The organism is Acidovorax sp. (assembly GCF_046294525.1).
Taxonomy (GTDB): domain Bacteria; phylum Pseudomonadota; class Gammaproteobacteria; order Burkholderiales; family Burkholderiaceae_C; genus Acidovorax.
The window spans coordinates 1-108,497 of sequence record NZ_JBKBKQ010000007.1; the positions used below are offsets into that span (position 1 = coordinate 1).

The window sequence follows — 108,497 nt, forward strand, 5'->3', positions numbered from 1 at the left end:
TGCGCTCGTTGTGCTTGCCCGCAAGCTCTTGCGTGTGGCTTTCTCACTGTTCAAACAGCACGTCCTGTTCGATCCTGCGTTGGTCGCTGTCAGAACTTGACGAAAGCCATAGAACCTCAGCGTGAACGGGTTTTGGCTTTCTGTCTGGGTCCGTGGTCCGTGGCCGCGGGAGTTACTTCAACAGGCCCTCGGCCTTCATCGCTTCCTGCACAGCGGGGCGCGCAACCACGCGCTCACGGTAGGCCGTCAGGTTGGCCAGGCCCGAAATGTCCACGTTGGTGGGCTTGGCCCAGTTGGTCACGGTGAACAGGTAGCCGTCGGCCACGGTGAACTGGTCGCCCATCAGGTACTGCTTGCCTTCGAGCTGGCTGTCCACCCACTGCAGGCGCTGCAGCAGGCTTTCGCGCACGATGGGCTTGTAGTCCTCGGGGGTGTTGGGTTTGAACAGGGGGCTGAAACCCTTGTGGATTTCGGTGCCGATGAAGGTGAGCCACTCTTGCAGGCGGTAGCGCTGCAGGCTGCCGTTTTGCGGCGCCAGCATTTTCAGGGGCACCTGGTCGGCGATGTACTGCACGATGGCCGGGCCTTCGCGCAGGCGGGTGCCGTCGTCCAGCTCCAGCAGCGGCACGTAGCCCAGGGGGTTGATGGTGTAGTAGTCGGTGCCGTCCTGCAGCTTGTGGCTCTTGGTGCTGGCCAGCACGGGGGTGAAGGCCAGGCCCGCCTCGCGCAGGGCGATGTGGGGCGAGAGCGAGCAGGCGCCGGGGGAGTAGTACAGCTTCATGGCAGGTCCTTGCGTTGGTGAAACACGTGAAGAAGTTTCGAACCTGCCGATGCTATGCGCTGCGCCGCTTTTCTGCTCGCGTCCCCCGTTGGGCGGGATGCGGGGGGTGGAAACTGGCGCGGTCCAAGCCAGTGCCGCCGTGCAAGGGCCGCCCCGCCGCGCGGGCGGCGTCCCCCCTTGGGGGCTGAGGGCCGCGGCTCCAAGCCTGCCTGCGCAGGCTTGGACGTGACCGAAGAGCTGGCGCCTCTGGCGGCGGCACCGAGACGCCGAAGGCGACACAGGGGGGTCAAGTGTCGTAACCGGGCGCTTCCCGCTGCACCTTGCGCAGCAGCGCGGGCCAGGCGAATGCGCCGCCCAGTCCGCCCGTCTGCACGCGCATGGCCTGGGCCACGCCGCTCACGATCTGCGGATTCACCTCGGTCAGCGCGCCGCCGGCCTGGGCGTCGATCTGGATACGGCAGGTGTTCTCGAAGGTGTACATCGACAGGAAGGCATCCGCAATCGTCTTGCCTACGGTGAGCAGCCCGTGGTTGCGCAGCATGAGGAAGTTGGCCTGCCCCAGGTCGGCCTGCAGGCGCGGCTTTTCCTCGTCGCGGAAGGCCACGCCCTCGTAGTCGTGGTACGCCAGCGAGCCCAGCACGAACGTGCTCTGCTGGCTGATGGGCAGCACGCCGCACTGCTGGGCGCTCACGGCTACGCCGGCGCGGGTGTGGGTGTGCAGCACGCAGCTGGCTTCAGGCCGGGCCTCGTGCACGGCGCTGTGGATGACAAAACCCGCGGGGTTCACCGGGAAGGGCGAGTCGTGCAGCTTGTTGCACTGCATGTCCACCTTGATCAGGCTGGAGGCCGTGATCTCCTCGAACATCAGGCCATACGGGTTGATGAGGAAATGGTGCTCGCCAGGCCCTGCCACCGACTCGGGCAGCTTGGCGCTGATGTGCGTGAAGACCATGTCGCTGAAACCGTACAGCGCCACCAGCCGGTAGCAGGCGGCCAGGTCGCAGCGCAGCTGCCATTCTTCGGGGCTGACGCTGTCTTGCATCGGGGGGATGCTGAGGTGCATAGGGTGTCTCCGTGATAGTTAGACCTCCGTCCGCGAATGCGGAAGGGGTTGGAGACCCCACTGTAGGCCGGCGTGGCCCGCGGGACTGTCAGGCAGGCTACACAGGCGGGGCGCTTGCCTTGAGGGAGTGCCAGAGCCTGTGTTTCATCAAAAATCATAGCTGCTAGCGCTTGTTGGATAAGCGCCAGAGCCACTTTTTGCCTGAATATTAGACGGCGGGCTTTTGCGGAATCGGTGCGCGCATGCCGGCATTCACCAGGTTCCAGCCGTTGATGACGGCGATGGCAAAGCCCAGTTCGGTGATCTCGGCATCGCTGAACACGGCCTGCAGCTTCGCGAACTCTTCGTCGCTGGCATCGCTGTGCGGCGTGGCTGTCAGGATTTCGGCCCAGCGCAGCGCGGCGCGCTCACGCTCGCTGAAGAACGGCGCCTCGCGCCAGCCGGCCACGGCGTTGAGGTGGCGCGGCTCCACGCCTTCTTTCACCAGCACGTGCCAGTGCATGTCCATGCAGTAGGCGCAGCCGTTGATTTGCGACACGCGCAGAAATACCAACTCGGCCAGGCGCGTGCCCAGCGGGCCTTTCTTGATGGTCTCGGACAGGTTCACCAGGCCCATGAAGGCCTTGGAAGACAGCTGGTGGTAGGGCAGGCGGGCGGTGTGCTGGGACATGGAAAACTCCTGAAAGGGTGAAAGAAAACAAGCTGCTCTGGAAGAAGCCGCAGCGAATGGGCTGCTGCTGCCTTCCATACCCATCAAGACGGGGCGCGGTGCGCGGATGTGACAGATTGGCCCGCAAAAACCCTTGCTTCTTTGCCCTCAGCGTTCGTCCAGCACCGCTGGAACCCCAATCAGTTTGTCCGGGTTGCGTACGGCATAGATGGCGACGATGTGCTCGCCTTCCATCACGAACGCCTGTGCGGAGTCGAGGCGGCCATTGGCGTAGTACAGCAGGCCCGGCTCGCCATTGATGAGGGCCATGCGGTAGGCCAGCTGCGCGCCCAGGCGGCGGTGCTGCGCCCAGTACAGCATGGCAATGCGAAAACGCCCCACCAGCGGTTTGGGGAACGAGGCCACCTTGCCACCACCATCGCCAATCAGCTGCGCGTCTTCGCTCAGCAGCGATTCGATGGCGCTGCGGTCGCCGCTTTTCGCGGCCAGCATGAAGCGCTGCAGCAGTTGGCGGTGCACCGCGCGCGGCACCTCAAAGCGGGTGCGCGCCTGCTGCACGCGCTCGCTCGCGCGGTGCACCATCTGGCGGCAGGCGGCTTCGGTCTTGCCCAGCTGGGCGGCGATCTCGGGGTAGTCGTAGTCGAACACCTGGCGCAGCAAAAAGGCCGCACGTTCCTCGGGGCCCAGGCGCTCCAGCACATACAGAAAGGCTACCGACAGCTCGCCCGCCAGCTCGGCGGCTGCCTCGGGCGTATGGTGGTGTTGCGCATCGCCAGTGATGGGGTCCTGCAGCTGTACCAGCGGCTCGGGCAGCCACCAGCCCACATAGGCCTCACGCTCGGCCTTGAGCGCGCGCAGCCGGTCGATGGACAGCCGCGTGACCACGGTCACCAGCCAGGCCTCGGCCGACTGCAGCGCTGTCGGGTCCTGGCGGCTCCAGCGCAGCCAGGCGTCCTGCAGCACATCTTCGGCATCGGCGCGCACGCCCAGCATGCGGTAGGCAATACCAAAGAGGCGGGGGCGTAGGGAGGTGAAGGGGTCGGCGGGGGTGGGCGGCGTGGTGTCGTGCATGGCGGTGTCGTGGAGTGTGCGCATTTTTGCGTGAGAACACGGCGATGAACCAAGACGGTCGGCCTCGGCGCGCTGTGACAGTCGGGAGTAGATGCTTTTGATTTGATAGCTATCAGCGCTTGCTGTATAAGCGCCAGAGCCATATTTCATTCAAAAATTCGAGGGAAAAGCCATGTCACCGTTGTCCTGCATTCGCCGCGCCTTTCGCGTGCTGGGCGCCGCGCTGCTTGCCGGGACCGCCGCGGTGTCGGCAGCGCAAGACCCCGCGCCCACCGTGCCGCTGGAAAACCGCTGCGGCTGGTTCCACAACCCCACTCCCAACAACGCCACCCTGACCGACCGCGACGGGGAATGGGTGGTTTCGATGCAAGGCGGGCACAGCGCAGAAGGCGATTGGCCGGTGTTCACCGACGCGCAGTGGGTGAAGACCAACCGAACCTACGGCCACGGCTGCGCGTGCATGCAGGTGGTGGTGAGCCGGGGTGACGAGCCGCGTGTGCTGCGCATTGCGTCGGCTACAGCCAAGCCACTAAAGGCATGTCGACAAGACCGGGCTCTGCCCAAGCCGTGAGAGCTGACCGGGCAGGGCTTGGCGTGCTTGCCATGCGGCCAGCCTTCGGCGAGCATGCTGTGCGCGTCTTTGGCTTTATTTGCTTTTGCCGTTTTTTCACCCCAGGAGCCCCCATGCCCCACGCTCTGAACTGGTTCGAGATTCCCGTGACCGACTTTGCCCGCGCCAAGACCTTCTATGAGACGGTGCTGGGCATCAGCATTGCGCCCATGGCCATGGGCCCGACCATGATGGGCATGTTGTCCACCGACCCCGAGGCCGTGGGCGGTGCCATTGTGCAGGGCGAGGGCGGCGTGCCTTCACAGAACGGAACCATGGTGTACCTGAACGGCGGCGATGACCTGGCTCCCCTGCTGGCGCGTGTGGCGCAGGCCGGTGGCCAGGTGGTGGTGCCCAAGACGGCGATTGGTAGTGACTTCGGGTTCTTTGCCCACTTTGTGGACACCGAGGGCAACAAGGTAGGTCTGCACTCGATGAAGTAGCAGTCACCTACCTGGTCAGGCGGCAAGAGGAGGAAGACCGGCTATGCCACCGGTTCGCCCACACTTCCCGGTTGAGTCAGTCGCTCCAGCCGCGTCAGATACACCAGCGCTTGCTCGTTGCTGGCGCCGCACATTTCCATGGAAGGCGTCAACCCGCCGCACACCGCCGGGCGATCAGGCTGCCCAAAAATAAGGCAGCGCGCATCGTCCCCCAGCTGGATGCAGCGCACCCCCGCCGGTTTGCCCTGGGGCATGCCCGGGATGGGCGAGCTGATGGAAGGGGCGGTGCAGCAGGCGCCGCAGCCGGGGCGGCAGTCCATGGGTATTTGCTCTTTTTTATATAGCTATCAGGGTATACGGGGCGAGCGTAAAGGCCTGTTTTGGCCCTTGTTTTTTGCGCTCACTGGCCTGTGGCCGCTTCAGCATTCAGTCGGGCCGATGCCCACAGCACCTGGTCCACCACGGCGCGCACGCGGTCGCGGTGGGTTTGCTGGATGAGGGCGCCGCTGTCGTCAAACGCGCTGCCCGCCGAGCCCAGCGCAAACGCCTTGGGCGCGAGCCAGCATTCGGCATTGATCAGCAGGGGTGCCAGGTGGCTTTGCGAGCGCAGGCCGCCCAGGGCGCCGGGCGAGGCGCTGAGCATGCCCACCACCTTGCCGCGAAAGCTCTTGCCGCCGTCCTGCCAGTCGGGGTTGCCTTTGACGGGGCTGGAGGCCCAGTCGATGGTGTTCTTGAGCAGGGCGGTGTAGCTGCCGTTGTACTCGGGCGAGCAGATCACCCAGGCCGGGTGCTGCCACAGGATTTCCTTGAGGCGGACCACGTCGGCGGGTGTGCCCTGGGCTTCGAGGTCGGCGTTGTACAGCGGGATGTCGAAGTCCGAGAGCTCCAGCAGCGTGACGCTGGCACCCGCATCGCGCGCGATGGCAGCGGTGGCATGGGCCAGTTTGCGGTTGAAGGATTGCTGGCGCGTGCTGCCGGCAAAGACGAGGAGGGAGGAGGAGGGGGTGGTGGTGTTGGGCATGGTGCCTGCGATTGAATCACAGGCGGGCGGCAGGAATCCTGCATGCGGGGAGCGCGGTGCGGTTTTTTGGCTCGGTGCTGCGCGGGGGATGACGGCGGCCACCGCTGACCACGTCAGCCCGGCATGCGGCGACCGGCTAGGCGCCCCACCAGCGTGCCCAGCGCCGCCGCAAAACATCCCAGGCTGAACCAGGCCCGCCACAGGTTGGCGGCATTCCACTGGTCGCGCACGCGGCTCCAGTCGGCGGGCAGGGCCTGGGGGTTCCAGGCTTCTGTCGTGTAGTTCAGGGGCAGGTTGACCTGCTGGGTGAAGAACACGATGCCCAGCAGGTAGGCCACACCGACCAGGGCCAGCAGGCGCCACCACAGCCTGCGGTGTTCACGCCAGGCCGTGCCTATGGCGAGCGCACACCACAAGGGCGGGCCAAAGAACAGACCAAAGAACAAGGCGTGCCGCACGTTGCGGTTGAAAGCGGACTGTACTGTGGCGTAGGTGGCGCCGTCCATCTGCAACATTGCCAGGTTGACGTTGGCGCTATAGGTGCCGGAAAACCCGGCCATGAGGCCGAGCCAGAGCACAGCGAGTGTGTGGGGGATCAGGGCGAGCGGGGCGGGCGTGGGGTTGGCACGTAGGGCAGTTGTCATGGGCGCGGGCATTTGGTGAGATGCCCGCAGTCTGCCGATGAGCCGCCCCCAGCGCCTTATCCTTTGATAAGCCCCATCTCACTGCGCAGGCGCGACAGCGACACATCGGTCACGCCCAGATAGGACGCGAGATGCCTGAGTGCGATGCGTTCGGACCAGTCCGGGTGCTGCTCCATCAAGCGGGCGTAGCGCTGGCGGGCGCTGAGCTGCAGGAACTCCTGCTCGCGCTGCATCTTGCCGTCGAGCAGCGCGCACAGTACCCGGTGCTCCAGCGCGGCCCAGGGTGCCCAGCCCGCGCTGGGCAGCGGCTCACCTGAATCGACGGGCAAGGGCAGCGCCCACACCACACTGTCTTCCAATGGTTCCACGTGAAACATCACCGGCTGCTGGCGCAGTGAGGGGGTGATGGGCCAGCACAGGGCGCTGTCCAAAAAGAAGTTCTTGTTGGACTCGGCCCCGTCGCGGTCCAGGTAGTACAGCCGCAGCGCGCCGCGCTCCACCCACCACAGGTGCCGCCAGTGTTCGCCTGCACGCAGCAGGGGCTGGCCGCGCTCCAGCACGCGCCGCTCGGCGTGTGCCCACCAGGCCTCAATGGCTGGGGGCGGGGCGCCAAGCAACTCGGTCAGGAAGAGGGTGAGGGGGCTAGGGCGTGTCATCAATCAATCCCCCCACGCGCTGGCCCCGCAATGCGGATGGATGCGCGAAGCGGGGCGCAGCCCATAGTCAGCTATGGGCAAGCCACGCGACAAAGCAGACGCCGCATTGCGGGGCCAGCCCGAAGGGAAAACCATCCAGGCCGCGCATTGCGTCGTTGCCCTTCGCTTGTGTAGCGGGGCTACACGGCACTCAGGGCGCCTAGCACTGCACGGCCTGGATGGCTTTCGCATGGGGGGATTGATTGATGACACGCCCTAGAAACAGACACGGCCTGCGCAAAGTGGGAAAATCGCGGGTTGCCTGCTGGGGCGCCAAGTGCGCCCGCCACCAGCAGAGCCGGTATGCGGCGCCTTTGACAGGGTGCCTGCGCGCGCCGGGTGTTTTGATTATCGGGCCCGCCAGGCCCCGGAGTGTCCCCATGTTGTATCCCCAGGAATTTGATGTGATCGTTGTCGGCGGTGGCCATGCAGGCACCGAGGCCGCGCTGGCCGCTGCGCGCATGGGCAGCAAAACGCTGCTGCTGACCCACAACATCGAGACGCTGGGGCAGATGAGCTGTAACCCCAGCATCGGTGGCATCGGCAAGGGCCACCTGGTGAAAGAGGTGGATGCGCTCGGCGGCGCCATGGCGCTGGCCACCGACGAGGGCGGCATCCAGTTCCGCATTCTCAACAGCTCCAAAGGCCCTGCGGTGCGTGCTACGCGGGCGCAGGCCGACCGCATTCTGTACAAGGCCGCCATCCGCCGCATGCTGGAGAACCAGCCCAACCTCTGGTTGTTCCAACAGGCGGTGGACGACCTGATGGTGGAGGGCGACCGCGTGGTGGGCGCCGTGACGCAGGTGGGCATCCGTTTCCGCAGCCGCACCGTGGTGCTGACGGCGGGCACCTTTCTGGACGGCAAGATCCATGTGGGCCTGAACAACTACGCGGCGGGCCGGGCAGGGGACCCACCGGCGGTGTCGCTGTCGGCGCGCCTGAAGGAGCTGAAGCTGCCCCAAGGGCGCCTGAAGACCGGCACGCCACCGCGCATTGATGGGCGCAGCATTGACTTCTCAAAGTGCACCGAGCAACCCGGCGACGGCATGCCCGGCGGCGTGAACGAGGGCACGGTGCCCGTGTTCAGCTTCATGGGCCATGCGGCCATGCACCCCCAGCAGGTGCCTTGCTGGATCACCCATACCAACGAGCGCACGCACGAGATCATCCGCAGCGGCTTTGACCGCAGCCCCATGTTCACCGGCAAGATCGAGGGCGTGGGCCCGCGCTACTGCCCGAGCGTGGAAGACAAGATCAACCGCTTTGCGGACAAGGACAGCCACCAGATCTTTCTGGAGCCCGAAGGCCTGACCACGCACGAGTACTACCCCAACGGCATTTCCACTAGCCTGCCGTTCGACATCCAGTACGACCTGGTGCGCAGCATGCCGGGGCTGGAGAACGCGCACATCCTGCGCCCCGGCTATGCCATTGAGTACGACTACTTCGACCCCCGCTCGCTCAAGAGCAGTTTCGAGACCCGCCAGATCCAGGGCCTGTTCTTCGCCGGGCAGATCAATGGCACCACCGGTTATGAAGAGGCGGCGGCCCAGGGCCTGTTCGCCGGCATCAACGCCGCGCTGCAGTGCCGGGGCGATGCGCCCTGGCTGCCTGGCCGGGACGAGGCCTACCTGGGCGTGCTGGTGGATGACCTCATCACCAAGGGTGTGACCGAGCCTTACCGCATGTTCACCAGCCGGGCCGAGTTCCGCCTGCAGCTGCGCGAAGACAACGCGGACATGCGCCTGACGGAAGTGGGGCGCCAGATGGGCCTGGTGGACGATGCGCGCTGGGATGCGTTCAGTCGCAAACGTGATGCGGTTTCACGTGAAACAGAGCGCCTGAAAGCCACCTGGGTGAACCCGCGCAACCTGCCAGCGGCGGAATCCGAGCGCGTGCTGGGCAAGAGCATCGAGCATGAATACAACCTGTTCGAACTGCTGCGCCGCCCCGATGTGAGCTACGCCAACCTGGTATCGATGGACGGTGGCAAGTACACATCGGCCGATGTTTCACGTGAAACCCTGGGCGACCTGAGCGCACCAGTGCTGGAGCAGGTGGAGATTGCGGCCAAGTACGCGGGCTATATCGACCGCCAGAAGGGTGAGGTGGAGCGCGCTGCGCACTTTGAGAAGCTGCGCCTGCCGCCCGACCTGGACTACATGCAGGTCACGGCCTTGAGCATCGAGGCGCGCCAGGTGCTCAATCGTCACCGGCCCGAGACCCTGGGTCATGCCTCGCGCATCACGGGCATCACGCCCGCGTCGATTTCGCTGCTGATGGTGCATTTGAAGAAGGGCGGGTTCAAGGAGTTCGCCGTGGCACCGGCAACGCCCACCAAGGCAGAAGGCGAAGTGGCGGCATGACGATGGCGGTGAACAGCAACAACGACAGCCTGCGCCAGCAACTGCAAGCCGGGGCCGACGCCCTGGCGCTGGGCCTGAGCGACGCACAGGTCGGGCTGTTGATGGACTTCTTGGCGCTGCTGCAGAAGTGGAATAAGGTCTACAACCTGACCGCCGTGCGCGACCCGCAGGAGATGCTGACCCACCACTTGCTCGACAGTTTGGCTGCCGTAGCACCGCTGCGCAGGCATGTGGCAGGCCTGCAGCAGGGTGGTGCGGTGGCAGCGGTGAAGCTGCTGGATGTCGGGTCGGGCGGTGGTCTGCCCGGCGTGGTGTTTGCCATCTGCTGCCCCGACGTGGATGTGAGCTGCGTGGACACCGTGGGCAAGAAGGCCGCGTTCATCCAGCAGGCAGCGGTGGCGCTCAAGCTGCGCAACCTGCACGGCGTGCATGCGCGGGTCGAGACGCTGACCACGCCGTTCGACCTCATCAGCTGCCGCGCGTTTGCCTCGTTGCCAGACTTTGTGATCTGGTCGCGCAGCGCACTGGCCGCGGCCCACGGAGTATGGTTGGCCATGAAGGGCAAACACCCCGAGGACGAAATTGCCGCGCTGCCTGCGGATGTGGCGGTGTTTCACGTGGAACAGCTTACGGTGCCGGGCCTGGATGCCGAGCGTTGCATCGTCTGGATGAAGCCCGCCTGATCACCCGGACCACCGGGCTGCCGACTTTTCGGCAGCCGAAGCAGGGGGCTCGCGTAAACTCGGCTGCTCACCCGGGTGCATCTTTGCACCGCACCCTCCCCGCGCACCAGGAGAAACCATGTTCGGCATCGCAGACTACGGCGCCTTTGTCGCTGCCATCGTGTTGTTCCTGCTCATCCCAGGCCCTGGAAATCTGGCGCTCATCACCTCCACCAGCAAGGGCGGCATCCGGGGTGGTTTGGCTGCCACCATGGGTATGATCGCGGGTGACCAGGTGCTGATGTGGGCGGCGGTGGCTGGGGTGGCCACGCTGCTGGCCACGTACCCGGCGGCCTTCAACGCCGTGCAGTGGCTGGGCGCGGCCTATCTCGCGTGGCTTGGTTTCAAGATGGTCACGGCCAAGCCGGGCGCCCAGCCCATCCTGAACATCGAGCCGCGCCACTACTTCAAGCAGGCCGGGCTCATCACCTTGCTCAACCCCAAGGCCATCGTGTTCTACATGGCGTTCTTCCCCCTGTTCGTGGACCCTGCCCGCCACCAGGGCATGCTGACCTTCGGCGTGATGGCCGCCACCATTGCCGCGCTGACTTTTGCCTACGGGCTGATCGTGGTGCTGCTAACCCACCGCCTGGCCGAGCGCATGCGCGCCAACCCCCGCATCAGCCGCACACTGGAAAAGCTGGCCGGCGTGTTCCTGGTCGGCTTTGGCATCAAGCTGGCCATCTCCAAATAAAACCCCACCGACTGCAGCATCCACATGGCCAAGATTTTTTGCGTTGCCAATCAAAAAGGTGGGGTGGGCAAGACCACCACCACCGTCAACCTTGCTGCGGGTCTGGCCAAGATCGGCCAGCGCGTGCTGATGGTGGACCTGGACCCGCAGGGCAACGCCACCATGGGCTCGGGCGTGGACAAGCGCAGCCTCGACCTCACGGTGTACGACGTGCTGCTCGAATCCGCCTCGGTGAAAGAGGCGGCCGTGCTGTCGGACAAATGTGGCTACTGGGTGCTGGGCGCCAACCGCGAACTGGCGGGCGCCGAGGTGGAGCTGGTGACGCTGGAGCATCGTGAAAAGCGCCTCAAGGCCGCGCTGGCCGAGGCGGATGCCGACTTCGACTTCGTGCTCATCGACTGCCCGCCGTCGCTCTCCATGCTCACCCTCAACGGCCTGTGCAGCGCCCACGGCGTGATCGTGCCCATGCAGTGCGAATACTTTGCGCTCGAAGGGCTCACGGACCTGGTCAACACCATCAAGCAGGTGCACGCCAACCTCAATGCCGACCTGCAGATCATCGGCCTGCTGCGCGTGATGTTCGACCCGCGCATCACGCTGCAGCAGCAGGTGAGCGACCAGCTCAAGGGCCACTTTGGCGACAAGGTGTTTAACAGCGTGATCCCTCGCAATGTGCGCCTGGCCGAGGCGCCCAGCTACGGGCTGCCCGGCGTGGTGTTCGACCCGCTGGCCAAGGGCAGCCAGGCGTTTGTGGAATTTGCGCAAGAGATGGTGGACCGCGTGCAGACCATGCCCGCTGCGGCCGCTTCAATGGCAAAAATGGCCTCTAGCGCTTGATGGATAAGCGCTGACAGCTATTAAATTGAGAGTAATGAGCCCCTCCAACATCCTCCTGCTGCCCGGCTGGCAGAACTCTGGCCCCGACCATTGGCAAAGCCGTTGGGAGGCCACGCACGGCTACCAGCGCGTGGAGCAGCACGACTGGATGCGCCCGCTGCGCGGCGACTGGTCCGCGCGTCTGGAAGAAACCGTCGCCGATGCTGACGGCCCTGTGGTGCTGGTAGCCCACAGCCTGGGCTGCATCCTTACGGCTTGGTGGGCGGCGCACACTCGCCACGCGAGCAAGGTGCGCGGTGCGCTATTGGTGGCGCCGGGTAATGTGGAGCGGCCCGACCTGGCTGCGCAGATCCACGGCTGGGCACCCATAGCGCGCCAGCCGCTGCCATTCCCGGCCGTGCTGGTGGGCAGCCGCAACGACCCGTACTGCAGCTTCGAGCGTGCAGAGGGCATGGCGCAGGCCTGGGGCGCGCGTTTCATCGACTATGGCGATCGGGGCCATATCAATGCCGAGTCAGGCCTGGGCGATTGGCCGGAAGGCCAGGCGCTGCTGCACACCCTTTTGAACGATTGAGAAAAACAACATGGTCACCAAAAAACCCAAGGGCCTCGGCCGCGGCCTGGAAGCTCTGCTGGGCCCCAAGGTCGAAGACAAAGTGGAACAGGCCCAGGCCGCCGAAGCGGGCCTGCCCAGCAGCCTGCCACTGAGCGAACTGGTGCCGGGGGTGTACCAGCCGCGCACGCGCATGGACGAAGGCGCGCTGTACGAGCTGGCCGAATCCATCAAGGCCCAGGGCATCATGCAGCCCATCCTGGTGCGGCGGCTCACGGGCGGGGAGCACGTGGGCAAGTACGAAATCATTGCGGGCGAGCGGCGCTTTCGCGCCTCGCGCCTGGCGGGCCTGGCCGATGTGCCGGTGCTGGTGCGCGATGTGCCCGACGAGTCGGCAGCCGCCATGGCGCTCATCGAAAACATCCAGCGCGAAGACCTGAACCCGCTGGAAGAAGCCCAGGGCCTGCAGCGCCTGGTGCGCGAATTTGGCCTCACGCACGAGCTGGCCGCGCAGGCCGTGGGCCGCTCGCGCAGCGCTGCCAGCAACCTGCTGCGCCTCTTGAACCTGGCCGAGCCGGTGCAGACCATGCTGATGGCGGGCGACATCGACATGGGCCACGCGCGTGCGCTGCTGGCGCTGGACCGCGCCGCGCAGATCACGGCGGGCAACCAGATCGCGGCCAAGAAGCTGTCGGTGCGCGAGGCCGAGGCGCTGGTGAAAAAGCTCAGCGCCGAGTTCAGCCTGGTGCCGCAAAAGCCCAAGAAGGAAAAGTCGCGCGACCTGAAGCGCGTGGAAGAAGAACTCTCGGACCTGCTCATGGCCGAGGTCGAGGTGCGCGTCAAAAAACGCGTCAAGCGCAACGGCCGGGTGGAGGACATGGGCGAGCTGGCGATCCAGTTCGGGTCGCTGGAGGCGCTCAACGGCCTGATCGACCGCCTGCGCGGCTGACCCGCTCATCGCTCCGGGGCGCGGCGTTGTCGCCGCGCAAGACGGCGTGAAATAGCGCACACAAACGGTTTCCACAAGTAACTTGCACGGGCAAAATGCGTCCTTGCGGGGCCTACACTGCGCTGCGTTCAACACACCCGGGTTGACCGCAAGGCCTCTTCACAGGGCGGCGATGAAGCCGCTTTGCGGCCCACGATGGTTTGCCGGGTGATCCATGTATCTCCTGGAACCAGACCCGATGACAACCTCTTTGCGCTATCTGACCCCCGCGTGCCTGGCCGTTGGCCTGAGCATCGCCAGCCTGGGCGCCCAGGCCCAGAACACCAAGACCCCCAAGGTACAGCTGTGGATGGACCTGTCCACCGGCACCATGGCCGGCATGCCCGAGATGGACAGCCTGCCCGGTGGCGGCGGCATGCTCGGCGGCCTCATGGGGGGCATGGGTGGCGGCGCAGCGCCGGGCATGGGGGGCGGCAACAACACGTCGTACGGCAACGCCCGCGCCATGTCCATCATGCCGCCGCGGGTCATCGACATCGCCTTGCACAACAGCCTGCGCCCCGGTGTCGAGGCCAGCCAGTCCATTCCGCCCGGCATGCGCATGGGCGAATCCCTGCCGCTGATCCCGCCGCGTGCCCAGCCCACGCAGACCGAGCCGGGCGAAGTGCCGCGTGAGTACCAGCAACAGCAGCCCAAGGGCCGCATCCTGCTGTACTGGGGCTGCGGTAGCGCGGTGCGTGCGGGCCAGCCCCGCGTGATCGATCTCGCACGTGCCAAGCCCTCCGACTACGCCCAGGCCTTCGCGGGCCGCGCCGTGCCCGACCGGGGCCCGCGCGTGGGCCCGGCCTATGCGCTGTACCCCAACGAACGCAACCAGGTCAGCCTGTCGCGGGACAGCTCGGTGGTGGGCGAGCACCAGGTGCGTGGCGACGGCGTGCCGGCCTCTATGAAATTTACCCTGGGCGCGGCGCAGGACCTGATGCCCGCCATCGACCTGCGCACCACCGGCAAGCCGCAGGACAGCATGGGCACCAGCTGGCAGCCCGTGCGCAATGCGCGCGCCTATTACCTGCACGCCATGTCGCAAAGCGGGGACGACCTCATCATGTGGTCCAGCGCCGAGACGCCCGACACTGGCATGGGCCTGTTCGACTACCTCTCGCCCGCCACCATCGACCGCTGGCTGAAGGAGCGTGTGCTGCTGCAGCCCGAAACCACGCAGTGCGCCATCCCCCAGGGCATCTTTGCGGGCGGCGGGCGCGATGCCACGCCCATGCTGCGCATGATGGCCTATGGCGGCGAAAGCCACATCGTGCACCCTCCGCGCCCGTTCGACCCCAAGGCCGCGTGGGAGCCTGAATGGTCGGTGCGCGTGCGTGTGAAGTCGCACACCATGGCTATGCTGGGTGAAGAGATGCAGGGCGCGCGGGGCGGCATGGGGTCCCCAGGTGCGGGCGGCAGCAACGCGGGCAGCGCCCCGTACAGCAGCGGTATGTCCGGCGGCCAGCCGCCGCAAGGCGAGGGTGCGGATAGCGGCAGTGCGCTTGGCAACGTGGTCAACCCCGTCAACGTCTTGCGCGGCCTGTTCGGCCGCTGAACGAGGCCGCGTCCTTATGGTCCTGCGCCTGCCCTGGCCCTTGCCCGCGCTGCTGGCATGGGGCGGCGCGTGGCTGATGTTCGTGCTGTTGCAGCGGGCTGTGTCGCCCGTAGCGGCGCTGCTGATGGGGTGCCTGCTGAGCACGGCGGCCAGCGTGATGGGCGGCAGCAGCTGGTGGCGCAGGGGTTTGATCGCCGTGGGGTTTCCGTTGTCGCTGGCGCTGCTGGGGGCTGCCAGCCTGCCGACCTGGGCCTGGCTGGTGCCGCTGGCGCTGCTGCTGCTGGTCTACCCGCTCAATGCCTGGCGCGACGCGCCGCTGTTTCCCACCCCGCGCCACGCGCTGCAGGCCCTGGCGGTGCAGGCGCCTCTGCCGCTGGGCGCCCGGGTGCTGGATGCCGGCTGCGGCGTGGGCGACGGCCTCAAGGCGCTGCGCCATGCCTATCCGTCGGCACAGCTGGACGGGGTGGAGTGGAGTTGGCCGCTGCGCCTGCTGTGCGCGCTGCGCTGTCCCTGGGCCCATGTGCGGCGCGGCGACATGTGGGCGGCCGACTGGAGTGCCTACCGCATGGTCTACCTCTTCCAGCGGCCTGAAAGTATGGCTCGCGCTGCCGCCAAGGCCCAGGCCGAACTGGCGCCGGGTGCCTGGCTCGTCAGCCTGGAATTTGCCGTGCCGGGCGTGCTGCCCAGCGCGCAGCTGCGCGCGCCTGGCGGCCGGGTGGTGTGGCTGTATCGCATGCCGCTCAACCGCGTGGCCGAACGCCAGGGCGGCCAAGACTGACCGGCTTGGCTCAGGAGTGTCCCATGTGCTACCCCGCGCCGGCCATCCCGTCAACCCGACCGCCCGGTGATCGCACGGTGTTGTTTGTGAGAGTATGTTTCTGCGCGCCTTGGCGGTTACAGAAAAGATACAAGCTTTTGCTACATTGCCGCGCTGGCTACAAAACCACACAGAAGAACCAAGAAATTCACAGCCAGAGGGGGTTGCCCGCAGCACACGCACGCGCCAGGAGGGGACGCACGGGCTGTTCGCGCCACCTTGATCCGGTTCCCGTTGTCCAGCGCAGGCTGCCGTTGCCGTGCGCGCAGATGCTCCATCTTTACCCGGGCGCTGCGCGGCGGCGCCGCGGCGCGCTCGGTTGGGGCCGGGGTTTTCTGATGCGCAACCGACCGACCTGCAAGGAGCATTCATGACCACCGCCCACCCATCTCGTTTTCGCCCGCGCCTGCTGTGGGCGCTGGCGCTGAGCGCTGCCTTGACCGGCTGCGCCACCATGCAAAGTCACGACAAGGTGGCTACCGACATGCAGACGGCCGGCCGCACGGGGGGCATCCCCGCTGCGCTGGCCAGCCTGGAAAGCACTGCCAAGACCGAAGAGGAAAAAACCGCGCTGCTCTACAACATGGAACGTGGCGAGCTGCTGCGCATGGACCGCCGCTATGCGGACAGCACCAATGCCTTCCTGCTGGCCGACATCAAGGTCAAGGAATGGGAAGAAACCGCCAAGACCAACCCCAGCAAGCTGATGGGCACCGTGGGCGCGGCGCTCATCAGCGAGCGGCTGAAGGTGTATGAAGGCCAGGATTATGAAAAAGTGTGGTTGACCACGCGCCTGGCCCTCAACCGCATGGCGGCCAACGATTTCGAAAACGCCCGCGTGGACATCAAGCGCACCCACGAGCGCGAGGCCATCATTGCCGAATTCCGCGCCAAGGAGACGCTGGCCGCTGAAGAAGAGGCCAAGTCCAAGGGCGCGACATCGGGCGGCAAGGAACTCAATGGTTATCCCGTCGAGACCCTCAACGACCCTGAAGTGCTGGCCCTCAAGAACGGCTATTCCAACGCGCTCAGCCACTACCTGGCCGGCTTCTTGTACGAAATGCTCAACGAGCCCGGCCTGGCTGCACCGGGCTACCGCAAGGCCATCGAGCTCAAGCCCGACACCCCCATCCTCGAAGAAGGCCTGCGCGGCCTGGACACCCGCACCGGCTTCACCTGGAAGCGCCGCCAGCGCATGACCGACGTGCTGTTCATTGTGGAAGCGGGCGACGCCCCCGCGCGCAAGCCCAAGGCCTTCACGCTGCCCGTGCCCACGGGCCGCGGCATGGTCACGGCGAGCATCTCCTATCCCGTGATCGAGCCCTCCACCGACCCGCTGCTGACCACGCTGTCGGCGGCCGGCACCGACTTCAAGCTGGAGAAGGTGGTGGACGTGAACGTGATGGCACGCCGCGCCCTCAAGGACGAAATGCCCGGCATGGTGCTGCGCGGCTTCACCCGCGCCGTGGCCAAGGGTGTGATGCAGAACGAGCTGCAAAAGCGCGGCGGCCTGATCGGCGGCATCATCGGCGCGGCCGCTTCGGTGGCTACCGAACAGGCCGACGACCGCATGTGGCGCATGCTGCCCGGCCGCGTGTACGTGGCCCGCGGCTACCTGCCCCCGGGCGAGCACACCATCAGCATCAACGGTCGCCAGCTGCCCCTGCCTGTGAAGGTGGACGGCCAGTACGCCCTGGTGCCGCTGCGCATGTATGAGAACAGCGTACTGACCGGCGATGTGGCCATGCTGGGCCAGTTGCCCACGGTGGCGGCCGTCGAGCCGCCCGCACCGCCTGTGCCCGCCGTGACAACGACGACCCGCACCACGCGCAACACGCGCGCCGTGCCCCGCACGGCAGTGAAGCCCGCCGTTGCCAAGCCTGCCGCGACACCTGCTGCCGCGCCAGCCACCGGCGCAAAGAAATGAGTTGATAGCCATACCACTGCGGTCGCATCAGTAGTGGAGCTCAGCAAAGAGAAAAAAGACAACCGAACGAACCTTGTATGCCAAGAATTTTGGAAGGAGCCTTGGGCATGAGAACGCAATGGACTTTGACGGCGTCTGCCGCCGCAGCAGCGGTGGTGTCGGCCGCCCTGATGACCCTGTCTGCGGGCGCTGCCGCCCAGCAGCACGACCCGGCCACCCCGCTGGCTGTGGCCTCCAAGGTGGCGCTGCGTGGTGAAGCCAACAGCATCGCCGTGCGCGAGATGCGCATTGTGCGCAAGAACGACATCCTCACGGTGCAGGCCGACATGGCCAACATGGGCCGCACCGACCGCACCGTGTTCTACCGCTTCAAGTGGCTGGATAACGTGGGCAACCAGGTGGGCGATGGCGAGTCCTGGAAGCAGATGAGCGTGCTGGGCCTGGGGCAGCAGACGGTGAAGAGCGTGGCGCCCACTTCGGCGGCCATCGATTTGCGCCTGGAAATGAACGTAGAACCGCGCTGATGGACAACGCCACAGTGCCGACCGGAGAAAACAACATGCAACGCAACACCCTTTCGCGCAGCGCGCTCATTGTGGCCTTTGCCGCCAGCACCCTGGCGCTTTCGGCCTGCCAGAACCTGTCGTCGCCCACCGTGCGTTTTGACCGCCAGGTCAACTACGGCGATGCCAAGGCCGTCGAGCTGGTGACCAACGAGTTCGGCTCCACCGACCTGCAGATGATTGCCGAGAAGATGACGGGCGGCTTGCTCGAAACCGGCATCTTCCAGGGGCGTCCCACGGTGACGATCTCCACGGTGAAGAACAAGACCAGCGAGTACATCGACACCACCAACGTGATGAACTCCATCCAGACCTCGCTGGTCAAGTCGGGCAAGGTGCGCTTTGTGCGTTCGATCAACGAGATGCAGGCCGGCGTGGACGAGCTGCAGCGCCAGAACCAGAGCGGCTTGTACAAGCAGGGCACCACCGCCAAGGTCGGCCAGATGACCGCCGCCAAGTACAGCATGGAAGGCGAGCTGACCAGCATCGTCAAGCAGAACAACACGACCAAGGACGTGTACTACAAGTTCACGCTCAAGCTGTTTGATGTGCAGGAAGGCACGATCGAGTGGCAGGACGAGAAGGAAATTCGCAAGACCAGCAAGCGCTGAAGCAGGACATCCCCCTGAGGCGCTGCGCGCCTTCCCCCTTCTCTCGGCTTCGCCGGGAAGGGGGACGACGCCCTCGCTGCGGGGCGGCCCTTGCTCGGCGTCCCTCGCCTTGGGGCGCGCCAGTTTTTCCCGGCATGAGCCGCTGCTTGGGCCGGTCGATTGATTCATGAATTCCCGTTAGCTCACAAGGAGCATCACATGCAACGCAGAACCACATTGCACACGGCCCTGGCCGTGATCGCGGCCACCACGCTGGCCTGGGGCACAGGCGCGCAGGCGCAGCAGCCCGGCGCCGCGCCCAAGATCGCCGTGACCGACCTGGCCTACGCCCAGCGCGTGTCCGAATACTTCATGGCTGGCACCTACCAGCGCAGCAGCCAGATGAGCGCCAGCGGCCAGGCCAGTGGCAGCCACAGCCATGGCATGTACGGCGGTGGCGGATCGCACTCGGGCAGCCATTCCATGCAGGCCTCCGAGCAGGCCAGCGGCACCTACGTGGCCGGGCGCTACAGCTACATCGAGCAGCGCGAGCTTGGCGGCTACACCAACGACATCAAGGGCGCCATCCTGCAGGGCACCTACTTCCGCCTGGTGCAGGGCAAGGGCTTTGATGCCGGCAAGCCCCAGCCCAGCAAGGCCGAGCAGGTGCTCAACCAGGTGCAGGGCGGCAAGATGGCCACGCCCCAGGCGCAGCCCCAGGTGGCCGATGTGATCAGCCGCATCAAGAAGGGCGAGTTCAACGGCGCCGACTACGTGCTGTTCGGCGTGGTGTCCAGCATCGACTTCACCGATGCGCTCTCGCCGCTGCAAGGCACCACCAGCGCCACGCGCCAGTACGGCTTGCAGCTGCTGGCCGACTTCTCGCTCATCAACACCAAGACCTACGAGATCAAGGCCGCGTTCTCTGCCCAGGGCGAGGGCAACGACACCAAGATCCTGTCGGTCCGTGGCGACATCGCCCCGCCCAACCGCGCCAAGGTGATGCGCGAAACCTCGCTGTCGCTGGCGCAGGACGTCTACCAGCAGCTCGCTACGCAGCTGGGCTACACCGATGCCCATCTGGCGCGCGGCGTGCGCCCGCCGGTTGTGTACCAGCAGGGCGGCCAGCCCATGCCCATGCCGCAGCCCCAGCAGCCTGAGCAGGTGCTGATCCTCAAGTGATCATGCAGCCTGGCACGCAGTGACGCAGCGGTTTGCCGCCACAACACGGCACCCCAAGGCCAGCTCCGTGCTGGCCTTTTTTGTGGCCTCTGTTGCGGTCTTTGCCGCGTTGTGCGGCTGCGCTGCAGCGCCACCGATAGTGCAGACACAGCCTCCCGCAGAGGCGTTCACGCTCCGACCCCTGCCAGGGGCGGATGGCGCCACCGTCCCGGCCCTGCAGCGGGCCCAACGCACGGCGCCACTGCGCTACCGGGTGATCGTGGTCCCGGGCTCTGGCTGCGCGGGCATGGGGCCGGTGGCCGACCGCTACTTTGCAGGACTGCTGCATGCGCAGGTACTGGTGCTGCACAAACCGTGGGTGGATCCGCAGGCCCGCACCGCCCCTGCGGATTGCACGCGAAGCTTTGTGGGGCAGGACCGGCATTCCCCCTGGCTTGCACACGCCCGCGCCGCGCTGCGCGCCGACGCCGCGCAGCGCACCTGGCAGCCAGCGGTGCCGCAACTTTTGGTGGGTATCTCCGAAGGCGCTGAACTGGTGCCCGCGCTGGCCCTCGAGGTGCCGCACCTCGCGGGGCTGGTGCTGTTGTCTGCCAGTGGGCTTGACCCGCGGGAAGCCGGTGCGCTGCAGGCCCTCCGCAGGGGTGTAGAAGCCGACTGGACAGCGCTGGGGCAGGTGGTGCACGGCGCACCGCACGACAGCGTGGTGCTGCAGGGCCGCAGCCTGGGGTACTGGCGTGATTTGTGGAACTGGCAGCTGGCGCTGCCGCTGCTGCAAGGGCCCTGGCCAGTGCTGCAGGTGTGGGGCAGCGACGACGAATTGGTGCCCCCGGAAGCCTATGAACGCTTCGCCCAACTGGCTGCAGGGCGTACGGCACCCTTTTGCTCGCGGCGCATGAGCGGCGCGGACCATGGCCTGCAGCGCCCCGCGGCGGGCATTGACGGTATTCAGCAGGTGTGGGCGTGGACGGAACAATGGGCGCGCAAGCCGCAAGCCGGGTTGTGTGGGGCACTGCCTTGACCGCCGCGTGGTCACGGGCCCGCCTCACCTGGTATCTGGAATCTCCGTAGTGTGGCCTGTGGGGCCTTCAGTGTGCAGCAGGTGGTGGCCGCCGGATCAGCGATACGACCAGTGTGACCACAGTGATCGGAATCACGAAGCCCATCATCACGTACGAGTAGGCAGGCAGGGCAGCGTGGTCCTGCGCGGCGAGGATGAGGTAGCTCACGTAGGCGACGTAGTAGCCCAGAAAGACGCCGCCCTCCCAGCGTGCAATCTCGCGCCCCGACAGGAAGATGGGCAGGCTGGCCAGGGCCACCGCCAGCATCACCCAGATATCGAAGGCCAGCACCGAACTGGGCACGGTGAGGCCCGTGCTGCCCGCCAGCAGGCCAGACAGGCCCAGGCAGCCCAGGATGTTGAAGGTGCTGCTTCCCACGGCGTTGCCCACGGCGATGTCGCGCTCGCCCTTGAGCGCTGCGGCAATCGACGTGGCCACCTCGGGCATGGACGTGCCAGCCGCCACGATGGTGAGGCCGATCACCACGTCGCTCACGCCCAGTGCCTTGGCAAATGCCACTGACGCGGTCACCAGCCAGTCCGACCCCAGCACCAGCAAGCCCAGCCCGCCGACGATGAGCAGCAGCTGCACCCACAGGCGCGAATCCCACGCGCCAGCGGGCGGCGGCTGCAGGCCGGATTCGTATTCGTTGGCCGGTGCGGCGGCGCCGTCGGCCGCCGCACGGGTCTCGCGGCGCGACTGCACGATGAGAAACGCGGTGTAGGCCAGCAGCAGCCCAAAGAACAGCGCGCCATCCAGCATGCCCAGGCGCCCGTCCAGGCTCAGCACCAGCAGCAGCAGCGACGCACCGATGAGGATGGGTACCTCCTGCCGGATGAGCTGCATGTGCACCACCAGCGGGGCGATGAGCGCGCTCAGCCCCAGGATGAACAGCACGTTGAAGATGTTGCTGCCCACCACGTTGCCGATGGCCAGGTCGGTTTGCCCGTTGAGCACGGCCCCGGCGGACACCGCCATCTCGGGCGCGCTGGTGCCAAAGGCCACGATGGTCAGCCCCACCACCAACGGCGAGATGCCGAACGACAGCGCCAGCCGGGACGCGCCGCGCACCAGCAGGTCGGCGCCGGCCACCAGGGCGGCCAGGCCGGCTGCAAACATCAGGAAGTTGAGCACTTGGGCACCTCGTGGAGGAGTGATGGGGAATGGATCGAGAGGATAGGTGCGCAGTGTGCCTGTGCACCGGCAAAACCCCGCTTGCGCGGGGGCTTGGCCGGTGCGCTTCAGCGCGGCCGGTACATCTTGAACAGCTGCTCTGGCCCCACGGTGAAATAGTCGGCCGGGCCGCCGCCGCGCAGGATGTGGCCTGCGTTCGCCGTGTCGTACACGCCGTCTTTCAGCAGTGCCGTGTCAATGTGCACGGCTACCACCTCGCCCAACACCAGCCAAGTCTCGGCCTTCACGCCATCGGCCCCTTGCAGCTGCAGGATCTGCGTGCTGCGGCATTCGAAGGTGACCGGGCTTTCGGCTACGCGCGGTGGGCGCACCTGGGTGGAGGGCAGGGGGCTAAGCCCCGTCAGGCCGAACTCGCTCACCTCGGGCGGCACGGCGGCGCAGCTCTGGTTCATGGCCTCGGCGAGGTCGCGCGTGGCCAGGTTCCACACGAACTCGCCGGTCTCCTGCACGTTGCGCACCGTGTCCTTGAAGCCAATGCTGGCAAAGCCCACGATGGGCGGCACGTAGTTGAAGGCGTTGAAAAAGCTGTAGGGCGCCAGGTTGGTGCCGCCCGCGGCGCTCTGCGTGGAGATCCAGCCGATGGGGCGCGGCCCCACGATGGCGTTGAACGGGTCGTGCGGCAGGCCGTGGCCTTGGCGGGGTTGATAGCTGTGGAAGGTGCGGTGGGACGACGGGGGTGTGGGCATGGTCGGACGATGGACGAAACAGCCGCCACCATAGCGCCTCACTGGCGGTGCCGCACAGGGCGGGTATTTGAATAGTGCTATGTAATTTGTAGCTGCTGGCGCTTTCTGATAAAGCGCTAGAGGCCAATTTGGTGCAAATTTCAGGCGAAGGGCGGTCTGTACCCAGCGCAAAAAAGCGCGCAGCGGGCGGCCCTAGCGAGGCCGCCCCGGATGTCACAAGTCTGACGAAAGCCCGCAGCGGGCCCCGGCTTCGGCAACAATGCTTGTCGTACCACTGCCCGTTCATGAGCCAGCCTCCCCCCCTGCCCACCGCTGCCGCTGCTGCCCTGTCCTCGCCGCCGGGCACGCTGGACCGCCTGCGCGGCGCGGTGCACCAGCTGGCCCAGGCCGAGCGGCTGCAGCGCGCGCTGTTTGCCATTGCCGACCTGTCGGGCGCCGACCTGAGCATGCGCGCCATGCTGGAGCAGCTGCACGCCATCGTGGGCACCCTGATGTACGCGCGCAACCTCTTCATGGCGCTGTACGACGAGGACGCCGACACGCTGGAGTTCATCTACTTTGTGGACGAGGCCACCACGGACATTCCGCCGCTGGGTGTGATCATCCCCATGGCCGACATGCACCAGTCGCTGACCTGGCACCTCGTGCGTGGCGGCAAGACGCTGCGCGGTTCCATGGACGCGCTGGCGCAGCAGCTGGACGGCCAGCTGCAGGCGCTGGGCGCCTACGCGCCCGACTGGCTGGGCGTGCCGCTGCGCGACGGCGCACAGGTGCGCGGCGTGCTGGTGGTGCAAAGCTACGACCAAGGCGGGCGCTACGGTCCTGAGGAGCAGGAGCTACTGGAGTTTGTGGCCAGTCACGTGCTGACCGCCGTGCAGCGCAGGCAGACCCGGCAGGACCTGGAGCGCGCCGTAAGCGCCGGCACGGCCGAGCTGGCCCGCGCCAACCAGGCGCTGCAGGCCGAGGTGGCGCGCCGCCAGCGCGGCGAGCGCCTGCAGGCCGCCCTGTACCGCATTGCCGAGCGGGCCAACGACCAGGGCCCCGTGCAGGACTTCTACCGCGCCGTGCACCACAGCGTGGGTGAACTGCTCAATGCGCGCAATTTCTACATCGCGCTGCTGTCCGAAGACAGCAGCGAACTGCACTTTCCGTATTACGTGGACGAGAACCACGTCGGCACCAAGTCGCGGCCGCTGGGCAACGGCATGACCGAGTACGTGCTGCGCAACGGCCAGCCGCTGCTGGCCTCGGGCGACGAGATCGAGCAGCTGCACCGGCAGGGCGTCATCAGCAAGAGCGGGCCCAGCTCGCGGTCCTGGGTGGGCGTGCCGCTGGTTTGTGAGGGCCGAGCGCTTGGCGTGGTCACCGTGCAGAGCTACCAGCCCGAGGTGACCTACACCGAGCGCGACCGGGACCTGTTGGGCTTTGTGTCGCATCAGATCGCCAGCAGCCTGGTGCGCCGGCGCACCACCGAATCGCTGCGCCGCGCCAACGCCGAACTGGAGCAGCGCGTGGCCGAGCGCACCGCCGAGCTGCAGGAGCAGATCGAAGTGCGCCGCCGCGTGGAGGCGCAGCTCAAGCACGAGACCTTGCACGACGCACTCACCGGCCTGCCCAACCGCAGCTACCTGCTGGAGCGGCTCGACTGGCTGCAAAGCCGCCTGCACCGCCAGCCCGACCAGCGCTTCGCAGTGATGTTCATCGATGTGGACCGCTTCAAGCTCATCAACGACAGCATGGGCCATCCGGCCGGTGATGCCGTGCTGCAGCAGATCGGCCGGCGCCTGGCCAGCGTGCTGCGCGCGCCGGACATGGTCGCCCGCGTGGGCGGCGACGAGTTTGCCGTGCTGGTGGCCGACGCCCCCGCCGCGGACCCCGTGGTGCGCATCGCGCGCCGCATGCTGGAGGTGCTGGACGAGCCCATGGAGGTGGAGGGCAAGCGCCTGTTTGCCTCTGCCAGCATCGGCATATCGCTGTGCGACCGCGACAAGCCCAATGCCGCCGACCTGCTGCGCAACGCCGACACCGCCATGTACCGCGCCAAGGTCAACGGCCGCCGCCGCTACGAGTTGTATGACGCGCACCTGCACAGCGACGCGCTGCGTGTGCTGGAGCTGGAGAACGCGCTGTGGGTGGCTGTGAAGGAGCAGCAGTTCGAGCCCTACTTCCAGCCCATCGTCTCGCTGGTGGACGGCAGCGTGTGTGGCTACGAAGCTCTGGTGCGCTGGCACCACCCCACCGAGGGGCTGCTGACGCCTGGCGAGTTTCTGCGCGTGGCCGAAGACAGCGGCAGCATCGACGCCATCGACTGGCAGATCTACGAAGCCGCGGCCGCCCGCATGGCACAGCTGGTGCAGACCACAGGCTTTGCCGGCTACCTGAGCGTGAACGTCGCACCGCGCCACTTCCGCCAGCCCGGTTTTGGCGAGCGCATGCTGCGCGTGTTGCACGACACGGGCCTGCCTCCGCAGCGCCTGTGCCTGGAGATCACCGAAGGCGCGCTCATCGAAGACCCCGAGCGCACCAGCACCGTGCTGCACGAGCTGCGCGCCCACGGCATGGCCCTGGCACTGGACGATTTCGGCACAGGCTACTCGTCACTGGGCTACCTGCACCGCCTGCCGCTGCTCACCCTCAAGATCGACCGCAGCTTTGTGCAGCCGCTGGACGCAGGGCCGCCGCCCGCGAGCGACGACGCCACCGCCCCCAACCCCAGCGCCGCCGTGGTGCGCGCCGTGCTGGCCCTGGCCGGGTCCCTGGGCCTGAACGTGGTGGCCGAGGGCATCGAAACGCCTGCCCAGCAGCAGGTGCTGATCGACCTGGGGTGCACGCAGGGCCAGGGCTACCTGTTCGGACGCCCCCGGCCGCTGGGCGCTCCTGATTTCATAGTTGCTGGCGCTTGATACGCAAGGGCTTCAGGCATAAATGGCTTGAAATGCCCTATCGACAAGCGCTACCAGCTCTCAAATTAATAGCTTGGCCCTGCCCAGAAAGCTGCTGGGCGGTTGACCCATCGCTGCCTTGAACATTGCCGAGAACGCGCTCTCGCTGCCGTAGCCGCTGGACGCCGCCACCTGGCCCACCGGCTCGCCGCGCGCCAGGCGGGGCAGGGCATGGGCCAGCACCGCCTGCTTGCGCCATTGTGCAAACCCCATGCCGAACTGCGCGCGGAACAGGCGCGCCAGCGTGCGCTCGCTGGCGCCGCTGTCCGCCGCCCAGCCGTGCAGCGTGGCGTGGCGGCCGGGTGCGTCCAGCACCGCCTGGCACAGCGCGCGCAGGCGCTTGTCGCTGTGCGGTCCGGGCAAGGGCACGCCCAGGGCCAGGGTCTCGGCCTGGGCCATTTCGTCCAGCACCAGCGCCGTCAGCGCCGCCTCGCGGGCTGGGCCAGGCGGCGGGCCGCCCACCGGGTCCAGCGCCGAGACCAGCTCGCGCAGCAGCGGAGTCACCGCCAGCACGCGGCCGCTCACCCCGTCGGCCGGCACCACGCTAGGGTCCACATACAGCGTGCGGAAGGCGGCGGCCTCCAGCACCGCCACCGCATGCAGCGCGCCTGGCGCAATCCACACCGCGCGCGACGGCGGCACGATGTACGAGGCGGGCGGACCCGGCGCGTGCACGCTCACCTGGATCACGCCGCTCGCGCAGTACGCGAGCTGGCCCCAGGCATGGCGGTGCGGCTCGAAGTGCGAATCCGCCGCCATGTCGCGCGCGCGCACGCGCACCGGCCGCGCGGGCGTGGGGGTGAAGGGGTCGGTGTCGCCCAAGGGGGCGGGGTGGCGCTGGCGAGGCAGGGACATGGTTGCAGGGGGTGACACGGAGCGGTGTGGAACGCCATGCCATATTTGGCGCAAATCCGCCGAAAGCTGGCGTTCCGTCGCATTCCAGAAACCCAGGCCGAAGTCTACGATGCCGCCATGACTTCCGCCAACGCCACCGCCGCCCCCCTTCCCGCCGCCCCCGTGCCCCTGCGCGCCGACGCCAGCGTCATCGGCCTGGTGGGCATTGCTCACCTCATCAGCCACTACAGCCAGCTGCTGCTGGCGCCGCTGTTCCCCTGGCTCAAAGACGCCTTCCAGGTCGGCTATACCGAGCTGGGCTTCCTCATGACCATCTTCTTCGTGGTGTCGTGCGCAGTGCAGGCGGGCTCCGGCTTTGTGGTGGACCGCTTTGGCCCCCGCCCCATCCTGTTTGGCGGCCTGGCGCTGCTGGGCCTGGCGGCCTTCGGTTTTGCGGCCAGCACCAGCTACGCCATGCTGGCCGCGTTCTCGGTGCTGGCGGGCATCGGCAACGGCGTATTCCACCCGGTGGACTACACCCTGCTCAACAAGCGCGTGAGCGCGCCGCGCCTGGGCCATGCGTACAGCGTGCACGGTATCACCGGCAGCCTGGGCTGGGCGCTGGCGCCCGCCATGCTGGTGCCCATCGCCATCGCCACTTCGTGGCGCGTGGCGCTGGTGTGCGCGGGCGTGCTGGCATTTGCGGTGCTGCTGGTGCTGCTGGCCAGCCGCCGCCATCTGGCGCTGCCGGCCAGCCCCGCGCCCAGCGCGGCGGCCCCGTCCGCAGCAACCGGTGCGCCAGCACAGGGCGGCAGCTTTGCCTTTTTGCGCATCCCGGCCGTGTGGATGTGTTTTGCGTTCTTCTTCTTCTACGCCGTGGCGCTGAACGTGGTGCAGGCCTTCGCCCCCGAGGCCGCGCGCCAGCTGCACGCGGTGCCCATGGCCCTGGCCGCCATGTGCCTCACCGTGTACATGGTTGCCAGCGCAGGCGGCATGGTGCTGGGCGGTTTCCTGGCGGCCGACCCCAGCCGCTGCGAGCGCATCGTCGGTATCGGCTTCGGCCTGGCCGCCTGCGTGGCCGTGGCGCTGGCCCTGGCACAGGTGCCCGGCGTGCTGGTCCCCGTGCTGTTCGGCGTGATGGGCTTTTGCGCCGGCATCGCCGGTCCCTCGCGCGACCTGCTGGTCAAGCGCTCCACCCCCGAAGGCTCCACAGGCCGTGTCTACGGCATCGTGTACTCGGGCCTCGACATCGGCCAGGCGCTATCGCCCCTTCTGTTCGGCCTGCTGCTGGACCACGGCCGCTACACGGCGGTGCTGCTGGGCCTGGCAGTGGTGCAGGGGGTGTTGATTGCGAGTGCGTTCAATGTTCGGCGGGTGCGACGCACTGCGCCGGTCGCGCCCGCAGGCGCGGTCTGATGGCCGTAGTCTGACGGCTGGCGGATTTGTGGCCTACTCCGGCCTGTTCCATTCCACCGGATTCTCTGAAAGGAAGCCTTGATGAACAGCCATGGCAACACCAACGCGCCCGCCAACGGGGACTTCGCTGCGTACCTGGAGGGCAGGCAGAACACAGCGGCGCCGCGGTCTGCGCAACCCGCCGCTGTGCCAGAGAACACTGGCGCTCTCTCTGCGCCCCGCCGTACCCAGAGCGTGGAAGACGTGCTGGTGCATGGCGAAGAGCCCACCGACGAGTTTCTGGAAGAGTGGAACGAGATGCAGCACGCGCCAGAACTCTCCGACGAGGAACTTGCAAGGCAGGCGCTGAGCGCTCCCGGCGATGACGGCGATCCCAACACGCCCGAATGAGGACTGTTGTTGCACGCTCTCCCACTTACCTAACCGTATTCACCACTTCCCATGACCGCACCCCTCTACAACGCCAGCATCCCCGTCTTCCGCCAGATGCTCGGCTCGCTCAAGGACATCCTGGCCAAGACCGAGGCCCACGCCACCGCCCGCAAGATCGACCCCGATGCGCTGCTGCAGGCGCGGCTGTTTCCTGACATGTTCCCGCTGGCGCGGCAGGTGCTGATTGCATGTGATTTCGCCAAGGGGGTGTCGGCGCGCCTGGCCGGCGTGGAGGTTCCTTCTTTCCCCGACCCGGAGCGCCCCGGCTTTGCCGAGCTGAACGGGCGCATCGACACCGTGATCGCATTTATCCAAGGCCTGCCCGCTGACGCCTTTGCCGACGCCGCCACACGCAGCATCACCATCCAGCCCGGCACCCCGCGCGAGCGGCAGTTCGTGGGCGAGCAGTACCTGCTGCACTACGGCCTGCCGCAGTTCTTCTTCCACGTGACCACCGCCTATGCGCTGGCTCGCCACAACGGGGTGGAGCTGGGCAAGCGGGATTACATGGGCAAAATTTAGGGCCGGTGGGCCGCGGGGCTTCCGTCGGTGCGATCCCTGTGGAGACACGGGGGCCGCCCCTCAGCGCGTTGGCGCCGCGCAGACGCCCGCGCCCTGCGGCCGGACTGCACGCCGCATGCGCACGCGTACGCTGAAGCGGCCCTCGCTCTGAACGTCGATACGACCCCCATGCAGGGAGCCGCTGGTTGCGCTCGGCGCTCAGGGGCCGAGATTGAAATCCTTCTCCAGCAAACCTTCGCAGCGGGCACAGTACAGATACGTGGTCCTCGGTCCCGATTCGACCGCACCCCAGCCTGTGGCGCTGTCAATGGTCAGCCGATAGGCCCGCCTTTCATGGGCCACCACAAAACCCTCGCCTGTGCAATCTCCCTGAACCAGTGCGCGACTGTAGTTGGTGGCGGTGCTGACGACGGCGTTCCTGATGAAAAACGCCATTCGGCGCTCGTCGAGGATGTTCTCCTGGCATGCCTCTGCCTGACGGGAATCCGCTCCCGGGGTTGAAGACTTGACTACGTAGCGCAGGTTCTTTCCATCGCCAAAAAGAGAGCTTGCCGGTTGCGCAGTCGCTGAAATGTTTGCGGCGAGCAACCCTGCGGCGAGAAAAAATTTGTCGATCACCATTCTGCGGTGGCTGCCTCGGTGGCATTTTTTCTGCTGACCGTCGGATGTCGAAAAACGTCTGCCTTTTTCAGAGTAAAAGTTTCCAGCAACTCCCCTATCAAGTACTTAAAAGAAAGCTGTTGGGCTCCGGTCAGCGGCTCGTACACAGAGTGCTCATCGAAGAAGCGGCGTTGTTGAACATCTGTCAGGCCCTTGGGCATAGGCTTGTGGGGCGGTAGATTTGCGCGTCCAACGATTTCAACGCCTATCGATTCGGAATTAGACGCGTATCGCTCTGGCAAAGGCTTCTTCATTTCCGCAGCATGCATCGCAGAAGGCCCCATTTTCTTGTACGCAATAGTTTCGGCCGGAGTACACGTAAATTCGGCCATGCAGCGGGCCTTAATAGGGCCAACATGCTGGGTTTTATAAAAAACGGATGCTGTCTGAAAAATGATGCCTGTTTTGGATATTAGGAAGTGGGCCCCGTTTGCGCCAGGTTTTTTGTAGCTATTGAGGGTTGAATGTTCAGTGCTGGAACCCGTCTGGTGAGCGATGATGCTTTTCACTGCGGATATCTTTGTGCGTTCGATAGATGCCACTCGCTGCGGAACAATTCTGGAGTTCTCTATCACCATCCCATCCCGATCTAGCTTCAACACGGTAGTGCCCTCTCAATGTTTTTACCGAAGACATGCTACATACGCAAATCCACACACGAACGTTTCTTTCAAAGTGAAACGTCACTTGTTGTAATGGATGGGCGCAGGATGTAAAAGCTATGGGATTTAGCTCGGCAGTTCCCGCTGGCTGAGTCGCACCCATGCCGCCAAAACCCTTAGCACCGACGGGCGCCACGACAGCGTGAAAGCAATAGTGAGGGCCGCACCGGCCAGCGCCATGAACCACACCAGCACGGCCATCGACGCGTGGTCCACCGCCAGGCACAGGGCGAGCGAAAAGACCACGCCCACGGCGCCCAGCCAGCGCAGCACGCGCACCGTGCTGCGCGCCAACGATTCGGCGCCGCGCACCTGTTGCCAGTGCACATCCATCGACAGCGCAAGCCAGCCGAGGCCGATGACGTTGGCGGCCATGGCGGCCGCCAGCAACAGGGCGTCAGGCATGGGCAGTCTCCAGCGGGGTGGCTGTCCCGTCGTCTCTGTCGGGTGCAGAGGATGATGCCTGTGTCCGGCGACGCTGCAGCGTGCGCGCCGCCACCACGGCGAGCACGCTGCTCGCCAGGATGGCCAGGTCCACTCCCGCCACCGGCCAGTAGCCGTTGCCAATTGTGCGCAGCAGGTGGTCGCCAGTGGTCAGCCAGTTCAACACCACAGCCGCCACGCCGAGCACCGCAATGGCCCAGCATTGCTCGGCCCAGGCGGGCGCCATGCGGGCGCTGGCGACCGGTGCGGTGCGCCAGATGCCGTGTACAAAGGCCAGGGCCCAGGCGCCCCAGAAAATGTTCTGCTCCCAGCCGCCGCGCCCGGGCAGGTCGTTGGGCAGCAGGCGGTTGCCAATGAGCATGGCGAGTGCGGCGATCACGATGCCGGTGACGGTGGCCACCGCAAACGCATCCACCCAGCGTGCGCCGGTCACGCCCTGTCTGGCATGCTGTCGCTTGCGCCTTTCCACAAAGAAGATGAATCCCGTGGCGATGCACACGCAGCCCGACAGGCCGCCCAGCACATACAGCCAGCGCAGCAGCCAGTGCCGGAAGTGCTGCAGGTGCAGGCCGGTAAGGAAGGTGTTCACGCTGGCCACGGGCGTGAGGGGCGGGTCTTCGCGCAGTACCTCGCCCGTGCTGGCCTTGAAGTGGATGCCGTTGCCCACCAGCGCGATGCGGTCGGTGCCCGCGCGGTAGATGCTGACATAGGCATTGGCATCGCCCACGTGCTGCACGTTCAGAAAGCCCACGTCGCCCGCCATGCCCTGCGCGGCCCAGCGGCGCTGGGCCTCGGCCACCATGGCGTCCACCGACGCCAGCGTGCCGGCCACGCCTGCGCGCTCATGGGGCAGGCCGGTCTCCAGGGCCTCGTGTTTTTCATGCAACTCATGCAGCGGGTGCAGCTGGGTGTGGGTGACCGGGAAATAGGTGCCCCCAAAAATCACCAGACCCGAGAACGCAAAGATGAAATGGAACGGCAGGGCCACTACGCCCGTGAGGTTGTGCAGGTCCAGCGCGCTGCGCTGCGTGTGCTTTTGGGGGCGGAAGGTGAACAACTCGCGGAAGATCTTGCGGTGCATCACCACGCCGCTGACCAGCGCCACCAGCATCATCAGCGCCGCAAAGCCCACGATCCAGGTACCCAGGTCCTTCCACTTGAGGTTGAGGCTGTAGTGCAGCGGGTAGAAAAACTGGCTGCCGATCTTGAGGTGGTCGTCGGGCAGCGATGCGCCGTTGCGCGGGTCGATGGTGCGGCTGCCCCAGATGGTGTCGTCGTGCGGGTTCTTGGCGTTGAGCAGCTCGTAGCTGGCAAACAAGCCCAGCACCGGGTCGCGGTGGGTGGTGTAGGCGCCCCAGGTCTTGATGACCGGGAACGCCTGCGCCACCGGGCCGTTCACGCGGTTCTTGGCGGCCTCGATGTTCTCGGCGCTGGGGCGCATGTCCTCGAACACCGGCTTCAGGATGGTGTCGAACGAGGGCATCGGCTGCGGCGCGAAGCGCGTGGCCGGGATCGCCCAGCGGTCGATCTCGCGATCGAACACCGACAGCGAGCCGAAGAAAAACACCACCATCAGCACAAAGCCCAGCACCAGGCCAAACCAGGTGTGCAGCCAGGCCATGGTGAGCCGGAAGTTCTGGAACATGGAATTCAACTCCTCAGCGGGTCACAAGATGGCGTGCTGTACCAGCGATGCTGCGCTGGTCATCAGCGCGCCGCCACCGGCGAGCACCAGCCACACGCGCTTCACACTTGCCGCAGAAAACGCCCACAGGAACGCCATCAGAAAAACGAGGAACCCGACGATGTAGCCCAGCGCCTCTGCATCATGAAACTCCATCTGGGCGGCAAACAGCAACCCGATGCCCAGGGCGATAAAGCCCCACGTGAAGGCGTAGCCGCCCAGCAGCCCGGCGGCAATGCGCGAGGCGATGGTCCAGCGCGAAGGGGGGGTGGCCATGTGCTGCTGAAGATGTGATTTAGGATGAGAGTGATTCGTATTATGCATACTCTCACGTCCCGTCCGAACGGAAGAGGGGAAGACTCCGCGCGCCCACGGGTCTGCCGAGAGCCGGCCTGGCTCGGGTCAGGCCTCCGCCAACCACTGCGTCATGGCCTTTGGTGCAGCCTACCGTTCTAGAATCAAATTTCGAAGGGACCCGGGGTTCCACAGTACCTGCATCCTGGGCCTGTCCCGCACGCTCTGTCACGACAAAAAGACAACACGAATGAAACGATTGCCCACTCTTGTGGAAGGTCTGGACGAAATCCTCAACGGCGGCTTGTTCGAGGGGGGTGTCTACATCTTCGAAGGTCCGCCAGGCGTCGGCAAGACCACGCTCGCCAATCAGATCGCATATACGCTTGCGCGGCGTGAAGTGCGTACCCTGTATGTCACGATGCTGGCCGAATCTCATGCGCGGATGCTGCAGCACATGGAGCAGCAGATATTCTTTGACCAACAGGAAGTCAGCGCCGCAGTCTTCTACGTGAGCGGCTACCGAGAGCTGGAACGCGGCGGTCTGAAAGCGGTTGTGGAGCTGCTGCGCGCAGAGCTGATGCGCCACCGGGCCTCGTTGCTCGTGATCGACGGTCTGGTGGTCAATAGCCTGGAGACCATGACCAACGATTCGGTGCGCCAGTTCGTGCATGAGCTGCAAAGCCTCGTCAGTGCCATGTCCTGTACCTGCCTGGTCCTGACCAGTGGCAATGGCAATGCGCTGAGCGCGGAGCAAACCATGGTGGACGGGATCTTCTCGTTCGAGGACCATGGCTTTCACTGGCGTGCCGAGCGCCGCATGCAGGTCCGCAAGTTCCGCGGAAGCCAGGTCATCCGCGGACAGCACACGTTCTGCATCTCCACGCAGGGCCTGCAATTTTTTCCGCGGCTGGAGAGCCTGCCTTTGGTCCCCGGCAATGTCCGCCTGGGCAGCACCGCCATTTCCTCGGGGGTTGCTGCGCTCGACGGCGTCCTACAAGGCCGCGGCCTGATGACCGGCAGTTCGTCCGCGCTGCTTGGGCACACTGGCAGTGGCAAGACCACGCTGGCCCTCGCGTTCGCAGCGTGTTCCACCCCTGAAGCACCTGGATTGGTGCTGTCATGTACCGAACTTGCCAGCGATATTCGCCGGATGGGCGCGGAGCGCGGGCTGGATGTCGAAGCGGCCATTGCGGGTGGATCGCTTTCTGTCAAGAACCTGGGTCACGAGGACGAGTCAATGGATGAGATGGGCCACAAACTGCTGCGACTGGTCGACGAATTGAAAATACGCCGGCTGGTGGTGGATGGCGTGGCAGGATTGGCCGATACCCTGGCCTTCCCGGAGCGGGGCTACCGCTTTCTGGGCCGCCTGTTGATCGAACTGCGGCGGCGGGGCGTAACGTCGGTCTTCACCGTAGACCCGGATGCGTTGGCCATTGCGGCCGGCACGCCGCTGGCCGACGGCGTCACCGGATGGTTCGACAACGTGTTCGCGTTCGAGCCCGTGCCCGGTCGCGAGCGGCGGGTCGACGAGCGGATTCTCACCATTGTCAAAGTCCGCGGTGGCGGCGCCACACTGCCGGCAGTGGACATCTTCATGACGCATCCGCAAGCTGCCGAGTCCGTGGCAGCTTGAACCCAATGAGACCGTCCCGATGAAACTTGTTCTGATCGTCGAAGACGAATATGGAAACGCCGAGGTCATGCAGTTGCTGCTGGAGGCCGAAGGCTACCGCGTCGCGGTGGCGTCCAACGGCCGTCAGGCGCTGGAGATTTTGCGCAACGGGGAGCAGCCGGCGCTGATCTTGTCCGACTACATGATGCCCATCATGAATGGGGGCGAATTCGGTGCGGCGATCAAGCAAGACCCGGCGTTGAGCCAGATCCCCTTTGTGTTTATGAGCGGCACCAACGAAGAGGTGGTGCGGCGCGTCTTCCAGGCGTACGACGCCTTCCTTGCCAAGCCCGTCGAACTCGAACCGCTGCTCGCGGTCCTTCAAAGCTTGATGGCGGACGCGCCGCAGACGCAGGCCCAGGCCGAGCGCGTGCAGGAATCGATGAGACAGGTGCTCGAAGGCATGCGCGTACCTCCGCGCGACTGAGGGGCGCGTCGCGGCGGACAGGCCGTTCGCCGGGGCCGCCTTGGTCCCAGCCTGGTGGCAGAGTCCGAACCGCTTCTTGCCAGGTTCCTAGTCCCCGACGTCACACCACGTTGCGGTGCCGGGCAATGCAGGTGTTGAGCGTTTCTTCGCCCGTGCGTTGCCACCAGTCCAGCGCCGAGAAGATCTCCACCTCGGCATAGCCCACAAAGCCTGCGGCTTCGACCCACTGGCGGATCTTCTTCAGCTCGACCACGCCGTCGCCCATCATCCCCCGGTCGCTGAGCAAATCTCGCGTGGGCAGGCGCCAGTCGCACACGTGGTACGCCAACAGGCGCTGTTGGCCTGCGCGCGCGATCTGTTGCTGCAGCTTCGGGTCCCACCACACGTGGTACACGTCCAGGGCCACGCCCAGTGCGCCCGTATGTTGCGGGTCCAGCGCATCACAGATGTCCAGCGCCTGCTCCAGCGTGTTGATGCAGGCGCGGTCGGCCGCCTGCATGGGGTGCAGCGGCTCGATGGCCAGTGGCATGCCCACCTGGCGCGCGTACTCCAGCGAGGCGGCAATGCCATCGAACACCTCGCTGCGCGCACGCGCGAGGTCGGTGTATTGCGGCGTGCCATCGAGTGCGCCGGGCAGGGCGCCCACCACCAGCACCAGGCAGGCGGCGTTCAACGTCTTGGCCTCGTCAATGGCGCGGCGGTTGTCTTCCAGTGCGGCGCGCAGCCCGGCCGCGTCAGCCGCCGGGAAGAAGCCGCCCCGGCAGTAGCCCGACAGTTCGATGCCGTGGCTGCGCAGCTGCCGCGCGGTAGCCTCCAGCCCTGCCGCCGCCACCTGGTCGCGCCAGGGGCTAATGGCGCGGATGCCGCGCTCGGCGCACTGGTCGATGATGCGCGCGAGCGGCACCTCGGCCCCTTGCTGCTTGCGCACGGTGGCGGTGTTGATCGACAGCCAACGGTGGTCTTGTGAAAAATCACGCATGGCCTTGCCTCACTCCACGCCGTGCAACGCCAGCAGCGTGCGCATGCGCTGCACGGCCAGCTCGGGTTGCTCCAGCAGGTCGGCTTGGTCGGCCAGCCGGAACAGCTCGGCAAAGTGCACCAGCGAGCGCGTGCTTTGCTGCCCGCCCACCATGATGAAGTGGCTCTGGTGCCCGTTGAGCCAGGCCATGAAGACCACGCCCGTTTTGTAGAACCGTGTGGGCGCCGCGAAGATGTGGCGCGACAGCGGCACGGTGGGCCCGAGGATGGCGTGAAAGCGCGCCGTGTCGCCCGCGGCCAGGGCCGCGAGCGCTGCGCTGGCCGCTGGCGCGATGGCGTCGAAGATGCCCAGCAGCGCATCGCTCTGGCCCTGGCGCGGCGTGCCGCCCGCGCCGTCGCCGGCAATGAGTTCGGCGTAGTTGAAATCGTCGCCCGTGTACATGCGCACGCCCTGGCCGTCGGTGCCGCCCGTGGCGGGCAGCCGCCGGCGCATGGCGATTTCCTTGTCCTTGTCGAGCAGCGAGATCTTGATGCCGTCGACCTTGTCCGGGTGTGCGGCGATCACGGCCAGCGCCGTGCCCATGGCCGCATCCACATCGCGCGAGCCCCAGTAGCCCGCGAGCGCCGGGTCGAACATGTCGCCCAGCCAGTGCAGCACCACGGGCTGCCTGGCCTGGCTCAGGATGCGGTCGTACACGCGCTCGTAGTCGGCGGGGCTCTTTGCCACGCGGGCCAGCGCGCGGCTGGCCATCACGATGAGCTTGCCGCCGAGCTTTTCGATGGCCTCCATCTGTTCTTCGTAACCGCGGATCACGTCGTCCACGGACTTGACCTCGTCGAGCACCAAGTGGTCCGTGCCGCAACCCGACGCGACCAGCGCGCCGGGGCCGAAGTCGCGCGCGGCGTCGAGCGAGCGGCGGATCAGCTCCAGCGAGGTGGGCCAGTCCAGCCCCATGCCGCGCTGCGCGGTGTCCATGGCCTCGGCCACACCCAGGCCCAGCGACCACAGGCGCTGGCGGTAGGCAATCGTCGCGTCCCAGTCCACCGCGCACTGCAGCCACGGGTCGACGGCCGCGAGCGGGTTGGCCACCACGTGGGCGGCCGAGTAGGCAATGCGGTTGAACGATGCGCCGCGGGGCGGGACGACGGGCGCGCGGCCTTGCAGCGTGTAGGGGCTGATGCGGCCGTCGGCCGTGGGCAGGGGGAGGCTGAAGGCCATGGTGTACTCGCGGAAATTTGAATGAAATTGGCCTCTAGCGCTTATCCAGTAAGCGCTAGCAGCTATCAAAATAGTAGTTGATGATCAGGCTTGCAGAGGTGCTACATCCACCCAGCGGCGTTCCTTCCAGCTTTCCAGCGCGGCTTCGACCAGCTGCACGCCCTTGGCGCCTTCGGGCAGGGTCCACTTGTACGGCGCGTCTTCCACCACGTGGCGGATGAAGTGTTCCCACTGGATCTTGAAACCGTTGTCGTAGAACTGCGAGTCCGGAATCTCCTGCCACTGGTCGAAGAAGTTCATGGTCTGCTTCTCGTCCGGGTTCCATACCGGGCGCGGCGTGGCCACGCGGCTTTGCGCGCGGCAGCTGGAGAGGCCTGCAACGGCTGAGCCATCGGTGCCGTCGACGTGGAAGGTCACTAGGTCGTCGCGCCGCACGCGCGTGGCCCAGCTCATGTTCAGCTGCGCGATCACCGGCTCGCCGTTGTGGCCCGTGAGCTCGCAGGTGGCATAGGCCGCATCGTCGGCGGTGGCTTTGTACGGTTGCCCGGCCTCGTCCCAGCGCGTGGGGATGTGCGTGGCGCCGATGCACGACACCGATTTGACCTCGCCGAACAGGTTGTCCAGTACGTAGCGCCAGTGGCACATCATGTCCAGGATCATGCCGCCGCCGTCTTCGCTGCGATAGTTCCAGCTCGGGCGCTGGATGGGCTGCAGGTCGCCTTCGAAGACCCAGTAGCCGAATTCCAGGCGCACGCTGAGCATGCGGCCGAAGAAACCCGCGCGGCGCAGCATGTCCAGCTTGCGCAGGCCGGGCAAAAAGAGCTTGTCCTGCACCGCGCCGTGCTTGAGGCCCGAGCCTGAGGCCAGGCGCGCGATCTCCACCGCTTCGTTGAGGTTGGTGGCGATGGGCTTCTCGCAGTACACATGCTTGCCCGCGCGGATCGCCTTGGCGAGCAGGGTGGGGCGCATCTGGGTGGTGCCGGCGTCGAAGAACACCGTGTCCTCGGGGTTCGCTAGCGCGGCGTCGAGGTCCGTGCCCCAGCGCGCAATGCCGTGCGCCTTGGCGAGGGCCTCCATCTTCTCGGCATTGCGGCCGACCAGGATGGGGTCGGGCATCACGCGGTTGCCGTTCTTCAGCACCACGCCGCCCTGCGCGCGGATGGCGCAGATGGAGCGGATCAGATGCTGGTTCATGCCCATGCGTCCGGTGACGCCGTGCATGATGAGTCCGAGTCGTTGGGTTGCCATGGTGTCGGTCCGTTCGTTCAGTTCAAAGGTTGCAAAAGAGAATGGGCAAAAGCGCGGCGTGACCACCCCATGGCAGGGGGCGTTGCGTTGCAGCGCGGTGGGATTTATTGCGTGGGCTGCAGGCCTGCTGCTTTGACCAGCGTGGCGTTGCTCTTGATCTCGTCCCGGATATAGGCGTCGAACTGCTCGGGCTTGAGCGTCCAGGCATCGGCGCCGAGCTTCAGGAAGCGCTCCTTCACCTCGGGCGTGGCCAGCGCCTTCACCACCTCGTCGTGCAGGCGGTTCACGATGTCGCGCGGCGTTTTGGCGGGCACCATCATCCCGATCCAGAAGTTGAATTCCGAGCCCGGCACGCCGGCCTCGGCCGTGGTGGGCACGTCGGGCAGGGCCGCCGCGCGCTTGGGCGAGCCCACCGCCAGCGCCAGCAGCTGGCCGTCCTTGATCTGGCCGATCACGGGCGCAATCGGCGAGAAGTAGTAGTCCACGCGGCCCGACAGCACCTCGGTCACGGCCTCGGCCGAACCCTTGAAGGGGATGTTCTGCGCGTCGATCTTGGCGGCCAGCTTGAACTTCTCGGCATTCAGGTGCGTGGCGCTGCCCTGGCCGGCTGAGGCGAAATTGATCGTGCCGGGTTTGGCCTTCGCGGCGGCCACCAGTTCCTGCAGCGTCTTGATGCCCTTGGCGGGCGAGATCACCAGCGCATTGGGCAGCGACGAGATGGGCGTCACCCCCGCGAAGTCGCCCACCGTGTCGAACGGCAGCTTGGCGAAGGTCGAGGGGCTCACGGTGTGCGACGACGAATGGATCATCACCGTGTAGCCGTCCGGCGCGGCCGTGGCCACGGCCTGCTGGCCGATGGTGCCGCTGGCGCCGCCGCGGTTGTCCACCACCAGCGTCTGGCCCACGCTCTGGCCCATCTTGTCGGCAATGGCGCGCGCAATGATGTCGGTGGTGCTGCCCGCCGCAAACGGCACGATCACGCGGATCGGCTTGCTGGGGTAGCCGCCTTGCGCCAGGGCGCCGAACGACAGGGTGGTGAGCGCGGCCGCCGCCAGGGCGGTGATTGCAGCGCGGCGGGTGTTGCGGGTGAAGGGCATGGATTTGTCTCCGTTGGCAGGCTTGGACTTGCTCTTTAATTCACTGTTTAGTGAATAAAGTGCATTTTTCAAGATCAGCCAGCGCGCGTCAACGCAGTTCCCGGACTGGGAATTAGGGGTTTACCCGAGGGCGGTGGTGGAGCCGTCCCGCGCGTGTCGGCTGCAGCCCGTGGAACGGGCGCGGCCCAGGCCAGCGCCCCCGCGCAAGGGCCGCTCCGCCGCGCTGGGGGCGTCCCCCTTGGGGGAAAGGCGCGAAGCGACTCAGGGTGTCGTCACTTCAGCACGTAGCCCAGGATCACATCGCACATGTGCGACAGGCGTTCGTGCTGGGCCTTGGGCGCCATCAGGTCGCGGCCGAAGATGGCCGACAGCGTGTGGTTGTTGGACAGGTAGAAGTACGACAGCCCGGCGATGGACACATACAGCTGCACCGGGTCCACCCCACCGCGGAAGCTGCCCTCGCGGCGGCCGCGCTCCAGCACCTCGGCCAGCGTGGCGATCAGCGGCGAGTTCATCTCCCGTGCGCGCTGCGACTCGTGCAGGTGGCGCGCCTTGTGCAGGTTGGCGCTGTTGAGCAGGGTGAGGAACTGCGGGTTCTCCAGGTAATAGTTCCAGGTGAACTCCACCAGGCGCCGGATGGCTGTGGCGGGCGCCAGATCCAGCAGGTTGAGCTTGCGCTCCTCCTCGCGGATGTGCAGGTAGGCCTGCTCCAGTACGGCCTGGAAGAGCTTTTCCTTGTCCTCGAAGTAGTAGTAGATAAGCCGCTTGTTCAGGCCTGCGCGCTCGGCAATGCGGTCCATGCGGGCGCCGCCCAGGCCGTGCTCGGCAAACTCGTCGCGCGCTGCGCTAAAGATCGCGCCCTGTGAGCGGTCGGCATCCCGTTGCCGCTCTTTGGCGGGGGTGTCGGAGTCTGGGGTCATGCGCTTCTAATTCACTGAATGGTTAACTATAGCGGTTGTGGGGGGCGCACGGCCTGCCATTGTGCCGCCGCGGGCCTTTAGCGAGGCGCGCGTGCAGGCGACGGTGCGCGTGATGGCGCCACCGGCTCGGCCAGGGCCTTGAGCAGGCGGGTGAAGGTGGCCGTGGGACCCACGTTGTCCTCCGCACGGTAGACCAGCGTGAGCGGCACGTCCAGCCGGCCCTTGTCCACGAGCGTCCGGTAGGCGATGGCGTGGCGGTGCACCCCCAGCATGGACGAGGGCACTACCGAGATGCCCGTGCCTGCGGCGACCAGGTTCAGGTTGGTCAGCATGCGCGCCACCTCGGCCACCACGCGCGGCTGTACGCCCTGTTCGGCGCACAGCGCGAGCAAGTTGGCATACAGGCCCGGCGCGCCCGGGCGGCGCACCAGGATCATGGGCTCGCCGTCCAGGTCGGCAATGTCGATGGGGCGGGGCTTGCCCCGCCGCTGGCGCTGGGCCAGCGGATGGTCGATGGGCAGGGCCACCATGGCCGGCTCGTGCTGCAGGGTGTCGAACACCAGGCCGGGCGGGTGCGCCACGGGCACCCGCAGCAGCCCCGCGTGCAGGCGGCCATCGGCCACCGCCTCGGTGATCTCCGCCGCGTTGTTTTCGCCAATTTCCAGTACCAGGCCGGGGTGGCGAGCGCGGCATTCGCGCAGTGCATAGGGCGTGAACTCATGCGCGGCCGCGGAGCTGGTGAAGGCAATGGTCAGCCGCCCGGTCTTGCCCTCGGCGAGCAGCTGCATGCGGCTGTGCAGCGCGTCGAAGTCGTGCACCAGCCGCAGTGCGTCGGCCTGCAGGGCGCGGCCCGCTTCCGTCAGGCTCACGCCCCTGGCGTGCCGCTTGAACAGTGGCAGGCCCAGCGTGGCCTCCAGGCCCTTGATCTGCTGGCTCAGCGGAGGCTGGGCCATGCCCAGCTGCTCGGCGGCGCGGGTCATGTGCCCGGCCTCTGCCACTGCCAGGAAGTAGCGCAATTGGCGGATGTCCATGGTCAGGCCCAACGGTGCGCACAGGGCGGCAAAGCACAAAGGTCAGCAAGGCAATGCATATGGAAATCGTATCGCACTGGCGTCGAGCGGATATTTGACGTATGGAAGGCCCGTTTCTACGATGCGCGGCGCTTCCCAACCAAAACACCACCTGGAGACACCATGCCTTTTTCCCCGCCCCCGGCGCGCCCCCGCTGCGCACCTGTCGCCACCATAGCGCTGAGTGTGCTGGCCGCAATCATGGCCACGGCCTGCGCACCGGTGCCCACGCAGCCTGGCCGCGCCGTTCCCACCGCCCTATCGGCCGCGTCCGAAACAGCCCCGGTGGCCACGGCGTGCCCTCAAGACATCGCTGCCATGGCGCGCTGCCTGGCGGGGCAGGACTCGGCCGGCGCGTTCTACCTGATCGCGATGCCGCAGCAGTGGAACGGGCACCTCGTGCTGCACGCGCATGGCGGACCCACATTGGGTTCGCCCAAGGCCGAGCGGGCGGTGGAGGACCTGGAGCGCTGGTCCATCATGGTCCGCGCGGGCTATGCCTGGGCAGGCAGCACCTTCCGCCAGGGCGGGGTGGAAGTGCGTGCCGCCGCGCAAGACACCGAGCGCCTGCGGCAGATCTTTGTGCATCACGTGGCGCAGCCGAAGCGCACCGTGCTGCACGGGCAGTCCTGGGGCGCCAGCGTGGCGGCCAAGGGTGCCGAAATGTTCACCGCGACTGCGGAGGGCAAGCGCCCGTACGACGCCCTGCTGCTCACCAGCGGCGTGCTGGCCGGCGGCACGCGCTCGTACGACGTGCGCACCGACCTGCGCGTGATCTATCAGCACTTGTGCAACAACCACCCCCGCCCGACAGAGGCGCCGTACCCGCTGAACATCGGCCTGCCCAAGGAGGTGGCGATGACGCAGGCCGACCTGCAGGCGCGTGTCAACGAATGCCTGGCGCTGAACAAGCCCGCCGCCGAGCGCACGCCCGAGCAGCAACGCAAGGTGCAAACCCTGGTGAGCGTGCTGCGCATCCCGGCGTCGTCCATCCAGAGCCACCTGAATTGGGGCACCTTCCACTACCGCGACGTGGTGCAGCACCGTACGGGCGGTGCGAGCCCGTTTGGCAACATGGGCGCGCAGTACAAGGGCTCGCCCGACGACGCGGCGCTGAACGCGGCCGTGCTGCGCTACCGTGCCGACCCGGCCGCCGTGGCCCGTTTTGCCGAAGACACGGACCTCACCGGCCGCATCCCCGTGCCCGTGCTGACGGTGAAGGGCGTGGACGACCCCACGGCGTTTGTGGAGCTGGATGCGTACTTCAAGGGCACCATGGAGCGCGGCGGCAGCGGCGCGCGGCTGGTTCAGACCTTCACGCAGCACGCCGCGCACAGCTACCTGAGCGATCCCACCTATCCCACGCTGTTGGCCGCGCTGTTGCGTTGGGTGGATGCGGGCGAGAAGCCCACGCCCGAGGGCATTGCGCAGCAGTGCCCGGCGTTCGAGGCTACCTTTGGCAAGGGCTGCGCGTTTTTGCCTGCGTATGTGCCCGCGCTGCTGGACAGCCGCGTGGCGCAGCGCGAACGGCCCTGAGTTTTCTCCATCCCCGAAACACAAAGACAAAGGCCCCGTTCTGGAACGGGGCCTTTGTGTTGAAAATTGCTACTTATTCGATAGCTTTTAGCGCTTGCTAGGTAAGCGCTAGAGGCCGATTTGACCTCAAGCCTGTCGCAACCGTCTTACTTCACCGACGCCAGCGCTGCATTCAATGTCGCGCTGGGACGCATCACCGTGTCGAGCTTGGCGACGTCGGGCAGGTAGTAGCCGCCGATGTCGGCGGGCTGGCCCTGCACGGCATTCAGCTCGTCCACGATCTTCTGCTCGTTGTCGGCCAGCTGCTTGGCCAGCGGGGCAAACTTGGCGGCCAGGGCCGCGTCTTCGGTCTGCGCGGCCAGCTCTTGTGCCCAGTACAGGGCCAGGTAGAACTGGCTGCCGCGGTTGTCCAGCTGGCCGGTCTTGGGGCTGGGGTTCTTGTTGTTGTCCAGCAGCTTGCCCGTGGCGGCGTCCAGCGTCTTGGCCAGCAGCTTGGCCTGCGGGTTGTTGTTCTTGATACCGAGATCCTCCAGCGATACGGCCAGCGCCAGGAACTCGCCCAGGCTGTCCCAGCGCAGGTGGTTTTCTTCCACCAGTTGCTGCACGTGCTTGGGCGCCGAGCCGCCCGCACCCGTTTCGTACATGCCGCCACCGGCCATCAGCGGCACGATGGACAGCATCTTGGCCGAGGTGCCCAGTTCCATGATGGGGAACAGGTCGGTCAGGTAGTCGCGCAGGATGTTGCCGGTGGCGCTGATGGTGTCCAGGCCGCGGATCACGCGCTCCAGCGTGTAGCGCATCGCACGCACCTGGCTCATGATCTGGATGTCCAGGCCGGTGGTGTCATGCTCGTGCAGGTACATCTTGACCTTGGTAATCAGCTGCGCTTCGTGCGGACGGTACGAGTCGAGCCAGAACACCACGGGCATGCCGGAGTTGCGGGCGCGGTTCACGGCCAGCTTCACCCAGTCGCGGATCGCGGCGTCCTTGACCTGGCACATGCGCCAGATGTCGCCTTGTTCCACGTTCTGGCTCATCAGCACTTCGCCGGTGGCCAGGTCGGTGATGTTGGCCACGCCGTCTTCGGGGATCTCGAAAGTCTTGTCATGGCTGCCGTATTCCTCGGCCTGCTGGGCCATCAGGCCCACGTTGGGCACCGTGCCCATGGTCTTGGGGTCGAACGCGCCGTGCCACTTGCAGAAGTTGATGATCTCCTGGTAGATGCGGGCGAAGGTCGATTCGGGCATTACGGCCTTCACGTCCTTCAGGCGGCCGTTGGCGTCCCACATCTTGCCGCCGTTGCGGATCATCGCGGGCATGGAGGCGTCCACGATGATGTCGTTGGGCGAGTGGAAGTTGGTGATTCCCTTGGCGGAATCGACCATGGCCAGCTCGGGGCGGTTTTCGTGGCAGGCGTGGAGGTCGCGCTTGATCTCGTCGCGCTGGCTTTGCGGCAGGGTCTCGATCTTGCTGTACAGGTCCACCATGCCGTTGTTCACGTTCACGCCCAGCTCTTCAAAGGTCTTGGCGTGTTTGGCGAACGCGTCCTTGTAGAAGATGCGCACGCAGTGGCCGAACACGATGGGGTGGGACACCTTCATCATGGTGGCCTTCACGTGCAGCGAGAACATCACGCCGGTCTTGCGGGCGTCTTCGATTTCCTTTTCGTAGAACTCCAGCAGCGCCTTCTTGCTCATGAACATGCTGTCGATCACTTCGCGGTCGAGCAGGCTGACCTTGGGCTTCAAGACGATGGCCTTGCCGCTCTTGGTGATCAGCTCCATCTTCACGTCGCGCGCGCGGTCCAGCGTCATCGACTTTTCACCGTGGTAGAAGTCGCCCGCGTGCATGTGCGACACGTGCGAACGCGATGCCTGGCTCCACTCGGCCATGCTGTGCGGGTTCTTGCGCGCGTATTCCTTCACGGCCTTGGGCGCGCGGCGGTCGGAGTTGCCTTCGCGCAGCACGGGGTTCACGGCCGAGCCGGTGCACTTGCTGTAGCGGGCCTTGATTTCCTTTTCCTTGTCGTCCTTGGGCTGGTCCGGGTAGTCGGGCAGCGCATAACCCTTGGCCTGCAGTTCGGCGATGGCGGCCTTGAGCTGGGCCACCGAGGCGCTGATGTTGGGCAGCTTGATGATGTTGGCGTCGGCCTTGAGCGTCTTCTTGCCCAGCTCGGCCAAGTTGTTGGGCACCTTCTGCGCGTCGCTCAGGTAGTCCGGAAACTCGCCCAGGATGCGGGCCGCCACGGAGATGTCGCTCTCCGCCACGTTGATGCCCGCCGGTGCCGCAAAGGTGCGGATGATGGGCAGGAAAGAGGCCGTGGCCAAGCGGGGGGCTTCGTCGGTCAGGGTGTAGATGATGGTCGGTTGCTGGGTCGTCGTCATGGCTTGTCTCACGAAACAGAGTGTGTAAATGCCCTTTGCCGGGGTACCGCAAAGGCCAAACGCGGATGCTCCTGCATTCTCCTTGCTCGGCGCTGTCAGAACCCCTTGTTTTTGCAATCGAATATCACGATGCGGAAATTGGACGGTCTTCAGCGCACTTTTTTTCAACCTCCGAGCGCCCGGCGCGGCGAATGCGAGGAGCAGCCGGATTGCTGCGCCGCAGCAATCACGGGGCGCGAAAAAGGGCGCGGGTTGCCGTTTTGCGCCATTCAGCGGTGTCTGTCAAATCCCCTCCGCGCCCCAAGCCTGTACGTCGCCGGGCGTCATGGCGGCAATGGAATGACCCGCGAATCGGCGACCGCAAAACGCTGAGCCGCTTGCAGCATGGCCTGCGGTGCCGTGCCCGTGAAGGCGCCCAGCGCCGGCAGCACCAGCAGGCCCGGTGGCCCCGGTAACCACGCAAAACAGGGCAGCCGCACGGCATCGCGAGCGCGCCCGCGCAGGGTGACTGTGGGATGCAGATGGCCGGCCAGCGCGGTGGCGCCATCCACCGTCTGCGGGTGATGGCATGCGCGCAGTTCGCTGCCGGGCCGGGGTGTCCACGGTTCTTCGGCCAGCGCAATGCGCAGGCCCGGCGGCGGGTCCCCGGCATGCCGGTCGTGGTTGCCGCGCACCAGGGTCAAGTGCACGCTGCCATGGCGCTCGCGCCAGGGCAGCAGCTGGTTCCACAACGGCGCATCGGCGCCGCTGCGCGCATGCAGAAAGTCGCCCAGAAAAACCAAGTGCTCCGCGCCGGTGGCGGCCAGCACGCCGTCCAGCCGCGCCAGGTTGTCGGCCGTCGTGCCATGCGGCACGGGCTGGCCCGCGCGGCGAAACGTGGCCGCCTTGCCGAAATGCACGTCGGCCACAAACGCCGTGCGTTCGGCCGGCCACCACACCGCGCGCTGCGGCAGCAGCCACAGCACCGTGCCGCCGGGCAGCGAGACAGGGTGGGCGCCGACAGGGAGGAGTGCGGATGGCGAAGCGAAGGGGGCGTGTACGTTCAAGGCGAAATCGATCGTCGTGCTCAAAAGCCGTGGCGCCTGCGCGGGCGGCGGGGTCCGACGCCATTGTCGCCTTGCCCCCGCTGACCACGCCGGCGCGATGCGGTGGCCCCGTCGGGCATGTCCCATGCCATGTCGGACGGCGTTGGCGGACTTTTGTCGGCGTGGCGGGTGCCTGTGGTTTCGTCCGCCGCCTTCTCCAGCGCCTGCACCATGCGCGCCAGACGGTCGGCCAGGGTTTCGGTGCTCAGGCGTTCGCGAAAGCGCTCCACCATCAGCGGCAGGGCGAAGGGTGTGGGCCGCTCCACAGCGTGGATGGACAAGGTCTGTGCCTGCATGCTGCGCAGTGTGCGGGCCAGGCGTTCCAGGTCCAGCTCGTTGGCCAGCAACTCGGCCCGCGCCTGCGCCAGCAGCAGGTTGTCCGGGTCGTACTGCGCAAACACGTCGTAGTACAGCGACGACGAAGCCTGCAGCTGGCGGCTGCTGCGCTGCTCGCCCGGGTGGCTTTGGAAGATGAGCCCGGCGATGCGCGCAATTTCGCGAAAGCGCCGGCGCGCCATCTCGGTGGCATTCAGGCTGGCCAGCACCTCGTCCTCCAGCCCGCCACCCACAACTTCCCCCAGCGTGGTGTGTGTGCCTGCGCCGATCAGACGGGGCAGCAGGACGGCCCAATCGATGGGCTTGGCCGACAGCAGCTCCAGCCCGTAGTCGTTGACCGCAATCGAAAAGGTGTTGGCCACCTGTTGCGACGCACGCCAGGCCAGCAGGCCCGCCAGCCCCATGTGCACCAGCCGGCCCGCGAGCGGGTACAGGTACAGGTGCCAACCCTCGCGCGTGTGCAGGGTCTCGGCCACCAGGCGTGTGGGCGTGGGCAGGGCAGACCACGCGTCTTGCAACGCCAGCAGCGGCTGGGCGCAGCGCATCTCGGGCGTTTCATACACGCCTTGCTCGGCCTGCTGCAGCACTTCCAGCATGGCATCGGCCAGCGTGTTGGACAGAGGCATGCGCCCGCCATTCCAGCGCGGCAGCGCGGCGCTGCCCCGGGGCGCCACGCGCACGTAGGCCGTCATCTGCTGGGTGCGCACCAGCTCCAGCAGGCGGCCTGCGAACATGAACACGTCGCCGGGCTTGAGGCGCGCGATGAAGCTCTCTTCCACCGAACCCAGCCGCCCGCCACTCACAAACTGCACCTGCATGCTCGCGTCGCTGACGATAGTGCCGATGTTGCTGCGGTGGCGGCGCGCCAGGCGGGCATCGGGCATGCGCCACACGCCGTCTTCGTCGGGCACCACGCGATGGAAATCGGGATAGGTGGCCAGTGACGCGCCACCTTGGCGCACAAACTGCAAGGCCCACTGCCAGTCGTTGTCCGCCAGCGTGGCATAGGCAGGCGCGCGGCGCACCTCAGCGAGCAGCGCGTCAGGCACAAAGCCGCCGCCCAGCGCAATCGTCACCAGGTGCTGAACCAGCACGTCCAGCGGCGCACGCGGTGTGTGCCGCTCTTCCACGCGGCCCTGGGCCAGCGCATGGCGCGCGGCGGCGGCCTCCACCAGCTCCAGGCTGTGCGTGGGCACCAGCGTGATGCTGGATGTGCGCCCCGGTGCGTGCCCCGAGCGGCCCGCGCGCTGCACCAGCCGCCCCACGCCCTTGGCCGAGCCGATCTGCAGCACCTGCTCCACGGGCAGAAAGTCCACGCCCAAATCCAGGCTGGAGGTGCAGACCACGGCCTTGAGCTGGCCGGCCTTGAGGCCTGCCTCGACCCATGCGCGCACGTCCTGGCTCAGCGAGCCGTGGTGCAGCGCAATGGCGCCCGCCCAGTCGGGCCGCGCCTCCAGCAGCGCCTGGTACCAACGCTCGGCCTGGGACCGCGTGTTGGTGAAGACCAGCGTGGACGCGCACCCCTCGATGGACCGCACCACCTGCGGCAGCAGCGCCAGACCCATGTGCCCGGCCCAGGCAAAGCGGTCCACCTTGGGCGGCAGCATCACGTCCACTCGCAGCGCCTTGTCGACGCGGCCTTGCACCAGCACGGCCGGCGGCGCTGCGGGCGCATCCGGTAGGGGGCGCGGTAGGAGCGTGTGCAGCGCCTCATGCAGGTTGCCCAGCGTGGCCGACATCCCCCACACCTGGAGCTGCGGGTTCCAGCCCGACAGGCGCGCCAGCGCCAGCTGCGCCTGCACGCCGCGCTTGTTGCCCACCAGCTCGTGCCATTCGTCCACCACCACCAAACGAACGTGCTGCAGGCGCTCGCGTGCGTCGGCGCGGGCCAGCAACAGCGAAACGCTTTCCGGCGTGGTCACCAGCAGCGTGGGCAGGCGGCGGTCCTGCGCAGCGCGCTCCCCACTGGCGGTGTCGCCGGTGCGCAGGCCGCTGGTCCAGGTGGGCGCCAGGTCGGACAGGGGGGCCTGCAGCGCGCGCAGCGTGTCGGCGGCCAGCGCGCGCATGGGGGTGATCCACAACACGGTGAGCGGTGGCGCGGTAGTGCGGCGGGTGCGCGGTTCGGCATCGCCTACCGGCTCGTCCTCCGTGGCTGGAGGCGCTGCCAGGTGCTGCAGCGCGCCCAGCCACACGGCATAGGTCTTGCCAGCGCCCGTGGTGGCATGCAGCAGGCCGCTGCGGCCCTCGCCCAGCGCCTGCCATACCTCGTGCTGAAAGCCGAAGGGCTGCCAGCCGCGCGTGGCCATCCAGGCTGCGGCGGCGCCGGGAGACGGGTGGCCAGACGAAGGTTTGCGGGTGCGCCGCGCGGGGGTGCTCATGTGTCGGCGCCAGGCAGCAGGGCCGCCAGAGTCTGCAGCGTGTCGGCTTCGGCAACGGGCTTGTCCTGCCGCCAGCGCAGCATGCGCGGAAAGCGCACCGCAATGCCGCTCTTGTGGCGCGGGCTGCGGGCGATGCCTTCAAAGCCGAGCTCAAACACCTGCGTCGCGTCCACGCTGCGCACGGGGCCAAAGCTCTCGCGCGTGGTCTTGCGGATGATGGCGTCCACCTGCGCAATCTCGGCATCCGTAAGGCCCGAGTACGCCTTGGCAAACGGAACCAGCTGGCGGTCAGGGTCTTCCGGCGGACCGCTCCACACCGCAAAGGTGTAGTCGGTGTACAGGCTTGCGCGGCGCCCGTGGCCGCGCTGGGCATAGATGAGCACGGCGTCCACGCTCATGGGGTCGATCTTCCACTTCCACCACACGCCCACGTCCTTGGTGCGGCCCACGCCATAGCGGGCCTGGCGGTGCTTGAGCATGAAGCCTTCGGTGCCCATACCGCGCGCGGCTTCGCGCTGGTACGCCAGGTCGGCCCAGTGGGCGCCCTGCAGCAGCGGGCTCAGGCGCAACGCGGGTGGCGTGGCCGGTTCCGCAATGGCGGTGGGCATGGGTTGCAGCACCGTCTCGAGCAACGCGCGACGCGCCTGCTGCGGCTCGGGGCGCAGGTCCTGGCCCGCGTGTTCCAACAGGTCGTAAGTCACCAGCACCACCGGCAGCTCGCGCAGCAGCTTGGGCGTCAGCGTCTTGCGGCCCAGGCGCTTTTGCAGGTCGGCAAACGGGCGGGGCTGGGGGGCGTCGGGCAGCCACACCAGGATCTCGCCGTCCACCACCGTGCCATCCGGCAGCTGCGCCACTGCGGCATCGGCCAGCTCGGGGAAGCGGTCGGTCACCAGCTCCTCACCACGCGACCACACCCACACCTGGCCTGCGCGGCGCACGATCTGCGCGCGGATGCCATCCCACTTCCACTCCACCTGCCAGTCCCCGGGTGCGCCCAGCAACGCGGGCATGTCGGCAACGGCCTGGTTGAACGGATGGGCCAAAAAGAAGGGGTAGGGCTGGCCCGCGTCTGCGGCGTCCGGCGTGCTCGCACCATCGTCCACCGGCGCAATCAGCGCCAGGTAGTCGCCGGCCTGCGGCTGCCTCCCGATCTGTGTGTAGCCCATCAGCCGGTGCGCAATGCGCTTGGGGTCCAGCCCGCTGACCATCGCCAGGGCCTGCGTGACCTGCAGGCGCGACACGCCCACGCGGAAGTTGCCGGTGATGAGCTTGAAGTACACAAAGCGCTGGTCGGGCGCCAGCATGCCCCATTGCGCGCGCAGTCGGGCGTCGGCCTCCTCGGGCGGCAGTGCGCGCAGCGGCAGGAGCTGCGCCATCCAATCGGCCAGGGGCAGGTCCACCGGCTGCACCGGGGGCGGCAGCAGCAGCGCCACTGTTTCGGCCAGGTCGCCCACGGCCTGGTAGCTTTCTTCAAACAGCCATTCGGGCAGGCCGGCGGCTTCTTGCGCCAAGGCCTTCAGGCGCTTGGTGGGCACCATTTGGCGCGGCTTGCCGCCCGCGAGAAAGTAGGTGGCCCAGGCCGCATCGCCCGGCGCCGCCACACGCAGGTAGGCCACCAGCGCCGCCAGCTTGGCCGACTGGGCGGTGGTGGCGTCCAGCGCGCGGAACAGCTCGGCAAAGGCTTTCATGGCGCGGCCCCGGGTGTGCCGTCCTGCGCTGCGGGCGCAGCGGCGCCCGTGTCGTCTTCGTTGTCGTCGGCGCCGTACTCTGTGGCAAACACCTGGGCGTCCAGGCCCTGCTCGCACAGCCAGCGCACCATCACCTCGGTGCTGCCATGGGTCACGATGACGCGCTCTGCGCCCGTGGCGCCAATGGCTTTTTGCAGGCTGGGCCAGTCGGCGTGGTCGCTCATCACAAAGCCGCGGTCCACGCCCCGGCGGCGGCGTGCGCCGCGCACCAGCATCCAGCCGCTGGCAAATGCGTCAGAGTGCTCGCCAAAACGTTTGAGCCAGGGCGAGCCTGCGGCGGACGGCGGCGCCAGCACCAGCGCACGTTTCAACTCCGCCTTGGTCACGCCCGGGTCCGTAACCCGCACGGTGGGCGGCAGCGCCACGCCCGCCGCGCGGTACACGGCGTTGAGCGGCTCCACCGCGCCGTGCACGACGATGGGGCCGATGTTCGGGTCCACCCCGTGCAGCAGCCGCTGCGCCTTGCCGAATGCGTACGCATACAGGATGCTGGCCTTGCCCGCCGCCGCGTTGGCGGCCCACCACGCATTGATGTCGGCAAACAGCGCGGGCTGCGTGGGCCACCGGTAGATGGGTAGGCCAAAGGTGGACTCGGTGATGAAGGTGTGGCAACGCTCGGGCTCAAAGGGCGGGCAGGTGCCGTCGTCCTCCAGCTTGTAGTCGCCCGAGGCCACCCACACTTCGCCCCCATGCTCGACGCGCACCTGCGCCGAGCCCAGCACGTGCCCGGCAGGGTGCAGCGACAGGCGCACGCCGTGGTGGTCGATCACCGCGCCATAGGCCAGCGTTTGCAAGTCGATGTCCGCACCCAGCCGGTTGCGCAAGGTGCCTTCGCTGTCAGTGTGGGCCAGGTAGTGCGCCGAGCCCATGCGCGCGTGGTCCGAATGCGCGTGCGTGATCACGGCGCGCGGCACCGGCCGCCAGGGGTCGATATAGAAATCGCCGGGCGGGCAGTACAGGCCTTCGGGGCGGTGGACGATCAAGTCGTTGCGGGGCATGGGTGTGGCATCGTAGGCGGCAGTCCAAAGCCGAGGAAGGGCTTGGGGTATGAAGATGGGTCAGCAAGAAATAGGAGTAAAAACAGCCCTTAGCGCTTATCTGGCAAGCGCTGAAAGCTATTGATTTGGTAGCATTGCGCGGCGCTGGCATGCCCCCGCACCCACAGTGTGGTCACCCGTTCATCTTTGCGCCGCCAGTGCGCCCGTCTGCAGTCCAACGCCGCATTTCCATGCACACAGAATTCGCTCAACCCGCCGATGCCCCTGCCATTGCCACGGTGCTGCGCGAGGCCGCGCAGTGGTTGGCGGACCGCCAGATGCCGCTTTGGACGGTGAGCGCTTTCACCGATGCCAGCGTGCGGGGCGAGATGGAGCGCGGCCGTTTCCTGGTCGCCCGCGCGGGGAACAGGTGGTGGGCGTGGTGTTGGTTCAGCCGCAGGACCCGGTCTTCTGGCCAGACGCCGAACCCGGCACATCCGCCTTTCTGCACAAGCTGGCCGTGCGGCGCGCATGGGCAGGGCAGGGGGTGCCTGCTGCATTGCTGGCACATGCATACCGCCACGCCCGCGCCCTGGGCCTGCGCTATCTGCGGCTGGATTGCGTGGCGAGCCGGCACGCGCTGCGTGCGCTTTACGAAGGCCTGGGATGGACCCTGCACGACTGCGTGAAGATTGGCGGGCGGGAGTTTGCGCGATACGAGCGGGCGCTGTAGGCTGGGCGCCCTGAACGGGTGGTCAATCCGGGGGATGGATCTCATGCGCGGTATAGAGAGTGGTGGTGCGGTTCTGTTGTGTCAGTTGTCCTTGCTGTCGGCGGCGGCGCTCACTCCCGTTTGGGCGCAACAGAGCCCGGCCCAGCCCGTGCGCACCAATGCGTTCCAGGACCCCTTTGTGCAAGTAACGCAGGCGCTGCCGCAGTGCCCCGTGCCGCAGGGCCCGCTCTACACCGCCGACGAGGTGCGCGAGCTCGCGCACACGCGCGCGCAGCACGGCGGCAGCTGCTACCGCGTGGGGCGCTGCCGGCTGCCCAACTCGTACCTGTATGACGCCGAGATCATCCCGCGCGTGCAGCTGTATCTGCGCGAGGACGGGCGGTTTGCCGACACCAGCGTCTGGGTGCTGGGCGAGCGGCGCCTGGTCACGCTGATGGGCTGCGTGCAGAGTGCCGAGCAAGCGCAGGCCATGGAGAAGGCCGTGGCGCTGGTGGATGACGTGATGGGCGTGGTCAACCTGCTGCAGGTGGGAACGGCGCGCGAGGGTGTTCGCTATCCCGTTGCGCCGCAGCAGGCGCGTTTGCCTGGACGGTAGCGTCGGCGCGGCCTCGCTCTTTAACGCAGCCGCACGCCCAGCGCAATCCATCCAAACGCGGGCCTGCATCGCCCGTGCCACACAAAGCGCAGAGGGGCTTGGGCTGGCACGCAACCTGCTGCATATTGCCGCTTCTTCCATTCCCATTCGTAAAGGAAACCCCTCATGCAATTCAAGCGTTCCTTGCTGGCGGCCGCCACCCTGGCCCTGGCAGCAGTGGCTCCCGCAGCAATGGCAAAACCATTCAAGTGGGCCGGCTCCAGTGACATCCAGACCATGGACATCCACTCGCAAAACAGCGCTTTAGGCAACGGCATCCACGCCGCGGTGTACGAATCGCTGGTCATGTTCAACAGCCGCACACTCAAGGTCGAGCCGCTGCTGGCCACGTCGTGGCAGCAGGTCAGCCCGGTGCAGATGCGCCTCAAGCTGCGCCCGGGCGTGAAGTTCAGCGACGGCTCGGTCATGACGGCCGACGACGTGGTTTATTCGCTGCAGCGCGCGATGAGCAAGACATCCACGTATTCCATCTACACCCAGGGCATGGACCGCGTTGCCAAGGTCGATGGCGAGACCATCGACATCTTCCTCAAGAACCCCAACCCCGTGCTGCTGAACCAGCTGACCGAGCTGCGCGTGATGAGCAAGGCCTGGGCCGAGAAGAACAACTCGGTGGAGCCCAAGGACATCAAGGCCAAGGAAGAGACCTTCTCGCACCGCAACGCCATGGGCACCGGGCCTTTCGTGCTGAAGGAATGGGTGCCTGACCAGAAGATCGTGTTTGCCGCCAACCCGCACTGGTGGAACGCTGGCAAGGCCGAGGGCAACGTCACCGAAATCACCTACATCCCCATCAAATCCGAGGCCACGCGCATCGCCGCGCTGCTGTCGGGCGAGGTGGACATGGTGCGCGACACCAGCATTCAGGACCTGGCGCGCATCAAGGCCAACCCCAACCTCAAGGTCATGGAGATGGTGGAGAACCGCACCGTGTACCTGGCGATGGACCAGTTCCGCGACGAGTTGGTGGGGAGCAACATCAAGGGCAAGAACCCGCTGAAGGACGTGCGCGTGCGCAAGGCCCTTTACCAGGCCATCGACAGCGCCACGCTGCACCGCGTGACCATGCGCGGCATGTCCAAGCCCACCGGCGCGCTGGTGCCGCCGCTGGTCAACGGCTGGACCGAGGCCGTGGACAAGCGCCTGCCGTTTGATGTGCAGGCCGCCAAGGATCTGCTGAGTGAAGCGGGCTACGCCGACGGCTTCGAGGTGGACTTTGCCTGCAGCAACAACGCCATCGTGCAGGACGAGCAGCTGTGCCAGGCCATCACCGCCATGTGGTCGCGCATTGGCCTGCGCGCCAAGCTGCGCACCCAGCCCGCCGTCAGCTACTACCCCATGGCCCAGCGGCATGAGGCCAGCATTGCGCTGCTGAGCTGGGGCGTGCCCACGTTCGATGCGCTGTACACGCTGCAGTCGCTGGTGCGCACCAAGCTCTCGGGCGGCGACGGCAACTACAACCTGGGCCGCTACAGCAACGAACGCATGGACTACATCGTGGACCGCGTGAAGACCGAGACCGACCTGCCCGTGCGCAACCGCCTGCTGACGGAAGGCCTGCAGCTGCAGAACGACACGGTGGCCCACATCCCCCTGCACAACCAGATGCTGGCCTGGGCCATGAAGAAGAACGTCGAGCTGGTGCAGCGCACCGACAACCGCATCGATTGGCGGCTCATCAAGATGAACTGAGGGCCCCGTTCAGGCGCTGTGCTGTGGCTGCCCCGCCAGCCACTCGCGCAGCGCCAGTTCGCCCCGGGGTGTGAAGCGCACCACGCGCGAGCCCGGGGCGCTTTCGGCCCAGCCCCCTTCTAACAGGCGCTGGAACAGCGCCGCGCCCAGTGCGCCGCCCAGGTGGTGGCGCCGCTCGCTCCAGTCCAGGCAGGGACGGCACAGCATGCGCCGCTGCCGTGCCAGGCCCGTGGTGTCGATGCCCACCTGGGCAAACCACTGCGCGCCGGCTGCTGTCAGCTCCGCACCGTTGGGCGTGGCCTGCACCAGGCCCTGGCGCAGCAACGCCTCGTAAAACTGCACGCCCACCTCGCCCGCCAGGTGGTCGTAACACACCCGCGCGCGGCGCAGGGCGGGTTCGCGCGGACTGGCGCGCAGGCGCACCGCGCCCGCGCGAAAGGCCACGTTCATCAGGGATTCCAGCAGCTCCGCCACGTCCCGGTCGGCCAGGCGAAAGTACCGGTGCCTCCCCTGGCTCTCCACGGCCAGCAGGCCGGCTTCCTGCAGCTTGGCCAGGTGCGCGCTGATGGTCTGCTTGGTCACCCCCGCCACATCGGCCAACTCGGTCGCCGTGAGCGCGCGATCGGCCATCAAGGCGGTGAGGACTTCGGCGCGTGCGCTGTCGCCAATGAGCGCGGCAATGCGCGCAATGTGGGGGCCGTCTTTCATGGTTCGATCTTGGGCGAACCATCGTTGTGCGTCAAGCGCCTATCGTGGAGGCCTTTGCAACTCCTCCTCCGAATCCACCACGGACGCCACACCATGATCACCTGCTTCATCCGCTACGAAATCGACCCTTTCCAGCGCGACCAGTTCGCCGAATATGCGCGCCGCTGGGGCCAGATCATTCCCCGCTGCGGCGGCCACCTGCTGGGCTACTTTGTGCCGCACGAAGGCAGCAACTACGAGGCCTGGGGGCTCATCGGCTTTGAGTCCCTGGCCGCGTACGAGGCCTATCGCACCCGCCTGCGCACTGACCCGGAAGGCCGCGCCAACTTCGCCCTGGCGCAGGAAAAGCGCTTCATCCTGCGGGAGCAGCGCACCTTCACCCAGGGCGTGGAAGGCACGCTGGGCCTGCCGGCGCACCCGCAGGCGGTCCAGCCATGATGGCCGTCATCTTCGAGGTGACGCCAGCGGCTGGCCAGCGCGGCGCCTACCTGGACGCGGCGGCCACGCTCAGGCCACTGTTGGCGCAGGTGGACGGCTTTGTCTCCATCGAACGCTTTGAAAGCCTGAGCGAGCCCGGCAAGCTGCTGTCCCTGTCGTTCTGGCGCGACGAAGACGCCGTGGCCCGCTGGCGGCAGACGGAGGCCCACCGCAGCACCCAGCACGCCGGGCGCGCAGGCATTTTTGCGGACTACCGCCTGCGCGTGGCGGCCGTGGTGCGGGACTACGGTCTGCACGACCGGGCGCAGGCACCGGCCGATTCCCGCGTGGTGCATGGTTGAGTAAGGGGCAGGAACCAAAGCCCATCCAGCGCGCCACGCGGCGCCCGGGTCAGGGCATGTAGCCTGTGCGCAGCGCGTGGGCCCATTCGGGCCGTCCATTCCTGTGCGCCAGTTGCGCCATGGGCTCGTGGTCGTAGGCCACGCGGTGGTGGACCGCCTGCCAACCTTGCGCCGTTCGTTCCGCAATGGCGTAACACGCATCCGGCGTGCCGTTTTCCACGTGGTGTGCCACGGGGTGATCGTCTCCATAGGCCTGCAGGCCCACGCTGCCGGGGTTGACCAGCAAAATGCCCGCACCCAGCCGCACCTGGCGCGGCACATGGGTGTGGCCGCAGGCGATCAACGGGGCGTACTGGCCCGACAGGCGTTCATCGATCTCGGCCGGGTTGGCGGCGCGCACCGTGCAACCATCCAGCGTCTCCAGCAAATATTCATGGTCGCTGCGCGGCGAGCCGTGGCACAGCAGCATGTCTTCTGCCGGGCGCAGGGTGTGGGTCAGGCTGCGCATCCATGCAAACTCCACCTCGGTCAGTTGCGCGTGCGCGTACTGATCGGACGGGCCGCCGCGCCCCGGTCGCAAATGCAGCACCTGCCGCTCATGGTTGCCGGCCAGCGACAGCCAGCCCGAGGCCATAAGCCACTGTGCGGTCTCACGTGGCAGCAAGGGGCCCGAGAGGTTGTCGCCCAGGTTGACGACCTGGTCAGCCCCGCGGCGGCGGATGTCGGCCGCCACCGCCTCAAGAGCGGGCAGGTTGCCGTGGATGTCGGAGACGATGGCGATGCGCATGCGGCATGGTAGCCCTCTATTCGCGGGGCAACAGGGGCAGGGCGGCAGACAGATCAAAGGGCGCTGTGCCCAAGGCGGCTTCCAGCCGGGTGCGGGTTTCGGGCGCCAGCTGTGCATGCGCCACCGCCACTTCGAAATACCGCGGCCATCGGCAATCCCTTCCTCAACACGGCACCACCTCCAGCCCCGACGACGCCGCATTGAGCACCTCGCAGGTGATGCGCGCCCGGTTGAACAGCACGTCGCACAGCCACGCGTACAGCAGCGCGAGGTAAGCCACAAACCCCCAGCCCAGGTAGCTGCTGAACAGCACGGTGTGCAGCCAGTTTTGTTCAAAGAGGTACAGATAGCTCGTGACCGCCGTGGCCAACAGCAGCGCGGCAGCGGCGGGGACCAGGTGCGCGCCCGCGCTACGCCGTACGCCCAGGGCCAACCCCAGCAGCACAAACGCCAGCGCGTTGCTGCCCGTGAAGATTCGGAACTCCCGCGTGAGCTGCTGGGCGGTGTCCAGGTATTGCGTGCGGATCAGCGCGTTGAGCCGCTCTTGCTGTTGTTGCAGGTCCCACGCCCGCGATTCCAGCCCGCTGCGGACGGCACCCTCCACCTTCTTGCGACATTCGCAATCCGCGTCGGCCATGTCGGCCATCACGCGGCCGATGCGTTCGGGCAGCTGGCTGGCCAGCATCTGGCGAATGCGCTGCGCCTCTTGCGCCTGCGACTGCAGCACGGCACCGGCGCGCGTGGTGAGGGCGCGGGCATTCAGGGCGTCAAGCTTTTCGCCCACCCTGGATTCGATCTGCTGGCGCAGGATGTCCCGGGCCACCCGCTCCACCCACAGCGGGTTGAGCAAGGAAGCGAGCAGCGCGCCGCCGAACAACAGGGTGCCGATGCCGCTGAGTGCCCAGAGAAAGGTGCGCAAGGGCATGGGAGGCAGCTAATGCAGACAGAGCAAGAAAATATTGAGCCAAATGTGGCTCTAGCGCTTATTGGATAAGCGCTAGAAGCTATCAAATCAGAAGCAATACCCGTTGAGTGTCGTCACCCTCACAGCGCAAAGATTTTCCCCGGATTCAGGATGTTCTTCGGGTCCAGCGCGCGTTTGATGGCGCGCATCATGTCCACCGCGCCCGCGCCGGTTTCGTCCAGCAAGAAGCCCATCTTGTGCACGCCCACGCCGTGTTCCCCCGTGCAGGTGCCGCCCATGCTCAGGGCGCGCGCCACCAGGGTGTGGTTCAGCGCTTCAGCCTTGGTGCGTTCTTCGGCGCTGTTGGGGTCGATGAGGTAGCCGAAGTGGAAGTTGCCGTCGCCCACGTGGCCGACGAGGAAGTAGGGGATGCCGCTGGCTTCGACCTCATCCACCGATTCGAGCAGGCAGTCGGCCAGGCGGCTGATGGGCACGCAGGTGTCGGTGCTGATGGCGCGGCAGCCAGGGCGGCTTTGCACGGCGGCGAAGTAGGCGTTGTGCCGCGCGGTCCACAGGCGGGTGCGTTCCTCGGGTGTGCTGGCCCATTCAAAGGCCTGGCCGCCAAATTCGCTGGCAATGTCCTGCACCATCTCCGCCTGCTCCTTCACGCTGGCGGGCGAGCCGTGGAACTCCATCAGCAGCATGGGCTCTTCGCGCAGATTGAGCTTGCTGTGCGCGTTCACCATGCGCACGGTGTGGTGGTCGATGAGTTCCACGCGCGCAATCGGCACGCCGATCTGGATGGTCTGGATGGTGGTGCGCACCGCCGCTTCGATGCTGGGGAAGGAGCAGATGGCGGCGCTCACTGCCTCAGGCAGCGGGTACAGGCGCACGGTGATCTCGGTCATGATGCCCAGCGTGCCTTCGCTGCCCACCATCAGGCGGGTCAGGTCGTAGCCCGCGCTGCTCTTTTTGGCGCGGGTGCCGGTGTGGATGACTTCGCCGCTGGCGGTGACCACCTGCAGCGCCAGCACGTTCTCGCGCATGGTGCCGTAGCGCACGGCATTGGTGCCGCTGGCGCGCGTGGCGCACATGCCGCCGATGCTGGCGTCGGCGCCCGGATCGATGGGGAAGAACAGGCCGGTGTCCTTGATGGCTTCGTTCAAGGCCTTGCGCGTGATGCCGGGTTGCACGGTCACCGTGAGGTCTTCGGCGTTGATGCTGAGCACCTGGTTCATGCGGCTCACGTCGATGCTGATACCGCCCTGCACGGCCAGCAGATGGCCTTCGAGCGACGAGCCCGCGCCGTAAGGGATGACGGGCACTTCGTACTGGCTGGCCAGTTTCACGGCATCAGCTACGTCCTGCGCGTTTTCGGCAAACACCACGGCGCTGGGTGGCGGGGCCTGCAGCGAGCCTTCGTCGCGTCCGTGCTGCTCGCGCACGGCCTGGGCCAGCGAGCACTGCGCGCCAAACCGGGCCTGCAGCGCATCGATGAGGGCCTGGGGCACATTGCGGAGCTTGATCTCGGGCAGCAGGTGGGCGGCAGCGGTGGGGGCGTTCATGTTGGTGTCTCCGGTTCGGCAGTGAGAGAGTGACGGGCATTCTAGGTTCGGATCCGCCCGCGGCGGCAAGGCGGCCCCGTTAGGACCCGGGTGCGATGGCGGGTATTCGTGCGGCCACGGTGGGGCGCCCCCGCGCGCGAGGTAGCCGAGAACCGGACCGCTCGCTACACTGGCCCGCACTACTCATGATGACTTTGCACGAGAGGGGATTGCCATGGCTTCAGTGAATGTCGGAGATTGCCTGTCGGGTGCCTGGGGCATTTTCAAGAACAACGCCATCACCCATGTGGTGTGTACCTTCCTGGTGATGGCGGTAGCCAGCATCAGCGCCGGGCTGCTGGCCGGGCCGATGATCGTGGGCTACATGCGCATGATCGAGCGCGAGGCGCGCGGAGAGGCCGTGCAGATCGGCGACATCTTCCGGGGGTTTGATGACTTTGTGCCGGGCTTTGTGGCGGGCCTTATCAGCTCGCTGGTGGTGTCGCTAGGCTTCATGCTGTGTTTCATCCCTGGCCTGTTGATCATGGCTTTGCCACCTGTGGCGCTGTACCTGGTGGCCCGGGGTGAGCGTGACGGTGTGGCCGCGTTCAACCAGGCCTGGAGCCTGGTGACCAAGAACCTGGGCTCGGCGTTTGTTTGCACGCTGGTGCTCGGCATCGTGGGCTCGCTTGGCTTTCTGCTCTGCGGCGTGGGCGCGCTGCTGACGCTGCCGCTGTCCATGATCGGCTCCTACTTCCTGGCGCGCCAGCTGGTGGGCGATGGTGCAGTGGCGCTCCCTCCCCTCTGAAACCTGCACGGCCGTGCCGTCCACAGGCCCCATGCCCGCCTGGCAGGCGCTGTCGCCAGACGCGCGGCGCCTGCGGCTGGCCTGGGGCCTGGGCTGGCCGCTGGCCATGGCTGCCACGCCCTGGTGGCTGGCGCAAAGCGCACTGGGCGTGGGCTGCGGCTTTCGCGCACTGACGGGGCTCCCCTGCCCGCTGTGTGGGGGCACACATGCCTGTGCCGCACTGGTTCAAGGAGACTTGGCTGCCGCCTGGGCGGCCAACCCGGGGGCGCTGCTGCTGCTGCTGTGGCTGGCGCTGCTGGCGGGCCAAGCCCTGGCCGAAGGCGTCTCGGGCCGCCGCCGCGTGGCGCGGTGGCCGTGGTGGCACCCGGCGGTACTGGCAGGCATGGGCGGTGTGCTGGTGCTGTCGTGGCTGGCGCGTCTGTTTCTTTGAGCTCCACTTTCGGTTTGGTTGTCGCCAGCCGTACCGCGCCCGGCTGAGCCGTGCCGTGCGCCGCCCCGTGCCGTGAAGCGCTGACCCAGCAATGGGGCGCGCCCGCGCACCGCTTTGCGGACGTCCACGCACCAATTGCAGGCACCCGGCGGCACTGCCGGTGCAGGCCCCTGGCTCGTGCACAGCGGGCGTGCTCCACGCTGGTGCATCCATCTTGTATACCAGTTGGCACGGAACCTGCGATACCGCAGGCAATGACCACCGCCACCGAGATCAGCAACCGCATCATCGAAGCCGTGATGGCGCAAAAGCTCGCGCCCGGCTCCCGCCTGGGCGAGCAGCAGCTCGCCATGCTGTTTGACTGCAGCCGCACCATCGTGCGCGAGGCGCTCACGCGGCTGGCCACGCGCGGCATCGTCACCGTGAGCGCGCGGCGCGGCTGGTATGTGATCGAGCCCTCGCAGGACGAAGCGCGCGAGGCCTTCGAGGCGCGCCGGGTGATCGAGCTCGGCCTGCTGCACCAGCTCAAGGTGGTGGACAAGGCGGCCGTGCGCCAGCTCAAGAGCCACCTGCAGCGCGAAAAGGCTGCGCTGGCCGGCAGCGACGTGGGCGCGCGCAGCTTTCTGCTGGGTGACTTCCACGTGTGCCTGGCTGAATGCCTGGGCAACAGCCTGCTGGCCGACACGCTGCGCGACTTCACCGCGCGCACCACGCTCATCGCCATGCTTTACCAGTCGTCGCACGACGCAGCCCAAAGCTGCGAAGACCACGTGCGCATCGTCGAGGCGCTGGAGGCCGGCGACATTGCGCGTGCCGAGGCGCTGATGTCCGAACACATAGGCACCGTGCAGTCGGCCCTGCGCCTGCAGGCCAGCAGCGATCCGCTGGCCGGGCTGCGCGACGCCCTGGCGCCGGTGCACAAGAGCCCGGCCCCGCCTGCCAAGGCGACCACAGCGCCCAAAGGCAGGCCCCGCAAAAGTACCCCTTCCTCTGCATCTGCCAAAGACACCCCCACCGACCCATCCCCCTACCTAGGAGCCTTGCTATGACCACCCACCGCGCACTGTCTTCCACCCGCCGCCTGACCCTGGGCGTGCTTGCCGCCGCCGGCCTGTCCGCTGCCCTGATGGCTCCCGCCGCTCACGCGCAGAACGCGCTGGACAACATCCTCAAGTCCAAGGAAATCAAGATCGCCATACCCACCGACTACCCACCCTACGGCTTTGTCGGCACCGACCTCAAGCCCCAGGGCCTGGACGTGGAGATGGCCAACTACATCGGCGCCAAGCTGGGTGTGAAGGTCGAACTCATCCCCGTGACCAGCGCCAACCGCATCCCCTACCTGCAGACGCAGAAGGCCGACCTCGTCATCTCCACCCTGGGCAAGAACCCCGAGCGTGAGAAAGTGATCGACTTCACCGCCGCCTACGCGCCGTTCTTCCAGGCGGTGTTTGCGAGCAAGAGCCTGAACATCAAGAGCTTTGCGGACCTGGCCGGCAAGAGCGTGGCCGTGACGCGCGGCGCCATGGAAGACCAGGAACTGGCCAAGGTGGCGCCCCCCGGCGTGGACGTGAAGCGCTTTGAAGACCACGCGGCCAGCATCTCGGCCTTTGTGTCGGGCCAGACGCAGGCCATCGCCACCAGCGCATCGACGGCCGGCACCATCATGGTCAAGAACCCCAACCTGCAGACGGAATACAAGCTGTTGCTCAAGGACAGCCCCAACTTCATCGGCGTCGCCAAGGGCGAGGACAAGCTGCGCGAGAAGGTGAACGAGATCATTGCCGAGGCGCGCAAGTCGGGCGACATCGACAAGATGTCCACCAAGTGGCTGGGCCGCCCTGCTGGCGACCTGCCGCTGTAATGCGGCGCGCAGTGTGAACCGCTGAAATCCAAGGGCCTGCGGCGCGACAAGCGCTGCAGGGCACAAGCATGCTGATTGCGCTCGATTTTTCTGCCGTTCTTGCTTCGTGGCCGTTGCTGGTGCGCGGCGTGTTCTGGGCCATCGGCCTCACCGTTGTGGGCACAGTGCTGGGCCTGCTGCTGGGCACGGCCTGCGCCTGGGCGCGCGCGCGCAATCTGGGCCATCGGCCGGTGGTGCTGCGCGCGGCCGTAGCCAGCTACGTGGAGCTGGTGCGCAACACGCCTTTCATCGTGCAGCTGTTCTTCATCTTCTTCGGCCTGCCGGCGCTGGGGGTCAAGCTCTCGCCCGAAGTCGCGTCGGTGCTGGCCATGGTGATCAATCTGGGCGCCTACTCGGCCGAAATCATCCGCGCCGGCATCGAGGCCACGCCGCGCGGCCAGATCGAGGCCGCCGAGAGCCTGGCGCTCACCCCCGGCCAGATCTTCCGCCGCGTGGTGCTGCCGCCTGCGTTGCTCAAGGTGTGGCCCGCCATGGTGAGCCAGATCATCATTGTGATGCTGGGCTCGGCCGTGTGCGGACAGATCTCCACGCCGGAGCTGAGCTACGCCGCCAACCTCATCTCCAGCAACACCTTCCGCGCGTTCGAGGCCTTCATCGTGGCCACCGCGGTGTACCTGCTGCTGTCCATCGCCACGCGCCGCCTGCTCATGTGGGTGGGGGCGCGGTTCCTCATCGGAAGGTAAGCCATGGTGGAATTTTCCCTGTGGGACATCCTGCGCAACCTGCTGATGGCGGCGCGCTGGACGGTGTCCTTGTCCCTCATCGCCTTCATCGGTGGCGGCTTGGTGGGCCTGGCGCTGCTGGTGCTGCGTCTGTCCAAAGTGCGCGGCGTGGACCGCGCGGTGGGCGCCTATGTGCAGGTATTCCAGGGCACGCCGCTGCTCATGCAGCTGTTCCTGGCGTACTTTGGCATTGCGCTGTTCGGCATCAAGACCTCGCCGTGGACGGCGGCCGCCGTGGCGCTCACGCTCTACACCAGCGCCTACCTCACAGAGATCTGGCGCGGCTGTGTGGCCTCCATTCCCAAGGGGCAGTGGGAGGCCGCGCAGAGCCTGGCGCTCAACTTTGGCGAGCAGCTGCGCCATGTGGTGCTGCCCCAGGCACTGCGCATTGCGGTGCCGCCCACGGTGGGCTTTCTGGTGCAGGTGATCAAAGGCACCGCGCTGGCCTCGGTGATCGGATTTGTGGAGCTGACCAAGGCGGGCAGCATGATCTCCAACGCCACCTACCAGCCCTTTTTGGTCTACGCCTGCGTGGCCCTGCTGTACTTTGTGTTGTGCTTCCCGGTGAGCCTGGTGGCGCAGTCCCTTGAAAGGAAATTCCATGGCCCTCGCCGCTGAACAACAACATCCTGCTGCTTCCGCCGCCGCGCCGGCCCACGATGGCATTGCCGTGGGCGCGCCGCCCATCGTGGACATCACCGCGCTGCGCAAGTCCTATGGCAGCAACGAAGTGCTCAAGGGCATCGATCTGCAGGTGCGCAAGGGCGAGGTGGTTGCCATCATTGGCAAAAGCGGCTCAGGCAAAAGCACGCTGCTGCGCTGCGTGAACGGGCTGGAGGTCTTCCAGGAAGGCGCATTGAGCGTGAACGGCAAAAAGCTGCTGCACGAAAGCGCCACCGCCATGCGCGAACTGCGCCAGCAGGTGGGCATGATCTTCCAGAGCTTCAACCTCTTCCCGCACTTGAGCGTGGGCCGCAACATCATGCTGGCGCCCACCTTGGTGAAGGCGCGTGATGCGCACGCCGCCGCCGAGCAGGCGCGCAAGCTGCTCACCCGTGTGGGGTTGGCCGAAAAGTTTGATGCCATGCCTGACCAGCTCTCGGGCGGCCAGCAGCAGCGCGTGGCCATTGCGCGCGCGCTGGCCATGGAACCGCAGGTGCTGCTGTGCGACGAGATCACCTCTGCGCTGGACCCGGAGCTGGTGGGTGAGGTGCTGCGCGTGGTCGAGTCACTGGCGCAAGAGGGCATGACGCTGATGATGGTCACGCACGAAATGGCGTTTGCCCGCAAGGTGAGTGACCGCGTGATCTTCATGCACCAGGGGCGCGTGCATGAATCGGGGCCCCCCGCGCAGTTGTTCGGCAATCCACAGACACCGGAACTGCAGCAGTTCCTGTCGTCGCTGCACGACTGAGGGACTCAAGGGGCCCGCAGGGCGCACCAAAAACATCGGGCCCGTGCACGCCCTGGAGTTCCAGCATGCACGGGCCCACGGGCGCCAATGGCCCGCCTAAAGCATTGAGCGGTTCAAACCCAGCGCGGCATGGCGTCCGCTGGCCAGGGCCTGCTCTGTCAGGGGTTGGTCAGGAGTTCGCGCCTTTCTCGAATTCTTCGCGGGACAGCGTCCCGTTCTGGTCTGCATCCAGCTCCTTGAAACGTTGGCCGATGGCAGGCAGCTTGGCTGCCTCTTGCGGACTGAGCTGTCCATCCTTGTTGGCGTCTGCCCGGTCGAAGGCCATGCTGGCAGCCTGGGGCGAGGCGGAGCCGCCAATGGAAAACTTGGGCGAGGATCCCGACGAAGGCGCCGATTTTTCGGTGGGTCCGAACGCGGGGGACGAGGAAGAAGAAGTTTGCCCCTGCGCTTGCAGGGCGCCCGCTCCTCCGAGGGAGATGGCGGCAAAAAGCATCACGCTGCGGGTGTCGAACAGGGTGCGTCGTTGCTGTGCTTGGGTCAAAGCAAAACTCCTTGGAAGTTGAACAGGACTCCATTGCACCGCGGCAGAGCCGCTTGCGCCAGCACTCTTGCCTGCTGTTGCCATGATCAACATTTGCCAGCGCGGTGTAACCCAGGGGGCTCCGTTTGTGTAGGACATTCCTCTGGATGTACCCAGACGTACCGCTTTCGGAGGGATGCCGGAGAGAGACGACCGGCGTCACTGCGCATGTCCTACAGGCACGGGCTTTTGGCTTCAAAAGAATGAAATGCACCACTTCGCTGGTTTTTGGTTTTTATTTATTCAATTGTTTTTTGAACCAAGGAGCTCATCACCATGAAAAAGCACACTGTTATCGCAGCACTTGCCACCATCGCCTGCTCTGCAGCCATGGCCCAAGCCCCCGCCCCTGTGACCGCGCGCCCTGCTGCCGAAGTGGCCCCTATCGCATCGGGCGGCCCTGCGGCTGCAGCAGCCCAGAACAAGGTGGAGCAACGCACCTACCAAAGCACGCAAGTCCCCATGGACCCCGCCAAGGGCGATGGGCGAGGCGCACCGGTGGCAGAAATCAACCCCAGCGCTGCAGGCGGCAAGGCCGCTGCCAACGCTGACGCCCGTGTGAATGCCCGCCTGATGGACAGCAATGGCGATGGCATGGTGTCGCGCCAGGAATGGGACGTGTATCACACCAACGCCTGGAACATGATGCAGCCCGGTGGCTCCGGTGTTTCCACTGCAGACATCGACCGCCTGAACCGCATGCCCACGACCACGCACTGATGCCAGCCTGCTCGCTGCGTGCATGAACGCGCAGCAATGTGCAAGCTTCAAACGCCCCGCGCGCCTTTTCTTTCTGCTGGCGCGCGGGGCGTTGCGCATTGATCGGTGCCTTGGCCCCTGCCCGCTTCATGCCAGCCGCAAGATGGCGCAGAATCTCCACACATCTGTTGCGCATACTTCGCATAGAACCCTCCGCAAAGGGTGCTGCGCAGCCAACTCCGATTCCTGACCGAGACATCGAACGCCATGGGCAACCGACTCACGCAAATCGCCACGCGCACCGGCGACGCAGGCACCACCGGCCTGGGCAACAACCAGCGCGTGTCCAAGAACAACCTGCGCATCCACGCCATGGGAGACGTGGACGAACTCAATTCCCACATCGGCCTGCTGCTGTGCGAGCCCCTGCCCGACGGCGTCCGTGCGCTGCTGGTGGAGATCCAGCACCAGCTGTTCAATCTGGGCGGTGAGCTGTCCATCCCTGGTTTCGAGCTGCTTAAGGCCGACGCCGTGCTGGCGCTGGACGACGCCCTGGCCGAGCACAACGCTGCCCTTCCGCGACTGCAGGAATTCATCCTGCCCGCTGGCACCCGCGCCGCGTCGCAGGCCCACGTGTGCCGCACCGTGGCCCGCCGTGCCGAGCGCGCTGTGGTGGCGCTGGGCAACGAGGAAGCCCTCAACGATGCGCCGCGCCAATACCTCAACCGCCTGTCCGACCTGATGTTCGTGCTGGCCCGCGTGCTCAACCGCATGGACGGCGGGGATGACGTTTACTGGAAGAGCGAGCGCATGGCGCGAGAGACAGCACCCGACTGACGGGCCGCGCGAACGCCAGCGCCGGATGGCGGGGACATTGCGGAGCGTGTGATTCAGCGCGGCGGCAGGCCCTGTTGCCGGCGCCGCAGATGCCAGCCCCCGCCGAGTAGCGCGAGCAACGAGGTCAGCAGTAGAGCCCAGGTCTGCAGCGTCGGAATGGCCGCCGAGTTGACAGGCACAGCCAGGGCCACCGGGTCGTCTATGACACCGGGTGTTGCGTTGAAATCCCCCGTGGCCGCTCCGGTGGAGCCCGCCGCCTGCGCGTCGGTCACTGAGAAACTCAGCGCATTGGCGCCTGCCGGTATGCTCGGCCAGAGCGCCCAACCTGATCCCGTGTACTTGAGCAGCACGGCACCCGCCGGCACCGGGCCCGGAAAAGTCAGCGTTACCGTCGTGCTTCCGCCAGCGGTGCATCCCGTCGCTTGGAAGCCAATCTGGCCGTACGGCAATGCATACCCGGCGGGCATGGGTGCTCCGCCATTGGTGGTCGTGGTGAACACGCAGCTGCTGCCGGAGATCTGCAGATTCACCGTGCCGCCCGCTGTGGTTTGCGTGGCGGAGGCGCGCGTGAACAGCGCTGTGGCATTCTGGGCGGTCCCGGCGGTCAGGTTGCACGTACTGGCAGTGCCTGCGCCGGCACACGCGCCTCCCCATTGCACAAAACTGTTGCTGGCATCGGCGGTGGCGGTGAGCGTGATGGCCGGGTCTCCGACCGCCGTGCTCAGGCTGCAGGCGCCACTGGCGGATCGGCAGTTAACGATGCCTGCGGGCGCCGAGTCCACACGGCCGGAGCCGGTAACTGCCACATTGACGAGGACCGACTCGATCTCAACGGCCCCGATGTCGCACTGCGTGCCTTGCGGGCGGCTGATGCCCCGTTGATCGGCGCTGGCCAAGGGCGATGCGTCGCAGGCCACTGCATCCCGCAGCGCCGAGGTTATCGCGGGGAGATGCGTGGGTTGCGCTCCGCCGTTGTTGCCCAGGTTGCCCAGCGCAAGCCCTGCGGTGCCCTGGTTGTTGAAGCTGCCCTGGTTGTTGGTGATGGTGACGTTGCTGCCAAAGTAGCTGCCAGTGGCCGATTCAATGGTGCCCGACACGTCGTCCGCAGAACCGCCAGTTGCTAGGGCGTTTCCTGCGACCGCTGGCATTGCCCCGGCTCCCGATGTATTGCCTGCAACGACCGTGTTGATGAATGTATCTGTCGACACACTAGAGCTGACGCCGCCGCCACCGTCGCTGGCCGCATTGCCGACTAAAGTTGCCTGAATAATTTCACTGACGCCGTTGGTGATCCGCAGTCCACCGCCTACGGAGTCCGCACCCAGCGCCGCATTGCCGCTAAAGGTGCTGTTCACTATGCGCAGACTGGATCCCGCGTACTGCACACCCCCACCGTGCGCGCTCGCGCCATTGGTGGTGTTGTTCATGATCGTGCTGTTCCGGATATCCAGAATTCCGGCGCCAACTACCCGGATGCCACCGCCAAAGGAGTTGCTCGTGTTGTTGCGGATCAGGCTGCTAACGACGTTCACCGTGACAGAGGTGCCGTAAATGCCACCGCCGCCGAGACCTTGTTCCTGGTTGTTTTGCACCACGCTGTTTCGCAGCGTAAGGGTGGACGAGAAGGATCCGACGGATATTCCGGCGCCACCTCCAAACGCCGCGCCATCCTGGATGATGAGACCGTTGAGTTCCACGGTGATTCCATTTGCCAGCGCCAAGACCCGGAACGCATTCGCGCCGGAGATTGTGATGTCGGGCGCGCCATCCCCATTGCGATCACCGTCAATCGTGACATCGCTGGTGATCTGGAGCTCGGCGCTCGTCAGGGTGATGGTGGAAACGCTGTTGTCGAACCGGATGGTGTGGCTGCCTGGGGTGGCCGCTGCATCCGCCAGCGCCTGGCGCAGGCTGCCGAGGCCGGCATCGTTGGCGCTGGTGACCGTGAAAGTTGCGGCGTGGGTGGCACCCGAGACCCCCAGCGCAAGCGCTGGGCCAGACAGTGATCGCAACAGGCTGTGGCTCATCGAGAAGTCCTCCTGGGCGGCGATGCTACCGTGATCGCGATTTCGCGACACCGCGCCGTGTCAATCCCCTGGGGCTGGCGGCGTTGCCCTGCGACGGGCGGCAACGGTCTTGATGGCCTGCGTCAGCGCGGCGCCAGGATTGCCATCGTCAGCCGCGACACACAGGTCAGCTCGCCCGCCTCGTTGTGCAGATCGATGTGCCACACATGCGTGGTGCGGCCGATGTGCACGGGCTTCGCCGTGCCGGTCACCCAGCCGCTGGTCGCAGAGCGCAGGTGGTTGGCGTTGATGTCCAGGCCGACAGCGCGGTAGCCCTCAGGCAGTGTGTAGTAGGCGCCGGTGGAGCCCAGCGACTCGGCCAGCACCACGCTCACGCCGCCGTGCAGCAGGCCGAAAGGTTGCACGGTGCGGTGGTCCACCGGCACCCGGGCGCGAAGGAAATCGTCGCCCACCTCGACAAACTCAATGCCCAGGTGCTCAACGGCAGTGTTGTGGTTGGCGGCCTTCAGCAGGGCCAGGTCGATGGGTTTTTTCCAGATGGGCATGGTGATGTTCACGGTTCAGCGGCAAGTCAGTGCAAGCCGCTGATTGTGCCAATGCCCTTGCCGCAGCGTCAGCCGACAAACTTCCCGTTGGCGCCCATCACGCCCAGGTCCAGAAAACGCGATCCCACATAGGGCGCGCCGCCTGCGTAGTCGATGGACAGACCGCCCAGGTCATTGCTGCGGATGCCCGCCAGCGCATTGCGCAGCTTGGCGCGGGTCAGGTCGCGACCGGCGCGTTCCAGGCCCTCGGCCAGCACGCGGGCGTTCACATAGCCTTCAAAGCTGCGGGCCGAGAAATCCTGGTAGCCCAGTGCGCGCATGGCCTTCTGGTAGTCGCGCACCACGGCAAAGCTGGTGCGGGCTGCGTCGGGCAGCACCATCGACAGCGCAATGCCCGAGGCCTTGCCGCCCAGCTGGCGCAGGTTGTCGCCCGAGAGCGCCACGCTGGTGGCGGCCAGAGGCGTGCTGGGCGAGACTTTCTTGAACTCATTGACCAAGGTGGCGGTGATGTCGCCCGCTGTGCCCAGCAGCACGGCATTGGGCTTGGCGGCCACGGCCTTGCCCACGATGTCTGCCACCTGGGCGCCTTGGGCATCGAGCTTGAAGGCCTTGGGCGCGGGCTGCTTGGCGGCGGCCATGGCCATGGTCACATCGGCCAGAAACTCGCGGCCAAAGGCGGTGTCCTGGTACACGATGGCCAGGTCGGTGATGCCCATGGACACGAGCTTTTGCGCCAGGCGCTGGGCTTCGTCGGTGTAGCTGGCGCGCACGTGGAACACCGAACGGTACTCGGCCTTGCGCAGCGATGTGGCGCCGCTTTGCGGGGCCACGTAGGGGATCTGCGCCTCGTCCACCAGCGGCATGATGCGCTGGTTGTTGGCCGTGCCCATGCACGAGATCAGCGATACCACATTGGCATCGGCGATCAGCTTGCGCACGTTGTCTTCAGAGCGCGCGGCGTCGTAGCCGTCGTCCAGCGCCAGCAGTTTGATCTCGCGGCCGTGGATGCCCTTGGCGTTGGCCTGGGCAAACCCGGCGTCCAGGCCCTGCTTCAGCTCCTTGCCCAGGCTGGCCAACGCGCCGGTGGCGCCGATGGAGCAGCCGATGGTCACGCTCTTGGCGTCCATCGGGTCCTGCACACCCACGGCGCGCGACAACGGGGCCAGCAACAGACCGGTGCTGGCGGCAACAAGGGATTGGGTGAACTGGCGACGTTGCATGATGAAAAAACTCGCAGGCAAAAAGGCAGCCAGCCCCGAAGGGGGCTGGCGGGGATTGGACAAGGGAGGTCGATAGACCTAAGGGTAAACCCTGATTTTACGACTTGAAGCTGCCAATTGGCTGTCAAAGGCCTGCGGGCTCCGGGATAGCGCCGTGCCCTCTACGCTGCGCTGGTGGGGCCCGCTGGCGCGCGCATCGTGCCCGTCTCCACATACCGCTGGTGCCACGACAGCGCCTCGGCCAGCACATGCGGCGTGTGCTGCCCTACAGCCACCTTGCGCGCACGGGCCAGGTACTCGTGCAGGGCGGGGCGGAAGTCCGGGTGCGCACAGCGGTCGATGATGATGTCGGCGCGCTGCGTGGGCGAGTGGCCGCGCAGGTCTGCCAGGCCCTGCTCCGTGACAAGGATCTGCACATCGTGCTCGGTGTGGTCTACGTGCGAGACCATGGGCACGATGCACGAGATGCTGCCGTTCTTGGCCAGCGAGGGCGTCATGAAGATGGACAGGTAGGCATTGCGCGCAAAGTCGCCCGATCCGCCGATGCCGTTCATGATGGCCGAGCCCATGATGTGCGTGCTGTTCACGTTGCCGTAGATGTCGGCCTCGATCATGCCGTTCATAGCGATGAGACCCATGCGGCGGATCAGCTCGGGGTGGTTGCTGATCTCCTGTGGGCGCAGCACGATGCGCTCTTTGTAGAAATCGATGCGGTCGTTGAACTGCTGCATCGCCGTGGGGCTGAGTGACAGCGCCGTGGCCGAGGCGCTGGCCAGCGTGCCCGAGCGCAGCATGTCCAGCATGCCGTCCTGCAGAACCTCGGTGTAGGCCGTGAGGTTCTCGAACGGCCCGTGGTTCAGCCCCGCCAGCACCGCGTTGGCAATGTTGCCCACGCCCGACTGCAGCGGCAGCAGGTCCTTGGGCAGGCGGCCCTTCTTCACCTCGTGCTGCAGAAACTCGATGATGTGGCCCGCGATGCGGTTGGAGGTCTCATCGGGCGCGGCGTACACGCTGTTGCGGTCGGGCTGGTTGGTCATCACCACGGCAATCACCTTGGACGGGTCGCAGCGCAGGTAAGGCTCGCCAATGCGCTCGTCGGGCCGCGTCATGGGGATGGGCTTGCGGTGCGGCGGCCTGTCGGTGCCGTAGTAGATGTCGTGCATGCCCTCCAGCTGCGGGTTGTGCCAGGCATTCACTTCCAGGATGACCTTGTCGGCCTGGTCCAGCCAGGTCTTGTTGTTGCCTACCGAAGACGAGGGGATCAGCCGCCCGTCGGGCAGTACCCCCGCGACCTCTACCACCGCCACATCGAGCTTGCCCAGAAAGCCGAACCACACAAACTGCGCAACGTGCGACAGGTGGATGTCCACGTACTGCATCTGCCCCGCGTTGATCTGGCGGCGTACCGTGGGGTCGGACTGGTAGGGCAGGCGCATCTCGATGCCATCCACCTGCGCGAGAGCACCGTCCAGCTCGGGCGCGGTGCTGGCGCCTGTCCACAGGCCGATCTTGAAGCCCTTGCCCTGCGCGTTCAGGCTCTCGATGCGGCGCGCCAGCGCGCCCGGCACCGCCTTGGGGTAGCCCGCGCCCGTGAATCCGCTCATGCCCACGTGGGCACCGGCCGGAATCAGCGCGGCGGCCTCGTCGGCGGACATGGTGCGGGAGAGAAAGTCGGGGTACAGCACCCGGTCGGCCAGGGACATGAAAACAGCCTCCGCAAACAGAAGGGCCTCCCGCCACATGGCTGGGAGGCCCTGGTCAAACCCCGAATCCTAGCGGGTGTCGCTGAGGAATCACGGGTTAACCCTTATCAAACCGCTCAAGCTTTGCGGTTGAGCAAGGCATACAGCAGGATGGCGCCAAACGTGGCTGTGCCAATGCCGCCCAGCGCAAACTGGCCGAACTTGAGCGTGAAGTCGCCCGTGCCCAGGATGAGGGTGATGGCCGCCACGATGAGGTTCTTGTTCTGCGAAAAATCGACCTTGTTGTCCACCCAGATTTTGGCGCCCGCCACGGCAATCAGGCCAAACACGACGATGGAGACACCACCCATCACCGGCAGCGGAATGGTCTGGATCAAAGCGCCGAACTTGGGGGAAAAGCCCAGCACCAGCGCAAACACCCCCGCCAGCAAGAACACGGCGGTGGAATAGATCTTGGTCGCTGCCATCACGCCAATGTTTTCGGCATAGGTGGTCACGCCCGTGCCGCCCACGCCGCCACTCACCATGGTGGCCACGCCGTCGCCCATGAACGCGCGGCCCATGTAGCGGTCCAGGTCACGGCCCGTCATGGCCGTCACGGCCTTGATGTGGCCCAGGTTTTCGGCCACCAGGATGATGGCCACGGGCGCGATCAGCAGCATGGCGTTGGCCTCGAACACCGGCGCGGCAAAGTTGGGCATGCCCACCCACGCGGCGTTGGCCAGGATGGAGAGGTCGATGGGCTTGCCCAGGCCGAGGCCATTGGTCAGCACCGCATAGATGATGCTGGCCACGATCAAGCCCACCAGAATCAGCAGGCGTTGCACCATGCCGCGAGTGAGCACGGCCACCAGGCCCACGCTCACAAAGGTCACCAGCTGCATCCAGCTGTCAAAGTTGCTGGCGGCCATGTTCTTGATGGGAATGCCCGCCAGGTTCAGCCCGATCACCGCCACCACCGAGCCGGTGACCACCGGCGGCATGAAGCGTTCGATCCAGCCGGTGCCAATGGCCTGCACCAGCGCACCGATCAGCGTATAGAGCAGGCCGCACGCAATGATGCCCCCCAGCGCCACGCCAATGTTGGCGTTGGGCCCGCTGCTCGCATAGCCCGTGGCGGCGATCACCACGCCGATGAAAGCGAAGCTCGACCCCAGGTAGCTGGGCACCCGCCCGCCAGTCACCAGGAAAAAGATCAGCGTGCCCACGCCGCTCATCAGGATGGCCACGTTGGGGTCAAAGCCCATCAGGATGGGCGCCAGCACCGTGGCGCCAAACATTGCAATCACGTGCTGAACCCCCATCACCGCAGTGTGCGGCCAGGAAAGTCGTTCATCGGGCGCAATCACGCCGCCCTGCTGCAGCACATCGGCGCTTTTCACGCGCCAGTCCATCAATCCCATGGGTTCGTTCCTTGTTGTGTGAAGGCGCGAATGCTAGTGCATGTAACCGTGTGCAACAGCCCCGGGTTAGGATGCGGCCCCATCGCCTTCGCCCGCCGCTGCCATGTCGCCTCAGCCGTCCTGCCCTTCGTGCCGCCAGCCCATGCAGGTGCACCGCTTTACCAGCAACCAGGGCGAGCCGCTGGAGCTGGACATCTGCTTTGCCTGCCAGGGCCTGTGGTTTGACCGGTACGAGAACCTCAAGCTCTCGCCCGCGTCGGTGGTGGAGCTGTTCCGTCTGCTGCACGAACACCGTACCGACCAACACCAGCCCCTGGGCAGCCCCATGGCCTGCCCCCGCTGCAACACCACCCTGACCCAGGGCTTTGACGTGGTGCGCAGCGGCCGCTACATGGTCTATCGGTGCGGCCGACAGCATGGCCGCTTCAGCACCTTTGCGTCCTTCATGGTCGAAAAGGCGTTTGTGCGCCACCTCACCCGCACCGAGATCGACGACCTCGCTCAACGTGTAGGCGCCATCTACTGCACAAGCTGCGGTGCGCCGGTGGACATCCGCAAGGACCACGCCTGCCCCTACTGCCGCGCCGCGTTCTCCCTCATCGATCCCCAGGCCGTGGCCCGCGCCCTGGAGGGCTACACCAGCGCCGGCCAGCGGGGCGGCCTTGCACCCGCGCCCGTGCAGCCCGTGGACATCGGCGACGCCCTGGTGGCCCTGGAGCGCGACCGTGCCCGCGCCGAGCGCGAGCGCCAGAAAAGCGCTGTGCACAAGTGGGCCCACCATGCAGACAGCGGCACCGCCGATCTGGTGGCTGCGGGGGTGGAACTGGTCTGGAATGCGCTGATCCGCAGGCATTGATGCGGCCCCCGCGTCGGGTGCACAGCGGATGCCCCACCCCCGCAGGGGGCCATACCGCTGCGTGGCATGGTGGCAGTCCACAATGCCCTGAAGGGTCTGCGCGGACACCGGTGACCACGGATGCTGTGAAAAGCTCAGCGTCGACGGCACCCCGCGCTGCGCAGCCCGGCCGCAGGCCTTTGCCTGATGACGCCGCCACGGAGGAGACACGCGTGCCGCAGCCATCCGCCCCCACCCTTGCCACCCCAGCCCGACGGGCGAAGACCCGCGCGGCGACCTCGGCCCCCAGCGCCCGACAACGCTGCGCCCAACTCCCCCCCGTCCCCAGCACCCTGCTCATCCCCCTGGCCGCGCGCGCGCGGGGCGGCCGCTACTTTCCGTGGTTGGACTGCGCCGACACGGCGGCGCCGGCGCTGCTGCAGCGGCTGGGAACGAATGTGGAGCCGTACCTGGACGACCTGCCCACCGTGCTCAACGTGCTGTGGCGCACACGTGCCATCAAAGCCGTGGGGGAGGCGTTTTTTGCGCAGCACCCGCGCGCGCTGGGGGCCAACCTGGGGTGCGGGCTGACGCACTACTTTCAATGGCTGGACACCGGGCTCAACCATTGGCTGGATGCCGACCTGGCCCCCGTGATGGCGCTGCGCCAGCCGTTGATGCCGCTGCCGTGCCCGCGCGCGCGCCAGGCCGTGGAAGACCTTGCCCAGCAAGGCTGGTGGCAGCGGCTCGCCCTGCCCGAAGGGCGCCGCGCCCGCCCCGTGCTGCTGGTGTGCGAAGGCGTGCTGATGTACCTGCAGCCCGCGCAGGTGCAGGCGGTGCTAACGGAGTTTGCAGAGCATGCGCCTGCCGGGTCGCGCATGGTGCTGGACGTGCTCACCAGGCAAGCCGTGGGGCTGGCGGCCCACCATGCCAGCGTGGGGCCCACCGGGGCGCAGTTCTGCTGGGGCGTGGGCCGCATGGACGAGTTGGAGCAGGCCCACCCGCGCCTTGCACTGCTGCGCGAGCAGAGCGTGGCCGAATGCTATGGCTGGCCCGGCATTGCGCTGGACATGCTGTGCCGCCCCTGGCTGGGCGCGCCGCTGTATGGTCTGGCGACGCTGGGGGTCAGGGACTGAAGCGCGCCAAGCCGCTTCGCGTCTTCCCTGTCAAGTGGGCAGCCATGCAGCTTGGCAAGTGCGCCCGTCGCATTGGGTGCGCTATGGCCTGAGCGCCAACGCGCGCATCCAGGGGGGCGGTTCGCCCGTCAACTGCCCTACGATGGCCGACTGCAGCGGCGGCAGCCGCCGCGCACCCTGCAGCACCAGCTGGCGCAGCACGCGCGGCAGCGGGCGGGCGTCGGTGTAGAGCCGCACGATGGCGTTGGTGCCCTGGTAGAGGGGCCAGGCGTGGCGGTGGTGCTCGCGCGCGTACGGGGCCAGGGCGTCAGCGCTGCCAATGTCCTGCCCGCGCTGGCGGGCGCTGGCCAGGGCGGCCGTCAAACGTTCCACACCCGCCAGGCCCAGGTTGTAGCCGTGGGCCGTCACCGGGTGCATGCCCACGGCGGCATCGCCCAGCAGCGCGCAGCGGTGGCCCGCAAAGCGCTGGGCGTACACGGCCACCAGCGGATAGGCAAAGCGGTCGCCCACCAGCGCCATCGGGCCCAGGCGGTGTTGCAGCTGGGCCTGCACCTGGGCGGCAAACGCTTCAGCGCCGAGTGCCATCAGCGTGGCTGCGTCGCCCGCGCCCGCCGTCACCACCACCGAGCACAACGGGTGCCCGCCCTCGGCGTCGCCCGGCAGGGGCAGCACGGCCAGCGTGCGTTCGTAGCCAAAACACTCGTGCGCCACGCCGCCGTGGGGCAGGGTGTGGCGCATGCGGCAGACGATGACGGTGCGGCCAAAGTCGGTCATCTGCGCGCCAATGCCCAGCTGGCGCCGGGCGGGCGAAAAGCGGCTGTCGGCCGCCACCAGCAGCGGGGCGTGCAGGCGCTGTGGGGTGGACGTGCCGTCGAGTGCGGGCACGCAGTCCAGCTCGGTCTGCGCGCCGTTGGCCGCCACACGCGTGACCTGCATGCCGGCCAGGATGCGCACGCCCGGCGTGCGCGCTGCCACGGCGTAGGCGCTGCGGCGCAGCGCATGGTTGGGCACGATGAACCCCAGCGCGTCGCCCGCCGCGGCGCCGCGCGGGGGGCTCAACTGCAGCGCGCTGTGGCGGTCCAGCGGGCCGTCGTGCACCTGGGCCTGGCCGATCGTGCCGATCTCGGTGTCTGCCAGCAGCGCCCAGCTGCCCAGCCGCTGCAGTGTGGCGCGGCTGGGGTGGATGAGGGCGATCTCGCGACCGTCGGGCGGGGGATCGGCCAGCACGTCGGCAGGTTGCTGCTCCACCACCGTGGCCGCAAAGCCCGCCTGCGCCAGGGCAATGGCCAGCGACAGGCCCGCCGGGCCGGCGCCGACGATGAGAACGTCGCTGTGTGGGGTCATGGCAAATGCAAGAAAACCCGCCAGTAGGGCGGCTGAGTGAGCGCGCCATTGTGGGCGGGCACGCGCGGGCGGGTATTGCCCTGCGTCAATACCGCGGCACGGTATGCATTGCTACGATTTCAATAGCTTTTAGCGCTTGCTGAATATGCGCTAGAGGCCAAAAACGCTTCAAATCCGATGGGCGGAGGCGTGGTGGGCCGTCTGCGCCCCGTCCTCAGCCCCTCAGGCCGCTGCCTTGCGGCTGCGGGCGCTCTTGCTGCCTGCGCCACTTTTGCCCGCTGCCTTCTTGCGCGCCGGGCCCGAGCGCTTGCTGCCCCACAGGTGCAGCCCCCAGGCCACCGCCAGCCACAGGTACGACACGGGCACGCTCCACGCCGCCACCCACGCCAGCGACCCCGCCGGAGCCTTGATGGAGCGCGGTTGGGCCAGTGTCTGCAGCAGCTGCTGCGTGCCGGTGCCCAGCACGGGGTTGGCCTGCGCGCTGCCCGCGCGCGCCATGCGTGCGGCCATGAACACAAAGAACTCCATCAGCAGCGCGCCGATGAGGAAACACGCCACCAGCGCCATCACATGGCCCAGCGCCCGCCGGTCGCCCTTGGCCAGAAAGTACAGGGCCGACACCAGCACCAGGGCCAGCAGCAGCCACACCAGAGCGGGCCAGGCGGAGATCAAAATTTGCATGGGCAGGGGCGCGGGATAAAGGTGGGAGCGGCTGGCAGGGCGGGAGCGGCTGTGGATCATAGTCGCACGGGTGTGCGGGGCATACTGCAGCCACCAAAACGCACTGGTGACACCCATGAAAAAGTCCGTTGAGAGAAATGCCGTGCAGCCCCTGCTGCAAACGCTGCAAGAGCGGTTCGCCCGCCACGGCCACAGGCACCCCGGCCTGGATTGGCAGGACGTGCAGAGCCGCCTGGAGGCGCATCCCAAGGCCCTGCAATCCCTGGCGATGATGGAAGCCTACGGCGGCGAGCCGGACGTGATCGGTCGTGACGGGGCCAGCGGGCAGTACCTCTTTTGCGACTGTGCCGCCGAGAGCCCCTCCGGCCGCCGCAGCCTGTGCTACGACCGCGATGCGCTGGACACGCGCAAGGAGAACAAGCCCCAGGGTAGCGCAATGGAAATGGCGGCCGACATGGGCATCACGCTGCTGGACGAGGCGCAGTACCGCGCGCTGCAGGCGCTGGGCGAGTTCGACACCAAGACCTCCAGCTGGGTCGCCACGCCCGCCGGCGTGCGCGACCTGGGCGGCGCGCTGTTCGGCGACCGGCGCTACGGCCAGGTCTTCGTCTATCACAACGGAGCGCAGTCCTACTACGCAGCGCGCGGCTTCCGCGGCCTGCTGCGCGTGTGAGGGTGCAAAGGCAGGGTGGATGCCTTCACTATGAATTAGATAGCTGTCAGCGCTTGACGGATAAGCGCTGGAGGCCAAAAATACCCAAAGAATCGGAGCTTACCGAACCTGCTGCCCGGACGAACCGCCGCCCGGCTCCACCATCTGGCGCATGCGCCGCCGCAGTGCGCGGTCGCGGCGGTCCTCTTCTTCCCAGTCCGACTTCACGCCGCGCCACAGCGCCACGGCCATCAGCAGGATGACGGCAGTGAACGGCAACGCAAACACGATGGTGGCCGTCTGCACCGCCTTCACGCCGCCAGCCAGCAGCAGGCTGATGGCGATGCCGGACACCAGCAGGCCCCAGACGATCTTCACGCGGGCCGATGGGTTCTCGTTGCCGCGCGTGCTCATCATGCCCAGCACCAGCGTGGCCGAGTCGCCGGACGTGACGAAGAACACCAGTACCAGCACCGTGGCCACCACCGACATCACCGCGCCCCAGGGCAGGGCGTTGAACATTGCGAACATGGCGGTGGACACATCCGCGCCCACGGCCTGCGCCAGCGGCACGCCCTGTGCGATCTCCAGGTGCAGCGCGGCCCCGCCGAACACCGAGAACCACACGAATGCCGCCAGCGTGGGTGCCAGCACCGTGCCCAGAATGAACTCGCGGATGCTGCGCCCGCGCGAAACGCGCGCGATGAACAGGCCCACAAACGGCGACCAGCTCACCCACCAGGCCCAGTAAAAGACCGTCCAGCCGCTCACCCAGCTGCTGTCGCGAAACGGCGTCATGCGCAGGCTCATGCGCACAAATTCGCTCAGGTAGCTGCCCAGGGTGTTGGTGAAGGTGTCGATGATGATCACCGTGGGCCCCAGCGCAAACACCGCCAGCGCCAGCAGCCCCGCCAGCACCAGGTTGATGCTGGACAGCCACTTGATGCCGCGCGCCACCCCCGTGACGGCCGAGGTGAGGAACAGCACCGTGGTCACCACGATGATGCCCACCTGCGACGCCGCGCCCACGGGCAGGCCCCAGGCCGCATGCAGGCCGCTGTTGATCTGTAGCGCCCCCATGCCCAGCGATGCGGCCACGCCAAACGCGGTCGCAATCACCGCCAGCACGTTGATCAGCGGCCCCAGGCGCTTCAGCGGCGCCCAGGGAAGGCTTTGCACGGCCGTGCTCACCAGGGCCGAGCCTCCCTTGCGGAACTGAAAGAACGCAATCGCCAGCGCCACGATGCTGTACACCGCCCAGGGGTGCAGGCCCCAGTGGAAGAAGCTGTAGCGCATGGCTGCGTTGGCCGCCTCGGGCGTGTTCGGCGCGATGCCGGGTGGCGGTGCGCCATAGTGCGAAATCGGCTCGGCCACGCCCCAGAAGACCAGTCCGATGCCCATGCCCGCTGCAAACAGCATGGCAAACCAGGCGCCGATGGAGAACTCGGGCTCGTCGTCCTCCTGCCCCAGCTTCAGGTCGCCGTAGCGGCTGAAGGCCAGGATCAGCGCCATCACCACCAGGCCCAGCACCACCCACAGGTAGAACCAGCCAAAGTTGCGCGTGGTGGCAGCCAGCGCGGTGTCGAACACGGCACCCAGCGAATCGGGCGCGATCACGCCCCAGAGCACGATGGCGAGGATCAGCCCCGCCGAGACAAGAAGTTCCATGGATCACCTTTCTTCTGCTGCTTGATCGACCAGGAGTTGTGCAGACCCTGCCGCCGGCCGGGCGGCGCCCGGGGCGCAGCGTGCCACGGGGGCCGGATCGACGCAGGGGGCTCGGAACGCCAGCAAGGCGGGACGGGGCGGATGCCGCCTTCGGCGGCAGCTGCACAGCTCCGGAGTGAAAGCGGGCCGTGTCGCAAGGATAGTGCGAGGGCACGGCCCGGCGCCGATGCGCGCTTGGGGACCAGCGGCGCGGCAAGGCGGGGCATTGGCACGGCCCGCGTGCGCGGGGCTCAGGGCCCTGTAGGGGCGTGCGCCAATGAGGAGGGGCGCGAGTGTAGACAACAGGTGCGCTGCGGCGCGCGCAATACCGCAGTTAAGCGCAGGGACATTGGACCCGTCAGCGGGCTGCGGACGCCACGCCGTCGGCCACAAAGACTGTCACCGCCTGCAGCACCTCGGCCTGCTGCAGGATCTTGCGGTGGCCCAGACCTTCGGTGGCCAGCAGCGTGGCGCCCGCAATGTGGTCGCGGTAGGCCTCGCCATCGGCAAAGCGGTTGATGCGGTCGCCCCGGTCGTGCACCACCAGCGTGGGCAGTGCAATGCGCGGGCCCACGGCTGGGGGCTCGAACTGACGCATCAGGATGCCCTCCCGCGCCTCGATGCGCCGCTGCATGGCGGCGCGGGTGCGCTCGGACAGGCCGAACACCTGGGCGAACAGACGCGTGTACTCGTGCGGCGAAGCGGGCGGTGCCAGCAGCACCAGCCGCCCCGTGGCCAAGCCCCGGCTGGCGGCGTGCGCGGCGGCGTTGGCGGCCAGCGAATGCGCCACCACGGCGGCGGGCGCCGAGTCCTGCGCATGCAGGCGGGCGGTGGCGTATTCGATGGCGCGGCCGAACTGCGGCAGGTTGCTGACCCGGCCGCGGCTGCCGCCGTGCGCGGGCAAATCCAGCAACACCGGGCGCAGGCCGCGCGCGGCCAGGGCCTGGGCCAGCGGCAGCATCTGGCGCGCATGGCCGCCCCAACCGTGCAGCAGCAGCACGGCGGGGCCATGGGGTTGAGCTTGGGGCGTGTAAACGGTGATCTCGGCGTCTTCAAACGGCCAGCGCTCGGTGCGCCAGTCCGCGCCCGGCGCCGCGCTGCGCTCGGGCCGGCGCAGCGGAAGCGGCGTGCCGAACAGCCGGTAGGCCGCACGCACGGCCAGCGCAGGCCAAAGCCGCTCGGTGGCGCCCAGTCCGGCGCGCAGCAGGCGCATGGCGGGGTGCTCGCCGTAAAAGCTGGAGGTGGCCTGCAAGGCCGAGGCGGCAGACGGGGAGGGGGTGGAGGTCATGGTGGGGCTCCAAAAATGGGGGAACAAGGAAGGCGCGCGGCAGGCCGCGCTCAGTAAAAGATCCACTCGCGGTTGCTGCGCGGCAGCCGGGCCAGCGTGGCGCGCACCAGCTGCACCAGCCAGGCCAGGGCGGCCAGCGCGGCGACAGCGGCCACAGTCCAAAAAAATGGCAACATGGGGCTCTCCTTTCTTCGCACGATTGTGCGAAATTGGGGTGAAGAAAAACGATGGCCATCGTTGTAGGGAAGCAAAAGAAAAAGGGAGATCAGCAGCGGCCTGCGCGGCCGCGCTGGTCAGCGTTTCGGCGGTACGGCCCCCAGGGCGGGTGCGGTTCAGCGCGCGGGGGCCGGAGTGTCGTTGGCATAACTTCTCACCAGGCGCGCCCACGATGCCTCGGTGCGCGGCGCCGCATGCGGGTCGCGCAAAAAGCGCACGTCGTGCAGCAGGCCCATGATCATGGAATAGATCTCGCCCACCAGCTGGTCGGGTGGGGTGCCGGTGGGCAGGTGCCCGGCATCGATGGCCTGGACCACCGTGCGGCGCAGCGCAGCGCGCCAGCGTGTGATCTCGCTGTGCAGCAGGTCGCGAAGCTCGCCCTCGCGGTCGTCCAGCTCGAAGGCGCCGGCCGTGTAGATGCAGCCGGTGAAGGCCTCCACATCGCGCGTGCGGGCGATCCAGCGCCGCACGATGTCGTTGAGCCGCGGCAGGCCCTTGGGCTGCTGCATGGCGGGCACGAACACATCGGCGAGAAAGCGCCGGCCAAACTCCTCGATCACCGCCTTCTGCAGCGCCTCGCGCGAGCCAGCGCGCGAGAACACGCCGCTCTTGGACAGCCCCACGCGGTCGGCCACGGCCTGCAGCGTGATCGACTCCAGCCCCTCGGCCGCAGCGAGGTCCAGCGCCGCGCCGACAATCGCGGCGCGGGTGAGCTCGGCTTTTTGGGTCTTGGCGTCCATGGACGTAATTTAGCACATGCGTGCGAAATAGCGCAAGTGCCTGCTGCCATGGGGCGCCGCACGCTTCTCTGGCCTCAGTCCACCTGCACGCGCAACGGCATGGAATGGCTCACCACGTCCCAGCCGTCGGCGTCCACGCCCGAAACCACCACGAGGAACAGGTCGTGCACGCCGCGCGGCAGCCCGCCCGTGTTCAGCGCAAGGTCCACGCGGCCGTTCCACTGCGTCCAGCTTTGCAGCTCCCGCACCTTGGCGGATTTCAGGTCGGGATGGTCGCGCAGCTCCACGCGCTGCCAGCCGGAGCTGGCATCCTTGCCGACGATGACCCGGCTGTCGTCCGAATAGAGCTCGCGCACCTGCGGCTTGGGCAGCGGGTTGTCCACGCCGTCCTCGCGCTGGCCGAAGTTGCCGAAATAGTTCTGCTCGATGAAATAGCGCAGGCGCATGGTGGGGTCGGCGTAGATGCGCTCGGTCTGGCGGTTCTGGTTGACCCAGGTCTTGCCGTCCTTGTGCAGGCGCGTGATGAGCTTGCCGTCATTCTGGCCCTGGGTGCCCGTGTAGACCATGATCTCCATCAGCGCCCAGGCGCCGTTGCTGTCGGGGGCCTTCACGCTGTTCCAGTAGGTACTCTTGTCCGTGCGTGACCGGTTCACATAGGTCACGAGGCCCGCCACCTTGATCTGGTTGTGGACTTTGATCTCGGTGTCGCCATCGACCACCGTGTTCTCCCAGTTCACGCGCTCGTGCTTCCATTGGTAGCTCTTGGCGTAGGGCTGGCCGTCCAGCAGCATCACGTTGCGCACCCAGTGGGCCTTGTAGAAGTAGCGCTGTTCCGGGATGGCAAAGCCGGGGTCGAACCGCCGCGTGGCGTTGTAGTGGCGCGAATCCTCGGGCGTGAACAGCACCTTGCCGCGCACGGGGTCCAGCGCGATGTGGGTGGGGTGGCCCAGATCGCTGAACACCCAGCCCTGCCCGTTGGCCATGCGCGCGCCAACGGCCTTGCCCTCGATGGGCCCGCCGGGTCCGCCCAGGAAAGTCTGCGTGACCTGCGGTGCGCCAAACGCGCCCGGGATGGTGACGGTATCTCCATGGCGATACACCGTGGCTGCCGTCCACGCAAGCGATGCGGGAGGCGACACATTGCCGGCCGCGTCAAACGCCTGCACCTGGAGGCTGTAGTTGGTGGTCGGCGCCAGGCCGCTCAATGCGTGGTGCGTTTCCGCCACCGTGCCAGCGAGGGCGCCGTTGAGAAAGACGCGATAGCCCGCGACGGCTACGTTGTCCGTACTGGCAGTCCACTGCAAACGCAGGCTGGTGCTGCCGAGCGCCTGCGCCGACAGGCCGCCCGGCGCCGTGGGCGGGGTGGTGTCGGCAGCGGGGATAGGCGCAGGTGCTGGTGCTGGTGCTGGTGCTGGTGCTGGTGCTGGTGCTGGTGCTGGTGTTGGTGCTGGTGTTGGTGTTGGTGTTGGTGTTGGTGTTGGTGTTGGTGTTGGTGTTGGTGTTGGCGCTGGCGCTGGCGCTGGCGTCGGCGCGGACACCACAGGCGTCGAAAGATCGAGCGGCACTGGCTGCCGATCTGCCGCGTCGCTACCGCCGCATCCCGCCAAGGAGGCCGACAGACCCGCCGCCAGCGCCGTGATCCAAAGGCGTGAGCCGGGGTGTGTGGCAGCGGCATTGGGGACGAATTCGAGGAGGCGTGCGGTGCGGGCCATGGTGCTCGGAAAAGAAAAGAGGGGTGGAAACCTCGGTGAACCGGGGAAGGATTAGCGCAGGGGGCCAAGGTAAGTGGCCTGCATCCCGTTCAGAAGGAACAGGTGCTTGTTCTGCAGGTCGGCAAAGCGCCCCTGGTTCACCACGATGTCGATGCGGCCGTTTTCCCAGCGGGTGGGTACCTGCACTACGGCATCGGTGCGGCTGGCCCAGTTGGGCGAGTCCGCCAGTTCGATGCGCCGGAAGCTGAAGTCCAGGTAGGGCATGGCATGGCCGATGAACTCGCCGGCTTCCCCGTTCATGTCCACGGTGTTGTTCAGCAAGAAGTAGTGCAGCTTGCCGCCCACCCCGAGCCACCCGGTGTTCACACCCGTGTAGTTGCGCGACACGTCGGTGAGCACCTTGCCGTCCGCATAGAACGCGATCTTGTCATTGGCAAAGTCGGCCAGGATTTCGTAGCGGATCCAGGTGTTGGCCTGGTAGGCGACGGGCCGGTCGGCGTACATGCCGGGCACGCCGTCATTGGCGCCTTCGGCGCGCGCCGTGAGCGTTGCGCCCTCCTTGGCCGTCCACACGTTGGAATTGATGTTGCTCGAATCCTTCCAGTAAAAGCGGAAGTACTTGCCGGGCTTGTCGATGCTGGACAGGTTCACATAGCCCGAGTAGTACATCTGCGGCTTGTAGCCCAGCGTCTCCCACAAGTTCCAGTTGCGCAGTCCGGCGTTGCCAGGGAAGCGATCGCGCACGCTTTGGGTGATGCTGCGCTTGAGCCAGCGGCCAGACGGCGTGACACCGCCGCTGCTTTCCACCGTGGCGCCCGATTCGCTGGCGAAGGCATTGAAGTCCGTTGCGACGGTGGTGGGAAAGATCCCGTCCAGATGCGCTTGCCAGCCTGCCTTGGTGTTGGAGGCTGGCACGGCCGTGGTGGCATTGTCGAAGTCGCTGAACCGCGCCAACAGGTGGCGCTGGCCCTTGTAGGCGTAATTGCCGGTGTTGTGATCAGCCTTGGTGCCAAAGTTTGTGCCGGTGATCGTGAAGGGTGCGCCGTGCGCAGGCGCTGTGGCAGCCTGCGCGGCGGCCTGCAGGGGCGCACTCAGGCCCGACCAGTTGCCTGCCGCATCCGTAGCGCGCACGGCGAGGCTGTGGCTGGCGCCCGGGGCCAAGCCGCCCAGAAGGAACTTCGTGGCGAGGGAGTTGCCCGCAGGCACCCCGTCCACCCAGATCTCATATGCCGTGACAGCCACGTTGTCGGTGCTGGCAGCCCAGCCGATCTCGATGGTGCTCGCGGTGCGCGCCAGCACGGCCAGGCCGGTGGGTGCCGAGGGAGGCACCGTGTCCGTGGAGGGCGACGACGGACCCGGACCGGGTGCGGGACCCGGCGCTGGCGCAGGACCTGGCGCGGGGGCTGGCGTCGGCGAAGGTCCCGGGGCAGGGGCTGGAGGTGCCGACGCAGGGCCGGGTGCTGGCGCCGGTGCGGGGCCCGGATGGGTCGGCTGCGGCAGCGCTGCAGCAGGGCTCTCGGGGGTAGCGCTGTCCGATCCGCCGCAAGCAGCCAGCGTGGCGGTGAGCGCCCACAAGGCCACGAGGCGAACGCGCACCGCCGGGCGAGCGGCGCTGGCGAAAGGCAGTGGTACGGGGGAGGTGCAGAAGGCAGCGCCGTGCGCGGCCGCGCGGGGGTAACGGGCAGGGTTCATGGATGCGAGATTGGTATGGTTGTGAAAGGCTGCGCACTGCGGTCATCCATGCAGCGCACAGGGAAAAGCACCGTCTCTCCACCGGCTCTTGCTTTTCCGCGGCGGATTGTGCGAGGCCTCGCTTTGTCCAAACTGACAGCTGCAGCGCTCAACTGTGCTAATTTGTTACCGGTGTCCCAATCTGCGACACATCGGGCGTGCGAGGACGTGGTGGGCCGAAATCCGGCCGGCGTTTGGCCGCAACGCGGGCAGTGTCAATCCGGCGACCGGCGCCGCTGGCTGGCGCGCCGCCCCGCTGGTACGCTGCGTCGCCATGGAGACGACCACCACACCCGCCCGCCCCCCATACATTCCCCAGATCCGCCTGTACCAGAACTGGCTGCGCGACGAGCGCGGCCTCGCGTTCGACAGCTACGACGCACTGTGGCGGTGGTCCACCACCGAGCTCGACGCCTTCTGGCAGAGCGTGTGGGATTATTTCGATCTTCAGTCGCCCACGCCGCACACGGCCGTGCTGGCCAAGAACACCATGCCCGGCGCCCAATGGTTCCCGGGCGCCCAGGTCAACTACGCACGCCAGGCGCTGCGCCATGTCGATGCGGCCCATGCCGCAGGCCTGCCTGCCATCATCAGCCGCAATGAAAAAGGCCAGCACCGGGAATTGGGCTGGCCCGAGCTGCGCCGCCAGGTGGCGTCGCTTGCGCTGCACCTCAAGGCCCAGGGCGTGTTGCCCGGCGACCGTGTGGCGGCCTACCTGCCCAACGTACCCGAGGCCATGGTCGCCTTCCTCGCTACGGTGAGCATTGGAGGCGTGTGGAGTATCTGCGCGCCCGACATGGGCACGCATGCGGTGCTGGACCGCTTCCGTCAGATCGAGCCCAAGGTGCTCATCAGCGTGGACGGCGTGACCTACGGCGGCCGCGACCACGACCGCACCGGCGTGCTGGCCGAGTTGCGCGCGGCCCTGCCCAGCGTGCAGCACGTGATCGTTCTGGGCAACCTGAATGCTTCTGTTTCGATAGCTGGAACCGCAAGCTGGACAAGCGCTATGGCCAAAAATGATGCTGAAACCGCAGCGTTTGAACCGATGTGGCTGCCGTTTGACCACCCGCTGTGGATCGTCTATTCCAGTGGCACCACGGGGCTGCCCAAGCCCATCGTGCACGGCCATGGCGGCACCGTGCTGGTGGCGCTGCAGCTCAAGGTGCTGCACAACGACATCGGTTGCAGCTATGAGGCGAACAGCTTTGGCGAGCGCTACCACTGGTACAGCTCCACCGGCTGGGTGATGTGGAACGCGCAGCTCAGCGGCCTGCTGTCGGGCACCACCTGCGTGATCTTTGACGGCAACCCCGGCGGCAGCAAGGAGCACCCCGACTGGGGCGTGCTGTGGCGCTTTGCCGCCGAAACCGGCCTGACGTACTTTGGCGCGGGCGCGGCCTTTTTCACCAACTGCATGAAGGCAGGCATCACGCTGGCGGACTATGGCGACCTCAAGCGCATTCGAGCGCTGGGCACCACGGGCTCGCCGCTGTCGCCCGAGGTGCAGGAGTGGGGGACAGAGCAGTTTGCGCGGCTGGGCACGTCGGATATCTGGTGGAACAACATTTCGGGCGGCACGGATTTTTGCGGCGCCTTTATCGGCGGCAACCGCGAGTTGCCCCAGGTGCCCGGCGAGATGCAGTGCCGCATGCTGGGCGCGGCCGTGGAATCGTGGGACGCCGAGGGCCGCCCCGTGCAGGACGCCGTGGGCGAGTTGGTGTGCGCCCAGCCCATTCCGTCGATGCCGCTGTACCTGTGGGGCGACAAGGACGGTTCCCGCTACCTGTCGAGCTACTTCGACATGTACCCGCCCGGCCACGGCCGCCTGCCTGGCGGCGGCGACGGCCCGGCCAGCATGGGCGCGGTGTGGCGCCACGGCGACTGGCTCAAGATCGGGGCCAACGGCGGCTGCATCATCTACGGCCGCAGCGACGCCACCATCAACCGCCACGGCCTGCGCATGGGCACGAGCGAGATCTACAGCGCCGTCGAGGCCCTGCCCGAGGTGCTGGACAGCCTGGTGGTGGACCTGGAGTACCTGGGCCGCGACAGCTACATGCCCTTGTTCGTGGTGCTGCGGCCCGGCCACACGCTGGACGAAGCGCTGCGCGCACGCATCAACGCCGCCATCCGCACCGCGCTCAGCCCGCGCTTTGTGCCTGACGACATCTTCGTGGTCGCGGAAGTGCCGCGTACCCTGAGTGGCAAGAAGCAGGAGCTGCCCATCAAGAAGCTGCTGCTGGGCCAGCCGCTGGAGAAGGTCGTCAACAAGGACGCCATGGCCAACCCCGGCTGCCTGGACTGGTATGTGGCCTTTGCCCGCGAGCGCGCCCGGACTGCCGCCGCCTGAGCGCATCGCCAACAAAAGGTCCCGGCTGACATACGCGGCGCGCGCTGGCAGGCACCCTACCGGGATGCCCGCCGCGCGTGGGCCGCCATAATGCGCACCCCGCATTGCATCGCATCGCCCAGCCTGACGCAGGAGAGCCCGCCATGACCACACCCCCCTCGCACCCCAAACGCTTTTCGATGATCCGCGAGTTCCACCTCGCCGACTGGTTCACGCTGGGCAATGCCGTGTGCGGCGTGGGCGCGCTGTTCTCGTCCATGACGTACCTGGAGACGAACGATGTGCGCCATGTGTACTTTGCGGCGGCGCTGGTGCTGGCTGCGCTCATCTTCGATGTGCTGGACGGCCGCATTGCCCGCTGGCGCCAGAAAAGCTCGGCCATGGGGCGCGAGCTGGACTCGCTGGCCGACGTGATCTCCTTCGGCGTGGCCCCCGCCATCATTGCGTATGCCTGCGGCATGCAAGGCCTGTACGACCGCATCGTGCTGGCCTACTTCGTGGCCTGCGGGGTGTCGCGACTGGCACGCTACAACGTCACGGCCGAGACGCTGTCGGGCGACGACGGCAAGGTGAAATACTTCGAGGGCACCCCCATCCCCACCTCCATCGTGCTCGTGGGCCTGCTGGCCCTGGCCGCGTGGACGGGAGCGGTGCGCGAGAACCTGTGGTTCGGCAAGGTGTTGATTGGCGGCTTCACGCTGCACCCGCTGGTGCTGCTGTTCGCGGCCTCGGGCTCGCTGATGATCAGCCGGATCAAGATCCCCAAGCTGTAGCTGCAAAACCTCTGGGGTATATCAAAACTGATAGCTGCTAGCGCTTGCTGGATAAGCGCTAGAGCCTGTTTTTATACAAAATTCACGCCACGGCCGGCCGCCGGTTCACCAGCACAATGCCGCCCGCCACCAGCACCAGGGCCACCACCAGCCCGGCCGTGACGGGCTCGCCCAGCCACCAGGCGCCGATGAGCAGCGCGAACACGGGCGTGAGGAACACAAACACCGACAGCCGCGTGGCGGGGTAGTGGGCCAGCATCCACATCCAGACCAGGTAGCTCACGAACGCGCCCACCAGCGCCTGCAGCAGCAGCGAGGTCCAGGCAAACGCGCTCCATTGCAGCGACCACGTCTCGCCGAGCGCGAGCGACAGCACCGGCAGCACGGCCGCGCTCACGCCCACCTGGTACAGCAGCTGCTTGGCGGGAGCGACGCGCGAAAGCGGGGTGCTGCGGATCACCACCGTGGTCAGCGCCCACATCAGGCCTGCGGCCAGGCCCAGCAGGTCGCCCAGCCAGGCGCGTGGCAAAGCGGCATTGGCCGGGCCCAGCAGGCCGTCACCCAGGGCCAGACCCATGCCTGCAAAGGCCGCGCTCAGCCCCAGCCACTGCCAACCCTGCAGCCGCTCGCCGGGGATGAAGCGCGGCAGCAACAGCGCCACCCAGAACGGGGCCGAGTACAAAAACACCGTGAGCCGCGACGCGGTGGTGAACTGCAGGCCCAGGTAGATGCACGCAAACTCGCCCGCAAACAGCGCGCCCGCCAGCAGCCCTCCGCGCATGGCGCCTGCAGGCTCTGCCGCGCTGGACAGCTGTACACCGCGCCACAGGCACCACGCGGCCACCGCCACCGTGGCCATGGCAAAACGCACAAACGCCTGGTACACGGGCGCCACCTCGCCCACCGTGGCTTTCACCAGCACTTGCTGGAAGCCCCAGAACATGCAGCACGCAAGCAGCAGGGTAACGGCCAGGGAATCAAGATGGGTTTTGCGGGCAGAAGGCATCGGCCGATTATGGGATGCGGGGCGGCGCGCGGTGGGCCATGGTCTGACAGGCCCCGTAGGTGCACGCGCACGTGATGGCGCCCGCGGGCTGGGTAAGGTCGCTCCATGAAACGCCCATGCCACCCCACGCATTCACAAGGCCCCAGCACCCCCCACGGCACTGCGCGGGACCCGGGGCCCCTGGGTCCGCTGTCGCATCCGCCTTCCGACGCGGCGTTCTTCAGCAGCTTGGGGATGTTCGCGGCCGGCGTCGTGGCTGTGGTCCTGGCGCTGTGGCCCCCGGTGCCACATGCGGACACGACGCCTGGGGGCAGCGCCGTTCCTGCCGTATCGACTGGCGTGGGCCCATCCGTTCAGGCCCCGCTGCCACGCATGCCGGTGCTGCCCCGGTTTGGCGCCGAGCCGGCATCCGCCGACGCGCAGCTGGTGGCGCGCTGGGCATTCGATTCAGGCGATCACGGCGACCGTGCGGTGGTGCTGGTCGACAAGGTGGCGGCCAGGGTCTATGTGTTCCACACCGACGGCACGCTCAAGGGCGCGTCCCCCGCGCTGGTCGGCTCCGCCGTGGGCGACCACACAGTGCCCGGCGTGGGCGACAAGCCCATTGCACAGGTGCTGCCTTCCGAGCGCACCACGCCCGCCGGTCGGTTCGTGGCAGAAATGGGTGTCAACGCCAGTGGAGAGGACGTGGTGTGGGTGGACTACGACGCGGCGGTGTCCATGCACCGCGTGCGGCCCACCGTGAAGGCCGAACGCAGGCTGGAGCGGCTTGCGTCGCGCACCGCGCAGGACAACCGCATTACCTTTGGCTGCATCAACCTGCCCGTGGCGTTCTATGAAAGGGTGCTGAGCCCCACCGTGCACAGGACCGGCGCCGTGGTGTACGTGCTGCCCGAGACGCAGACGGCGGCGGCGCTGTTTGGCGCCCATGAGGTACCGAACTCCACGCCTGCCACGCAGGTCGCAGCACGGTGACAAACAGCCTGGGACAAAAGCGTGAAACAGAAGCCTTGGCCGCGCATCGCCTGCCCGCCAGACAGCCATCGTCTGACACGGCATGCGGCTTGAGGACGACGCCGCCAAAACGGCAAAGCCTTAACTTGGAGACAGCTGGTGGCAACGCCAGTCAATGTTTCTTCCCCTTTTTTCATAACCGTTCAAGGAGCAACCCATGACCGCATCCACATCGCTGAAGACCGTTCTCGCCAGCCTCGCCGCCGTTGCCGTGGTGGGCACCGCCATTGCGCAGGGCACGCCGCCCACGACCGCTACGCCTGACCCCGCCACGGGCGCCGGTCAGCGCAGCACCCAGAACACCCCCATGGGCGCCACCGGCACACCCGGCGCCAACGCGGGCGGCAACATGGGGGCCACCGGCGCGACAGGCTCTGGCAGCGCCAACATGAACAACAACAATGCCAACACCGGCACGGGCGGCATGCAGGGCTCCACGATGGGCAGCACGGGCTCCAACGACTCCACGACCCTGGCGCAGAACACGCGCCCCGCACGCGCTGACCGTAACTGACCGTGTGGCACGCGCCAGCACATCAAAAGCCGGGCTTGCCCGGCTTTTTTCTTGGGCCTAACCACCGGCGATTTCTCGCATCCCGCGGACCAGAAGGCGTGCCCCGCTACGCCTTGACACGTGCGCGCGCAGCCCCACGGTACACTTTGCGGCTTCTGAAACAGCTCCGCCTGCCCGGCATTCACGGCTTTCCTCTACATGGCCCTTACCACGTCGGCCCAGTCCCGCACCAGCTTTGACCTCAAGAGCGCCTCGCTGCCCGTGGTGGCCGTGGTGCTCAAAACCACCGACGCTGCCGTGTTTGCAGCCGATCTGGCCGACCGCGTGGCCGAGGCGCCCGGATTTTTTGACAACGACCCGGTGCTGATCGACCTGGCGCCGGTGCGCGAGGCCGACGAGCCCGTGGACTTTGCCGCCCTGCTGGCCACACTGCGCAGCCACAACACCCTGCCGGTGGCGGTGCGCGGCGGCAGCCCGGCCCAGATGGAAGCGGCACGCGCTGCCGGCCTGGCCGCCGCCCCCGACGCCCCGCCTGCGCGCGCCGAGGCACCCGTTGCCGCCGCCAATGAGGTGCGCGAGGTGGTCCGCGAAGTCGAGGTGGAAGTGGTGCGCGAAGTGCACGTTGAGGTGCCCGTGGCAGGCCCCGGCACGGTCGTCATCGACAAGCCGCTGCGCTCAGGCCAGCAGGTATATGCCCGCGGCGCCGACCTGGTGGTGATGGCCGTGGTGAGCTTCGGCGCCGAGGTGATCGCCGACGGCAACATCCACGTGTACGCACCGCTGCGCGGCCGTGCCATTGCCGGCGCGCGCGGCAACACCGAGGCCCGCATCTTCTCCACCTGCCTGGAGCCGCAGCTGGTTTCCATCGCGGGCATCTACCGAACCACCGAGACGGCCCTGTCCGACGACGTGGCCGGCAAGCCAGCCCAGGTGCGGCTGGAAGGCGAGAAGCTGATCATCGAGCCGCTGCGCAATCCTGTACGTATCAACCCCCGAGAAACTCAGTAAACCCATGGCCAAAATCGTTGTTGTGACCTCCGGCAAGGGTGGTGTGGGCAAGACCACCACCAGCGCCAGCTTTGCCACCGGCCTCGCCCTGCGCGGCCACAAGACTGCGGTGATCGACTTCGACGTCGGCCTGCGCAACCTGGACCTCATCATGGGCTGCGAACGCCGCGTGGTGTACGACCTCATCAACGTGATCCAGGGCGAGGCCAACCTGAACCAGGCGCTCATCAAGGACAAGCAGTGCGACAACCTGTTCGTGCTGGCCGCCAGCCAAACGCGCGACAAGGATGCGCTCACTCAGGACGGCGTAGAAAAGGTGCTCAAGGACCTTGCCGCGATGGACTTTGAGTACATCGTCTGCGACTCGCCCGCCGGCATCGAAAGCGGCGCTCTCATGGCCATGCACTTTGCCGACGAGGCGCTGCTGGTGACCAACCCCGAGGTGTCGAGCGTGCGCGACTCCGACCGCATCCTGGGCATGCTGGGCAGCAAGACCAAGCGCGCCATCGAAGGCGGTGAGCCCATCAAGGAGCACCTGCTCATCACGCGCTACAACCCCAGCCGCGTGGAAGACGGCCAGATGCTGAGCCTGGAAGACATCCAGGACATCCTGCGCATCAAGCTGATCGGCGTGATTCCGGAATCCGAAGTGGTGCTGCAGTCGTCCAACCAGGGCACGCCGGCCATCCACGCACAAGGCACCGATGTGTCCGAAGCCTACAAGGACGTGATCGACCGCTTCCTGGGCGCCACCGACAAACCCTTGCGTTTCATCGAAGCCGAAAAGCCCGGCTTCTTCAAGCGCCTGTTCGGGAGCAAGTAACACATGGCATCCTTCCTGTCCTTCCTTCTCGGTGAAAAGAAGAAGACCGCCAGCGTGGCCAAGGAGCGCCTGCAGATCATCCTGGCGCACGAACGCAACGGCCGCAACGCCTCCGAACCCGACTACCTGCCCGCGCTGCAGCGCGAGCTGGTGGCCGTGATCTCCAAGTACGTCAAGATCAATCCCGAGGACCTCAAGGTGCAACTGGAACGCCAGGACAACCTGGAAGTGCTGGAAGTCAAGATCGAGCTGCCCGACACGGTGCGCTGAGAGCTGGTGGGCCTGCCGCGCCAGGCGGGCCTTTGGTCAGCGTGCGTGCTTGGCAAACTTGGCCGCAAAGGCCGCCGCAATGCTGAGGCTGCGCCGTCCCGCAACCCACCGTGCCTTCTGGCCCGGTGCAAGGGTGCCGGGCTGGTCCACCGCCAGGTAGTAACCGCAGTTGCGCGCCAGGGCCATGGCGCGGCCCGCCTGCGCAAAGCCCATCACCGCATTGAACTTGAAGCACGGCTCGCGCGGCGCGGTGACGCGCAGCACGCAGTCCGGAAAGTGCAGTTCATCGCCCACAAAGACCTCGTGCTCCAGCGGGCCGTCCACGGTGAGGTTCTCGCCCATGAAGCCAGGCTCCAGCGGCTCGTCCAGCAAGCTCACCCCGTGCTTGCGTCGCTGCGCCTGCCAGAACGGGTAGTGCGCCGCCGGGTAGGCATACACCGCCTTCTGCAGGCCGCCGTGCACGCTCAGGTCGGCTTGCTCGTCCCCGTGCAGCCCCAGCGGGCCCACGGCCACCGCATGGCGCACAGGCCGCTTGCCGATGCCGGTGAGGATGGCGCGCTCGCCCATGCGGATGCGCTGCGCCGTGCCCAGATTGATGCTATGGATCAGCATGGCAGTGACCAGGGGGCGCGGTGGGCGCCTACCAGCCCCACAGGAGAGGCTTGGACACCCAACCGCGCAGGCCGCCTTCCTGCTGCACCTTCACCCAGTCGGCGCGCCGGTCCAGCGTGCGCAGCACCTCGCCGCGCTCGGCCTTGCCCAGCACGCGGCTGCGGGTGCTGGGCGCGCTGCGGATGTTGGCCACCTTGCTTTTGACAATGTGGTGCGGAGTGGTGTTGACCAGCGGCCGGTAGACCCAGCCGGTGTCGTTTTCAAAGTCCCGCACCTTGAGCCAGGAGCCGCTGCGGCCCGTCACTTGCAGTGGGTACCCCTGGCTGAGCGACCACAGCGTCGGGTGCTGGGTGCCCGCGCCTGCGCGCATGTTGATCTCGGGTCTGGCCACGCTCACCATCTCTTGGGCATGGCTGGTGGTGATCGCCCCTGTGGCGAAAGACAGGGCGAGCAGAAGTCCGCGGAGGTGTCGGGGCGAGTGTGTCGAGGCGGTCAAGGGGGAGGGACGGGTCAACGGCATGGGGCTCCAGTTCCAGAGGGTCACCACCAGAGCGGCGCACGCCCATCGCGCACCGTTGGTGAGGCCAGGCGGAGCATTTTTTCAGGGCCACGCGCGTTGTCAAAAAATGTGAGGTTTGTCGCACCACGCGGCATGGTTTTGTGCCGCGACGGCACTGGGCACCCTGTGCCCTACAGCGGGTGTTCGGTATAGAACCTGCCGCCGTGGTACAGCAGGGGCGGCACGCCGGTGCGGTGGTTGCAGCGCTCCACCTCGCCGACAAAGATCACGTGGTCGCCTTCTTCGTAACGGCTGCGGTTGAAGCACTCGAACGTGGCTGCGCAACCGGCCAGCACGGGGGCGTCGCTGATGCCGGGGCTGTGTTCCACGCCGCTGAAGCGGTCCACGCCGCGTGCGGCAAACCGTTCGGCCAGCGGTTTCTGGTCGGCGGCCAGCACGTTGATGGCGTAGTGCGAGCCGTTTGCAAATACCGGCATGGAGGCTGCGGCGCGCGCCAAGCTCCACAGCACCAGCGGCGGGTCCAGCGACACCGAATTGAACGAGCTGGCGGTGAGTCCGATCAGCTGTCCCTCGGCGTCCCGCGCTGTGACGATGGTGACGCCCGTGGCAAACATGCCCAGCGCATCGCGGAACTCGCGGGTGGAAAAACTGGGCGGGCGGGCGAGGGCAGGGCGGGTCAAGGCAGGGCTCACAAGATCACAGAAGGCCGCCGCGGGCGGGTGGCCGCGGCGATGGAACTATTATGGGGCGCTGCCCGCCACAGCGCTGTGGCGGGGGCTTACCCTGTTCTGTTTCACGCATGGCTGTTCTTCCCCACTTCACCACCCTGGGCTCCGGCCCCACCGTGCTTATGTTGCACGACGCAGATGGCGGGCACCTCACCTTTGCGCCCCAGGTCGAGACCCTGGCCAGCGCGGGTTACCGCGCCGTGGCCTGGGACATGCCGGGCTACGGACACAGCGCACCCATCGAGCCCTACAACTTCAAAGGCCTCGCAGAAAGCTGCCTCGCCCTTGTGGATGCGCTGCAGGCCGAGCGCGTGACTTTGGTGGGGCATGGCATGGGTGCGATGGTGGCGCTGGAAGCCGCCGTGCGCAGGCCCGCGGTCGTGCAGCGCTTGGTGCTGTGCGCGGGCGGGCCCGCGCTGGACGCGCAGGCCCAAGGCGACTGGGCCACCCCGCGGCTGGATGCGCTGCAGGCCCTGCAGGACGCGGGCGGCAGCATGGAGCAGCTGGCTCAGACCCTGGTGCCGCGCTACATCGGCACGGGTGCGCTGCCCGAAGGCGTGCGCCTTGCCGTGCACGCGCTGTCGCAGGTCTACGGCGGCAGCTACCGGCGCGCGCTGCAGGCGCTGTCCACTTTTGACCGGGGTGCGGCCGAGCTGGTGCGCCTGCATGTTCCCGTGCTGCTGGTCAGCGGAGAAGGCGACCGCTGCACGCCTCCGGATGCCCTGCAGGCCCTGGCCCAGGTGCTGCCCGATGCGCGGCATGTGAGCCTGCCCCACGTGGGGCACTGGCCGCAGCTGGAAGACCCCGAGGGTTTTGACGGCGCGCTGCTGGACTTTCTGGCCTCGCAGCGGGTTCTGCATTGATGCCCTGCAAGCCGGGGAAGGCCGCGGCTGCGCCCGCGCTGGCCGCCGCACTGCTGGCGGTGCTGGCCGCCGTGGGCATGTGGATCGCACCCGGGGAGCCTGTGGAACGCGGCGATACGCTGCGCAGCGTGGCGGGGGCGCCTGGACCCCAGCCCGCCCCCGCCGAGGAAACCACCGCAGAGGCCCCTGCCAAGGCTGCCCATGCTGCAGCGCCTGCAGGGCAAACGACCTCCGGGCCTGCCGCATGCGATGTGCTGCTGCACCGCCTGCCTGCCGTTTCCCGTGCGCAGTGCGAGAGCGCTGCGCTGGTCCCCAGCGGCGCGCGGTCCGTGCAGGGGCTGCCCTTGTACTGGCGTGATGTGCCCGCGGCCGCCGTGCGCGCAGAAAACACCGAGGGCCCAATGCGGGTGCTGGTTGTGGGGGCGATCCACGGCGATGAGATGACGGCCGCGTCGTTGGCGCTGCGCTGGATCGCACTGGCTGAGCAGGCTCGGCGCCCGGTGCACTGGCGCTTTGTCCCTGTCCTGAATCCCGACGGACTGCTGGCGCGGCCCGCCACGCGCGTGAACGCCCGGGGCGTGGACCTGAACCGCAACTTTCCCACGCCGGGCTGGGCGCAGGACGCGCCCCACTACTGGGAAAAACGCACGCGCCGAGATCCGCGCCGGTGGCCCGGCACCGCGCCTGTGTCCGAGCCCGAATCCCGCTTTCTGCATGCGCAAATGGCCCAGTTCCAGCCCCAGCTCATCGTCAGCATCCACGCGCCATATGGCGTGCTGGACTTTGACGGCCCGCAGGCGCCGCCCGCGCGGCTGGGGCGGCTTTGGCTGGACTAGGTGGGCATCTTCCCGGGCTCGCTCGGGCACTACGCGGGGGTGCACCGGGGCATGCCGGTGGTGACCATCGAGCTGTCCCACGCGCTGGACATGCCCCACGATGCCGAGATCCGCACGATGTGGGAAGACCTGCTGCGCTGGATGGGTGAGCACTGGCCGCAGGCGGACGCAGGCCCGCGCCCCTGATCTGACGGTGCTTGGCAGGTCGGTCGCTCAGCGTGCCGTGAAGTGGCGTGCTGCGGCAGCCACAGCCTGGGCATCGGCCTGTACCGCACTCGGCGGGCCGCCCTTGCCCCACAGCGCACCGCCCCAGCGCATGCCGAGGAAGTCACCGCACAGCACGACGGAGTCGATCATGGGCTGGGCCTTGGTGCGGTCGCCGCTGGTGGTGACCAGCGACAGCGTCTTCTCGGCCATCCGGGACTTGAAGTCCAGTCCCGGGACGCGCATCCACGCACTCCAGTGGTCCAGATAGGTCTTGAGCGGCGAGGGAATGCTGAACCAGTACACCGGCGCCACGAAGATGATGTGGGTGGCGGCCAGCGTTGCGTCCAGAAGGGTCTTCATGTCGCCTTCGGGCGGCGCGTAGGTGCCGGTGGTGTGGCGCTGGTCCACAAATGGCGGAAGCGCCATGCGCGCCAGGTGCAGCCAGGTCTGGCGGGCATCGGCGCCCAGGTGGGACGCGGCTTCGCGCGCCAGCCATTCGGTGTTGCCCACATGGCCTGGCTAGCGCGTGGAAGTGGTGAGGAAGAGGTAATGCGGTGCGTCGGTGGAGAGCGTCATGCCGCCATCGTAGCGCCGGGGGTGGATTGATCTGGCAGCGCGGGCGACAGCAGGTAGGCCAGGCACAGCTGCACCAGCGCGTCCTCGAACTCGTCCGAGTCCAGCAGCGGGGATTGTTCCAGCGACGCCGCCCGCACTGCGCCCATGAAGGCGCGCGTGAGCACGAACAGCTGCGCCGCCGAGGGCACGCGCAGCGGGTGGTCATTGGCCATGCGCTGCAGGTGCAGGGCTATGCGCTCGCTGGTGCCGCGCACCGACACCAACACTGCCGCGCGGTAGTCCAGCTTCCACGACAGGCGCGCCAAGGGCCGCAATTCTTGCGGTCCTCCGCCAAACGCCTGCAGGTATTGGCGGACATACTGGCGCACCTGCTGCTGCGGTGACCATCCTTCGGCGCGCGCCCGGGCCAGCAAGGCGTCCAGTTCCAGCATCACCCGCTCGCAGTGCTGGTCGAGCATGGCCACCAGGATGGCCTCCTTGCTAGGAAAGTACTGGTACAGCGAGCCCACCGACACGCCGGCCAGCTCGGCAATGCGATTGGTGGTGAGCGCGCCTTCGCCTTGCGTTGCCACTATGCGGGCCACGGCTTCAAAGATTGCATCGACCGTGATTTGGGAGCGCTCCTGGCGGGGCGTGCGGCGAGGGGGCGAAAGGGCTTTGGACATGAAAACCTGAGCGCAATGCGAGTAGGCGGAAAGCCGGGTGCGTCCTATTCTGCCGTCGTCCCTCGAACAAACTAAACCGGAGCACTCCATGCCAGACACACGCCAGAGCCCGCCGGGCGCGGCTGCCATTGTCTCTTCAGCCCCCAGCCGCGTCGGCCGCAGCTCGCCCGCGCTGCGCAGCCTGCACCGCGCCAGCGCCATGGTGCTCGCGCTGTTCATCACAGCCCACGTGTTGGGGCACCTGGCGGGCGTGGCCAGCGCAGCCGCGCACCAGGCGGTGCTGGAGGCGCTGCGCGGCATCTACCGCCAGCCAGTGGTTGAAGGCGTGCTGCTGGCCTGTGTGGTGTTCCAGGGGGGCAGCGGCCTCACGCTGCTGTGGCGCGGCTGGCGCCAGCGCCGAGGCGCGGTGGCGTGGTTGCAGGCAGCGTCGGGTGCGTATCTCGCGCTGTTTTTGCTCATCCACGTGACCGCCGTGCTTGTGGCGCGCCAGAACGGCGTGGACACCAACCTGCAGTTTGCGGCCGCTGGCCTGCGCACACCGCCGCAGCACTGGTTCTTTGGGCCGTACTACTTTCTGGCCGTGCTGGCCCTGTGCACGCACGCTGGGTGTGCGCTGTACTGGAACCTGCCCTACCGCTGCCGCGCAACCGTGTTGGCGGGCGCCATGGTCTTGGGGACCCTGCTGGCCGCCACGCTGGTGGCAATGCTGGCCGGCGGCTTGGAGGGCGTGGCGCTGTTGCCGGCAGCCACGCCGGAGACGGGGCCCGCATGAGCCATGGTCCGCGGTCGCTCTGGGCGCGTTGTGCGCGCTTCAGGCAGCCCGGGCCGTCAGGGCGTGCGCGCGCTGCTCCATGCCGCAGAAGCCGAAGTTCATCGCCGGCACTTGGCCGCTGATTAGTTCCGCCAGCGCCTTGCCCGAGCCCGCACCGTGGGTCCAGCCCAGCGTGCCATGGCCCGCGTTGACCCAGAGCTTGCCCACGCCGGTGCGGCCGATGAACGGGATGTTGGTGGGGGTGGCAGGGCGCAGGCCGGTCCAGTACTGCGGATTGCCGCCTTCCTCGGGCGTGCGGGTGTCGCACACGCCGGGCAGGATGGCCTCGATGCGGCGCGAGAGCATGTGGCAGCGTGCGCGCGCGAGCGTGCTGTCCAGCGTCAGGTCCCAGCCGTTGAGCTCGATGGTGCCTGCCACGCGCAGGTAATTGCCCAGGCGGCTCATGGCGATCTTCTTGCCGTCGTCGATGGTAGAGACCATGGGCGCCCCCTCGGGCTTGAGCAGCGGGAAGGTCGCGCTGTAGCCCTTGCCGGGGTAGATCGGCAGGTCCACGCCCACGCTGCGCAGCAGCGGCGCGCTGTACGAACCGCAGGCCACCACCACCGCGTCGCCCTTCAATATGAAGTCTTTTTTGCCCCCAGCGCTTGACTGGCGAGCGATGACAGCTACTGAATCAATAGCATTGCCAATCTTGTTGAGGCGCAGCACGTCGTGGCCGTAGTAGAACTGCGCGCCGCGCGCAGCACAGCGGCGGGCCAGTTCCTGCGTGAACACCCGGGCGTCGCCGCTTTCGTCCGTGCTGGTGTAGGTGCCGCCGGTGATCTTGTCGCCATAGGCCTTGAACGCGGGTTCGATCTGCAGCAGTTCTTCGCGGCTCACCAGGCGGCGCTGCACGCCGTGCTTGCGCATCAGTTCCACGGCGTGGCCTGCGGCATCGAAGGACTTCTGGTCGGTGTAGAAGTGGGCAATGCCGCGTTCGAGCCGGTTGTATTCAATTCCGGTGGTGCTCACCAGATCCTTCAGCGCCGCATGGCTGTAGGCGCCCAGCGCCACGATCTGGGCCACATTGCGCTCGAACGCCGCGTCGTTGCACTGCGCGAGGAACTGCAGGCCCCAGCGCCATTGCTGCCAGTCCATCTGCGGGCGAAACAGCAGCGGTGCTTCCTTGTCGAACATCCACTTGAGCGCCTTGAGCGGCGCCTCGCGGTTGGCCCAGGGTTCGCAGTAGCTCACCGAGATCTGCGCCGCGTTGGCAAAACTGGTTTCGAGCGCTGCATCGGGCTGGCGGTCCACCACGATAACCTCGTGGCCGCGCTCCAGCAGGTGCCAAGCGGTGCTGATGCCGATGATGCCGGCGCCGAGAACGATGGTTTTCATATGCGGAATGCCTTGTGAGCCTTTGCGTGCCACACGCCCCAATGCGGGACACGATGGGGCGCAGTGTGCGCGACATTGCTTTCTACTAAAAGCAAAATTAAACTTGATCCAAAAACATCAGATGACCTAATAGTATGAGCACCTACGATCCTGCCGCCCTGGAGTGCCTCGCCGCCATCGTTGAAGAGGGGGGCTTCGAGCGCGCCGCCCAGCGGCTCAATGTGACGCAGTCGGCGGTGTCGCAGCGCCTGCGTGCGCTGGAGGCGCAGGTGGGCTCGGTGCTCATCGTGCGCAGCCGGCCGCTCAGGCCCACGTCGGCGGGGCAGTTGTTGCTCAAGCACACCAAGCAGATGCGCCTGCTGCGCGCCGACCTGGAACGTGACCTACAGGAGCTGGCGCCCAGCGCGCCGGGCGGCACGCGCGAGGACGAGCGCATCTCCATCGCCATCAACGCCGACAGCATCGCCACCTGGGCCATGGGCGCTCTGCATGACCTGGTGCGCCAACGCCTGCCGCTTGAAATCATCGTGGACGACCAGGATTTCACGCAGGAATGGCTGCGCTCGGGCCAGGTGCTCGGCTGCGTGACCACGCTCAAGCAGGCGCTGCGCGGCTGCAAGATGGTGCCGCTCGGGGCCATGCACTACGTGGCCGTGGCCTCGGCCGCATTCGCCCAGCAACATTTGGCGCACGGCTTGACTCCGCACAACTTCCGCGAGGTGTCTTTTCTCTCCTTCAACCGCAAGGACGACATGGCCGCCGAGTTTGTGGCCCGCGCTTTCGGGCTCAAGCGGGTGGCGCTCAATCACCTGTTCGTGCCGGGCAGCGAAGCCCAGATGCGCGCCGTGGCCGCCGGTTGGGCGGTGGGCGTGGTGCCGGAATTGATGGCGCGCGCCGGCATTGCCGATGGCAGTCTGGTGGACCTGGCACCCGGGCGTTCCCTGCCCGTGCAGCTGTATTGGCACTGCTGGAACCTGGAATCGGAATTGCTTGACGCACTGTCTGCTGCGCTGACCAGCGCCGCCGCTGAAGCCCTAGTGTCGTGAACGCCGTAGTTGCTTTGCAACTTGGGCGTTTATTTTTTCTACTGCAATGTATAAAATCGACGCCATGGCCACACCGCAACCCAAAATCTCGTTCAAGGAGCAGATGCACCAGGCTCGCGAGGAAGCGATCCTGCAATCTGCCTGTCGCCTGCTGGGCGAAAAGGCGTTCGACGCCATGACCATGGATGACGTCGCCAACGCCGTCGGCATCGCCAAAGCCAGCCTGTACAAGCACTTCTGCAGCAAGGAAGAGCTGTGCAGCGCGGCCATGGTGCAGATCCTGGGCCGGGTGCAGACCTACTTGACCGAACTGCCCGCTGACATGCCGCCCATGGACAAGTTGCGCGCGCTGGTGCGCTGGTCGCTGGAGCGCCTGCTGACCAACGAGATGCCCCTGCTGCCCAGCCGCAACTCCACCTTGCGCGCTGTGCTGATGGCCAACAAGGACTACCTCAGCGGCCTGGTGGCGGTGAGCGACCAGATTGGCGAATGGATCACCCAGGCCCAGGCGCAGGGAAAGATCAGTCCCACGCTGCCGCCGCTGGTGGTGCTGTACACGCTGTACGCACGCGCCTGCGACCCGGTGGTGAGTTTTCTGAAGGAAGGTGGCCAGTATTCAGACGCTGAGATCGTGGAGCTGGTGGTTCGCACCTGTTTCGATGGTCTGGCGGCGCGTTAATCGGCAGCGCGGAGCCACCCCGCCACCATTAAAAAAGCCCGGCATGCCGGGCTTTTTTCTTTGCCGTGTGCTGCATCACTTGGGCAGGATCACCTTGTCCACGACATGGATCACGCCATTGCTGGCGAACACATCGGCTGCGACGATGTTGCTAGTACGCATGTTCTGGTCGGTGATGACGAGGCTGGAGTTGACGGTGAAGGTCTGGCCCTGCACGGTGGCGATGGCGGAATTGACTGGCACCTCGGCTTTCAGAACGCGCGCGGGCACCACGTGGTAGGTGAGCACCGAGGTCAGCAGCGCGGTGTTGGCAAGCAGGGCTTCCTTGGTCACACCCAACTCGGCCAGCAGGGCGGCAAATGCCGCATTGGTGGGCGCGAACACGGTGAACGGCCCGGGGCCTTGCAGTGTCGTCACCAGGCCGGCAGCAACCACCGCTTCGACCAGGATGCTGAAGTCCGGCAGGGCAGACGCCGTGGCCACGATGTCCTTGTCTGCGGGCAGCAGTACGCGGTCTACCAGATGCACCACGCCGTTGCTGGCCTCGATGTCCGTGCTCGTGATGGTGCTCACGCGGTTGCGGCCATCGGTGATCTTCAGGCCGTTGTTCGACTCCACCTTGAAGAAGCCGCCCGACACCGGGGTGATCGCCTTGCCCAGCGGCACCTGGGCCCGCATCACCTTGCTGCCCAGCACGTGGTAGGTCAGCACGGCGGTCAGCAGAGGCTTGTTCGCCAGCAGCGCTTCCTTGGTCACGCCCAGTTCGGTCAGCAATGCCGCAAACGCGGCGTTGGTGGGCGCGAACACCGTGAGGGTGCCCGTGCTCAGCGTGGACGCCAGGTCAGCGGCGACTACGGCTTCGACCAGGATGCTCAACTCTGGCGTGTTTTGCGCAAGCTCGACGATGTTGCGCTGGGGCTCGTCATCGCTCCCTCCGCAGGCTTGCAGCAGGGTGGTACTGGCGCCCAGCGCGGCTGCCATCAGGACGGTGCGGCGATTGAATACGGTGTTCATGGCGGCTTCTCCTCGTGAATGGATGGTGGTTGAAAGAGCAGGGGGCCGGTGCCTTACTTGGGCATCAGCACCGTGTCGATCGCATGGATCACGCCGTTACTGGCGCCCACGTCGGTAGCGATGACCTTGGACTGGTCCACCATCACGCCCGAGCTGGTGGACACAGTGAGTTCCTGGCCCTGCACAGTCTTGACCTTGCCGGCCTTCACGTCCGCCGCCATGACCTTGCCAGGCACCACGTGGTAGGTCAGCACCTTGGTCAGTGCGGCCTTGTCGGCCAGCAGGCCGTCCAGCGTGGCCTTGGGGATCTTGGCAAAGGCTTCATCGGTGGGGGCAAACACTGTGAACGGGCCGGGGCCCTTGAGGGTGTCTACCAAGCCAGCGGCCTGCACGGCGGCGACCAGGGTCTTGAAGTTGCCGGCCTTCACTGCGGTATCGACGATGTCTTGTGCCATGGCGCTGAAGGTGGCGCCAGCGGTCAGAGCGAGTGCAATCAGGGTCTTCTTCATGGGGCTTTCCTCTCGGTTTCGACGGAAAAGACACGCCAATATGGGCGTGGCGCGAATGTATAACCATTTGGTACTAAAGTAAACCGTACAGTTATTCAGTAACCAATCGGTCGCGACAACGCGAAAAAAAGCCCTGCAGAGCAGGGCTTTTTCGAAGGTGCGTGAGGCGGCAGCTTCAGCGCACGATCAGGACGGGCACTTTGCTATGGGCCAGGACCTGGGTCGTGACCGACCCCATCACCAGTGTGGCCAGAGCGCCGTGGCCATGCGAGCCCATCACCAGCAGGTCGAACTTGCCGCTGTCGGCCACCTTGGCGATGCTTTCGCCCACGTGGCCCACCTTCACCGCGCGCTTGGCCTGCACGCCGTGGCGCGCCAGGAATTTGCACACGGGGGCGAGGATCTTCTCGGCTTCGTCAGCGTGGTAACTGTCCACGGCTTCCTTGCCGAGCGCGGAGCGTGCACGGGCTGGCAGCGGCGCTTGAACAGTAAGTACGGTGTAGTCGTGGGTCTCGCCCAGCAATTCGGAATGGGTGGCCAGGTAGGCCAGCATTTTCTTGGTGTAAGCGCTGCCATCGACAGCAAGCAGGATGTTCATGGTGTTCTCCGATAAGGGGTGGCTCAGACTACTGTGCGCGGGCCCGTGTTGTCTTGACCTGTGTCATGGTTTTCTCCTGCGCGCTGCGGGGCAGCTGGGCCCCGCGGGGCGATCATACGGTGATGCAGTAGCCGGGCTGAAACTGTTCCTGCTCGCCTTTGCGGGCATAGCCCAGCGGATTGGCCGCCACGCGGCAGGACCAGGGGACACCATCGGCCTGCACACCCTGCACGGTGTAGTCACTCGGCGCGTGCAAGTGGCCGTGCAGCCACAGCCGGGCTTGAGGCAGCAGGGCGTCCAAGGCATTGCAGAAGCCGGCGGTGCCAGGCACCAGGCCGTACCGCGGGTCCGCGCTGCGCAGGCTCGGCGCGAAATGGGTGACCGCCACGGTCGGGCCCGTGAAAGGGGTGGCGAGTGCGCTGGCCAGCCAGGCTTGGCACAGCAGGCCCTGCTCGCGCATCTGCTCAGCCAGAAAGGGTTCGCCATGTCGGGTGCCGCCCGTCTTGCGCAGGTAGAAGTTCGCCGCGCGAAAGGCCTTATCGCGCATCTTCAGTCGTCGGCCGATGTCCGTGGTGCCCTCGTGGTCGGCCAGGGCGTCGAAATCGGTCCACAGCGTGGTGCCCACAAAGCGAACGCCGTCCAGCACCAGCGACTCGCGCTCGAGCCAGGCGATGCCGAGTCGGTCGCACGTGGACCGCAGCCGCTGGTGTGCCTCGTCGAAGTCCTGGGCGTCGTATTCGTGGTTGCCGGGCACGAACAGCACGGGCGTGGGCCAGCCGGCAAACTGGGGCAGGGGAGAGAACCGGGCCAGCCCGAAATCACCGTCGTCCAGCAGCGAGCCTTGCTGGTACGAGCCAATATCACCCGCCAGGACCAGCACATCTGCCCGCGGCGCGGGTTCTGCGGCAAAGTGGGGGTGCGCCTCCAGGTGCAGGTCGGACAGCAGTTGAATATTCATGGAGGGCGCAGTCTACGACGGCCCCTGAGGGCCTGGCCGCTGCGATTACTCTGGAAACGTCCTGCGCGCGGACCGCGTCAGCGCGCCCAGCAGCCAATTCATGGCCGTCTGCTGGGGCGCGCGCCTGCGCCACAGGGCATCCACATGCACCGGTGGCACATCCAGTGGCAGCGCGCGCTGGACCAGCGCATCCTCGATGCCGGTGACCGGAACAAAGTGTCTGGGCAGGACGGTGAGCAGGTCGGACCCGCACACCACACGTCCTGCCGTGAAGAACTGGTTCACCGTCAGCACCACCCGCCGCTCCCGCCCCAACGAGGCCAGCGCCTCGTCGATGAAGCCAAATGGCCGGCCCGAGAAGCTCACCAGCATATGGCGCGCCTCGCAGTACGCATCCAGGGTGAGTGGCGCATCCGCCAGCGGATGGCCCCGGCGCATCACACACACATATTCCCCGTCGTACAGCCGGCGGCTTTCATACGCCACCACGCCGCCTGACTGCGCCCGGGCCGTGAGATCCGCCAGGGCGGCCGGGAAGTAGCCCACAGCCATGTCTGCAGCCTCGTCCTCCAGCAGGCGGCGGGGGTCGCGGGTGGTCAGCGGCAACACCCGGACTGAGATGCCAGGCGCCTCGCCCTCGATGATCTCCACCAGGGCGGGGATGAGCGTGGCTGCCGTGGCATCGGCCATCGCGAGGACAAAGGTCGACTCGGCTGTGGCGGGCTCAAAGCGCCCCGGCGCCAGTGACTCTTGCAGCTGCGTAAGGGCTTCGCGGACCGGCGGCCACAGGGCCAGTGCGCGGGGCGTGGGTTCCACGCCTTGTCCGCTGCGCACCACCAGCTCATCCCCCACCACCTCGCGCAAGCGCCGCATGGCGTTGCTGACGGCGGGCTGCGTGATCGACAGCTTGTGGGCCGCCCGCGTAAGACTGCGTTCGGCCATCACCTCGTCGAAAACGCGCAGCAGGTTGAGATCAAGCGAGCGGAAATTCAGAGAAGCCATGGTTTTCACATCACCTTTATGAATGTCAATGATTCAACATATAAATTTGAATAGATAAAGGGTAAACCCTAGTATTGCGCCATCGCCCGGCAATCTCGCCACAAGCGTTTGAAAGGGAACCCGCCATGACCACCTTCGCCCACGTTGACTACCCCACCGCCCACCCTGGTGTGGAGCGCGCCGAAAACGCCGTTGCAGCCTTGCGGCGCGCCGCCGCATCGTTCGACGGTGCCCGCGGCACTGCGTCCCTGCTGCGTGCTGCTGGTGTGGCGGCGCTGCTGGTGCTTGCCAATCAGGTGGTAGACACCTGGGCCGAAGGCCGCCAGGTCGCCGCATGGATGCTGCTCTGGGTCGTGGCGTTTGCCGGCATCGTGCTCTTCAGTGCTCCTGCCCGCCGTGCGGGTGTGGTGTTGCGTGCAGCCAGCGCTCGCTGGGCAGAAAACCGCCGCCGTGCTGTGGAAGACGAAAAGCTTTGGCAGTTGGCCGTGCAAGACCGCCGCGTGATGGCAGACATTTGCCACGCTCTCGACCGGCCCGCTGTGGACGACATCCGCAAGTACCGCTGAACTGATTACTGCTGAGCGGCAGGGCCGGTCCAGCCGTCCGGCAGCCTCCAAACCAAAGCCCGGCGCAGGTTTTTGCGCCGGGCTTTTCTCATTTGTTGTTCACGATCGCCGCGCAAACGCCGCCATTTCATCACCGATGTGAATATTCAGAATTCAAAATATAAACTTGAATGAATCTAGGGTAAACCCTAATATCACCCCATCGCCCGGCAATTTCGCCACAAGCGTTAGACAAGGGATCACACCATGACCAGCTTTGCACACGTTGACTACCCCACCGAACATCCCGGCGTTGTACGCGCCGAGAATGCCGCCGCTGCGCTGAAGGGCGCCGCAGCACGTTTTGACGGCGCACGCGGTGCCGCATCCCTTTTGCTTGCCGCCGTGGTTTCCGCCATGGTCGTGGTGGCTCATCAGGTCATCGACACCTGGAGCGAAGGCCATCTGCTGGCCGCGTGGATGGTGCTTTGGCTGGTGGCCTTTGCTGGCCTGGCCCTGTTGGCCACGCCGGCCCGCCGCGCCAGCGTGGTGCTGCGCCATAGCGTTGCGCAATGGGCCGAGTCCCGCCGCCGCGCAGCAGAGGACGAGCGCACGTGGCAAGTCGCCGTAAAGGATCCGCGCATCATGGCCGAGCTGCAGCACGCGATGGGCATCCCCACCATGAACGACCTGCGTGCCTACGACTGAGCACCGCAGGGCCGACGCCCATAAAAAAGCCGTGGCATGCCACGGCTTTTTTTCTTCTGAGCCCAACCGGGCCCGTGTGTAGAAATCAGCCTGCCAAGCGGGCTTCCAGCTGGGCCTTGGTATCCAGCAGCGCCTGGGGCAGGTGGTAAGCCAGCTGAGCAAAGTGCGCGTCGTGCAGCTTGAACTCCTCTGCCCACGCGGCCTTGTCGATGCTGGTGACAGCATCGAATTGCTGGGTGTTGAAGTCGATGCCCGTCCAGTTGATCTCGGCGTACTGTGGAGCGACGCCGAACATGGTCTCGGTGCCCTTTGCCGTCCCTTCGATGCGGTCGATCATCCACTTGAGCACGCGCATGTTGTCGCCGTAGCCGGGCCACACGAACTTGCCCGCCTCGTCCTTGCGGAACCAGTTCACGCAGAAGATCTTGGGCGTGGCCTTGCCGGTGGCGGTGATCTTTCCTTCCATGTTCAGCCAGTGCTGGAAGTAATCGCTCATGTTGTAGCCGCAGAACGGCAGCATGGCGAACGGGTCGCGGCGCACCACCCCCTGGGCGCCGAAGGCGGCAGCGGTGGTCTCGGAGCCCATGGTGGCGGCCATGTACACGCCTTCCGTCCAGGTGCGGGCTTCCGTCACCAGCGGCACGGTGGTCGAGCGGCGACC

Annotated in this window: 113 protein-coding genes (1 of these 113 running past the window's edge); 55 read left to right on the top strand and 58 right to left on the bottom strand. The window is 66.7% G+C overall.

The genetic code is table 11. The annotated features are described in order from the left end of the window. Positions 1-172: 172 nt before the first annotated feature. The 4 genes from gstA to ACK4HJ_RS08975 form a co-directional block, all read right to left on the bottom strand. Positions 173-781, bottom strand: a complete 609-nt coding sequence (gene gstA, locus ACK4HJ_RS08960; protein WP_409830115.1) for a glutathione transferase GstA — start codon at positions 779-781, stop codon at positions 173-175. A gap of 286 nt (positions 782-1,067) precedes the next feature. Then, positions 1,068-1,844, bottom strand: a complete 777-nt coding sequence (locus ACK4HJ_RS08965; protein WP_409830118.1) for a class II aldolase/adducin family protein — start codon at positions 1,842-1,844, stop codon at positions 1,068-1,070. 208 nt (positions 1,845-2,052) lie between these two features. Then, a complete protein-coding gene (locus ACK4HJ_RS08970; RefSeq protein ID WP_409830121.1) occupies positions 2,053-2,514 on the bottom strand; it encodes a carboxymuconolactone decarboxylase family protein in 462 nt (153 codons plus the stop codon). 147 nt (positions 2,515-2,661) lie between these two features. Beyond that, entirely contained in the window at positions 2,662-3,609 is a 948-nt protein-coding gene (locus ACK4HJ_RS08975) for an RNA polymerase sigma-70 factor (protein WP_409830124.1), read from the bottom strand. A gap of 148 nt (positions 3,610-3,757) precedes the next feature. On the opposite strand from ACK4HJ_RS08975, the gene ACK4HJ_RS08980 reads away from it, so the two are divergent. After that, positions 3,758-4,156 (top strand): DUF4087 domain-containing protein, encoded by a 399-nt coding sequence (locus tag ACK4HJ_RS08980; protein WP_409830125.1) that lies wholly within the window; start codon positions 3,758-3,760, stop codon positions 4,154-4,156. A gap of 113 nt (positions 4,157-4,269) precedes the next feature. Beyond that, on the top strand, positions 4,270-4,638 hold the full coding sequence (locus ACK4HJ_RS08985; RefSeq protein WP_409830128.1) for a VOC family protein: 369 nt from the start codon (positions 4,270-4,272) through the stop codon (positions 4,636-4,638). Between the two features lie 41 nt (positions 4,639-4,679). Here ACK4HJ_RS08985 and ACK4HJ_RS08990 read toward each other — a convergent pair whose 3' ends face one another. The 4 genes from ACK4HJ_RS08990 to ACK4HJ_RS09005 form a co-directional block, all read right to left on the bottom strand. Continuing rightward, positions 4,680-4,958 carry a YkgJ family cysteine cluster protein gene (locus tag ACK4HJ_RS08990; RefSeq protein WP_409830131.1) on the bottom strand — a complete coding sequence of 93 codons (279 nt, stop codon included), beginning with the start codon at positions 4,956-4,958 and terminating at the stop codon, positions 4,680-4,682. Positions 4,959-5,038: 80 nt separating this feature from the next. Further along, positions 5,039-5,659: an NADPH-dependent FMN reductase gene (locus ACK4HJ_RS08995; protein ID WP_409830134.1), complete on the bottom strand. Its 621-nt coding sequence runs from the start codon at positions 5,657-5,659 to the stop codon at positions 5,039-5,041. Positions 5,660-5,772: 113 nt separating this feature from the next. Further along, a complete protein-coding gene (locus ACK4HJ_RS09000) occupies positions 5,773-6,303 on the bottom strand; it encodes an anthrone oxygenase family protein (protein ID WP_409830136.1) in 531 nt (176 codons plus the stop codon). Between the two features lie 56 nt (positions 6,304-6,359). Next, the gene (locus tag ACK4HJ_RS09005; RefSeq protein WP_409830139.1) at positions 6,360-6,959 is read right to left on the bottom strand and encodes a Crp/Fnr family transcriptional regulator; all 600 of its coding nucleotides are present in this window, start codon (positions 6,957-6,959) and stop codon (positions 6,360-6,362) included. A 419-nt stretch (positions 6,960-7,378) separates the two neighbouring features. Here ACK4HJ_RS09005 and mnmG point away from each other — a divergent pair, with 419 nt between their 5' ends. The 13 genes from mnmG (at position 7,379) to ACK4HJ_RS09070 (ending at position 20,813) form a co-directional block, all read left to right on the top strand. After that, a complete protein-coding gene (gene mnmG / locus ACK4HJ_RS09010) occupies positions 7,379-9,364 on the top strand; it encodes a tRNA uridine-5-carboxymethylaminomethyl(34) synthesis enzyme MnmG (RefSeq protein ID WP_409830141.1) in 1,986 nt (661 codons plus the stop codon). Between the two features lie 2 nt (positions 9,365-9,366). Next, the gene (rsmG, locus tag ACK4HJ_RS09015) at positions 9,367-10,047 is read left to right on the top strand and encodes a 16S rRNA (guanine(527)-N(7))-methyltransferase RsmG (RefSeq protein ID WP_409830521.1); all 681 of its coding nucleotides are present in this window, start codon (positions 9,367-9,369) and stop codon (positions 10,045-10,047) included. Between the two features lie 118 nt (positions 10,048-10,165). Further along, entirely contained in the window at positions 10,166-10,780 is a 615-nt protein-coding gene (locus ACK4HJ_RS09020) for a LysE family transporter (RefSeq protein ID WP_409830144.1), read from the top strand. A 24-nt stretch (positions 10,781-10,804) separates the two neighbouring features. Beyond that, positions 10,805-11,617, top strand: coding sequence for a ParA family protein (locus ACK4HJ_RS09025; protein ID WP_409830146.1), 813 nt, complete (start codon positions 10,805-10,807; stop codon positions 11,615-11,617). 34 nt (positions 11,618-11,651) lie between these two features. After that, positions 11,652-12,191, top strand: a complete 540-nt coding sequence (locus ACK4HJ_RS09030; protein ID WP_409830149.1) for an RBBP9/YdeN family alpha/beta hydrolase — start codon at positions 11,652-11,654, stop codon at positions 12,189-12,191. Positions 12,192-12,201: 10 nt separating this feature from the next. Beyond that, complete coding sequence (locus ACK4HJ_RS09035) at positions 12,202-13,119, top strand: ParB/RepB/Spo0J family partition protein (RefSeq protein WP_409830152.1); 918 nt, start codon at positions 12,202-12,204, stop codon at positions 13,117-13,119. 238 nt (positions 13,120-13,357) lie between these two features. Then, positions 13,358-14,716 (top strand): hypothetical protein, encoded by a 1,359-nt coding sequence (locus ACK4HJ_RS09040; protein WP_409830155.1) that lies wholly within the window; start codon positions 13,358-13,360, stop codon positions 14,714-14,716. Positions 14,717-14,732: 16 nt separating this feature from the next. Beyond that, positions 14,733-15,494: a class I SAM-dependent methyltransferase gene (locus ACK4HJ_RS09045; protein WP_409830158.1), complete on the top strand. Its 762-nt coding sequence runs from the start codon at positions 14,733-14,735 to the stop codon at positions 15,492-15,494. Positions 15,495-15,903: 409 nt separating this feature from the next. Continuing rightward, on the top strand, positions 15,904-17,460 hold the full coding sequence (locus ACK4HJ_RS09050; RefSeq protein ID WP_409830161.1) for a COG3014 family protein: 1,557 nt from the start codon (positions 15,904-15,906) through the stop codon (positions 17,458-17,460). Positions 17,461-17,567: 107 nt separating this feature from the next. Then, positions 17,568-17,984: a YcfL family protein gene (locus tag ACK4HJ_RS09055; RefSeq protein ID WP_409830164.1), complete on the top strand. Its 417-nt coding sequence runs from the start codon at positions 17,568-17,570 to the stop codon at positions 17,982-17,984. Positions 17,985-18,019: 35 nt separating this feature from the next. Continuing rightward, positions 18,020-18,634 (top strand): penicillin-binding protein activator LpoB, encoded by a 615-nt coding sequence (lpoB, locus tag ACK4HJ_RS09060; RefSeq protein ID WP_409830167.1) that lies wholly within the window; start codon positions 18,020-18,022, stop codon positions 18,632-18,634. A gap of 198 nt (positions 18,635-18,832) precedes the next feature. Continuing rightward, entirely contained in the window at positions 18,833-19,795 is a 963-nt protein-coding gene (locus tag ACK4HJ_RS09065) for a hypothetical protein (RefSeq protein WP_409830169.1), read from the top strand. Positions 19,796-19,862: 67 nt separating this feature from the next. Next, the gene (locus tag ACK4HJ_RS09070) at positions 19,863-20,813 is read left to right on the top strand and encodes an alpha/beta fold hydrolase (protein WP_409830172.1); all 951 of its coding nucleotides are present in this window, start codon (positions 19,863-19,865) and stop codon (positions 20,811-20,813) included. A gap of 67 nt (positions 20,814-20,880) precedes the next feature. On the opposite strand, the gene ACK4HJ_RS09075 is transcribed toward ACK4HJ_RS09070, so the two are convergent. Together ACK4HJ_RS09075 and ACK4HJ_RS09080 are read right to left on the bottom strand one after the other, a co-directional pair. Next, positions 20,881-21,972 (bottom strand): calcium/sodium antiporter, encoded by a 1,092-nt coding sequence (locus ACK4HJ_RS09075; RefSeq protein ID WP_409830524.1) that lies wholly within the window; start codon positions 21,970-21,972, stop codon positions 20,881-20,883. A gap of 122 nt (positions 21,973-22,094) precedes the next feature. Further along, positions 22,095-22,733 carry a flavin reductase family protein gene (locus tag ACK4HJ_RS09080; protein WP_409830175.1) on the bottom strand — a complete coding sequence of 213 codons (639 nt, stop codon included), beginning with the start codon at positions 22,731-22,733 and terminating at the stop codon, positions 22,095-22,097. A 284-nt stretch (positions 22,734-23,017) separates the two neighbouring features. Between ACK4HJ_RS09080 and ACK4HJ_RS09085 the strand changes: the two genes are divergently transcribed. Continuing rightward, positions 23,018-25,636 carry an EAL domain-containing protein gene (locus tag ACK4HJ_RS09085; RefSeq protein WP_409830178.1) on the top strand — a complete coding sequence of 873 codons (2,619 nt, stop codon included), beginning with the start codon at positions 23,018-23,020 and terminating at the stop codon, positions 25,634-25,636. A gap of 60 nt (positions 25,637-25,696) precedes the next feature. Here ACK4HJ_RS09085 and ACK4HJ_RS09090 read toward each other — a convergent pair whose 3' ends face one another. After that, positions 25,697-26,530, bottom strand: coding sequence for an AraC family transcriptional regulator (locus ACK4HJ_RS09090; protein ID WP_409830180.1), 834 nt, complete (start codon positions 26,528-26,530; stop codon positions 25,697-25,699). 117 nt (positions 26,531-26,647) lie between these two features. On the opposite strand from ACK4HJ_RS09090, the gene ACK4HJ_RS09095 reads away from it, so the two are divergent. From ACK4HJ_RS09095 to ACK4HJ_RS09105, 3 genes are all read left to right on the top strand, one after another. Then, the gene (locus ACK4HJ_RS09095) at positions 26,648-27,925 is read left to right on the top strand and encodes an MFS transporter (RefSeq protein ID WP_409830183.1); all 1,278 of its coding nucleotides are present in this window, start codon (positions 26,648-26,650) and stop codon (positions 27,923-27,925) included. Positions 27,926-28,006: 81 nt separating this feature from the next. Next, a complete protein-coding gene (locus ACK4HJ_RS09100) occupies positions 28,007-28,315 on the top strand; it encodes a hypothetical protein (protein WP_409830186.1) in 309 nt (102 codons plus the stop codon). Positions 28,316-28,366: 51 nt separating this feature from the next. Continuing rightward, positions 28,367-28,879 carry a DUF1993 family protein gene (locus ACK4HJ_RS09105; protein ID WP_409830189.1) on the top strand — a complete coding sequence of 171 codons (513 nt, stop codon included), beginning with the start codon at positions 28,367-28,369 and terminating at the stop codon, positions 28,877-28,879. 198 nt (positions 28,880-29,077) lie between these two features. On the opposite strand, the gene ACK4HJ_RS09110 is transcribed toward ACK4HJ_RS09105, so the two are convergent. The 5 genes from ACK4HJ_RS09110 to ACK4HJ_RS09130 all read right to left on the bottom strand — a co-directional run bounded on the left by ACK4HJ_RS09110 (position 29,078) and on the right by ACK4HJ_RS09130 (position 32,605). Next, on the bottom strand, positions 29,078-29,500 hold the full coding sequence (locus tag ACK4HJ_RS09110; protein ID WP_409830191.1) for a hypothetical protein: 423 nt from the start codon (positions 29,498-29,500) through the stop codon (positions 29,078-29,080). Next, positions 29,494-30,048, bottom strand: coding sequence for an N-acetylmuramoyl-L-alanine amidase (locus tag ACK4HJ_RS09115; protein WP_409830194.1), 555 nt, complete (start codon positions 30,046-30,048; stop codon positions 29,494-29,496). Before ACK4HJ_RS09115 ends, ACK4HJ_RS09110 begins: the two co-directional genes overlap by 7 nt. A gap of 219 nt (positions 30,049-30,267) precedes the next feature. Then, positions 30,268-30,606: a DUF3325 domain-containing protein gene (locus tag ACK4HJ_RS09120; protein WP_409830197.1), complete on the bottom strand. Its 339-nt coding sequence runs from the start codon at positions 30,604-30,606 to the stop codon at positions 30,268-30,270. Next, the gene (locus ACK4HJ_RS09125; RefSeq protein ID WP_409830199.1) at positions 30,599-32,290 is read right to left on the bottom strand and encodes a PepSY-associated TM helix domain-containing protein; all 1,692 of its coding nucleotides are present in this window, start codon (positions 32,288-32,290) and stop codon (positions 30,599-30,601) included. The genes ACK4HJ_RS09120 and ACK4HJ_RS09125 overlap by 8 nt, the downstream gene beginning before the upstream one ends. A 21-nt stretch (positions 32,291-32,311) precedes the next feature. Further along, positions 32,312-32,605 (bottom strand): iron uptake protein, encoded by a 294-nt coding sequence (locus ACK4HJ_RS09130; protein ID WP_409830201.1) that lies wholly within the window; start codon positions 32,603-32,605, stop codon positions 32,312-32,314. Between the two features lie 268 nt (positions 32,606-32,873). Here ACK4HJ_RS09130 and ACK4HJ_RS09135 point away from each other — a divergent pair, with 268 nt between their 5' ends. Together ACK4HJ_RS09135 and ACK4HJ_RS09140 are read left to right on the top strand one after the other, a co-directional pair. Then, a complete protein-coding gene (locus ACK4HJ_RS09135) occupies positions 32,874-34,262 on the top strand; it encodes an RAD55 family ATPase (protein WP_409830203.1) in 1,389 nt (462 codons plus the stop codon). Between the two features lie 19 nt (positions 34,263-34,281). After that, positions 34,282-34,728 carry a response regulator gene (locus ACK4HJ_RS09140; protein ID WP_409830206.1) on the top strand — a complete coding sequence of 149 codons (447 nt, stop codon included), beginning with the start codon at positions 34,282-34,284 and terminating at the stop codon, positions 34,726-34,728. A gap of 100 nt (positions 34,729-34,828) precedes the next feature. Here ACK4HJ_RS09140 and ACK4HJ_RS09145 read toward each other — a convergent pair whose 3' ends face one another. From ACK4HJ_RS09145 to ACK4HJ_RS09170, 6 genes are all read right to left on the bottom strand, one after another. Further along, a complete protein-coding gene (locus ACK4HJ_RS09145) occupies positions 34,829-35,707 on the bottom strand; it encodes a sugar phosphate isomerase/epimerase family protein (protein ID WP_409830208.1) in 879 nt (292 codons plus the stop codon). A gap of 9 nt (positions 35,708-35,716) precedes the next feature. Continuing rightward, complete coding sequence (locus ACK4HJ_RS09150; protein WP_409830211.1) at positions 35,717-36,925, bottom strand: dihydrodipicolinate synthase family protein; 1,209 nt, start codon at positions 36,923-36,925, stop codon at positions 35,717-35,719. Positions 36,926-37,009: 84 nt separating this feature from the next. After that, positions 37,010-38,173: a Gfo/Idh/MocA family protein gene (locus ACK4HJ_RS09155; protein ID WP_409830214.1), complete on the bottom strand. Its 1,164-nt coding sequence runs from the start codon at positions 38,171-38,173 to the stop codon at positions 37,010-37,012. A gap of 104 nt (positions 38,174-38,277) precedes the next feature. After that, on the bottom strand, positions 38,278-39,270 hold the full coding sequence (locus ACK4HJ_RS09160; RefSeq protein WP_409830216.1) for a tripartite tricarboxylate transporter substrate binding protein: 993 nt from the start codon (positions 39,268-39,270) through the stop codon (positions 38,278-38,280). 272 nt (positions 39,271-39,542) lie between these two features. After that, the gene (locus tag ACK4HJ_RS09165; protein ID WP_409830219.1) at positions 39,543-40,190 is read right to left on the bottom strand and encodes a TetR/AcrR family transcriptional regulator; all 648 of its coding nucleotides are present in this window, start codon (positions 40,188-40,190) and stop codon (positions 39,543-39,545) included. Between the two features lie 77 nt (positions 40,191-40,267). Then, on the bottom strand, positions 40,268-41,221 hold the full coding sequence (locus ACK4HJ_RS09170; protein WP_409830221.1) for a LysR family transcriptional regulator: 954 nt from the start codon (positions 41,219-41,221) through the stop codon (positions 40,268-40,270). Between the two features lie 162 nt (positions 41,222-41,383). Here ACK4HJ_RS09170 and ACK4HJ_RS09175 point away from each other — a divergent pair, with 162 nt between their 5' ends. Then, on the top strand, positions 41,384-42,796 hold the full coding sequence (locus tag ACK4HJ_RS09175; RefSeq protein ID WP_409830224.1) for a hypothetical protein: 1,413 nt from the start codon (positions 41,384-41,386) through the stop codon (positions 42,794-42,796). A gap of 146 nt (positions 42,797-42,942) precedes the next feature. On the opposite strand, the gene ACK4HJ_RS09180 is transcribed toward ACK4HJ_RS09175, so the two are convergent. From ACK4HJ_RS09180 to ACK4HJ_RS09200, 5 genes are all read right to left on the bottom strand, one after another. Then, the gene (locus ACK4HJ_RS09180; RefSeq protein ID WP_409830227.1) at positions 42,943-45,180 is read right to left on the bottom strand and encodes an NADP-dependent isocitrate dehydrogenase; all 2,238 of its coding nucleotides are present in this window, start codon (positions 45,178-45,180) and stop codon (positions 42,943-42,945) included. A gap of 323 nt (positions 45,181-45,503) precedes the next feature. Further along, complete coding sequence (pdeM, locus tag ACK4HJ_RS09185; RefSeq protein ID WP_409830230.1) at positions 45,504-46,250, bottom strand: ligase-associated DNA damage response endonuclease PdeM; 747 nt, start codon at positions 46,248-46,250, stop codon at positions 45,504-45,506. Next, the gene (locus ACK4HJ_RS09190) at positions 46,247-48,979 is read right to left on the bottom strand and encodes a ligase-associated DNA damage response DEXH box helicase (protein ID WP_409830232.1); all 2,733 of its coding nucleotides are present in this window, start codon (positions 48,977-48,979) and stop codon (positions 46,247-46,249) included. Before ACK4HJ_RS09190 ends, pdeM begins: the two co-directional genes overlap by 4 nt. Continuing rightward, a complete protein-coding gene (locus ACK4HJ_RS09195; RefSeq protein ID WP_409830234.1) occupies positions 48,976-50,667 on the bottom strand; it encodes an ATP-dependent DNA ligase in 1,692 nt (563 codons plus the stop codon). Before ACK4HJ_RS09195 ends, ACK4HJ_RS09190 begins: the two co-directional genes overlap by 4 nt. Further along, positions 50,664-51,725 (bottom strand): ligase-associated DNA damage response exonuclease, encoded by a 1,062-nt coding sequence (locus ACK4HJ_RS09200; RefSeq protein WP_409830237.1) that lies wholly within the window; start codon positions 51,723-51,725, stop codon positions 50,664-50,666. Before ACK4HJ_RS09200 ends, ACK4HJ_RS09195 begins: the two co-directional genes overlap by 4 nt. 298 nt (positions 51,726-52,023) lie before the next feature. On the opposite strand from ACK4HJ_RS09200, the gene ACK4HJ_RS09205 reads away from it, so the two are divergent. From ACK4HJ_RS09205 to ACK4HJ_RS09215, 3 genes are all read left to right on the top strand, one after another. Then, positions 52,024-52,437 carry a GNAT family N-acetyltransferase gene (locus ACK4HJ_RS09205; protein WP_409830240.1) on the top strand — a complete coding sequence of 138 codons (414 nt, stop codon included), beginning with the start codon at positions 52,024-52,026 and terminating at the stop codon, positions 52,435-52,437. Positions 52,438-52,615: 178 nt separating this feature from the next. Continuing rightward, positions 52,616-53,032: a BON domain-containing protein gene (locus tag ACK4HJ_RS09210; RefSeq protein ID WP_409830243.1), complete on the top strand. Its 417-nt coding sequence runs from the start codon at positions 52,616-52,618 to the stop codon at positions 53,030-53,032. Between the two features lie 165 nt (positions 53,033-53,197). After that, the gene (locus tag ACK4HJ_RS09215; RefSeq protein WP_409830246.1) at positions 53,198-54,784 is read left to right on the top strand and encodes an ABC transporter substrate-binding protein; all 1,587 of its coding nucleotides are present in this window, start codon (positions 53,198-53,200) and stop codon (positions 54,782-54,784) included. 9 nt (positions 54,785-54,793) lie between these two features. On the opposite strand, the gene ACK4HJ_RS09220 is transcribed toward ACK4HJ_RS09215, so the two are convergent. Then, positions 54,794-55,492: an ArsR/SmtB family transcription factor gene (locus ACK4HJ_RS09220; RefSeq protein WP_409830249.1), complete on the bottom strand. Its 699-nt coding sequence runs from the start codon at positions 55,490-55,492 to the stop codon at positions 54,794-54,796. A 93-nt stretch (positions 55,493-55,585) separates the two neighbouring features. Between ACK4HJ_RS09220 and ACK4HJ_RS09225 the strand changes: the two genes are divergently transcribed. Both ACK4HJ_RS09225 and ACK4HJ_RS09230 read left to right on the top strand, forming a co-directional pair. Further along, positions 55,586-55,930 (top strand): NIPSNAP family protein, encoded by a 345-nt coding sequence (locus ACK4HJ_RS09225; RefSeq protein WP_409830252.1) that lies wholly within the window; start codon positions 55,586-55,588, stop codon positions 55,928-55,930. After that, positions 55,927-56,271: an antibiotic biosynthesis monooxygenase family protein gene (locus tag ACK4HJ_RS09230; RefSeq protein WP_409830253.1), complete on the top strand. Its 345-nt coding sequence runs from the start codon at positions 55,927-55,929 to the stop codon at positions 56,269-56,271. Before ACK4HJ_RS09225 ends, ACK4HJ_RS09230 begins: the two co-directional genes overlap by 4 nt. 49 nt (positions 56,272-56,320) lie before the next feature. Here the strand turns inward: ACK4HJ_RS09230 and ACK4HJ_RS09235 are convergent, their stop codons facing one another. The 3 genes from ACK4HJ_RS09235 to ACK4HJ_RS09245 form a co-directional block, all read right to left on the bottom strand. Beyond that, entirely contained in the window at positions 56,321-57,058 is a 738-nt protein-coding gene (locus ACK4HJ_RS09235) for a metallophosphoesterase family protein (protein WP_409830255.1), read from the bottom strand. 163 nt (positions 57,059-57,221) lie between these two features. Beyond that, complete coding sequence (locus ACK4HJ_RS09240; RefSeq protein WP_409830258.1) at positions 57,222-57,983, bottom strand: hypothetical protein; 762 nt, start codon at positions 57,981-57,983, stop codon at positions 57,222-57,224. Positions 57,984-58,102: 119 nt separating this feature from the next. After that, complete coding sequence (locus ACK4HJ_RS09245) at positions 58,103-59,527, bottom strand: FAD-binding oxidoreductase (protein WP_409830261.1); 1,425 nt, start codon at positions 59,525-59,527, stop codon at positions 58,103-58,105. A 214-nt stretch (positions 59,528-59,741) separates the two neighbouring features. On the opposite strand from ACK4HJ_RS09245, the gene ACK4HJ_RS09250 reads away from it, so the two are divergent. The 7 genes from ACK4HJ_RS09250 to ACK4HJ_RS09280 all read left to right on the top strand — a co-directional run bounded on the left by ACK4HJ_RS09250 (position 59,742) and on the right by ACK4HJ_RS09280 (position 64,804). After that, on the top strand, positions 59,742-60,314 hold the full coding sequence (locus ACK4HJ_RS09250) for a hypothetical protein (protein WP_409830265.1): 573 nt from the start codon (positions 59,742-59,744) through the stop codon (positions 60,312-60,314). Between the two features lie 31 nt (positions 60,315-60,345). Continuing rightward, a complete protein-coding gene (locus ACK4HJ_RS09255) occupies positions 60,346-60,744 on the top strand; it encodes a DUF2752 domain-containing protein (protein WP_409830268.1) in 399 nt (132 codons plus the stop codon). 254 nt (positions 60,745-60,998) lie between these two features. Continuing rightward, positions 60,999-61,793, top strand: a complete 795-nt coding sequence (locus ACK4HJ_RS09260) for a GntR family transcriptional regulator (RefSeq protein WP_409830271.1) — start codon at positions 60,999-61,001, stop codon at positions 61,791-61,793. After that, entirely contained in the window at positions 61,790-62,608 is an 819-nt protein-coding gene (locus ACK4HJ_RS09265; RefSeq protein WP_409830274.1) for a transporter substrate-binding domain-containing protein, read from the top strand. Before ACK4HJ_RS09260 ends, ACK4HJ_RS09265 begins: the two co-directional genes overlap by 4 nt. 68 nt (positions 62,609-62,676) lie before the next feature. After that, positions 62,677-63,351 (top strand): amino acid ABC transporter permease, encoded by a 675-nt coding sequence (locus tag ACK4HJ_RS09270; protein ID WP_409830277.1) that lies wholly within the window; start codon positions 62,677-62,679, stop codon positions 63,349-63,351. A gap of 3 nt (positions 63,352-63,354) precedes the next feature. Beyond that, complete coding sequence (locus ACK4HJ_RS09275; protein WP_409830280.1) at positions 63,355-64,008, top strand: amino acid ABC transporter permease; 654 nt, start codon at positions 63,355-63,357, stop codon at positions 64,006-64,008. Continuing rightward, a complete protein-coding gene (locus tag ACK4HJ_RS09280; RefSeq protein ID WP_409830283.1) occupies positions 63,992-64,804 on the top strand; it encodes an amino acid ABC transporter ATP-binding protein in 813 nt (270 codons plus the stop codon). The genes ACK4HJ_RS09275 and ACK4HJ_RS09280 overlap by 17 nt, the downstream gene beginning before the upstream one ends. A gap of 169 nt (positions 64,805-64,973) precedes the next feature. Here the strand turns inward: ACK4HJ_RS09280 and ACK4HJ_RS09285 are convergent, their stop codons facing one another. After that, entirely contained in the window at positions 64,974-65,345 is a 372-nt protein-coding gene (locus ACK4HJ_RS09285) for an EF-hand domain-containing protein (RefSeq protein WP_409830286.1), read from the bottom strand. A gap of 315 nt (positions 65,346-65,660) precedes the next feature. Here ACK4HJ_RS09285 and ACK4HJ_RS09290 point away from each other — a divergent pair, with 315 nt between their 5' ends. Further along, a complete protein-coding gene (locus ACK4HJ_RS09290; protein WP_409830288.1) occupies positions 65,661-66,104 on the top strand; it encodes a hypothetical protein in 444 nt (147 codons plus the stop codon). A 246-nt stretch (positions 66,105-66,350) separates the two neighbouring features. Continuing rightward, positions 66,351-66,920: a cob(I)yrinic acid a,c-diamide adenosyltransferase gene (locus tag ACK4HJ_RS09295; protein ID WP_409830291.1), complete on the top strand. Its 570-nt coding sequence runs from the start codon at positions 66,351-66,353 to the stop codon at positions 66,918-66,920. A gap of 53 nt (positions 66,921-66,973) precedes the next feature. Here the strand turns inward: ACK4HJ_RS09295 and ACK4HJ_RS09300 are convergent, their stop codons facing one another. The 5 genes from ACK4HJ_RS09300 to ACK4HJ_RS09320 all read right to left on the bottom strand — a co-directional run bounded on the left by ACK4HJ_RS09300 (position 66,974) and on the right by ACK4HJ_RS09320 (position 73,818). Next, positions 66,974-68,947: an IPTL-CTERM sorting domain-containing protein gene (locus tag ACK4HJ_RS09300; protein ID WP_409830293.1), complete on the bottom strand. Its 1,974-nt coding sequence runs from the start codon at positions 68,945-68,947 to the stop codon at positions 66,974-66,976. A gap of 122 nt (positions 68,948-69,069) precedes the next feature. Beyond that, positions 69,070-69,492: a hotdog fold thioesterase gene (locus ACK4HJ_RS09305; protein ID WP_409830296.1), complete on the bottom strand. Its 423-nt coding sequence runs from the start codon at positions 69,490-69,492 to the stop codon at positions 69,070-69,072. Between the two features lie 68 nt (positions 69,493-69,560). Then, complete coding sequence (locus tag ACK4HJ_RS09310) at positions 69,561-70,712, bottom strand: ABC transporter substrate-binding protein (RefSeq protein WP_409830299.1); 1,152 nt, start codon at positions 70,710-70,712, stop codon at positions 69,561-69,563. A 161-nt stretch (positions 70,713-70,873) separates the two neighbouring features. Next, positions 70,874-72,415 carry an acetyl-CoA hydrolase/transferase family protein gene (locus ACK4HJ_RS09315; protein WP_409830301.1) on the bottom strand — a complete coding sequence of 514 codons (1,542 nt, stop codon included), beginning with the start codon at positions 72,413-72,415 and terminating at the stop codon, positions 70,874-70,876. 116 nt (positions 72,416-72,531) lie between these two features. Further along, positions 72,532-73,818 carry a solute carrier family 23 protein gene (locus ACK4HJ_RS09320; RefSeq protein ID WP_409830304.1) on the bottom strand — a complete coding sequence of 429 codons (1,287 nt, stop codon included), beginning with the start codon at positions 73,816-73,818 and terminating at the stop codon, positions 72,532-72,534. Between the two features lie 103 nt (positions 73,819-73,921). Here ACK4HJ_RS09320 and ACK4HJ_RS09325 point away from each other — a divergent pair, with 103 nt between their 5' ends. Both ACK4HJ_RS09325 and ACK4HJ_RS09330 read left to right on the top strand, forming a co-directional pair. Next, positions 73,922-74,674, top strand: a complete 753-nt coding sequence (locus ACK4HJ_RS09325; RefSeq protein ID WP_409830306.1) for a zf-TFIIB domain-containing protein — start codon at positions 73,922-73,924, stop codon at positions 74,672-74,674. A 212-nt stretch (positions 74,675-74,886) separates the two neighbouring features. Further along, complete coding sequence (locus tag ACK4HJ_RS09330) at positions 74,887-75,789, top strand: class I SAM-dependent methyltransferase (RefSeq protein WP_409830308.1); 903 nt, start codon at positions 74,887-74,889, stop codon at positions 75,787-75,789. Between the two features lie 81 nt (positions 75,790-75,870). Here the strand turns inward: ACK4HJ_RS09330 and ubiM are convergent, their stop codons facing one another. Beyond that, positions 75,871-77,133 carry a 5-demethoxyubiquinol-8 5-hydroxylase UbiM gene (ubiM, locus tag ACK4HJ_RS09335; RefSeq protein WP_409830311.1) on the bottom strand — a complete coding sequence of 421 codons (1,263 nt, stop codon included), beginning with the start codon at positions 77,131-77,133 and terminating at the stop codon, positions 75,871-75,873. A 222-nt stretch (positions 77,134-77,355) separates the two neighbouring features. Continuing rightward, on the bottom strand, positions 77,356-77,814 hold the full coding sequence (locus tag ACK4HJ_RS09340) for a hypothetical protein (RefSeq protein ID WP_409830314.1): 459 nt from the start codon (positions 77,812-77,814) through the stop codon (positions 77,356-77,358). Positions 77,815-77,929: 115 nt separating this feature from the next. On the opposite strand from ACK4HJ_RS09340, the gene ACK4HJ_RS09345 reads away from it, so the two are divergent. Beyond that, positions 77,930-78,487, top strand: a complete 558-nt coding sequence (locus tag ACK4HJ_RS09345) for a DUF4256 domain-containing protein (protein ID WP_409830316.1) — start codon at positions 77,930-77,932, stop codon at positions 78,485-78,487. 99 nt (positions 78,488-78,586) lie between these two features. Here the strand turns inward: ACK4HJ_RS09345 and ACK4HJ_RS09350 are convergent, their stop codons facing one another. The 5 genes from ACK4HJ_RS09350 to ACK4HJ_RS09370 form a co-directional block, all read right to left on the bottom strand. Continuing rightward, positions 78,587-80,134, bottom strand: a complete 1,548-nt coding sequence (locus tag ACK4HJ_RS09350; RefSeq protein WP_409830319.1) for a BCCT family transporter — start codon at positions 80,132-80,134, stop codon at positions 78,587-78,589. 397 nt (positions 80,135-80,531) lie between these two features. Beyond that, positions 80,532-81,461 carry an alpha/beta fold hydrolase gene (locus ACK4HJ_RS09355; protein WP_409830321.1) on the bottom strand — a complete coding sequence of 310 codons (930 nt, stop codon included), beginning with the start codon at positions 81,459-81,461 and terminating at the stop codon, positions 80,532-80,534. A 50-nt stretch (positions 81,462-81,511) separates the two neighbouring features. Next, on the bottom strand, positions 81,512-81,637 hold the full coding sequence (locus tag ACK4HJ_RS09360) for a hypothetical protein (protein WP_409830323.1): 126 nt from the start codon (positions 81,635-81,637) through the stop codon (positions 81,512-81,514). Between the two features lie 156 nt (positions 81,638-81,793). After that, complete coding sequence (locus ACK4HJ_RS09365) at positions 81,794-82,417, bottom strand: TetR/AcrR family transcriptional regulator (protein ID WP_409830326.1); 624 nt, start codon at positions 82,415-82,417, stop codon at positions 81,794-81,796. Between the two features lie 74 nt (positions 82,418-82,491). Next, a complete protein-coding gene (locus tag ACK4HJ_RS09370) occupies positions 82,492-83,799 on the bottom strand; it encodes a fibronectin type III domain-containing protein (protein WP_409830526.1) in 1,308 nt (435 codons plus the stop codon). An 8-nt stretch (positions 83,800-83,807) separates the two neighbouring features. Here ACK4HJ_RS09370 and ACK4HJ_RS09375 point away from each other — a divergent pair, with 8 nt between their 5' ends. Beyond that, complete coding sequence (locus ACK4HJ_RS09375) at positions 83,808-84,056, top strand: hypothetical protein (protein WP_409830544.1); 249 nt, start codon at positions 83,808-83,810, stop codon at positions 84,054-84,056. A gap of 124 nt (positions 84,057-84,180) precedes the next feature. Here the strand turns inward: ACK4HJ_RS09375 and ACK4HJ_RS09380 are convergent, their stop codons facing one another. Beyond that, positions 84,181-85,821, bottom strand: a complete 1,641-nt coding sequence (locus ACK4HJ_RS09380; protein WP_409830329.1) for a hypothetical protein — start codon at positions 85,819-85,821, stop codon at positions 84,181-84,183. A 313-nt stretch (positions 85,822-86,134) separates the two neighbouring features. On the opposite strand from ACK4HJ_RS09380, the gene ACK4HJ_RS09385 reads away from it, so the two are divergent. Next, entirely contained in the window at positions 86,135-88,213 is a 2,079-nt protein-coding gene (locus ACK4HJ_RS09385; protein ID WP_409830332.1) for an acetoacetate--CoA ligase, read from the top strand. Between the two features lie 143 nt (positions 88,214-88,356). Next, a complete protein-coding gene (pssA, locus tag ACK4HJ_RS09390) occupies positions 88,357-88,986 on the top strand; it encodes a CDP-diacylglycerol--serine O-phosphatidyltransferase (protein ID WP_409830334.1) in 630 nt (209 codons plus the stop codon). An 82-nt stretch (positions 88,987-89,068) separates the two neighbouring features. On the opposite strand, the gene ACK4HJ_RS09395 is transcribed toward pssA, so the two are convergent. Next, the gene (locus ACK4HJ_RS09395) at positions 89,069-89,992 is read right to left on the bottom strand and encodes a DMT family transporter (RefSeq protein ID WP_409830337.1); all 924 of its coding nucleotides are present in this window, start codon (positions 89,990-89,992) and stop codon (positions 89,069-89,071) included. 105 nt (positions 89,993-90,097) lie between these two features. Between ACK4HJ_RS09395 and ACK4HJ_RS09400 the strand changes: the two genes are divergently transcribed. The 5 genes from ACK4HJ_RS09400 (at position 90,098) to minE (ending at position 93,621) form a co-directional block, all read left to right on the top strand. Beyond that, positions 90,098-90,967, top strand: a complete 870-nt coding sequence (locus tag ACK4HJ_RS09400; protein WP_409830340.1) for a hypothetical protein — start codon at positions 90,098-90,100, stop codon at positions 90,965-90,967. A 196-nt stretch (positions 90,968-91,163) separates the two neighbouring features. Beyond that, positions 91,164-91,520, top strand: coding sequence for a proteophosphoglycan ppg4 (locus tag ACK4HJ_RS09405; protein WP_409830341.1), 357 nt, complete (start codon positions 91,164-91,166; stop codon positions 91,518-91,520). A 198-nt stretch (positions 91,521-91,718) separates the two neighbouring features. Further along, positions 91,719-92,528 (top strand): septum site-determining protein MinC, encoded by an 810-nt coding sequence (minC, locus tag ACK4HJ_RS09410; RefSeq protein ID WP_409830344.1) that lies wholly within the window; start codon positions 91,719-91,721, stop codon positions 92,526-92,528. A 4-nt stretch (positions 92,529-92,532) separates the two neighbouring features. Then, positions 92,533-93,351 carry a septum site-determining protein MinD gene (minD, locus tag ACK4HJ_RS09415; RefSeq protein ID WP_409830347.1) on the top strand — a complete coding sequence of 273 codons (819 nt, stop codon included), beginning with the start codon at positions 92,533-92,535 and terminating at the stop codon, positions 93,349-93,351. A 3-nt stretch (positions 93,352-93,354) separates the two neighbouring features. Further along, positions 93,355-93,621: a cell division topological specificity factor MinE gene (gene minE / locus ACK4HJ_RS09420; protein WP_092951564.1), complete on the top strand. Its 267-nt coding sequence runs from the start codon at positions 93,355-93,357 to the stop codon at positions 93,619-93,621. Positions 93,622-93,657: 36 nt separating this feature from the next. Here the strand turns inward: minE and ACK4HJ_RS09425 are convergent, their stop codons facing one another. From ACK4HJ_RS09425 to ACK4HJ_RS09435, 3 genes are all read right to left on the bottom strand, one after another. Beyond that, positions 93,658-94,233, bottom strand: coding sequence for an MOSC domain-containing protein (locus tag ACK4HJ_RS09425; protein WP_409830351.1), 576 nt, complete (start codon positions 94,231-94,233; stop codon positions 93,658-93,660). Between the two features lie 28 nt (positions 94,234-94,261). Then, positions 94,262-94,633, bottom strand: a complete 372-nt coding sequence (locus ACK4HJ_RS09430; protein WP_409830529.1) for an SH3 domain-containing protein — start codon at positions 94,631-94,633, stop codon at positions 94,262-94,264. A gap of 290 nt (positions 94,634-94,923) precedes the next feature. Continuing rightward, positions 94,924-95,367, bottom strand: coding sequence for a flavin reductase family protein (locus ACK4HJ_RS09435; RefSeq protein ID WP_409830532.1), 444 nt, complete (start codon positions 95,365-95,367; stop codon positions 94,924-94,926). Between the two features lie 185 nt (positions 95,368-95,552). On the opposite strand from ACK4HJ_RS09435, the gene ACK4HJ_RS09440 reads away from it, so the two are divergent. The 3 genes from ACK4HJ_RS09440 to ACK4HJ_RS09450 are packed head-to-tail and all read left to right on the top strand — an operon-like array spanning position 95,553 to position 97,366. Further along, entirely contained in the window at positions 95,553-96,344 is a 792-nt protein-coding gene (locus ACK4HJ_RS09440) for an alpha/beta fold hydrolase (RefSeq protein WP_409830353.1), read from the top strand. Beyond that, a complete protein-coding gene (locus ACK4HJ_RS09445; protein WP_409830355.1) occupies positions 96,344-97,180 on the top strand; it encodes a M14 family zinc carboxypeptidase in 837 nt (278 codons plus the stop codon). The genes ACK4HJ_RS09440 and ACK4HJ_RS09445 overlap by 1 nt, the downstream gene beginning before the upstream one ends. After that, a complete protein-coding gene (locus ACK4HJ_RS09450; protein ID WP_409830358.1) occupies positions 97,181-97,366 on the top strand; it encodes a hypothetical protein in 186 nt (61 codons plus the stop codon). 27 nt (positions 97,367-97,393) lie between these two features. Here ACK4HJ_RS09450 and ACK4HJ_RS09455 read toward each other — a convergent pair whose 3' ends face one another. Next, positions 97,394-97,897 carry a flavodoxin family protein gene (locus ACK4HJ_RS09455; protein ID WP_409830361.1) on the bottom strand — a complete coding sequence of 168 codons (504 nt, stop codon included), beginning with the start codon at positions 97,895-97,897 and terminating at the stop codon, positions 97,394-97,396. 62 nt (positions 97,898-97,959) lie between these two features. After that, on the bottom strand, positions 97,960-98,628 hold the full coding sequence (locus ACK4HJ_RS09460) for a TetR/AcrR family transcriptional regulator (protein ID WP_409830364.1): 669 nt from the start codon (positions 98,626-98,628) through the stop codon (positions 97,960-97,962). 88 nt (positions 98,629-98,716) lie between these two features. Here ACK4HJ_RS09460 and ACK4HJ_RS09465 point away from each other — a divergent pair, with 88 nt between their 5' ends. Further along, positions 98,717-99,400, top strand: a complete 684-nt coding sequence (locus tag ACK4HJ_RS09465; RefSeq protein WP_409830367.1) for a hypothetical protein — start codon at positions 98,717-98,719, stop codon at positions 99,398-99,400. Between the two features lie 39 nt (positions 99,401-99,439). On the opposite strand, the gene ACK4HJ_RS09470 is transcribed toward ACK4HJ_RS09465, so the two are convergent. Continuing rightward, entirely contained in the window at positions 99,440-100,777 is a 1,338-nt protein-coding gene (locus ACK4HJ_RS09470) for a D-amino acid dehydrogenase (RefSeq protein ID WP_409830369.1), read from the bottom strand. Positions 100,778-100,911: 134 nt separating this feature from the next. On the opposite strand from ACK4HJ_RS09470, the gene ACK4HJ_RS09475 reads away from it, so the two are divergent. Continuing rightward, on the top strand, positions 100,912-101,823 hold the full coding sequence (locus ACK4HJ_RS09475) for a LysR family transcriptional regulator ArgP (protein WP_409830371.1): 912 nt from the start codon (positions 100,912-100,914) through the stop codon (positions 101,821-101,823). A gap of 64 nt (positions 101,824-101,887) precedes the next feature. Beyond that, a complete protein-coding gene (locus ACK4HJ_RS09480; RefSeq protein WP_409830373.1) occupies positions 101,888-102,502 on the top strand; it encodes a TetR/AcrR family transcriptional regulator in 615 nt (204 codons plus the stop codon). Positions 102,503-102,577: 75 nt separating this feature from the next. Here ACK4HJ_RS09480 and ACK4HJ_RS09485 read toward each other — a convergent pair whose 3' ends face one another. From ACK4HJ_RS09485 to ACK4HJ_RS09505, 5 genes are all read right to left on the bottom strand, one after another. Beyond that, positions 102,578-103,516, bottom strand: a complete 939-nt coding sequence (locus tag ACK4HJ_RS09485; RefSeq protein WP_409830376.1) for a fasciclin domain-containing protein — start codon at positions 103,514-103,516, stop codon at positions 102,578-102,580. 53 nt (positions 103,517-103,569) lie between these two features. Further along, positions 103,570-104,025 (bottom strand): fasciclin domain-containing protein, encoded by a 456-nt coding sequence (locus ACK4HJ_RS09490; RefSeq protein ID WP_409830378.1) that lies wholly within the window; start codon positions 104,023-104,025, stop codon positions 103,570-103,572. 175 nt (positions 104,026-104,200) lie between these two features. Beyond that, positions 104,201-104,623, bottom strand: a complete 423-nt coding sequence (locus ACK4HJ_RS09495; protein ID WP_409830380.1) for a universal stress protein — start codon at positions 104,621-104,623, stop codon at positions 104,201-104,203. A gap of 112 nt (positions 104,624-104,735) precedes the next feature. Beyond that, positions 104,736-105,581 carry a metallophosphoesterase gene (locus tag ACK4HJ_RS09500; protein ID WP_409830383.1) on the bottom strand — a complete coding sequence of 282 codons (846 nt, stop codon included), beginning with the start codon at positions 105,579-105,581 and terminating at the stop codon, positions 104,736-104,738. A 45-nt stretch (positions 105,582-105,626) separates the two neighbouring features. Next, complete coding sequence (locus tag ACK4HJ_RS09505; RefSeq protein WP_409830387.1) at positions 105,627-106,583, bottom strand: LysR family transcriptional regulator; 957 nt, start codon at positions 106,581-106,583, stop codon at positions 105,627-105,629. A 125-nt stretch (positions 106,584-106,708) separates the two neighbouring features. On the opposite strand from ACK4HJ_RS09505, the gene ACK4HJ_RS09510 reads away from it, so the two are divergent. After that, complete coding sequence (locus tag ACK4HJ_RS09510) at positions 106,709-107,149, top strand: hypothetical protein (RefSeq protein WP_409830390.1); 441 nt, start codon at positions 106,709-106,711, stop codon at positions 107,147-107,149. 246 nt (positions 107,150-107,395) lie between these two features. After that, entirely contained in the window at positions 107,396-107,836 is a 441-nt protein-coding gene (locus ACK4HJ_RS09515; protein WP_409830393.1) for a hypothetical protein, read from the top strand. 85 nt (positions 107,837-107,921) lie between these two features. Here the strand turns inward: ACK4HJ_RS09515 and ACK4HJ_RS09520 are convergent, their stop codons facing one another. Beyond that, positions 107,922-108,497 carry the 3' end of a phosphoenolpyruvate carboxykinase (GTP) gene (locus tag ACK4HJ_RS09520; RefSeq protein ID WP_409830396.1) on the bottom strand. Its footprint extends 1,296 nt past the window's final position, so only the last 576 of its 1,872 coding nucleotides appear in the window; the start codon falls outside the window, past its right edge — the gene reads right to left on this strand; its stop codon occupies positions 107,922-107,924.

Coding starts and splice junctions, on each gene's coding strand:
- gstA (WP_409830115.1), bottom strand. CDS start 781: ATGAAGCTGTACTACTCCCCCGGCGCCTGCTCGCTCTCGCCCCACATC.
- ACK4HJ_RS08965 (WP_409830118.1), bottom strand. CDS start 1,844: ATGCACCTCAGCATCCCCCCGATGCAAGACAGCGTCAGCCCCGAAGAA.
- ACK4HJ_RS08970 (WP_409830121.1), bottom strand. CDS start 2,514: ATGTCCCAGCACACCGCCCGCCTGCCCTACCACCAGCTGTCTTCCAAG.
- ACK4HJ_RS08975 (WP_409830124.1), bottom strand. CDS start 3,609: ATGCGCACACTCCACGACACCGCCATGCACGACACCACGCCGCCCACC.
- ACK4HJ_RS08980 (WP_409830125.1), top strand. CDS start 3,758: ATGTCACCGTTGTCCTGCATTCGCCGCGCCTTTCGCGTGCTGGGCGCC.
- ACK4HJ_RS08985 (WP_409830128.1), top strand. CDS start 4,270: ATGCCCCACGCTCTGAACTGGTTCGAGATTCCCGTGACCGACTTTGCC.
- ACK4HJ_RS08990 (WP_409830131.1), bottom strand. CDS start 4,958: ATGGACTGCCGCCCCGGCTGCGGCGCCTGCTGCACCGCCCCTTCCATC.
- ACK4HJ_RS08995 (WP_409830134.1), bottom strand. CDS start 5,659: ATGCCCAACACCACCACCCCCTCCTCCTCCCTCCTCGTCTTTGCCGGC.
- ACK4HJ_RS09000 (WP_409830136.1), bottom strand. CDS start 6,303: ATGACAACTGCCCTACGTGCCAACCCCACGCCCGCCCCGCTCGCCCTG.
- ACK4HJ_RS09005 (WP_409830139.1), bottom strand. CDS start 6,959: ATGACACGCCCTAGCCCCCTCACCCTCTTCCTGACCGAGTTGCTTGGC.
- mnmG (WP_409830141.1), top strand. CDS start 7,379: ATGTTGTATCCCCAGGAATTTGATGTGATCGTTGTCGGCGGTGGCCAT.
- rsmG (WP_409830521.1), top strand. CDS start 9,367: ATGGCGGTGAACAGCAACAACGACAGCCTGCGCCAGCAACTGCAAGCC.
- ACK4HJ_RS09020 (WP_409830144.1), top strand. CDS start 10,166: ATGTTCGGCATCGCAGACTACGGCGCCTTTGTCGCTGCCATCGTGTTG.
- ACK4HJ_RS09025 (WP_409830146.1), top strand. CDS start 10,805: ATGGCCAAGATTTTTTGCGTTGCCAATCAAAAAGGTGGGGTGGGCAAG.
- ACK4HJ_RS09030 (WP_409830149.1), top strand. CDS start 11,652: ATGAGCCCCTCCAACATCCTCCTGCTGCCCGGCTGGCAGAACTCTGGC.
- ACK4HJ_RS09035 (WP_409830152.1), top strand. CDS start 12,202: ATGGTCACCAAAAAACCCAAGGGCCTCGGCCGCGGCCTGGAAGCTCTG.
- ACK4HJ_RS09040 (WP_409830155.1), top strand. CDS start 13,358: ATGACAACCTCTTTGCGCTATCTGACCCCCGCGTGCCTGGCCGTTGGC.
- ACK4HJ_RS09045 (WP_409830158.1), top strand. CDS start 14,733: ATGGTCCTGCGCCTGCCCTGGCCCTTGCCCGCGCTGCTGGCATGGGGC.
- ACK4HJ_RS09050 (WP_409830161.1), top strand. CDS start 15,904: ATGACCACCGCCCACCCATCTCGTTTTCGCCCGCGCCTGCTGTGGGCG.
- ACK4HJ_RS09055 (WP_409830164.1), top strand. CDS start 17,568: ATGAGAACGCAATGGACTTTGACGGCGTCTGCCGCCGCAGCAGCGGTG.
- lpoB (WP_409830167.1), top strand. CDS start 18,020: ATGCAACGCAACACCCTTTCGCGCAGCGCGCTCATTGTGGCCTTTGCC.
- ACK4HJ_RS09065 (WP_409830169.1), top strand. CDS start 18,833: ATGCAACGCAGAACCACATTGCACACGGCCCTGGCCGTGATCGCGGCC.
- ACK4HJ_RS09075 (WP_409830524.1), bottom strand. CDS start 21,972: ATGTTTGCAGCCGGCCTGGCCGCCCTGGTGGCCGGCGCCGACCTGCTG.
- ACK4HJ_RS09080 (WP_409830175.1), bottom strand. CDS start 22,733: ATGCCCACACCCCCGTCGTCCCACCGCACCTTCCACAGCTATCAACCC.
- ACK4HJ_RS09085 (WP_409830178.1), top strand. CDS start 23,018: ATGAGCCAGCCTCCCCCCCTGCCCACCGCTGCCGCTGCTGCCCTGTCC.
- ACK4HJ_RS09090 (WP_409830180.1), bottom strand. CDS start 26,530: ATGTCCCTGCCTCGCCAGCGCCACCCCGCCCCCTTGGGCGACACCGAC.
- ACK4HJ_RS09095 (WP_409830183.1), top strand. CDS start 26,648: ATGACTTCCGCCAACGCCACCGCCGCCCCCCTTCCCGCCGCCCCCGTG.
- ACK4HJ_RS09100 (WP_409830186.1), top strand. CDS start 28,007: ATGAACAGCCATGGCAACACCAACGCGCCCGCCAACGGGGACTTCGCT.
- ACK4HJ_RS09105 (WP_409830189.1), top strand. CDS start 28,367: ATGACCGCACCCCTCTACAACGCCAGCATCCCCGTCTTCCGCCAGATG.
- ACK4HJ_RS09110 (WP_409830191.1), bottom strand. CDS start 29,500: ATGGTGATCGACAAATTTTTTCTCGCCGCAGGGTTGCTCGCCGCAAAC.
- ACK4HJ_RS09120 (WP_409830197.1), bottom strand. CDS start 30,606: ATGCCTGACGCCCTGTTGCTGGCGGCCGCCATGGCCGCCAACGTCATC.
- ACK4HJ_RS09125 (WP_409830199.1), bottom strand. CDS start 32,290: ATGTTCCAGAACTTCCGGCTCACCATGGCCTGGCTGCACACCTGGTTT.
- ACK4HJ_RS09130 (WP_409830201.1), bottom strand. CDS start 32,605: ATGGCCACCCCCCCTTCGCGCTGGACCATCGCCTCGCGCATTGCCGCC.
- ACK4HJ_RS09135 (WP_409830203.1), top strand. CDS start 32,874: ATGAAACGATTGCCCACTCTTGTGGAAGGTCTGGACGAAATCCTCAAC.
- ACK4HJ_RS09140 (WP_409830206.1), top strand. CDS start 34,282: ATGAAACTTGTTCTGATCGTCGAAGACGAATATGGAAACGCCGAGGTC.
- ACK4HJ_RS09145 (WP_409830208.1), bottom strand. CDS start 35,707: ATGCGTGATTTTTCACAAGACCACCGTTGGCTGTCGATCAACACCGCC.
- ACK4HJ_RS09150 (WP_409830211.1), bottom strand. CDS start 36,925: ATGGCCTTCAGCCTCCCCCTGCCCACGGCCGACGGCCGCATCAGCCCC.
- ACK4HJ_RS09155 (WP_409830214.1), bottom strand. CDS start 38,173: ATGGCAACCCAACGACTCGGACTCATCATGCACGGCGTCACCGGACGC.
- ACK4HJ_RS09160 (WP_409830216.1), bottom strand. CDS start 39,270: ATGCCCTTCACCCGCAACACCCGCCGCGCTGCAATCACCGCCCTGGCG.
- ACK4HJ_RS09165 (WP_409830219.1), bottom strand. CDS start 40,190: ATGACCCCAGACTCCGACACCCCCGCCAAAGAGCGGCAACGGGATGCC.
- ACK4HJ_RS09170 (WP_409830221.1), bottom strand. CDS start 41,221: ATGGACATCCGCCAATTGCGCTACTTCCTGGCAGTGGCAGAGGCCGGG.
- ACK4HJ_RS09175 (WP_409830224.1), top strand. CDS start 41,384: ATGCCTTTTTCCCCGCCCCCGGCGCGCCCCCGCTGCGCACCTGTCGCC.
- ACK4HJ_RS09180 (WP_409830227.1), bottom strand. CDS start 45,180: ATGACGACGACCCAGCAACCGACCATCATCTACACCCTGACCGACGAA.
- ACK4HJ_RS09190 (WP_409830232.1), bottom strand. CDS start 48,979: ATGAGCACCCCCGCGCGGCGCACCCGCAAACCTTCGTCTGGCCACCCG.
- ACK4HJ_RS09195 (WP_409830234.1), bottom strand. CDS start 50,667: ATGAAAGCCTTTGCCGAGCTGTTCCGCGCGCTGGACGCCACCACCGCC.
- ACK4HJ_RS09200 (WP_409830237.1), bottom strand. CDS start 51,725: ATGCCCCGCAACGACTTGATCGTCCACCGCCCCGAAGGCCTGTACTGC.
- ACK4HJ_RS09215 (WP_409830246.1), top strand. CDS start 53,198: ATGCAATTCAAGCGTTCCTTGCTGGCGGCCGCCACCCTGGCCCTGGCA.
- ACK4HJ_RS09220 (WP_409830249.1), bottom strand. CDS start 55,492: ATGAAAGACGGCCCCCACATTGCGCGCATTGCCGCGCTCATTGGCGAC.
- ACK4HJ_RS09225 (WP_409830252.1), top strand. CDS start 55,586: ATGATCACCTGCTTCATCCGCTACGAAATCGACCCTTTCCAGCGCGAC.
- ACK4HJ_RS09230 (WP_409830253.1), top strand. CDS start 55,927: ATGATGGCCGTCATCTTCGAGGTGACGCCAGCGGCTGGCCAGCGCGGC.
- ACK4HJ_RS09235 (WP_409830255.1), bottom strand. CDS start 57,058: ATGCGCATCGCCATCGTCTCCGACATCCACGGCAACCTGCCCGCTCTT.
- ACK4HJ_RS09240 (WP_409830258.1), bottom strand. CDS start 57,983: ATGCCCTTGCGCACCTTTCTCTGGGCACTCAGCGGCATCGGCACCCTG.
- ACK4HJ_RS09245 (WP_409830261.1), bottom strand. CDS start 59,527: ATGAACGCCCCCACCGCTGCCGCCCACCTGCTGCCCGAGATCAAGCTC.
- ACK4HJ_RS09250 (WP_409830265.1), top strand. CDS start 59,742: ATGGCTTCAGTGAATGTCGGAGATTGCCTGTCGGGTGCCTGGGGCATT.
- ACK4HJ_RS09255 (WP_409830268.1), top strand. CDS start 60,346: ATGCCCGCCTGGCAGGCGCTGTCGCCAGACGCGCGGCGCCTGCGGCTG.
- ACK4HJ_RS09260 (WP_409830271.1), top strand. CDS start 60,999: ATGACCACCGCCACCGAGATCAGCAACCGCATCATCGAAGCCGTGATG.
- ACK4HJ_RS09265 (WP_409830274.1), top strand. CDS start 61,790: ATGACCACCCACCGCGCACTGTCTTCCACCCGCCGCCTGACCCTGGGC.
- ACK4HJ_RS09270 (WP_409830277.1), top strand. CDS start 62,677: ATGCTGATTGCGCTCGATTTTTCTGCCGTTCTTGCTTCGTGGCCGTTG.
- ACK4HJ_RS09275 (WP_409830280.1), top strand. CDS start 63,355: ATGGTGGAATTTTCCCTGTGGGACATCCTGCGCAACCTGCTGATGGCG.
- ACK4HJ_RS09280 (WP_409830283.1), top strand. CDS start 63,992: ATGGCCCTCGCCGCTGAACAACAACATCCTGCTGCTTCCGCCGCCGCG.
- ACK4HJ_RS09290 (WP_409830288.1), top strand. CDS start 65,661: ATGAAAAAGCACACTGTTATCGCAGCACTTGCCACCATCGCCTGCTCT.
- ACK4HJ_RS09295 (WP_409830291.1), top strand. CDS start 66,351: ATGGGCAACCGACTCACGCAAATCGCCACGCGCACCGGCGACGCAGGC.
- ACK4HJ_RS09300 (WP_409830293.1), bottom strand. CDS start 68,947: ATGAGCCACAGCCTGTTGCGATCACTGTCTGGCCCAGCGCTTGCGCTG.
- ACK4HJ_RS09305 (WP_409830296.1), bottom strand. CDS start 69,492: ATGCCCATCTGGAAAAAACCCATCGACCTGGCCCTGCTGAAGGCCGCC.
- ACK4HJ_RS09310 (WP_409830299.1), bottom strand. CDS start 70,712: ATGCAACGTCGCCAGTTCACCCAATCCCTTGTTGCCGCCAGCACCGGT.
- ACK4HJ_RS09315 (WP_409830301.1), bottom strand. CDS start 72,415: ATGTCCCTGGCCGACCGGGTGCTGTACCCCGACTTTCTCTCCCGCACC.
- ACK4HJ_RS09320 (WP_409830304.1), bottom strand. CDS start 73,818: ATGGGATTGATGGACTGGCGCGTGAAAAGCGCCGATGTGCTGCAGCAG.
- ACK4HJ_RS09325 (WP_409830306.1), top strand. CDS start 73,922: ATGTCGCCTCAGCCGTCCTGCCCTTCGTGCCGCCAGCCCATGCAGGTG.
- ubiM (WP_409830311.1), bottom strand. CDS start 77,133: ATGACCCCACACAGCGACGTTCTCATCGTCGGCGCCGGCCCGGCGGGC.
- ACK4HJ_RS09340 (WP_409830314.1), bottom strand. CDS start 77,814: ATGCAAATTTTGATCTCCGCCTGGCCCGCTCTGGTGTGGCTGCTGCTG.
- ACK4HJ_RS09345 (WP_409830316.1), top strand. CDS start 77,930: ATGAAAAAGTCCGTTGAGAGAAATGCCGTGCAGCCCCTGCTGCAAACG.
- ACK4HJ_RS09350 (WP_409830319.1), bottom strand. CDS start 80,134: ATGGAACTTCTTGTCTCGGCGGGGCTGATCCTCGCCATCGTGCTCTGG.
- ACK4HJ_RS09355 (WP_409830321.1), bottom strand. CDS start 81,461: ATGACCTCCACCCCCTCCCCGTCTGCCGCCTCGGCCTTGCAGGCCACC.
- ACK4HJ_RS09360 (WP_409830323.1), bottom strand. CDS start 81,637: ATGTTGCCATTTTTTTGGACTGTGGCCGCTGTCGCCGCGCTGGCCGCC.
- ACK4HJ_RS09365 (WP_409830326.1), bottom strand. CDS start 82,417: ATGGACGCCAAGACCCAAAAAGCCGAGCTCACCCGCGCCGCGATTGTC.
- ACK4HJ_RS09380 (WP_409830329.1), bottom strand. CDS start 85,821: ATGAACCCTGCCCGTTACCCCCGCGCGGCCGCGCACGGCGCTGCCTTC.
- ACK4HJ_RS09385 (WP_409830332.1), top strand. CDS start 86,135: ATGGAGACGACCACCACACCCGCCCGCCCCCCATACATTCCCCAGATC.
- pssA (WP_409830334.1), top strand. CDS start 88,357: ATGACCACACCCCCCTCGCACCCCAAACGCTTTTCGATGATCCGCGAG.
- ACK4HJ_RS09395 (WP_409830337.1), bottom strand. CDS start 89,992: ATGCCTTCTGCCCGCAAAACCCATCTTGATTCCCTGGCCGTTACCCTG.
- ACK4HJ_RS09400 (WP_409830340.1), top strand. CDS start 90,098: ATGAAACGCCCATGCCACCCCACGCATTCACAAGGCCCCAGCACCCCC.
- ACK4HJ_RS09405 (WP_409830341.1), top strand. CDS start 91,164: ATGACCGCATCCACATCGCTGAAGACCGTTCTCGCCAGCCTCGCCGCC.
- minC (WP_409830344.1), top strand. CDS start 91,719: ATGGCCCTTACCACGTCGGCCCAGTCCCGCACCAGCTTTGACCTCAAG.
- minD (WP_409830347.1), top strand. CDS start 92,533: ATGGCCAAAATCGTTGTTGTGACCTCCGGCAAGGGTGGTGTGGGCAAG.
- minE (WP_092951564.1), top strand. CDS start 93,355: ATGGCATCCTTCCTGTCCTTCCTTCTCGGTGAAAAGAAGAAGACCGCC.
- ACK4HJ_RS09425 (WP_409830351.1), bottom strand. CDS start 94,233: ATGCTGATCCATAGCATCAATCTGGGCACGGCGCAGCGCATCCGCATG.
- ACK4HJ_RS09430 (WP_409830529.1), bottom strand. CDS start 94,633: ATGGTGAGCGTGGCCAGACCCGAGATCAACATGCGCGCAGGCGCGGGC.
- ACK4HJ_RS09435 (WP_409830532.1), bottom strand. CDS start 95,367: ATGTTTGCCACGGGCGTCACCATCGTCACAGCGCGGGACGCCGAGGGA.
- ACK4HJ_RS09440 (WP_409830353.1), top strand. CDS start 95,553: ATGGCTGTTCTTCCCCACTTCACCACCCTGGGCTCCGGCCCCACCGTG.
- ACK4HJ_RS09445 (WP_409830355.1), top strand. CDS start 96,344: ATGCCCTGCAAGCCGGGGAAGGCCGCGGCTGCGCCCGCGCTGGCCGCC.
- ACK4HJ_RS09460 (WP_409830364.1), bottom strand. CDS start 98,628: ATGTCCAAAGCCCTTTCGCCCCCTCGCCGCACGCCCCGCCAGGAGCGC.
- ACK4HJ_RS09465 (WP_409830367.1), top strand. CDS start 98,717: ATGCCAGACACACGCCAGAGCCCGCCGGGCGCGGCTGCCATTGTCTCT.
- ACK4HJ_RS09470 (WP_409830369.1), bottom strand. CDS start 100,777: ATGAAAACCATCGTTCTCGGCGCCGGCATCATCGGCATCAGCACCGCT.
- ACK4HJ_RS09475 (WP_409830371.1), top strand. CDS start 100,912: ATGAGCACCTACGATCCTGCCGCCCTGGAGTGCCTCGCCGCCATCGTT.
- ACK4HJ_RS09480 (WP_409830373.1), top strand. CDS start 101,888: ATGGCCACACCGCAACCCAAAATCTCGTTCAAGGAGCAGATGCACCAG.
- ACK4HJ_RS09485 (WP_409830376.1), bottom strand. CDS start 103,516: ATGAACACCGTATTCAATCGCCGCACCGTCCTGATGGCAGCCGCGCTG.
- ACK4HJ_RS09490 (WP_409830378.1), bottom strand. CDS start 104,025: ATGAAGAAGACCCTGATTGCACTCGCTCTGACCGCTGGCGCCACCTTC.
- ACK4HJ_RS09495 (WP_409830380.1), bottom strand. CDS start 104,623: ATGAACATCCTGCTTGCTGTCGATGGCAGCGCTTACACCAAGAAAATG.
- ACK4HJ_RS09500 (WP_409830383.1), bottom strand. CDS start 105,581: ATGAATATTCAACTGCTGTCCGACCTGCACCTGGAGGCGCACCCCCAC.
- ACK4HJ_RS09505 (WP_409830387.1), bottom strand. CDS start 106,583: ATGGCTTCTCTGAATTTCCGCTCGCTTGATCTCAACCTGCTGCGCGTT.
- ACK4HJ_RS09510 (WP_409830390.1), top strand. CDS start 106,709: ATGACCACCTTCGCCCACGTTGACTACCCCACCGCCCACCCTGGTGTG.
- ACK4HJ_RS09515 (WP_409830393.1), top strand. CDS start 107,396: ATGACCAGCTTTGCACACGTTGACTACCCCACCGAACATCCCGGCGTT.